At 62.1% G+C, this 111937-nt stretch carries 105 protein-coding genes, 2 tRNA genes and 1 riboswitch (2 of these 108 cut by a window edge); of the genes, 49 read left to right on the top strand and 58 right to left on the bottom strand.

The genetic code is table 11. From position 1 onward, the window contains the following. Window positions 1–224, top strand: partial view of a protease HtpX gene (gene htpX, locus BN1124_RS11620; protein ID WP_042642045.1) — the final stretch only. It extends 649 nt beyond the left edge of the window; the window shows 224 of its 873 coding nt (coding positions 650–873); its start codon lies off the left edge, out of view; its stop codon occupies window positions 222–224. Window positions 225–299: 75 nt separating this feature from the next. Here the strand turns inward: htpX and BN1124_RS11615 are convergent, their stop codons facing one another. The 7 genes from BN1124_RS11615 to BN1124_RS11585 form a co-directional block, all read right to left on the bottom strand. After that, window positions 300–2108, bottom strand: a complete 1809-nt coding sequence (locus BN1124_RS11615) for an MOSC N-terminal beta barrel domain-containing protein (RefSeq protein WP_042642043.1) — start codon at window positions 2106–2108, stop codon at window positions 300–302. 245 nt (window positions 2109–2353) lie between these two features. Continuing rightward, window positions 2354–2569, bottom strand: coding sequence for an HP1242/YdcH family protein (locus BN1124_RS11610; RefSeq protein WP_042642040.1), 216 nt, complete (start codon window positions 2567–2569; stop codon window positions 2354–2356). 273 nt (window positions 2570–2842) lie between these two features. After that, the gene (locus BN1124_RS11605) at window positions 2843–3433 is read right to left on the bottom strand and encodes a hypothetical protein (protein WP_042642038.1); all 591 of its coding nucleotides are present in this window, start codon (window positions 3431–3433) and stop codon (window positions 2843–2845) included. A gap of 11 nt (window positions 3434–3444) precedes the next feature. After that, window positions 3445–4803 (bottom strand): MATE family efflux transporter, encoded by a 1359-nt coding sequence (locus tag BN1124_RS11600; RefSeq protein ID WP_042642036.1) that lies wholly within the window; start codon window positions 4801–4803, stop codon window positions 3445–3447. 122 nt (window positions 4804–4925) lie between these two features. Continuing rightward, window positions 4926–6749: a SulP family inorganic anion transporter gene (locus BN1124_RS11595; protein ID WP_042642034.1), complete on the bottom strand. Its 1824-nt coding sequence runs from the start codon at window positions 6747–6749 to the stop codon at window positions 4926–4928. A 72-nt stretch (window positions 6750–6821) separates the two neighbouring features. After that, window positions 6822–7436, bottom strand: coding sequence for a nucleotidyltransferase family protein (locus tag BN1124_RS11590; RefSeq protein ID WP_042642032.1), 615 nt, complete (start codon window positions 7434–7436; stop codon window positions 6822–6824). Then, window positions 7426–7683, bottom strand: a complete 258-nt coding sequence (locus tag BN1124_RS11585) for a GNAT family N-acetyltransferase (protein WP_042642030.1) — start codon at window positions 7681–7683, stop codon at window positions 7426–7428. Before BN1124_RS11585 ends, BN1124_RS11590 begins: the two co-directional genes overlap by 11 nt. Before the next feature lie 162 nt (window positions 7684–7845). Here BN1124_RS11585 and cysM point away from each other — a divergent pair, with 162 nt between their 5' ends. Further along, a complete protein-coding gene (gene cysM, locus BN1124_RS11580; RefSeq protein ID WP_042642028.1) occupies window positions 7846–8748 on the top strand; it encodes a cysteine synthase CysM in 903 nt (300 codons plus the stop codon). 89 nt (window positions 8749–8837) lie between these two features. On the opposite strand, the gene BN1124_RS11575 is transcribed toward cysM, so the two are convergent. From BN1124_RS11575 to BN1124_RS11560, 4 genes are read right to left on the bottom strand one after another with little or no spacing between them, the layout of a single operon-like run. Then, window positions 8838–10022, bottom strand: coding sequence for an iron-containing alcohol dehydrogenase (locus tag BN1124_RS11575; RefSeq protein WP_042642026.1), 1185 nt, complete (start codon window positions 10020–10022; stop codon window positions 8838–8840). 17 nt (window positions 10023–10039) lie between these two features. Next, a complete protein-coding gene (locus BN1124_RS11570) occupies window positions 10040–10549 on the bottom strand; it encodes a hypothetical protein (RefSeq protein ID WP_042642025.1) in 510 nt (169 codons plus the stop codon). Continuing rightward, window positions 10539–11117 (bottom strand): TetR/AcrR family transcriptional regulator, encoded by a 579-nt coding sequence (locus BN1124_RS11565; RefSeq protein ID WP_042642023.1) that lies wholly within the window; start codon window positions 11115–11117, stop codon window positions 10539–10541. Before BN1124_RS11565 ends, BN1124_RS11570 begins: the two co-directional genes overlap by 11 nt. A 9-nt stretch (window positions 11118–11126) precedes the next feature. Further along, window positions 11127–12557 carry a coniferyl aldehyde dehydrogenase gene (locus BN1124_RS11560; protein ID WP_042642021.1) on the bottom strand — a complete coding sequence of 477 codons (1431 nt, stop codon included), beginning with the start codon at window positions 12555–12557 and terminating at the stop codon, window positions 11127–11129. A gap of 211 nt (window positions 12558–12768) precedes the next feature. On the opposite strand from BN1124_RS11560, the gene BN1124_RS11555 reads away from it, so the two are divergent. Further along, the gene (locus BN1124_RS11555) at window positions 12769–13062 is read left to right on the top strand and encodes a hypothetical protein (protein WP_042642019.1); all 294 of its coding nucleotides are present in this window, start codon (window positions 12769–12771) and stop codon (window positions 13060–13062) included. A 73-nt stretch (window positions 13063–13135) separates the two neighbouring features. Here the strand turns inward: BN1124_RS11555 and BN1124_RS11550 are convergent, their stop codons facing one another. The 8 genes from BN1124_RS11550 to BN1124_RS11515 form a co-directional block, all read right to left on the bottom strand. Continuing rightward, on the bottom strand, window positions 13136–13582 hold the full coding sequence (locus BN1124_RS11550; RefSeq protein WP_042642017.1) for a C40 family peptidase: 447 nt from the start codon (window positions 13580–13582) through the stop codon (window positions 13136–13138). A gap of 112 nt (window positions 13583–13694) precedes the next feature. Next, window positions 13695–14612 (bottom strand): hydrogen peroxide-inducible genes activator, encoded by a 918-nt coding sequence (locus tag BN1124_RS11545; RefSeq protein ID WP_042642015.1) that lies wholly within the window; start codon window positions 14610–14612, stop codon window positions 13695–13697. A 333-nt stretch (window positions 14613–14945) separates the two neighbouring features. Continuing rightward, a complete protein-coding gene (locus BN1124_RS11540) occupies window positions 14946–15911 on the bottom strand; it encodes an alpha-L-glutamate ligase-like protein (protein WP_033129294.1) in 966 nt (321 codons plus the stop codon). Between the two features lie 3 nt (window positions 15912–15914). Then, the gene (locus BN1124_RS11535; protein ID WP_033129295.1) at window positions 15915–17453 is read right to left on the bottom strand and encodes an inactive transglutaminase family protein; all 1539 of its coding nucleotides are present in this window, start codon (window positions 17451–17453) and stop codon (window positions 15915–15917) included. A gap of 3 nt (window positions 17454–17456) precedes the next feature. Next, entirely contained in the window at window positions 17457–18245 is a 789-nt protein-coding gene (locus BN1124_RS11530) for an ATP-dependent zinc protease family protein (RefSeq protein ID WP_042642013.1), read from the bottom strand. A 52-nt stretch (window positions 18246–18297) separates the two neighbouring features. Next, window positions 18298–19275, bottom strand: coding sequence for a tRNA 5-methoxyuridine(34)/uridine 5-oxyacetic acid(34) synthase CmoB (gene cmoB / locus BN1124_RS11525; RefSeq protein ID WP_042642011.1), 978 nt, complete (start codon window positions 19273–19275; stop codon window positions 18298–18300). Between the two features lie 3 nt (window positions 19276–19278). Next, on the bottom strand, window positions 19279–20022 hold the full coding sequence (cmoA, locus tag BN1124_RS11520) for a carboxy-S-adenosyl-L-methionine synthase CmoA (protein WP_042642009.1): 744 nt from the start codon (window positions 20020–20022) through the stop codon (window positions 19279–19281). A gap of 380 nt (window positions 20023–20402) precedes the next feature. Next, entirely contained in the window at window positions 20403–21263 is an 861-nt protein-coding gene (locus tag BN1124_RS11515; RefSeq protein WP_042642007.1) for a DUF72 domain-containing protein, read from the bottom strand. A gap of 442 nt (window positions 21264–21705) precedes the next feature. Here BN1124_RS11515 and aspS point away from each other — a divergent pair, with 442 nt between their 5' ends. From aspS to BN1124_RS11500, 3 genes are all read left to right on the top strand, one after another. Then, window positions 21706–23496, top strand: coding sequence for an aspartate--tRNA ligase (gene aspS, locus BN1124_RS11510; RefSeq protein ID WP_042642005.1), 1791 nt, complete (start codon window positions 21706–21708; stop codon window positions 23494–23496). A gap of 73 nt (window positions 23497–23569) precedes the next feature. Further along, window positions 23570–24310 carry a YebC/PmpR family DNA-binding transcriptional regulator gene (locus tag BN1124_RS11505; protein ID WP_042642003.1) on the top strand — a complete coding sequence of 247 codons (741 nt, stop codon included), beginning with the start codon at window positions 23570–23572 and terminating at the stop codon, window positions 24308–24310. A 384-nt stretch (window positions 24311–24694) separates the two neighbouring features. Beyond that, the gene (locus BN1124_RS11500) at window positions 24695–26314 is read left to right on the top strand and encodes a phosphoethanolamine transferase (RefSeq protein WP_042642001.1); all 1620 of its coding nucleotides are present in this window, start codon (window positions 24695–24697) and stop codon (window positions 26312–26314) included. 448 nt (window positions 26315–26762) lie between these two features. Here the strand turns inward: BN1124_RS11500 and nagC are convergent, their stop codons facing one another. The 3 genes from nagC to nagB are packed head-to-tail and all read right to left on the bottom strand — an operon-like array spanning window position 26763 to window position 29937. Next, window positions 26763–27977, bottom strand: a complete 1215-nt coding sequence (gene nagC, locus BN1124_RS11495) for a DNA-binding transcriptional regulator NagC (RefSeq protein WP_042642000.1) — start codon at window positions 27975–27977, stop codon at window positions 26763–26765. 4 nt (window positions 27978–27981) lie between these two features. Further along, on the bottom strand, window positions 27982–29127 hold the full coding sequence (gene nagA / locus BN1124_RS11490) for an N-acetylglucosamine-6-phosphate deacetylase (RefSeq protein ID WP_042641998.1): 1146 nt from the start codon (window positions 29125–29127) through the stop codon (window positions 27982–27984). Window positions 29128–29136: 9 nt separating this feature from the next. Then, complete coding sequence (gene nagB / locus BN1124_RS11485; RefSeq protein WP_042641996.1) at window positions 29137–29937, bottom strand: glucosamine-6-phosphate deaminase; 801 nt, start codon at window positions 29935–29937, stop codon at window positions 29137–29139. A gap of 271 nt (window positions 29938–30208) precedes the next feature. Here nagB and nagE point away from each other — a divergent pair, with 271 nt between their 5' ends. Then, a complete protein-coding gene (gene nagE / locus BN1124_RS11480) occupies window positions 30209–31663 on the top strand; it encodes an N-acetylglucosamine-specific PTS transporter subunit IIBC (RefSeq protein WP_042641994.1) in 1455 nt (484 codons plus the stop codon). Window positions 31664–31784: 121 nt separating this feature from the next. Continuing rightward, window positions 31785–34448: a beta-N-acetylhexosaminidase gene (locus BN1124_RS11475; protein ID WP_042641992.1), complete on the top strand. Its 2664-nt coding sequence runs from the start codon at window positions 31785–31787 to the stop codon at window positions 34446–34448. Window positions 34449–34698: 250 nt separating this feature from the next. Here BN1124_RS11475 and BN1124_RS11470 read toward each other — a convergent pair whose 3' ends face one another. The 6 genes from BN1124_RS11470 to BN1124_RS21565 form a co-directional block, all read right to left on the bottom strand. Next, a complete protein-coding gene (locus BN1124_RS11470; RefSeq protein ID WP_042641990.1) occupies window positions 34699–35265 on the bottom strand; it encodes a nucleotidyltransferase family protein in 567 nt (188 codons plus the stop codon). Window positions 35266–35309: 44 nt separating this feature from the next. Continuing rightward, window positions 35310–36299, bottom strand: coding sequence for an XdhC family protein (locus BN1124_RS11465; protein WP_042641988.1), 990 nt, complete (start codon window positions 36297–36299; stop codon window positions 35310–35312). Continuing rightward, window positions 36292–37509, bottom strand: coding sequence for a c-type cytochrome (locus tag BN1124_RS11460; RefSeq protein WP_042641987.1), 1218 nt, complete (start codon window positions 37507–37509; stop codon window positions 36292–36294). Before BN1124_RS11460 ends, BN1124_RS11465 begins: the two co-directional genes overlap by 8 nt. Beyond that, the gene (locus tag BN1124_RS11455) at window positions 37506–38036 is read right to left on the bottom strand and encodes a (2Fe-2S)-binding protein (protein WP_042641985.1); all 531 of its coding nucleotides are present in this window, start codon (window positions 38034–38036) and stop codon (window positions 37506–37508) included. Before BN1124_RS11455 ends, BN1124_RS11460 begins: the two co-directional genes overlap by 4 nt. After that, window positions 38033–40864 (bottom strand): xanthine dehydrogenase family protein molybdopterin-binding subunit, encoded by a 2832-nt coding sequence (locus BN1124_RS11450; protein WP_042641983.1) that lies wholly within the window; start codon window positions 40862–40864, stop codon window positions 38033–38035. The genes BN1124_RS11455 and BN1124_RS11450 overlap by 4 nt, the downstream gene beginning before the upstream one ends. Window positions 40865–41018: 154 nt before the next feature. Continuing rightward, window positions 41019–41483, bottom strand: a complete 465-nt coding sequence (locus BN1124_RS21565; protein WP_197066213.1) for a hypothetical protein — start codon at window positions 41481–41483, stop codon at window positions 41019–41021. Here BN1124_RS21565 and glnS point away from each other — a divergent pair. Continuing rightward, window positions 41400–43061, top strand: a complete 1662-nt coding sequence (gene glnS, locus BN1124_RS11445; RefSeq protein WP_042641981.1) for a glutamine--tRNA ligase — start codon at window positions 41400–41402, stop codon at window positions 43059–43061. The genes BN1124_RS21565 and glnS overlap by 84 nt on opposite strands. A gap of 101 nt (window positions 43062–43162) precedes the next feature. On the opposite strand, the gene fur is transcribed toward glnS, so the two are convergent. Next, a complete protein-coding gene (fur, locus tag BN1124_RS11440; RefSeq protein WP_042641979.1) occupies window positions 43163–43591 on the bottom strand; it encodes a ferric iron uptake transcriptional regulator in 429 nt (142 codons plus the stop codon). Between the two features lie 243 nt (window positions 43592–43834). Between fur and BN1124_RS11435 the strand changes: the two genes are divergently transcribed. Continuing rightward, on the top strand, window positions 43835–44308 hold the full coding sequence (locus tag BN1124_RS11435) for a DUF4442 domain-containing protein (protein ID WP_042641977.1): 474 nt from the start codon (window positions 43835–43837) through the stop codon (window positions 44306–44308). A gap of 61 nt (window positions 44309–44369) precedes the next feature. Here BN1124_RS11435 and fldA read toward each other — a convergent pair whose 3' ends face one another. The 4 genes from fldA to BN1124_RS11415 are packed head-to-tail and all read right to left on the bottom strand — an operon-like array spanning window position 44370 to window position 46292. Then, a complete protein-coding gene (gene fldA, locus BN1124_RS11430) occupies window positions 44370–44894 on the bottom strand; it encodes a flavodoxin FldA (protein ID WP_033129316.1) in 525 nt (174 codons plus the stop codon). A gap of 39 nt (window positions 44895–44933) precedes the next feature. Further along, complete coding sequence (gene ybfE, locus BN1124_RS11425; protein WP_033129317.1) at window positions 44934–45230, bottom strand: LexA regulated protein; 297 nt, start codon at window positions 45228–45230, stop codon at window positions 44934–44936. 20 nt (window positions 45231–45250) lie between these two features. Next, window positions 45251–45472 (bottom strand): DUF2788 domain-containing protein, encoded by a 222-nt coding sequence (locus tag BN1124_RS11420; protein WP_033129318.1) that lies wholly within the window; start codon window positions 45470–45472, stop codon window positions 45251–45253. 55 nt (window positions 45473–45527) lie between these two features. Further along, window positions 45528–46292: an alpha/beta fold hydrolase gene (locus BN1124_RS11415; protein ID WP_042641975.1), complete on the bottom strand. Its 765-nt coding sequence runs from the start codon at window positions 46290–46292 to the stop codon at window positions 45528–45530. Here BN1124_RS11415 and BN1124_RS21560 point away from each other — a divergent pair. From BN1124_RS21560 to pgm, 3 genes are read left to right on the top strand one after another with little or no spacing between them, the layout of a single operon-like run. Then, window positions 46245–46544, top strand: coding sequence for a hypothetical protein (locus tag BN1124_RS21560; RefSeq protein ID WP_197066212.1), 300 nt, complete (start codon window positions 46245–46247; stop codon window positions 46542–46544). The two genes, BN1124_RS11415 and BN1124_RS21560, sit on opposite strands and share 48 nt — an antisense overlap. Before the next feature lie 38 nt (window positions 46545–46582). Beyond that, complete coding sequence (seqA, locus tag BN1124_RS11405) at window positions 46583–47095, top strand: replication initiation negative regulator SeqA (RefSeq protein WP_042641971.1); 513 nt, start codon at window positions 46583–46585, stop codon at window positions 47093–47095. Between the two features lie 52 nt (window positions 47096–47147). Beyond that, window positions 47148–48812, top strand: coding sequence for a phosphoglucomutase (alpha-D-glucose-1,6-bisphosphate-dependent) (pgm, locus tag BN1124_RS11400; RefSeq protein WP_042641970.1), 1665 nt, complete (start codon window positions 47148–47150; stop codon window positions 48810–48812). A 91-nt stretch (window positions 48813–48903) separates the two neighbouring features. Here the strand turns inward: pgm and BN1124_RS11395 are convergent, their stop codons facing one another. Continuing rightward, complete coding sequence (locus tag BN1124_RS11395) at window positions 48904–49779, bottom strand: DMT family transporter (RefSeq protein WP_042641968.1); 876 nt, start codon at window positions 49777–49779, stop codon at window positions 48904–48906. A gap of 94 nt (window positions 49780–49873) precedes the next feature. Here BN1124_RS11395 and BN1124_RS11390 point away from each other — a divergent pair, with 94 nt between their 5' ends. Next, the gene (locus tag BN1124_RS11390) at window positions 49874–50356 is read left to right on the top strand and encodes a MarR family winged helix-turn-helix transcriptional regulator (RefSeq protein WP_042641966.1); all 483 of its coding nucleotides are present in this window, start codon (window positions 49874–49876) and stop codon (window positions 50354–50356) included. A 43-nt stretch (window positions 50357–50399) separates the two neighbouring features. On the opposite strand, the gene mltB is transcribed toward BN1124_RS11390, so the two are convergent. From mltB to BN1124_RS11340, 10 genes are all read right to left on the bottom strand, one after another. Next, the gene (mltB, locus tag BN1124_RS11385) at window positions 50400–51491 is read right to left on the bottom strand and encodes a lytic murein transglycosylase B (RefSeq protein WP_042641965.1); all 1092 of its coding nucleotides are present in this window, start codon (window positions 51489–51491) and stop codon (window positions 50400–50402) included. Window positions 51492–51586: 95 nt separating this feature from the next. After that, window positions 51587–52192: a CDP-alcohol phosphatidyltransferase family protein gene (locus BN1124_RS11380; RefSeq protein ID WP_042641963.1), complete on the bottom strand. Its 606-nt coding sequence runs from the start codon at window positions 52190–52192 to the stop codon at window positions 51587–51589. Next, entirely contained in the window at window positions 52185–52859 is a 675-nt protein-coding gene (locus BN1124_RS11375; protein WP_042641961.1) for an ATP-binding cassette domain-containing protein, read from the bottom strand. The genes BN1124_RS11380 and BN1124_RS11375 overlap by 8 nt, the downstream gene beginning before the upstream one ends. 16 nt (window positions 52860–52875) lie before the next feature. Beyond that, the gene (locus tag BN1124_RS11370; protein WP_042641959.1) at window positions 52876–54564 is read right to left on the bottom strand and encodes an ABC transporter permease subunit; all 1689 of its coding nucleotides are present in this window, start codon (window positions 54562–54564) and stop codon (window positions 52876–52878) included. Window positions 54565–54581: 17 nt separating this feature from the next. After that, window positions 54582–55796 (bottom strand): ABC transporter substrate-binding protein, encoded by a 1215-nt coding sequence (locus tag BN1124_RS11365; protein ID WP_042641957.1) that lies wholly within the window; start codon window positions 55794–55796, stop codon window positions 54582–54584. 23 nt (window positions 55797–55819) lie between these two features. After that, on the bottom strand, window positions 55820–57976 hold the full coding sequence (locus tag BN1124_RS11360) for an FAD-dependent oxidoreductase (protein ID WP_042641956.1): 2157 nt from the start codon (window positions 57974–57976) through the stop codon (window positions 55820–55822). Further along, window positions 57976–58569 carry a carboxymuconolactone decarboxylase family protein gene (locus BN1124_RS11355; RefSeq protein WP_042641954.1) on the bottom strand — a complete coding sequence of 198 codons (594 nt, stop codon included), beginning with the start codon at window positions 58567–58569 and terminating at the stop codon, window positions 57976–57978. Before BN1124_RS11355 ends, BN1124_RS11360 begins: the two co-directional genes overlap by 1 nt. Beyond that, window positions 58559–59257 carry a DUF1499 domain-containing protein gene (locus BN1124_RS11350; protein ID WP_042641952.1) on the bottom strand — a complete coding sequence of 233 codons (699 nt, stop codon included), beginning with the start codon at window positions 59255–59257 and terminating at the stop codon, window positions 58559–58561. Before BN1124_RS11350 ends, BN1124_RS11355 begins: the two co-directional genes overlap by 11 nt. A gap of 156 nt (window positions 59258–59413) precedes the next feature. After that, on the bottom strand, window positions 59414–59692 hold the full coding sequence (locus BN1124_RS11345; protein ID WP_033129332.1) for a peptidylprolyl isomerase: 279 nt from the start codon (window positions 59690–59692) through the stop codon (window positions 59414–59416). A gap of 57 nt (window positions 59693–59749) precedes the next feature. Further along, entirely contained in the window at window positions 59750–60124 is a 375-nt protein-coding gene (locus BN1124_RS11340; RefSeq protein WP_042641950.1) for a hypothetical protein, read from the bottom strand. A gap of 590 nt (window positions 60125–60714) precedes the next feature. On the opposite strand from BN1124_RS11340, the gene tamA reads away from it, so the two are divergent. Continuing rightward, window positions 60715–62439, top strand: a complete 1725-nt coding sequence (gene tamA, locus BN1124_RS11335; protein ID WP_156128279.1) for an autotransporter assembly complex protein TamA — start codon at window positions 60715–60717, stop codon at window positions 62437–62439. 186 nt (window positions 62440–62625) lie between these two features. Next, on the top strand, window positions 62626–66483 hold the full coding sequence (gene tamB / locus BN1124_RS11330) for an autotransporter assembly complex protein TamB (protein ID WP_042641948.1): 3858 nt from the start codon (window positions 62626–62628) through the stop codon (window positions 66481–66483). Between the two features lie 142 nt (window positions 66484–66625). Here the strand turns inward: tamB and BN1124_RS11325 are convergent. Together BN1124_RS11325 and BN1124_RS11320 are read right to left on the bottom strand one after the other, a co-directional pair. After that, window positions 66626–66710 (bottom strand) — tRNA-Tyr (locus tag BN1124_RS11325). A gap of 45 nt (window positions 66711–66755) precedes the next feature. Further along, a tRNA-Tyr gene (locus BN1124_RS11320) sits at window positions 66756–66840 on the bottom strand. 125 nt (window positions 66841–66965) lie between these two features. On the opposite strand from BN1124_RS11320, the gene BN1124_RS11315 reads away from it, so the two are divergent. Further along, window positions 66966–67490: a VC2046/SO_2500 family protein gene (locus tag BN1124_RS11315; RefSeq protein ID WP_042641946.1), complete on the top strand. Its 525-nt coding sequence runs from the start codon at window positions 66966–66968 to the stop codon at window positions 67488–67490. A 78-nt stretch (window positions 67491–67568) separates the two neighbouring features. Here the strand turns inward: BN1124_RS11315 and hpf are convergent, their stop codons facing one another. Next, window positions 67569–67913, bottom strand: coding sequence for a ribosome hibernation-promoting factor, HPF/YfiA family (hpf, locus tag BN1124_RS11310; RefSeq protein ID WP_042641944.1), 345 nt, complete (start codon window positions 67911–67913; stop codon window positions 67569–67571). A 396-nt stretch (window positions 67914–68309) separates the two neighbouring features. On the opposite strand from hpf, the gene BN1124_RS11305 reads away from it, so the two are divergent. The 5 genes from BN1124_RS11305 (at window position 68310) to yciA (ending at window position 75659) form a co-directional block, all read left to right on the top strand. Then, window positions 68310–70817, top strand: a complete 2508-nt coding sequence (locus BN1124_RS11305) for a putative bifunctional diguanylate cyclase/phosphodiesterase (RefSeq protein ID WP_042641942.1) — start codon at window positions 68310–68312, stop codon at window positions 70815–70817. A gap of 84 nt (window positions 70818–70901) precedes the next feature. Next, window positions 70902–72818, top strand: coding sequence for a transglycosylase SLT domain-containing protein (locus BN1124_RS11300; protein ID WP_042641940.1), 1917 nt, complete (start codon window positions 70902–70904; stop codon window positions 72816–72818). A gap of 179 nt (window positions 72819–72997) precedes the next feature. Then, the gene (locus tag BN1124_RS11295; protein WP_042641938.1) at window positions 72998–73996 is read left to right on the top strand and encodes a LacI family DNA-binding transcriptional regulator; all 999 of its coding nucleotides are present in this window, start codon (window positions 72998–73000) and stop codon (window positions 73994–73996) included. Between the two features lie 245 nt (window positions 73997–74241). Further along, complete coding sequence (locus tag BN1124_RS11290) at window positions 74242–75054, top strand: NAD-dependent epimerase/dehydratase family protein (RefSeq protein WP_042641936.1); 813 nt, start codon at window positions 74242–74244, stop codon at window positions 75052–75054. A 206-nt stretch (window positions 75055–75260) separates the two neighbouring features. After that, a complete protein-coding gene (gene yciA / locus BN1124_RS11285) occupies window positions 75261–75659 on the top strand; it encodes an acyl-CoA thioester hydrolase YciA (protein WP_033129340.1) in 399 nt (132 codons plus the stop codon). 6 nt (window positions 75660–75665) lie between these two features. Here the strand turns inward: yciA and BN1124_RS11280 are convergent, their stop codons facing one another. Next, entirely contained in the window at window positions 75666–75890 is a 225-nt protein-coding gene (locus tag BN1124_RS11280) for a hypothetical protein (RefSeq protein WP_042641934.1), read from the bottom strand. A gap of 111 nt (window positions 75891–76001) precedes the next feature. Here BN1124_RS11280 and BN1124_RS11275 point away from each other — a divergent pair, with 111 nt between their 5' ends. Further along, complete coding sequence (locus tag BN1124_RS11275; protein WP_042641932.1) at window positions 76002–76847, top strand: endonuclease/exonuclease/phosphatase family protein; 846 nt, start codon at window positions 76002–76004, stop codon at window positions 76845–76847. Window positions 76848–76916: 69 nt separating this feature from the next. Here the strand turns inward: BN1124_RS11275 and BN1124_RS11270 are convergent, their stop codons facing one another. Together BN1124_RS11270 and gloB are read right to left on the bottom strand one after the other, a co-directional pair. After that, window positions 76917–78458 carry a lytic transglycosylase gene (locus BN1124_RS11270; protein WP_042641930.1) on the bottom strand — a complete coding sequence of 514 codons (1542 nt, stop codon included), beginning with the start codon at window positions 78456–78458 and terminating at the stop codon, window positions 76917–76919. Between the two features lie 69 nt (window positions 78459–78527). Then, complete coding sequence (gene gloB, locus BN1124_RS11265; RefSeq protein ID WP_042641928.1) at window positions 78528–79292, bottom strand: hydroxyacylglutathione hydrolase; 765 nt, start codon at window positions 79290–79292, stop codon at window positions 78528–78530. Window positions 79293–79373: 81 nt separating this feature from the next. Here gloB and BN1124_RS11260 point away from each other — a divergent pair, with 81 nt between their 5' ends. Beyond that, window positions 79374–80096: a class I SAM-dependent methyltransferase gene (locus BN1124_RS11260; RefSeq protein ID WP_042641926.1), complete on the top strand. Its 723-nt coding sequence runs from the start codon at window positions 79374–79376 to the stop codon at window positions 80094–80096. A 31-nt stretch (window positions 80097–80127) separates the two neighbouring features. Here the strand turns inward: BN1124_RS11260 and rnhA are convergent, their stop codons facing one another. Next, window positions 80128–80592 carry a ribonuclease HI gene (gene rnhA, locus BN1124_RS11255; RefSeq protein ID WP_042641924.1) on the bottom strand — a complete coding sequence of 155 codons (465 nt, stop codon included), beginning with the start codon at window positions 80590–80592 and terminating at the stop codon, window positions 80128–80130. A gap of 53 nt (window positions 80593–80645) precedes the next feature. On the opposite strand from rnhA, the gene dnaQ reads away from it, so the two are divergent. Together dnaQ and BN1124_RS11245 are read left to right on the top strand one after the other, a co-directional pair. Next, window positions 80646–81380, top strand: coding sequence for a DNA polymerase III subunit epsilon (gene dnaQ / locus BN1124_RS11250; RefSeq protein ID WP_042641922.1), 735 nt, complete (start codon window positions 80646–80648; stop codon window positions 81378–81380). Then, entirely contained in the window at window positions 81377–82636 is a 1260-nt protein-coding gene (locus BN1124_RS11245; RefSeq protein ID WP_042641919.1) for a TIGR03503 family protein, read from the top strand. Before dnaQ ends, BN1124_RS11245 begins: the two co-directional genes overlap by 4 nt. 81 nt (window positions 82637–82717) lie before the next feature. Here the strand turns inward: BN1124_RS11245 and BN1124_RS11240 are convergent, their stop codons facing one another. Next, entirely contained in the window at window positions 82718–84235 is a 1518-nt protein-coding gene (locus tag BN1124_RS11240) for an HD domain-containing phosphohydrolase (RefSeq protein WP_042641917.1), read from the bottom strand. 177 nt (window positions 84236–84412) lie between these two features. Next, window positions 84413–86869 (bottom strand): acyl-CoA dehydrogenase FadE, encoded by a 2457-nt coding sequence (fadE, locus tag BN1124_RS11235; protein ID WP_042641915.1) that lies wholly within the window; start codon window positions 86867–86869, stop codon window positions 84413–84415. A 260-nt stretch (window positions 86870–87129) separates the two neighbouring features. On the opposite strand from fadE, the gene lpcA reads away from it, so the two are divergent. The 3 genes from lpcA to BN1124_RS11220 all read left to right on the top strand — a co-directional run bounded on the left by lpcA (window position 87130) and on the right by BN1124_RS11220 (window position 89255). Beyond that, the gene (gene lpcA, locus BN1124_RS11230; protein WP_042641913.1) at window positions 87130–87708 is read left to right on the top strand and encodes a D-sedoheptulose 7-phosphate isomerase; all 579 of its coding nucleotides are present in this window, start codon (window positions 87130–87132) and stop codon (window positions 87706–87708) included. Between the two features lie 110 nt (window positions 87709–87818). Continuing rightward, complete coding sequence (locus BN1124_RS11225; protein WP_042641912.1) at window positions 87819–88616, top strand: class II glutamine amidotransferase; 798 nt, start codon at window positions 87819–87821, stop codon at window positions 88614–88616. A gap of 303 nt (window positions 88617–88919) precedes the next feature. Next, a complete protein-coding gene (locus BN1124_RS11220) occupies window positions 88920–89255 on the top strand; it encodes an Hpt domain-containing protein (protein ID WP_042641910.1) in 336 nt (111 codons plus the stop codon). Window positions 89256–89269: 14 nt separating this feature from the next. Here the strand turns inward: BN1124_RS11220 and BN1124_RS11215 are convergent, their stop codons facing one another. Continuing rightward, window positions 89270–90193 (bottom strand): gluconeogenesis factor YvcK family protein, encoded by a 924-nt coding sequence (locus tag BN1124_RS11215; RefSeq protein ID WP_042641908.1) that lies wholly within the window; start codon window positions 90191–90193, stop codon window positions 89270–89272. 110 nt (window positions 90194–90303) lie between these two features. Between BN1124_RS11215 and BN1124_RS11210 the strand changes: the two genes are divergently transcribed. Together BN1124_RS11210 and BN1124_RS11205 are read left to right on the top strand one after the other, a co-directional pair. After that, window positions 90304–91488, top strand: a complete 1185-nt coding sequence (locus BN1124_RS11210) for an FIST signal transduction protein (RefSeq protein WP_042641906.1) — start codon at window positions 90304–90306, stop codon at window positions 91486–91488. A gap of 18 nt (window positions 91489–91506) precedes the next feature. Continuing rightward, on the top strand, window positions 91507–93588 hold the full coding sequence (locus BN1124_RS11205; protein WP_042641904.1) for an ATP-binding protein: 2082 nt from the start codon (window positions 91507–91509) through the stop codon (window positions 93586–93588). A 242-nt stretch (window positions 93589–93830) separates the two neighbouring features. Here BN1124_RS11205 and BN1124_RS11200 read toward each other — a convergent pair whose 3' ends face one another. The 4 genes from BN1124_RS11200 to narQ form a co-directional block, all read right to left on the bottom strand. Then, on the bottom strand, window positions 93831–94406 hold the full coding sequence (locus tag BN1124_RS11200; protein WP_033129357.1) for an LON peptidase substrate-binding domain-containing protein: 576 nt from the start codon (window positions 94404–94406) through the stop codon (window positions 93831–93833). A gap of 319 nt (window positions 94407–94725) precedes the next feature. Further along, window positions 94726–95151, bottom strand: a complete 426-nt coding sequence (locus BN1124_RS11195) for a globin domain-containing protein (protein ID WP_042641902.1) — start codon at window positions 95149–95151, stop codon at window positions 94726–94728. A gap of 200 nt (window positions 95152–95351) precedes the next feature. Beyond that, a complete protein-coding gene (narL, locus tag BN1124_RS11190; RefSeq protein ID WP_033129359.1) occupies window positions 95352–95990 on the bottom strand; it encodes a two-component system response regulator NarL in 639 nt (212 codons plus the stop codon). Beyond that, a complete protein-coding gene (narQ, locus tag BN1124_RS11185; protein WP_042641900.1) occupies window positions 95990–97702 on the bottom strand; it encodes a nitrate/nitrite two-component system sensor histidine kinase NarQ in 1713 nt (570 codons plus the stop codon). Before narQ ends, narL begins: the two co-directional genes overlap by 1 nt. 79 nt (window positions 97703–97781) lie before the next feature. Then, window positions 97782–97921: riboswitch (molybdenum cofactor riboswitch) on the top strand. On the opposite strand from narQ, the gene moaA reads away from it, so the two are divergent. From moaA to parM, 18 genes are all read left to right on the top strand, one after another. Further along, window positions 97909–98904: a GTP 3',8-cyclase MoaA gene (gene moaA / locus BN1124_RS11180; RefSeq protein WP_042641898.1), complete on the top strand. Its 996-nt coding sequence runs from the start codon at window positions 97909–97911 to the stop codon at window positions 98902–98904. (Overlaps the previous riboswitch by 13 nt.) Window positions 98905–99157: 253 nt before the next feature. After that, window positions 99158–99679 (top strand): ferredoxin-type protein NapF, encoded by a 522-nt coding sequence (napF, locus tag BN1124_RS11175; protein ID WP_042641896.1) that lies wholly within the window; start codon window positions 99158–99160, stop codon window positions 99677–99679. Further along, complete coding sequence (locus BN1124_RS11170) at window positions 99676–99963, top strand: chaperone NapD (RefSeq protein WP_378052299.1); 288 nt, start codon at window positions 99676–99678, stop codon at window positions 99961–99963. Before napF ends, BN1124_RS11170 begins: the two co-directional genes overlap by 4 nt. Window positions 99964–100223: 260 nt before the next feature. Next, window positions 100224–102713: a nitrate reductase catalytic subunit NapA gene (gene napA, locus BN1124_RS11165; protein ID WP_042641894.1), complete on the top strand. Its 2490-nt coding sequence runs from the start codon at window positions 100224–100226 to the stop codon at window positions 102711–102713. A 15-nt stretch (window positions 102714–102728) separates the two neighbouring features. Continuing rightward, entirely contained in the window at window positions 102729–103463 is a 735-nt protein-coding gene (gene napG, locus BN1124_RS11160) for a ferredoxin-type protein NapG (protein WP_042641892.1), read from the top strand. Then, the gene (gene napH, locus BN1124_RS11155; protein ID WP_042641890.1) at window positions 103460–104335 is read left to right on the top strand and encodes a quinol dehydrogenase ferredoxin subunit NapH; all 876 of its coding nucleotides are present in this window, start codon (window positions 103460–103462) and stop codon (window positions 104333–104335) included. The genes napG and napH overlap by 4 nt, the downstream gene beginning before the upstream one ends. After that, window positions 104335–104790: a nitrate reductase cytochrome c-type subunit gene (locus BN1124_RS11150; protein WP_042641888.1), complete on the top strand. Its 456-nt coding sequence runs from the start codon at window positions 104335–104337 to the stop codon at window positions 104788–104790. Before napH ends, BN1124_RS11150 begins: the two co-directional genes overlap by 1 nt. Window positions 104791–104884: 94 nt before the next feature. Beyond that, entirely contained in the window at window positions 104885–105475 is a 591-nt protein-coding gene (locus BN1124_RS11145; RefSeq protein WP_042641886.1) for a cytochrome c3 family protein, read from the top strand. A gap of 220 nt (window positions 105476–105695) precedes the next feature. Beyond that, complete coding sequence (gene moaB, locus BN1124_RS11140) at window positions 105696–106202, top strand: molybdenum cofactor biosynthesis protein B (protein WP_042641884.1); 507 nt, start codon at window positions 105696–105698, stop codon at window positions 106200–106202. Between the two features lie 57 nt (window positions 106203–106259). After that, window positions 106260–106763, top strand: a complete 504-nt coding sequence (moaC, locus tag BN1124_RS11135; RefSeq protein ID WP_042641882.1) for a cyclic pyranopterin monophosphate synthase MoaC — start codon at window positions 106260–106262, stop codon at window positions 106761–106763. After that, on the top strand, window positions 106760–107005 hold the full coding sequence (gene moaD, locus BN1124_RS11130; RefSeq protein WP_042641881.1) for a molybdopterin synthase sulfur carrier subunit: 246 nt from the start codon (window positions 106760–106762) through the stop codon (window positions 107003–107005). The genes moaC and moaD overlap by 4 nt, the downstream gene beginning before the upstream one ends. A gap of 3 nt (window positions 107006–107008) precedes the next feature. Further along, window positions 107009–107497: a molybdopterin synthase catalytic subunit MoaE gene (gene moaE, locus BN1124_RS11125; RefSeq protein ID WP_042641880.1), complete on the top strand. Its 489-nt coding sequence runs from the start codon at window positions 107009–107011 to the stop codon at window positions 107495–107497. 50 nt (window positions 107498–107547) lie between these two features. Beyond that, complete coding sequence (gene modA, locus BN1124_RS11120) at window positions 107548–108276, top strand: molybdate ABC transporter substrate-binding protein (RefSeq protein ID WP_042641878.1); 729 nt, start codon at window positions 107548–107550, stop codon at window positions 108274–108276. 210 nt (window positions 108277–108486) lie between these two features. Next, window positions 108487–109167, top strand: coding sequence for a molybdate ABC transporter permease subunit (gene modB / locus BN1124_RS11115; RefSeq protein ID WP_042641876.1), 681 nt, complete (start codon window positions 108487–108489; stop codon window positions 109165–109167). Next, window positions 109160–109789 (top strand): YdeI/OmpD-associated family protein, encoded by a 630-nt coding sequence (locus BN1124_RS11110; protein ID WP_197066205.1) that lies wholly within the window; start codon window positions 109160–109162, stop codon window positions 109787–109789. Before modB ends, BN1124_RS11110 begins: the two co-directional genes overlap by 8 nt. Window positions 109790–109811: 22 nt before the next feature. Continuing rightward, window positions 109812–110867: a molybdenum ABC transporter ATP-binding protein gene (gene modC / locus BN1124_RS11105; protein WP_042641875.1), complete on the top strand. Its 1056-nt coding sequence runs from the start codon at window positions 109812–109814 to the stop codon at window positions 110865–110867. Window positions 110868–110947: 80 nt separating this feature from the next. Then, window positions 110948–111727, top strand: coding sequence for an alpha/beta fold hydrolase (locus BN1124_RS11100; RefSeq protein ID WP_042641873.1), 780 nt, complete (start codon window positions 110948–110950; stop codon window positions 111725–111727). A gap of 111 nt (window positions 111728–111838) precedes the next feature. After that, window positions 111839–111937, top strand: the start of a protein-coding gene (parM, locus tag BN1124_RS11095; protein ID WP_231553635.1) for a plasmid segregation protein ParM domain-containing protein. It continues 945 nt past the right edge of the window; 99 of the gene's 1044 nt are visible here — the first part of the coding sequence; the start codon lies at window positions 111839–111841; the stop codon falls past the right edge of the window.

Genomic DNA, 111937 nt, shown 5'->3' with positions numbered 1-111937 from the left:
TCATGTGGTTCAGCCGTCAGCGTGAGTTCCGCGCCGATGCGGGCGCCGCCAAGCTGGCCGGTCGCGACAAGATGATCGCCGCGCTGCAGCGTCTCTCCCGCGGTGCCGAGCCGCAGATGGAGGGCACCATGATGGCCTTTGGCATCAACGGCAAGCGCTCCGTGAGCGAGCTGTTCATGAGCCACCCGCCCATCGAGCAGCGCATCGCCGCCCTGCGCGGTTAAGCGTATCGCCATCAAAAACGGCTGCCTTTGGGCAGCCGTTTTGCTTTCTGGGACACATGGCCCTCGCACCCACCCTTATCGGGGTCCGATCACCAGATCGGTGAGCGGTACGGCGCAGCAGGTGAGGATCTTGCCCTCGGCCCGCTCGGCGGCGGTGATGGCCGGTGCCTCCGGATGATCCACCTCTCCCGACAGCAGGGTTTGCTTGCAACTGCCGCAGATGCCGGCGCGGCAGCTCCAGGGCAGCTCCACCCCCTGCTTGTGGGCCTGATCCAGCACAGTGCCCTGGTTGTTGCCGGCAAAGCTCTGCTCGCCGATGCGCAGCTGCACCGCCTGGTGGGGGCGGGCCACCGAAAGGATGGCGCCGCCGAAGCTCTCCTGCCTGATGCGCTCGGCAGGCACTCCCAGTTCACGCAGCTGAGCGACCGCCTCGCTCATAAAGCCGTGGGGGCCGCACAGGAAGACGTCCCTTGCTAGCAGCTCCGGGATCCTGGCGAAATGGGCCTGGCTCAGGCGGCCGCTCAATCCCTGCCAATGGCCATCTGGTTGGCTCAGGATCAGGGTCAGCTGCATCCCGGCTTGACTCAGGGCATGCAGCTCGGCGGCGGCCGGGATGTCGGCTTCGCTGCGGCACAGGTGCATAAAGTGCACCTCGTCGAGTTCATGGCGCAATTGCAAGGTGCGGGCGATGGCGAGCATGGGGGTGACGCCGGATCCCGCCGAGAGCAGCAGCAACTTGCGCTCTGTCCCCAGGTGGAAGTCACCGGCGGGGGCGCTGGCCAGCAGGCGGTCACCGACCTTGAGCTGACTGTGCAGCCAGGGGGAGATGCGACCGTCACCGAGGCGCTTGACGCTGATGCTGTAGCGCTCCGGTTGCTCCGGCGTGGAGCTCAGGGTGTAGCGCCGTTGCAGCCGCTCCCCCTTGATGTCGAGGCTGACGGGCAGGTGCTGACCGGGCAAATAGTCCGGCAGGGGCTCGCCGTCGGCGGCCTCGAACCAGAAGGTCTCCAGATCCCGCGCCAAGGGTTCGCGGGCCACGCAGACCAGCTCACGCTTCTTCGGCGCCCCGTTGGGGTAGACCGGCGGACGGGCGCGCTCCAGCACCTCTATCTCGCTGCCCGCTTCAATCCAGCCCTCGTTCAGGGCCACCAGATTCTGGCCGAAGTAGACCTCCCCATCCTCGCCGCGACGATAGCGGGTGAGGGTGGCGAGCGGCTCCTTGAGGGCGTTGAAGCGATCGCTGCCAGGCTCCACCGTGGTCATGATGCAGCGGCTGCAGGGCTTGGCGACCAGGAACTCCACCTCACCGATGCGGATCCGCTTCCAGCCGTCCTCCTCGAACGGGCGCGCGCCGCTTGCCACCAGATTGGTCCTGAACTGGCTCATCTGGTGCAAGGCATCGGATCTCAGGTTGAGATCCTCAAGGGAAGCCTGGCCGATCAGCAGCAGCGGATAACCGTCGGCGAAGCTGACTCTGGTGCCTGTTTTGGCCCGGAAGCGATCGGAGCGTTCCCCGAGCCAGAGCAACCGGACCGGCTCCCCCGCCACCCGGCTCAGCCAGGCATCGGCCCGATCCTGGGTGTGCAGGGCCTGGAAGCTGTCGCCCCAGACGCCGGTGGCCTGCGGGGCCAGGCTGAATGCTTGCTCTTGCAGGCTGAGGGGCTCCAGGCCCGGGTAGCGCAACTGCAAGCCGCCCTCGACGGGGGCGGCCACCACCAGCTGCAACTGGGGATGGGTGCGGGCTGTGATGAAGCTGCCGTCCGGCTTGACCACCATGTAGCGGCGATCGCCTTGTAGGCCCTCTTCAGTCACCAGGGCACGGGTCAGCGGCATGCCTGCGGTCGATTTGATGGGATAGAGATGAATGCTGTCGAGCCTTGGCATGTCCGGGTCCTTGTTGGTCGCGAGGGGCGCAGTGGCGACTCCGGTCCGGCCAGGATCGCGCGACGATACCCGAGCGGAGCAGGGAGTGCAGAGAGGGAAGATGTTAACCGGCTTGAGGGCTGTCACCAAGCCCTGTGATGACTGATGGCTCCAGGTGGGAGAGACGTAGGCAACTGGCAATAAAAAGCCCGGCTTGCGGGCCGGGCTGGGGGATAAGTTGCTTATCCGGGTATTCGTCGAGGCGTCTAATGTGGATGTTGTCTGAGGATGTCGTATATCTCCTCTTTCAGTTTAAGCTTCTGTTTTTTCAGATCTTTCACCTCGGAGCTGTAATCGCTGGCGTGATGCTTTTCCAGTTTTCTAATCTCCTCATCCAGGTCGTTGTGCAAGTCAAACTTCTTCTGGAAATGGACATCACTGCTCTTCAGTTTAGAGATGAGTTCTCTGTACTCTGGGAACATGTAATGGAGCCTCCTTTGTTTCGTTTGATTGTGCCTTGACCTTCAAACTACCCCTATCCCCGACGAAGAAATGTGATCCGCTTCAAATTCGGCGCCAATGGTTCGCCGCCCGCCGCCACGGTTTTTTAACTGATTGAATCGCAAGCTGATAAGGGGCTTATGAGTAAGGGGGAGTGCGTTAAATCGGGAGGGACGTCACGTTTATGACCAGGGGATGACAGCCGCAGGCAGCAAAAAGGGGCCACAGGCCCCTTGTTGCAACGCGGATGGATTTTACTCTTTCTTCTTTTTCTTCTCGGGCAGGGGTTGGCCGTCACGGGCGATCACCTTGCCGACCTCGAAGCCGATCTGCGCCGCCAGCTCTTCCAGATCCGGCGCCTTGGCCTCGTCGCCGATGGCGTACTGGTAATTGGCGATGGTGATCTTCTCGGCCACCGGGGTGCCGGGGACTATGGGCTCACGCCAGCCCTGACCCACATGGGCCACGAGCGTGCCGTTCATGATGAGCTCGCCGACGATCTCCTGGGTGGGAGTGCCCTTGCCGTAGGTGAGCGCCTGGGGATGTTTCTTGCCCACCAGGGGCTCCGTGCTGGCGTGCATCAGCTTGGTGCGGATCAGCCACTTGGGATCTTTGGTCTTGCCGACCGCCTTGCCGGTCTGGTACTCGTTGATCTTGATGGTCTTGATCATCTGAGCCATGAATTCCTTGGTCAGCGCCTTCTGCGCCTCGTTGGTCTCATCGATGGCGATGGGGGCCACGTACCAAGTTTGGGGGGCGGGTGCCTTGGGGGCTTTGGGCGCGGTCTGCGCCATGGCCAGTGGGCTGAGCAGGATCGCTGCCAGCAAGAGTCCGATTTTCTTCATCATGATTCCGCTTATGATTCCACAGATGTTTCGACAAGGATTTTGTTTTGCCAGCGGCGACTGCGCCAGCGCCAGAACATGGCCAGACCGCGCACCCATTCGTCACAGGCGAGCGCCAGCCAGATGCCTACCAGGCCATAGCCCTGCATGATACCAAGGAAATAGGCGAGGGGAACGGCAATCCCCCACATGGAGACGAGCGCCATGTAGAGCGGGAAACGGGCATCCCCGGTGGCGCGCAGGGCGTTGATCACCACCAGGTTGAAGGTGCGACCGGGTTCGAGGATGAGGCTGATTAGAAACAGCTGTGCCACCTGGGTGATGATGTCGGCATCGTCGGTGAACAGGCTGATGATGGCGCGGCCGTTCAGGGCCGCGGCGATGGCGATAACGGTGGTGACGATGAGGCCGAGCTTGAGGCTCTTCATCAGCTGGTTGTAGGCCTGCTCGAAACGGCGGGCGCCGGCCAGGTGGCCGATGATGATCTCGTTGCCAAGGCCAATGGAGAGGCCGAACAGCAGGATGAACAGGCAGATCTGGAAGAAGTAGGACTGGGTCGCCAGCGCCTTGTCACCGAGCAGGCCGACAAAGGCCGTCACCACCATGAACTGCAGCATCCAGGAGAGGTTCTCCCCCGCCGCCGGCAGGCCGATGTGCAGCACCTTGTCCAGCATGGCCTTGCTCGGGCGAACGATCTCGGGCAAGCGCAGCTTGATGCCGGTCTTGCGGGTGACCAGCCACACCAGCAGCACCACGCCGACGATGCGGCCCGCCACCGTGCTGATGGCGACCCCGGCCACTCCCAGTTGTGGCAGGCCGAACCAGCCGTAGAGCAGCAGCAGGTTGCCGACGAAGGTGATGAGGTTGACGATGAGTGTCACGTACATGGCCTGACGGGTGTGACCGTGGGCCCGCAGGGTGGCGGCCAGACAGAGTGCCGCCGCCTCCGGCAGCAGACAGAGGCCGATGATCTGCAAATAAAGGGTGGCATCCCCCATCAGGTTGGCGGGCAGGTTCATCAGCGCCAGCATGGTGCTGGCCCCGGCGATGACCCCCACCGCCGCCACCAGTCCCACCAGCAGGTTGAAGCCGATGGCGGTGTGGATCACCACCCGGGCTTTTTCCTTGTCGCCGGCTCCCAGATACTGGGTGATCACCACGCTGGTCCCGATGCTGACGAAGCTGAACAGGGTGATGGCGAGATCGAACACCTGGTTGCCGACCGCCAGCGCCGCGACCCCCTGATAGGAGACGTGTCCCACCATGAAGGTGTTGAGGGCCCCGGTCAGGAAGTGCAGGGCGAGATCGATGAACAGTGGCCAGGTCAGGGCGAAGAGGGAGCCCGGGCCCGCGTGGGATTGAGTCTGCATGGCTTATCCAAATAGGGAGGATGGCGCTCGTCAGCGCCATCTGGACGGGCATTTAACACCAAGAGCCTGAGCGGTGCAATGGCAGATCCTGCCATCCGCAAGTGACTGCAGGATCGCCTGATTCAGGCCGGGGTAGCGCCGGCCTCCTGCTCGGAAGGCAGGGTGAGCCGCGCCGAGTCCGGCAGCGCCTCGTCCTGGGGCCAGCGGGAGAGCAGGGCATCCGTGGTGCTCTCCTTTGCCTCGTCGTCCTTGAACACCGGCTCACGGTAGCAGCGGGTCATGCGCAGCGCCTGATACATGTCGGGGCAGAGGGTGATCCCCTCGTCGCCGACCCGGATCCCGGCCTGCTGCAGCCAGTGGCTCATCTGGCCATGGCGACCGGCCATCACCATGTGAATGCCGCGCCGCTTGAGCTCCTTGTGCAGCTCCCCCACCATGCTCATCACGCTGATGTCCTGGTGGGTGAAGCAGGCGACGGCGTCGATCACCAGACACTGGGGGCTATGGGGGTCCTGCACCAGCAGCGCCAGCACCCGCCGCTTGAAGTAGGGGGCGTTGAAGTAGGTGAGCGGCGAGTTGAAGCGATAGACCAGGATGCCGGGGATGGCCTTGGCCTGCTCGTTGTCGCCGAGGGTGCGCACCACCCCTTCGTCATCCATGCCGAGCAGTTGATCCGTCGGTCGCATCACGTTGCGCAGGAACTGGAACAGGCCAAGCAGGACGGCGAGGGTGATCCCCGGGATCACCCCCATGGTCAGCACGCTGATAAAGGTGATGAGGGCGAGCCAGAAGGCGGCACGGTCCGAGTGGCGCAGGGCCCAGAGGCCGCGAAAATCGGTCAGCGACAGGGAGGCCATCACCAGCACCACCCCGAGGGCGGCGGTGGGGATGTATTGCAGCGGCGCCGTCAGGTAGAAGGTGACCAGGGCGATGACGAGGGCGGCGATGATGGAGACCAGCTGGCTCTTGCCGCCGTTGGCGTCGTTGACCGCGGTGCGCGAATCGGCGCCGCTGATGGCAAAGCCCTGGGAGAGGGCCGAGGCCAGGTTCGCCATCCCGAGGGCGCGGAACTCCTTGTCCGCATCGATCTCGTAGCCGTTCTTGGCGGCGAAGCTGCGGGCGGTGAGCATCATGGAGACGAAACTCACCATGGCAAGGTTCAGGGCCGGCAACACCAGCTCCCGCATCAGGCCGGGGGGAAACTCCGGCATCTGGAGCTCGGGCAGACCGGAGCCGATGGCCCCCAGGGTGGCGATGTCGAAGCGGGCGAGATCCAGCGACCACACCAGGGCAGCCGTCACCACCATGGCCACCATGGAGGAGGGCCAGGATGGCTTGTAGCGCTTGGCGAGCAGCAGGGTGAGCAGGGCGGTCAGGCTCATGGCCAGGGTGGGCAGATGGGTCTGGGTGATGTAGTTGGTGCCATTCAAGATCCGCTCGATGAGATAGCGCTCGCTGAAGGTGAAGCCGAAGATCTTGGAGAGCTGGCCCACCATGATGGTGATGGCCACCCCGTTGAGCAGCCCCATCAGGATGGGGCGGGAGAGGAAGTCCGCCAGCACCCCCAGCTTGAAGCGGCTAGCGATCAGACACCAGAAGCCGGTCATGGCGGTCATGGTCATCACCAGTTGCCACTGGCGGGTGGCATCCCCTGCGGCGAGCGGCGTCACCACGGCGGCGATCACCGCGCAGGTGGCGGCGTCCGGGCCGACGATGAGTTGGCGGGATGTACCAAACAGGGCGTAGACCAGCATGGGCAAGATGCAGGAGTAGAGGCCGACGATGGCGCCGACCCCGGCGAGCTCCGCATAGGCGATGGCCACAGGCAATGCTACCGCAGCCACCGACAGGCCAGCGCGAAGGTCCGGCACCAGCCAGGCCCGCTGATATTGCAACAGGGCGGCGAGGCCCGGCAGCCAGCGTTCGAGAGAGAAGAAGTCGCGCATTATTTAACCCATTGAGTTATAAACAGCTTTTGGCTCTAGTGTGCCCAAGGTTGTCAAAGCATTGCAACGCCGTTATGGCCAGGTCACCACAAGGTCGGGCCAGATGGCCTGCCACCCTTTGTCGAGGACGCGCCGCACGAACACCTGGCTCTCCTGGCGGCATCTGGGGTTGGCGTCCACTCGCAATGACCAGTTATGACCAAAGCCATAGGGCGCCAGCCATTCGAACTCGTCACCGGGCAGTAACCTGACCCCGATACAGGTGGGGATCTCCACCCAGTGGCTGAGGGCCGACAGCGAGCTGACGAAGGGGGGCACCTGTTGCCGCACATGCATGCGGGCCTGGTTGCGCACCTCCCAGCACTGAGCCGGTAATCGGGCCGCCAGCCAGGCCTCGTGATCGGCCTCCGCCAGCCCTTGGGGATCACTGGCATCCAGATAGATGAGGTCGATGTCGTTGAGGGGAGTCGGCTCGGACTTGTGGTGCAGGTGATCCCACACGAGATTTCGCACGAAGCCGGCGCCGAGTGCCCAGTCGGGCAAGTCCAGCTCCCGCGCCGCCCGCAGACAGGCCATGCGTGTTGAGTCGGCCCGCAGCAAGGTTTCGGTCTGTGCCTGCAGCCGCTGCTCTGTCGCCGCCTCAGGTCCGGTTTGCGGTGGGAGCCGCAGTTGCGCCTCAGCTCCCATGGCGGCGCAGCCAGACGTCGATGTAGCTGCAGGTGGGGATGATGGTCAGCCCCTCTGCCTGGCTCCAGTCGTAGAAGCTGCGCGCCAGCCGATCGGCGATCCCTTTCCCCCTCAGTTCCGAGGGGACCTGGGTGCTGTAGGCCTCGACGGTGCTGGCATCCAGTCGGCGATAGGCGAGGCGGGAGAGCTGGCCGTCCACCACGCAGACGAACTGCTGCTGGTCGGGCTGATGAAGGATGTCACTCATGTTGGCTCCTGAAACGATGAGAAAAATGATCAGAGCATGCTGGCGACACTTTGCCAACCGGGCTTTTCGACCGTCCTCCGCTTTGTCGGCGAAGGGCGCTCCCTTACACTGGCTCCGCCTGCAAATGGCCGATAGCCCAAGGTATAGAACAGTTAACAGAGGATGGATCCCATTATGGCCTTCGCCACCCTGGATGCCCTGATAGGCAATACCCCGCTGCTGCGGCTGCAGCGCATCAATCCCCATCCCGGGGTGACCCTGCTGGTGAAGCTGGAGGGCAACAACCCCGCCGGCTCGGTCAAAGACAGGCCGGCGCTCAACCTCATCAAGGCGGCGGAGGCGAGTGGTCACTTATCGCCTGGGGCCCGGCTCATCGAGGCGACCTCAGGCAACACTGGCATCGCCCTGGCCATGGTGGCGGCGGTGCGGGGCTACCGGATGCGGCTCATCATGCCGAGCACCATGAGCCAGGAGCGGCGCGATGCCATGCTGGCCTATGGTGCCGAGCTGGTGCTGGTGGACGATGGCATGGAGGGGGCGCGAGACCTCGCCCTGGCCATGCAGGCGCGCGGCGAGGGGCTGGTGCTGGATCAGTTCAACAACCCGGCCAACCCGGATGCCCACTATCTGTCGACCGGCCCCGAGATCTGGCACCAGAGCGGGGGGGCAATCACTCACTTCGTCTGTGCCATGGGCACCACCGGCACCATCATGGGGGTCTCCCGCTACCTCAAGGAGCAGAATCCGGCCATCGAGGTAGTCGGCCTGCAACCGGCAGAGGGGAGCCAGATCCCGGGGATCCGCCGTTGGCCCGCCGCCTACCTGCCCACCATCTTCGAGCCGGCGCGGGTGGATCGGGTGCTGGACGTGACGCTCGATGAGTCCCTGGCCATGATGCGCCGACTGGCGCGGGAAGAGGGGATCTGTTGCGGGGTCAGCTCGGGGGGCGCCGTCGCCGGTGCCCTGCGGGTGGCCGCCGACCTCGAACAAGGGGTGGTGGTCGCCATCATATGCGATCGGGGGGACCGTTACCTCTCCACCGGGGTATTCAGCGACGCCCCCTGATCCCTGGCGCCATCCTCCGGGAGCCCATGCCAGTCCCGGACTGGCATGGGACGGGATCTTGTGCTGTGCCAGCCCAGCTGATTAGCACGTTATTCCCACAGCTGTTCCAACAGCGCCAGCAACTGATCCCTGTCGGCATCCTTGCGGTTGTAGAGCAGGGCGCCGTCGTTGATGGCGAGATCCCGGATATCTTGGAGCACAGATCTATCCGTCACCCCCGCCTCCGCCAGGGTACGCGGCAGTCGCACTGCCTCCCACAGGGTATCGCGCAGGCTATTGATGGCATCCAGACTGGCCTGGGGCCGCAGGGCGGCCGGGGTGGTGGCGAAGCGCTCGGCTCCCGCCAGCGGCAGCAGCAGGCGGGTGAGTTCTTCATCGATCTCGGGCCTGTTGTAGTCGAGCACCGCGGGCAGGAAGAGGTTCATGCACAGGCCGTGGGGCAGGTGACAACGGGCCCCCAGGCTGTGGCCGAGGGCGTGCACCAGCCCCACCATGGAGTTGGAAAACGCCATGCCTGCCAGGGTGGAGCCCTCCGCCAGTTGCAGCCGCAGCTGGCTGTCTTCTGGCTGTGCCAGCACCTGGGGCAGGGCACCCGCTATCTTCTCCACCGCCCCCAGGGCCAGGGCGTCACTGACCGGATTTCGGGCGTTGCCGATGAGGGCCTCGATGGCGTGGGTCATGGCATCCATGGCGGTGGCGGCGGTGATGGGCAGCGGCAAGCCACGGGTGAGGCGCGGGTCCAGCACCGCCAGCCGGGGCAGCAGGAAGGGGGAGGTGAAGGGGACCTTGCGCCCGCTCCCTTCATCCCTTATGACCGCTACCTGGGTGACCTCGGAGCCCGTGCCCGCGGTGGTCGGCACCACCGCCAGTGGCTTGAGCGGCCGGGTCAGGCTGTCGGCCCCGGCATAGTCCAGCAGCCGGTTACCCCCCAAGGTGGCGAGGATGTTGACCGCCTTGGCGGTGTCGATGACGGAGCCGCCGCCGAGGGCCACCAGACTGTCGCAGTTCTGTGCGCCATAGTGGGCGGCGATCTGTTCCACCACGGCGGTGGAGGAGTCGGCCGGGATCTCGTCCCAGCTGGCGGCTATCGGCAGCCCCCCTTCGGCCAGCAGCCGGGTCACCAGCGTGGCGAGCCCGCTGCCGCTGACCCCCTTGTCGGTGAGCAGCAGCGGGCGAGTCGCCCCCAGCGCCCGCAACTCGCCGGCCAGCTGCTCCAGTGCCTGCTCCCCCGCCATCAGCTTGACCGGGCAGAAGAAATCGTAATAGCGGCTCATCTTGTTCATCCTTTCGTTCAACCGGTCAACAGACCCAGGTAGATGCGGCCCGCGCGGCTCAGCTTGCGAGACGGATTGGGATAGTGGCGCAGCAAGGGTCGCACCATGAAGGCGGGCAGGATCAGGGCCTGCAACTGCTCCAGCGCGCGCACCAAGTGCATGGCGACCACCAGATCTCCCTCCACCAGCAGCCGGTTCTCACAGAAGGCCTGATTGATCCCGAGCCGAAAGCTCAGCACCCGAAAGGCGATGGCCGGATGCTTGAAACACACCCGCAGCGACTGCCCCTTGCCGCCACTCTGGCGAGGAGGGCCGCAGCGCCAGCCGTCGGCAGCCTTGTGGATGAGCAGCCCCGGGGGGAGGCCGAACACCTCGAGCCGGATGAGCAGTCCCTCCGGCAGGGGGGCCAGTTCGCGGTGCACCGCCTCATCGATCCGGGCGGCGCGGCACAGGGTGCGGCCGATCACCCACAACAGGGCGGCGATCCAGCCACGGCGGCCGGCGGCGAGCAGGCTATCAAGCGTCATCCCGGGCCCCCGAAATGGCAGACCAGAACAGGGCGAAGGCGCTGGCCTGCCAGTGGGAGTCTTGCCCGAGCTCCGGACTGTCGACAAACAGCGAGGCGCAGGCCAGAAACTGGCTCTGACATACCTCCAGCATCAGGGCCTCGGGGGCTCGCATCAGCTCACCGCTGGCCTGGCCCTGCGCCAGCAGCAGCGGCAGAAAGCGCAAAGTATCCCTCAGGATCTGGCTGCGCAAGGATCTGGCCAGCAGCGGGGAGTGGAAGAACCCCAGCACGAACCTGAGCTCGTTGGGGTTCTCCTGCATCCAGCCCATGGCCTGGCGCCAGTAGTGGCGTGCCTGCTCCTTGAGCGGCAGGGTGGGATCCGCCTCGCTGATGGCGGCGCCGAGGCGCTCTTTGACGTCTTGATAGAGGCATTGGATCAGCAGCTCCTTGCTCGGAAAGTGGTGAAACAGGGTACCGTTAGCCACCCCGGCGGCCTTGGCGATGCGGGCGGTGGCGGCGCCCTGCAGGCCATCCTCGGCGCACAGGGCGAGGGCGGCATCCAGGATCTGGCGGCGCTTGTCGGTCATGGGGCTCTCCTAGCGCAGAAACAGGGTCATCATCAGCCGCTGATACCAGCGCCGATAGGGGGGGTGTATCAGCGCGCCCGTGCTGAATTTGCCACGGCGCAGCACCGTCTTGGCCTTGGAGAAGGTGAGGAAGCCCTCGTGACCGTGGTAGTGGCCCATGCCGGAGGGGCCGACGCCGCCGAAGGGGGCATCATCCGCCGCTACCTGGAACAGGCTCTCGTTGATGGCCATGCCGCCGGCGTGGGTCTCGCGAGTGACCCTCTCTTGTAGCGCGGGATCCAGGCTCATCAGGTAGAGGGCCAGGGGGCGGGGGCGAGCTGTGATGTAGGCGAGCGCCTCGTCGATGTCATCGTAGGGAATGAGCGGCAACAGCGGGCCGAAGATCTCCTGCTGCATCAGCTGGCAGTGGGCGGGCACCTCGGTCAGCAGGTGAGGGGCCAGCCGCCGGGTGGCATCATCCCGGGCCGGGGAGGCGCAAGGATGCACTTCGGCTCCCGCTTGCTCGGCCTCGGCCAGCCAGTCGATGAGGCGTTGATACTGCTGCGGGTTGATGATGGCGCCATGATCCGGGCTCGCCAACCCCTTGGGGTAGAGGCGGGCGAAGTGGTTGCGATACGCCTCGATAAAGGCCTGCTCCCGCCCACGGGGCAGCAGCACATAGTCGGGGGCCACGCAGATCTGGCCGGCGTTCAGGCTCTTGCCGAAGATCATCCGCTCCACCGCCAGGGGGATGGGCATGCCGGGGGCGATGAGGCAGGGGCTCTTGCCGCCGAGCTCCAGGGTGAGCGGGGTGAGCTGGGGGGCGGCGGCGGCCATCACCCGCTTGCCCACGGCGGTCGAGCCGGTGAACAGCAGGTGATCGAAAGGGAGGGTGCTGAAGGCGGCTGCCACTTCGGCATCCCCCTCGATGACGCACACCTGACTCTCATCGAACACCTCGGCCAGCAGGGCACGCAGGGCGGCATTGGTGTGGGGGGTAAATTCGGAGAGCTTGAGCATGGCTCGGTTGCCGGCGGCGATGGCGCCGATGAGGGGGCCGAGGCTCAGCATCACCGGGAAGTTCCAGGGCACCATGATGCCGATTACCCCGAGGGGCTGGTAATGCACCTCGACCCTGGCGGGGGCCAGCAGCAGCCCGGCGTGGCGACGCTGGGGTTTCATCCAGCCCTTAAGCCGCTTGAGGCTGTAATTGATCTGCATGACGCAGGGCAGGATGTCGGCGATCAAGGAGTCATAGTCGCTGCGCTGGCCATAGTCCCGGGCCAGGGCATCGCACAGGGGCTGCTGATGGGCGAGCAGGGCGCCCTTGAGTTGCAGCAGATGGGTGCGACGCTCATCCAGGCTCGGCATGGGATGGGCCTGACAGGCCTGCTTGAGGCGGAGCAACTGCCCGGGCAGGGAGAACTTGTCGGTTGAGGACTGCATTCGTATCGCTTCCATGGCATGCTCCGCTCGAAAAATGGCCGACTGATTAGTCGGTCTGACTCTAACGCCTTGTTGCGGCTTTGTAAACATCGTGCCCGGGGTCAGGGGATGAGTGGGGCCAGGAGCCTTGGAAACTGTGCTCGGTGCCACAGTTCCGGGGGCTCTCGATTGGTTGATTATCCAATAAGAGGTAGTTTTTGGTTATCAACAACATGGAGAGCTGCCTATGACCAGGGAACTGCACAGCCTGTTGGCCCGGCTGGACGATGTGATCGAGCGGATGCCGGAGTGTTTCAACACCTATGAGTTTGCCCAGAAGCTGGCGTCGCGGCATCAGCGCGAATATTTTGCCGCCGGCCACTCCCTGGCCGAGCAGGAGAAGAACCTGCTGCGGCTGCTCCACGAGAAGATTGCCGAGGCGCTGGCCAGCAGCGACGGGGTGATCGAAGGAGCCCTGTTGCCCTGCGTGACCCCCTGGGGCGAGCGGGCTGTCTCACCGCGCTGGCACCGCAAGCATTGAGTCGGTGAAGCTCCAATGGAAAAAGGCCCGTCGGGGCCTTTTTCGTTATCGCGCTTTCGTTCTCAAACAGTGGCTATTGCGTCAGGCGTCTGGCCTGCCAGTAGCGGCTGTTCCAGTAGACGTTGTCGAGCCGGGAGCGGATCACCCCCTTGCTGGTGGACGTGTGGATAAACTCCCCCGCCCCGGTGTAGATACCGACGTGATACTGCTGCCAGCCGGTCTTGAAGAACACGAGATCGCCGTATTGCAGGCGGTAGCGATCCACCGGTCTGCCGAGGCTAGCCTGGGATTCGGTGGTCCTGGGCAGCTCGAACCCCAGCACATGCTGGTAGGCGAGCTGGGTGAAGGCGGAGCAGTCGAGACCGGCTCTGTCCGTGCCGCCCATGCGATAGGGCACGCCGCGCCACTGCTGATAGAAGCCGTCGAAGGCGCCGCTCTGACGCGGGGGCGGCGGCTCGGGTGTGCTGGAGCAGGCGGTGATCAGCAGGGCCAGCAGGGGCGGTAGCAAGGTGCGAAACATCGGAACTCCTTGATAGGGCACGCAACCCATCATAGCCAGTGTTGCTGCTTGGAACCTGAATGCCAATAACAAAATTCCCCGCTTGGCGTTAAAAGCTGCTAACAACAATCGGCTATTCGGCCTCTGTTTTGGGCTCGATCAGCGGTGTGAGCAACTCGGCGAGCTTGTAGAAGGTCTGCACCCGGGTGGTGCTGGGGCGCCATACCAGACCGATCTCGCGATAGGGCTTCTCTCCCGGCAGGGGAATGGCCACCAGATCCGAGTTGTCGAGGATGCCTGCATCTATGGCCATCTGCGGCAGGAAGGTGGTGCCGAGACCGGCGCCCACCATCTGTACCAGGGTGTGCAGACTGGTGGCGGCGAAGGGGTTGATCTTGCTCTTGTCCCGCAGCCGGCAGGCGCTCACCGCATGCTCGGTCAGGCAGTGTTCCCGCTCCAGCAGGAAGATGCTCTGGTTGGGCAGCTCCTTGTAGTCAAACGGCATGTGCAGGCCCGCCGCCATGTGAGACGGCATCACCATGTGGAAGGGATCTATGCCCACCATCTTGCTGTGAAAACCGCCGATCTCCACCGGCAGCGCCAGGATCAGCAAGTCGAGCTGCCCCTGCTCCAGCTGCTTGAGCAGGTTGGTGGTGGTGTCTTCCCGCAGCAGCAGCTCCAGCTCCGGATACTCCTTGCCGCACACCTGCAGCAGCTTGCTCAGCAGGAAGGGGGCTATGGTGGGGATGCAACCGAGCCGGACGGTGCCGTGCATGACGCCGCCCTGCAGTTGGCCGAGCTCCATCAGATCCCGGGCGTCGGACAGCAGGTTGCGTGCCCGTGCGACTATCTCCATGCCCACCGGCGTCATGATGAAGCTCTTGTGATCCCGCTCCACCAGTTGCAGGTTCATCATGTCTTCCAGGGTCTGGATCCCGGTACTCAGGGTGGACTGGCTGACATGGCAGGCCTTGGCGGCACGGTTGAAGTTCTTGTGCTCATCGAGAGCGACCAGATATTGCAGCTGTTTCAGGCTGGGCCAACGTTGCATAAGGGGAACCCGATCGTTGCTATCTATTTGATTTCATTAATCTACCATCGGGAGCGCACTTTGTCGCCGAGATTAGGCGCGCGCCTCGTGTATGGCAGTGTGTGTGAGTCATCCCGCAAGCGGCTGAAATGATGAGGATTGCCTGCCCGGAGGCACAGCCGCTCTGGCAGCTTATCCCCTTCTCCTGCGCCGTTGAAGCGCCCCGGTGAGGGGATGTGATGGGGATCGGCATAGTGCTGATGGCGCCGCACTCAGCCCAGGCTATCGGGCCGCTACCGGCATAAAAAAACGCGCCAGATGGCGCGTTTTTACTGGATACAGACAGGGGGCTGCCTAGTCGTCGAAGATACCGAAGTGATCCTTGGCGAAGTTGACTCGCTGCTCCACGTTCATCTTGACCTGGCCGAGCTTCTCGATGGTCTTGAGATTCGGCACCAGGCCACGGCCGTTGGCGATCTGGATGGCGAGGCCGGGACGGGCGTTGAGCTCCAACAGCATGGGGCCGCGGAACTTGTCGAGCACCATGTCGGTGCCGATGTAGCCGAGGCCCGACATCTCGTAGCAGGAGGCCGCCAGCGTCAATAGGGTATCCCAGTGGGGCACCTTGAGATCGTAGAGATCGAGGCCGGTGTCCGGGTGGTGGCGCAGCGGGTTGCCAAATTGCACCGCCCGCAGCGCGCGGCCGGTACGCAGGCACAGACCCACCCCCACGGCGCCCTGGTGCAGGTTCGCCTTGCCGTCGGAAGCCGCGGTGGAGAGGCGCATCATGGCCATCACCGGGAAGCCCTTGAAGATGATCACCCGGGCATCGGGTACCCCTTCGAACGAGTAGCCGTCGAAGACATCATCGAAGTTGATGAGGCCTTCCACCAGCGCCACGTCGGGCTTGCCGCCGAGGGAATAGAGACCCGCCAGGATGTTGGAGACATGGCGCTCCAGGTCCTGACCATTGCTGGCGCTGCCGTTGGGCTTGTAGAACAGGCCGTCTTCCTGGCGCAGGATCACCAGGATCCCCTTGCCACCTGAGCCGCGGGCCGGCTTGATGCAGAAGCCGGGCCAATCCTTGACCAGCGTCGTGATCCGGGTCACGTCGTGTTGCTCGCGGATGGTGCCGATAAGCTCCGGCACCGTGACTCCTGCATCCAGCGCGATGCGCTTGGTCTGCAGCTTGTCATCCACCAGCGGGTAGAGGCTGCGCGGGTTGTAACGGCTGATGTAGGAGTGGTTGCGCTTGTTCATGCCGAGGATGCCTGCCTGGGACAGGCTCCACGGACTGGTGTATTTCTGCCAGAACCACATCTGTTACTTGTCCTTACCCGGGGTACTGCCGGACTTCATCTCGTCCACCAGCGGCTTGAAGCGCTTGAGTTCGCTCAGCTTGTAGCCGGTGTAGTTACCCATCAACAGCACGGTCGCCATCAGCACCAGCTGCAGGCCGAGGAAGTTGAAGGTCAGGTGACGAATGAGCTCGTTATCCATGGCCAGGTAGGCGATCACCGCCACCAGCAGGGAGCCGCCGCCCTGGCGTACCACCTCTTTGGGACCCTCTTCTTCCCACAGGATGGACATCCGCTCTATGGTCCAGGAGAGGATGATCATCGGGAAGAAGGTGATCTTCATGCCGTCGGTCAGACCCAGCTTGAAGGCCAGGGCGGAGAAGACGCCGATCATCGAGATCACCATGATGATGATCGCCGATATTCGGGCCACCAGTAGCAAGTTCAACCTTGAGAGGTAAGACCGGATGATAAGGCCGGTGCCGACGATCAGCAGGAAGCCCACCAGACCGGTGATGAGCGAGGTCTGGATGAAGGCGACCGCGATCAGCACCGGCATGAAGGTACCGGAGGTCTTGATACCGACCAGCACCCGCAGGAACACCACCATCAGGACGCCGATGGGGATCAGCAGCAGGCCCTTGAACAGCGCCTGCTCTTCCAGCGGCAGGCTGTGGATGGAGAAGTTCATGATCTCGGACTTCTCGAACTTCTGTGCCAGTGCCACGTTCACCGGTTGCTCCTGCTCGATCATCGAGAAGGTCACGCGGGAGTTGTGGCCGCCGGTCACGTCAAGCAGGGCGCCCGAGTTGTATTCCCACAGCAGCAGGTTGGCCGGTTGGCCCTGTTCGCCGGTCTGGGGGTTGAACAGCTTGTAGTCAGTCGGGCTGTTGAACACCTGCAGATAGTCGATCAGCTCCTGGCGACGGCGACCGTCTTCCAGATTGAGGGCATGGACCACCCGGGCTGGTACTTCGGCGTTGTTGAGCAGCTCGGCGATCAGGTTGGCACGGCTCTTGTGGGATTTCAGCAGCTCGGCGTTCTGTTCCTGCTTCTCGATCTCTTTGATGATCTCGCGGGTCAGGGTATAGCCGTCGGCGGAGCGCTCCTGGGCGCGCTCCAGGATCTGCTTCATCGCGGTGGCGTAGGGCTCACTCTCGATCTGCTTCTCGATGGCCGGAGGCTGGGGATTGGCGGCCGGTTTGGCATTGGCGTCGGCCATCATGTCAACCCGGTAGTAGAGCTCCTGGCGGCCGGAGGCGGTACGAATGGACCACTCGGCACGGGCGTCACCGTCTTTCTCGACAAACGACAGGCCGTAGCCGGGGCTGGCGGCGTTCTCGTTCATTAGAGTGAAGTTGGGCTGGGTACCCGGGATGGCCAGGGAGGCGATGACCGGCTCGCCGGTCGCCTCGAATTCGAGCTTGGCTTCAATGGACCAGATCTGACGTTTCTCGCCCGGCGTGAGCGGCACGTCCAGCGCGACATGGTGATAAAACGTCATTCCCAGGCCGACAATGTACAGCAGGGCGACCAGCAAATAGAACGGCTTACGGGAAACCATGGATTATTTTACATCCTTGAGCTTGGGTTTTGGTTGGATATATTCGCGGGCCACGTCGACCACGGCGATGTCCTTCAGGAATTCACGGCCCAGCAGCACGGGGAAGGTCATGTCGCTGCGATCTTTCAAGGTAAATTCGGCCTTCTCGGTCATGTCACCGATGCGCACCGTGAGGCGTACCACGGGACGGCGGTCGAGATCGTCGGCGGAGGCCTGACGCACCCGCACGTGGCGCACCAGCGGCGCCTCGATCTGGATCTTGTCGTCCATCTCCTGATGGCTCAGGAAGAAGCGCACCCAGTTCTTGCCGTTGCGCTCGAAGATGGTGATCTCCTGGGCGCTGATGGAGGAGGTGGTGGCACCGGTATCGACCCGCGCCTGGAAGGCGTCGTTGGCCGCATCCACCCAGATCCACTCGGCTTCACCCACCAGCAGCTTGCCATCGACGGTGTGGCCCTGGCTCGGCGCCGCACACTTCTCGGTCGGGATCACCATGGGCTTGGGTGGCTCGGGTGGCAGGGTAGCCAGCTTGCTGTCGACTTTATTCACGGACTCTTTCATGTTGGTGACATCGGTGTTGAGCTGAACCAGCAGGTGCTGTTGCTGCACATACTGCTTCTGTTGCTGTTCCATGGATGTTTGCAGGCGTTGTTCGCTCAGGGCAATCTCGTTGCGAAGTTCGGCCAGCGTCAGGGTCGGAACCGGAGGCGCTTTCTCCATACTGACACACCCGCCGAGACTGAGCAGGGAGAGCAGGGTCATTCCTTTTAATTTGCTTTTCATGTCATTCATTTAACTGTGCTTCCTGGAATTGGGTCAGTGTAACTTCCGCAGGCGCCATCGGCTAGTCTTTGGCCTTCCTGGCGATCAGTACGGCACGCTTGGGTGCCGGATATCCTTCCACCGTGAGTGCCGGATCTGCGGGGTCCAGATAGTCACTCAGGGACTCATTAATCATCCAGTCGGTACGACGCTGTTCGTCGGTACTGGTCATATTCTCGTCCACTATACGCACGTCCTTGAAGCCACTGCGCTCGACCCAGAGCTTGAGCGCCGCGCTTGAGGGGATGAACCAGACGTTGCGCATCTTGCCGTAACGGTCGGTAGGCACCAGTACGTCGTTGACTCCACCCTCTATCACCAGCGTCTCCAGCACCAGCTCGCCATCGTCTTTGAGCTGGTTGCGCAACTGCTCTATGTGCTCGATGGGGGATTTGCGGTGATAGAGCACCCCCATGGAGAAGACGGTGTCAAAGGCCCGCAGCTCGGGCAACTCCTGGATGCCGAGGGGCAGCAGATGAGCGCGCTGATCCCCTCCGGCGAAGTGACGGATAGCCTCGAACTGGCACAGGAACAAAGGGCTGGGGTCGATGCCGACCGCGAGCTTGGCGCCAGCGCCAACCATGCGCCATAGGTGATAACCGCTGCCACAGCCGACGTCCAGCACATAACGTCCCGTGAGCGGGCTGATGTGGGGCAGCACCCGATCCCACTTCCAGTCGGAGCGCCACTCGGTGTCGATGTGGATGCCGTGGACGTGGAAGGGGCCCTTGCGCCAGGGCATGAATTGGCGCAGCAGGCTCTCGGTCTTCTTGCGCTCCCCCTCGCCGAGGCTGTCGGCACTGCCGATCTCGACCCGATCGATCAGCTCGACATGGCCGGGGGCGATGTTCGGCAGCTTGTTGAGGGCGCGATTCCAGCGCGGCAGATCCCCGTGCAGGTTGTCGTGTTGCCAGGCGTGCAACTGGGCGGGCAGGGTGTGCAGCCAGTGGCTCAGCCGGTTCTTGGCGATCAGTTGATAAAAATTGGCGAAGTCGATCATGGCTTATTGGGCGTCGCTGGCTTTGATGGCAATCATGGAGCCGAAATTGAAGCACTGGAACCAGAGGTCCTGGTGGGCGAAGCCTGCGTCCCGCAGGCGGGCCTGGTGCACGGGCAGGCTGTCGGTGCGCATCACGTTCTCCAGCGCGTTGCGCTTTTGGCTTATCTCCAGCTCGCTGTAACCGTTGGCGCGCTTGAAGTCCAGGTGCAGGTCGATGAGCAGCTCGTTGACCTGGGCATCCTCGAAGCGGAACTTCTCGCTCAGGATCAGGATGCCGCCGGGGCGCAGGCCGTCATGGATGCGCTTGATGAGGGCGGCCCGCTTCTCGGGCTCGACGAACTGCAGGGTGAAGTTGAGTACCACCACGGAGGCGTTGTCGATTTCGATGTCACAGATGTCCGCCTCGATGAGCTCGACCGGCACCTCTGACTTGAAGCCAGAGAGGTGGGCACGGGCGCGCTCTATCATGGGGTGGGAGAGATCGACCGCGGTGATGCGGCAGCCCGACTGAGTCAGGTTGCGGCGCATGGCCTGGGTGGCGGCACCGAGGGAGCAGCCAAGGTCGTAGAGACGGCTGTCTGGCTGGGCGTAGCGGGCGGCCATCATGCCGATGGCGGAGATGATGTTGCTGTAGCCCGGCACGGATCGCTGGATCATGTCGGGGAAGACATCGACGACCTGTTCGTCAAAACAGAAATCCCCAAGGCGAGCGATGGGGGCGGCAAAAATCTGGTCTTTGGTCTGCATGCTGGCGCAACCTGACAGCCGGTACAAGGGCCGGCTGTTTTGTTCAATGGAATCTTGGCTGGACGCTCATCGACAGGGCGTCGTCACCGGTTTGCAAACGGATGGCGGCCTTGAGATCCTTCGAGCCTGCTCCGTTCGAAACGGGCCATCGTCCTGGCCCTTTCTGTTGGACCGCATTGCCTGTTGCAACTTATTGCAACGGACTAATGCCCTGGCCCTTGTTGGGGACCGCCCCTTTTGTTGCAAACTGTTGCAACGGACGAGTGTCCGGGCCCTTATGTATGGGGCGCTAGTGTAGTGGATTGACTGGCGTTTGTCTTGACGCCAGCCCTGCCCGAACCACAAAAAATCGGCTTTTTTTATGGCGGCCTGATGGCGGGCTAAAAGTTCAGCAGGCCCTGGCGCGCGCGATCGTTTTCCCCCGGCCAGGGGGCCATTTGCTGGCCGAGCAGACGGCTCACCTGGCGGGCCAGCTCCGGTGCCTGCACGTTGTCGGCGCTATGAATGAAGAGGTAGAGATCCTTGCCCTCGGCCAGCCACTGCTGCCAATGGGGCAGCCAGGGCGGCAGAAAGGGGTGATTGGCAGCCGGATCCGGCAGGCCGATGAGGCGCACCACGGGGGCATTGGCGGTGGCGAGCAGGTGCACCGGCAGCCTGGGTTTCTTGCCCTGAGCGTCTATCATGGCGGCACTCTTTGCTGCGGTACTGGCCGGCACCGAGAACAACGGCCGGCTGTCGAGCATGATGCGGTTGATGCCGCGCGCCATCAGCAGCCGATTGAGGGCGCGCTCCGCCTCGCCCTTGGCGAAGAAATCGGGGTGACGCACCTCGAGGGCATAGGTGAACTCCCCGGGCAGGCGCTCGAAGAAGGTGGCAAGGCGCGGCAAGCCGGCGGGGCCGAAGCGGGCGGGCAGCTGCAGCTTGAGCAGCCCCAGCTTGTCGTGCAGCGGCGCCAGCAGGCGGATAAAGTCTGTCACCAGCTTGCCTGCGCTCACCAGATCGCTCTGGTGGCTGATGGTCTGCGGAAACTTGAAGCTGAAGCGAAAGTGGGCGGGCACCGCATCGGCCCAGCGCTGCACCGTGTCCGGCGTCGGGGAGGCGTAGAAGGTGGTGTTGCCTTCCACCGTGTTGAACACCTGGGCATAGTGGGCGAGGTGTTCGGCGGGCTTGGCATTGACCCCCAACAGCTGACCGGGCCAGGCCGAATGTGACCACTGCGGCAGACCCAAATAGAGGCTCATCACGACTCCTGTCGGCGGATTTATCTTGTTTTGCTCTGCTTTTTGCGCCAGGACAAGAAAAAACAGGGCAAAGGAGGCTGCGGGCTATTTTACCCAAATAGGGGTTTTCCTCTATAATGCCAACCCTTTTGTTTGCCAATTTGTTGTGCCTCATGGGGTCGTGCGCCTATGGTGGCGACGATGGCGGCCATGAACTGGCTAAACAACGATGCTTGCCGATGTCCTCGCTCCGGCTCTTTGACCCCTTGTCGGTCACGCAGGTCGAGCCAACATGGGTGGCAAATCGTGGCGGCAAATCTTCGGCTCAGAGGAGCCGAAGGGTACGAGATTGATTTCAAACCGGGTAAGAAGCAGGATCTGGCCAGCTGTGAGACAGGCGGTGCTTGCCAGTCGTGCCCGGCGACCCAAAACCGTCTCTCTACAATTTCGAAGGAAGAAGTCCATGCGCTCTATCTATTGCGGACAGGTCAATGAGGCCCATGCTGGGCAGACCATTACATTGTGCGGTTGGGTCCATCGTCGTCGTGACCTGGGCGGTCTCATCTTTATCGACATGCGCGACCGGGAAGGGATCGTGCAGGTGTTCTTCGATCCGGACAAGCCGGACGCCTTCGCCCTGGCCTCCGAACTGCGCGGTGAGTTCTGCATTCAGGTGACCGGCGTGGTCCGCTCGCGCCCCGAGTCCCAGCGCAACAACGACATGGCCACCGGCGCCATCGAGGTGTTCGCCCACGAGTTGACCATCATCAACCGCGCCGAGCCGCTGCCGCTGGACTTCAACCAGGTCAACAGCGAAGAGATCAGCCTCAAGTATCGCTACCTGGACCTGCGCCGTCCCGAGATGGCCAAGTACCTGAAGACCCGTGCCAAGGCCAGTGCCTTCGTGCGCCGCTTCATGGACGAGCAGGGCTTCCTCGACATCGAGACCCCTATGCTGACCAAGGCCACTCCGGAAGGGGCCCGTGACTACCTGGTGCCGAGCCGTGTTCACAAGGGCAAGTTCTACGCCCTGCCGCAGTCCCCGCAGCTGTTCAAGCAGTTGCTGATGATGTCCGGCTTCGATCGCTACTACCAGATCGTCAAGTGCTTCCGCGACGAAGACCTGCGTGCCGACCGTCAGCCTGAATTCACCCAGATCGACGTGGAGACCTCCTTCATGACCGCACCCCAGGTGCGCGAGCTGATGGAAGAGATGATCCGCCAGCTGTGGCAACACGTGCTGGCCGTGGATCTGGGCAACTTCCCGGTGATGACCTTCGACGAAGCCATGCGTCGCTTTGGCTCCGACAAGCCGGACCTGCGCCTGCCGATGGAGCTGGTGGACGTGGCCGATCTGCTGACCGCGGTCGAGTTCGCCGTGTTCGCCGGCCCGGCCAACGACCCCAAAGGCCGTGTGGCAGCCCTGAAAGTCCCGGGCGGCGCCGAGCTGTCTCGCAAGCAGATCGACGAATATACCAAGTTTGTCGGCATCTACGGTGCCAAGGGCCTGGCCTGGATGAAGGTCAACACCGCAGCCAACGGCCTCGAGGGCGTGCAGTCTCCGGTCGCCAAGTTCCTGTCTGACGAGATAGTGCGCGAGATCCTGGCCCGCACCGGCGCAGCCGATGGTGACATCATCTTCTTCGGCGCCGACAGCAAGAAGGTCGTCTGTGACGCCATCGGCGCCCTGCGTCTGAAGGTGGGTCGCGATCTGGGTCTGGTGGAGCAGTGCTGGAAACCGCTGTGGGTCATCGACTTCCCCATGTTTGAGGAAGACAGCGAAGGCGGCCTGGCGGCCATGCACCACCCCTTCACCGCCCCGAGCAACCTGGGTCCGGACGAGCTGAAGGCAAACCCGCTGGGTGCCTACGCCAACGCCTACGACATGGTGATCAACGGTTACGAAGTGGGCGGCGGCTCTGTCCGTATCCACAACAGCGAGATGCAGTCCACCGTGTTCGACATCCTGGGGATCACCCCGGACGAGCAGCGCCTGAAGTTCGGCTTCCTGCTGGATGCGCTGAAATACGGCACCCCGCCGCACGCCGGCCTGGCCTTCGGTCTGGATCGTCTGAGCATGCTGCTGACCGGCACCGACAACATCCGCGACGTGATTGCCTTCCCGAAAACCACCGCGGCCGCCTGTCTGATGACAGACGCTCCGAGCTTTGCCAACCAGGCCCAGCTGACCGAGCTGGCCATTGCGACCGTCGCCAAGGCCGATGCCAAGGCGGACGTCGAAGGCGCCGAATAAACCAGACGGGCCGCACTTGCGGCCCGCATTATCAGACTATCTCATCGAGTTAAAATTATAACGGAGAGTTTTTATGGCAGGTCACAGCAAATGGGCCAACATCAAGCACCGCAAGGCGGCACAAGACGCCAAGCGCGGTAAAATCTTCACCAAGCTGATCCGCGAGATCACCACCTCGGCCCGCATCGGCGATCCGGATCCGGCGAACAACCCGCGTCTGCGTGCGGCGGTGACGGCGGCCCTGACCAGCAACATGACCCGCGAAACCATCAACCGCGCCATCCAGCGTGGCGCCGGTGGTGGCGATGGCGAGCAGCTCGAAACCATCGTGTACGAAGGCTATGGCCCGGCTGGCTCCGCCGTGATGGTAGAGTGCCTGACCGACAACCGTAACCGTACCGTGGCCGAAGTGCGTCATGCCTTCAGCAAGAGCGGCGGCAACCTGGGCACCGACGGCTCCGTGGCCTACCTGTTCAGCAAGAAAGGGCTGTTGACCTTCGTCGGTGTGGATGAAGATGCCCTGATGGATGCGGCGCTGGAAGCCGGTGCCGATGACGTAGTCACCGAAGAGGATGGCTCCATCGAGGTGTACACCACTCCGAACGATTTCGGCACTGTGCTGGATGCGCTGGAAGCCGCCGGCTTCAAGCCAGAGAACGCCGAAGTGACCATGATCCCGTCCACCGAAGCCGAGCTGGATGCCGAGACTGCCCCCAAGCTGATGCGTCTCATCGACATGCTCGAAGATCTGGACGACGTGCAGGAGGTGTACCACAACGGCTCCATCTCCGACGAAGTCGCGGCAACGCTCTAAGTCAGGAGCGCATGCGCAGGAGGGGTATCACAACGAGATCACCTCCGACGAAGTCGCAGCAACCCTCTAAATCAGGGGACGCATGCAGGCGCGGATCCCTGTGATGCACCGAGTCTGCGGATAAAACGAATGCAAACGGCAGCCCTGGGCTGCCGTTTTTTTATGTCTTATTTTTGTCTTGAAAGTGTCATCGGGATTCAATCAATCCCTTTTTTGGTCATCTCTTAATTCCCGCTTAAGTTTGCCTTCTTATGCTCACCCTGTATCCGGGCCGCTGTGCCCATCACCTTTCGTTTGCTCGGGATGAGAGAAAGGTGACTGGGATGCCCAAAACTGAGCCCCCATGCAGGGCCTCAAGATCTACTGGCTTGTCGGAGTATTGTTATGCGTCTCACTCTGGGAGTGATGAAGGTTAATCTGTTGCTGGTGCTGCTGTTTGCACTGGTCTTCAACTGGCCCATCTTCCTGCACTTTTACCGTATTCTCACCGATCTGGAACACGTCAAAGCCGGTTTCGCCCTCTCGATCCCCTTCGTGTTGATGGCGGCGCTCAATGCCGTCTTCTTGCCCTTCACCTTCAAGTATCTGCTCAAGCCGTTCTTCATCCTGCTGATCATGACGGGTTCCATCGTCAGCTATGCGATGCTGAAATACGGCATCATCTTCGATGCCGGTATGATGCAAAACGTCATCGAGACCAACCGCGGGGAGGCGACCTCCTACCTCAACCTTTCGATCATGCTCTGGTTCCTGCTGACCGCGGTGCTGCCGGTGCTCTGCCTGTTGCTCATCAAGATTGAATACCCGAGCTCCTGGCTCAAGGGGCTTGGCCTGCGCCTCGGGGGCATAGCGCTCTCCTTGCTGTTCCTGTTCGGGGTCGCCGCCCTCTATTACCAGGACTACGCCTCGGTCGGGCGCAACAATCACAGCCTGCTCAAAGAAATAGTGCCTTCCAACTATGTCGGGGGAGTCTATCGCTACGCCCGGGATGTGGTGTTCGCCACCCCCGTCCCTTACGAGCCGATCGGTACCGATGCCAAGGTGGTGAGCAAGAGCGACAAGCCGACCCTGATGTTCCTGGTGGTAGGCGAGACGGCGCGCAGCAAGAATTACTCCCTCAACGGCTACCAGAAAGAGACCAACGGCTTCATCGGCAAGGAGCAGGAGCTGGTTTCGTTCAAGGATGTGCGCTCCTGTGGCACCGCCACGGCGGTCTCTGTGCCCTGCATGTTCTCCAACCTGACTCGCCATGAATACGATGAAACGGTGGCCAAATCCCGAGATGGCCTGCTGGATGTGCTGCAGCACGCCGGTGTCTCCGTGTTGTGGAAGGAGAATGACGGCGGCTGCAAGGGGGTGTGCAAGAACGTGCCCACCATCGAGATCCAGCCCAAGCAGTTCCCCGACTACTGCCAGGGTGACTCCTGCTACGACGAAGTGCTGTTGCAGGGGCTGGATCAGCAGATCAGCGACATGAAGAGCGGGAACAAGGTGGTCGCCTTCCACCTGATGGGCAGCCATGGGCCGACCTACTATCGCCGCTATCCGGCAGAGGATCGTTTCTTTACCCCCGACTGTCCGCGCAGCGACATCGAGAACTGCAGCAACGAGGAGCTGGTCAACACCTACGACAACACCATCCGCTATACCGACAAGGTGCTGTCTCAGCTCATCGCCAAGCTCAAGACCCTGGAGAGCCAGTACAACGTGGGGATGGTCTATCTGTCGGATCACGGCGAATCCTTGGGGGCCTTGGGGCTCTATCTGCACGGCACCCCCTACAAGTTTGCGCCGGATGATCAGACCCGGGTACCGCTGCTGACCTGGTTCTCCCCCCAGTTGCAAAGCGACCGTCAGCTGGATCAGAACTGCCTGCGCCAGGAGGCGGCTGCCAAGCGCTTCTCCCACGACAACCTGTTCCACTCGATGCTCGGCATCATGGACGTACAGACCAAGGTGTACGACGGCGCGCTGGATATGTTCAAGCCCTGCCGCGGGGGCTGATCTATGGCTCATACGCAGCGACAACCTGTTGTTATCCATACCATGCTCGGCATCATGGATGTACAAACCAAGGTGTACGACGGCGCACTGGATATGTTCAAGCCCTGCCGCGGGGGCTGAGTCTGAGTCGATATCCACAGATAAAAATGGCAGCCGATGGGCTGCCATTTTTATTGGAAGAAGGGCGCTGGGATTTTTATGTCCTGGTGACTCGCAAGCCTGATATGTAGCAATCGAGCCGGGTTGATAAGCGTGCGGCTTTTGGGTCCATGGACCCGATAAGATAGACGGCAGGTGGCTGTGTTGCCGGGAGACGAGCGGGGAGGGCGCTTGTTTGTGTCTAATTAGATAGTTTGACCATTAAATAAACACCTGGCAGACACTTCGGGATGTTAAACAGTAAAAAGGCAGCCTAGGCTGCCTTTTTATTTGGTAATAAAGGAGAAAACTACTTCTGCTCCATGATGATTTGCAGCAGGTCACCCTCCAGCAGGGAGCGCTTGACCAGGGCGAAGCCGCCTATAGTGGGCTGGTTCTGGAAGCGCGCCTTCACGATGGGCAAGCCACGGTGGAAGCTCGGCAGGGATTGATGCTCGACGCAGCGGCGAATGGCCGGGATCAGGATCTCTTCCGCGGCGGTGATTTCACCGGCGATCAGCACCTTCTGCGGGTTGAACAGGTTGACCGTGATGGCGATGGCCCGGCCCAGATGTTCTCCCACGTTCTCGATCACGCTGCGGGCCAGTTCATCCCCCGCTACCGCAGCCTTGCACACCTCCTGGATGGTGATGTGCTTCTCCTGCAAGCTGCTCAGATGGCCACGGCTGATGAGCTCCTTGACCTTGTCGACAATGGCCTCGTTGGAGGCGATGGTCTCCAGGCAGCCGAAGTTGCCGCAGTGGCAGCGCTTGCCGAGGGGTTCGACCTGGATGTGGCCTATCTCGCCGACGTTGCGGTTCTGACCGAGGAACACCTTGCCCTTGGTGATGATGCCGGAGCCGGTGCCCTGGTGCACGCTCACCAGAATGGAGTCCATGCAGTCACGGGACTCGCCGAAGAAGTGTTCGGCCAGCGCCAGTGAGCGGGTGTCGTTGCCCACGTAGCAGGGCAGGTTGAAGTGGTGCTCCAGCAGCTTGGCCAAGCCTAAGTTGCGGATCTGATAGGTGGGGGTGTAGATGACCATGCCGGATTCCGGGTTGATCAGACCCGGCATGGTCAGCGCGACACTGATGAGGTTGCGGCTGCGCTCGCGATTGGCATCGATGAAGGCGCCAATTTCCCGCAGCAGCATGTCGACCACGGGTTGTTGCTCGATCTCGGTCACCTCGGTGATGTGCTGATCGAGCTCCTTGCCGTCGAGATCATACAGACTCAGCTGCAGGTAACCACGGCCAAGCTTGGCAGAGACAAACTGAAAGCGATGCTTGATGGTGGTCAGGGAGATGGCGCGCCGCCCACCGGTCGAGGCCTGCGGCGAGGTCTCCCTGATCAGCCCATGCTCGATCAGTTGCCGGGTGATCTTGGTCACGCTGGCTGGGGCCAGCTGACTCAGTTCGGCAATCTTGACGCGCGAGATGGGTCCTTGCAGGTCAATGAGCCGATAGACGACCGCACTGTTCACCTGCTTGATAAGATCTACGTTTGCTATTTGTCCGCCAGTCATAGTGTCACTGTTGTGTGTAGTGTCCGTTAACCACGGTCCCGCAGACCGTGAAGGCCTGATCAAAGACGGTGAGGTTGGCAATTTTTCCGACCTGGATACTACCGAGACGTGAGTCCCATCCAATGGCGCGAGCGGGGTAAAGGGTGGCCATTCTCAGTGCTTCATCGAGCGGTAATCCGACCTGTTTGACCAGATTTTCCACCCCTTCAATCATGGTGAGGGCGGAACCGCCGAGTGTACCATTCTCATCGACGCACTGACCATCACGCAAATAGACGGTTGCGCCACAAAAATCAAACTTCTCAAAGCCTTTCGGCGCACCAGCGGCGGCGGTGGCATCGGTAACCAACACCAGTCGCTCGCCCAGGATCTTGTGTGCCAGGCGCACTGTGGCCCAGTGCACGTGATGACCGTCGACTATGATGCCGGCGTGTACATCCTTGCGATCATAGATGGCGCCCACAACCCCTGGCTCGCGCCCGTTCAGGGTCGGCGTCATGGCATTGTAGAGGTGGGTGGCGAAGCCGATGCCGTCATCGAACCCGGCCATGGCCTGCTCATAGCTGGCGGCGGTGTGACCGGCGGAGACCAGAATGCCCGCCTCGACCAGACGACGGATGTGCTCCGGCTTGTTGCGCTCCGGTGCCAGGGTGATCTTGGCGATGGCGTCGCTGTTGGCACAGAAGAAGTCGATCATCTCGTCGGCGGGCTGGCGGATCTGCGCGGCCGGGTGAATGCCCTTGCGCTTGAGGTTGGTGTAGGGCCCCTCCAGATGGACGCCGAGTACCTCGTTGGGGTGCGCCGCCATGTAGTCGCGGGTCACCGCCACCGCCTGCTTCATGTCCGCATCCGGACTGGTGATCAGGGTCGGCAGGAAACTGGTGGTACCGGATCTGAGGTTGGCCGCCTGCATGATGGCCAGGGTCTCGGTGGTGATGTGACCGTTGAACATGACGCCACCGCAGCCGTTGAGCTGCACGTCGATGAAGCCGGCGCTCAGGTTGGCGCCGTGCAGATCATATTGCTGTGCCTCGGCGGGCAGTTCGGCCTCGCGCACGATGGCGACAATGCTGTCGCCCTCGATCAGTACGCCGTGGCCGGTCAGCACGCAGCTGCCGGTATAGATAGTGCAATTAGTCAGTGCGTACATGAAGGCTCCTCACAGGTGCTTGATATTGTCGGCTTCCAACTGCTGGAAGTAGCGCACCGTCTTGACCTTCAGCTCCATGGTGGAGGGCTCGTCACACACCATGATGCCCTTCGGATGCAGTTGCAGGGTGGAGATGGTCCACATGTGGTTGACGCAACCTTCCACGGCGGCCTGCAGGGCCTGGGCCTTGGCGTGGCCGATGACCAGGATCAGGATCTCTTCGGCATCCATCAGGGTACCCACGCCCACGGTCAGCGCCAGCTTGGGCACCTGCTCCATGTCGCCACCGAAGAAGCGGGAGTTGGCGATGCGGGTATCCTCGGTCAGGGTCTTGACCCGCGTGCGGGAGGCCAGGGAGGAGGCCGGCTCGTTGAAGGCGATGTGACCGTCGTTGCCGACGCCGCCCATGAACAGGTTGATCCTGCCGTAGGACTTGATCTTCTCTTCGTAGCGCTTGCACTCGGCCGCCAGATCCGGCGCGTTGCCGTTGAGAATATTGATGTTCTCCGGGCGAATGTCGACGTGGTTGAAGAAGTTGTTGTACATGAAGCTGTGGTAGCTCTCAGGGTGCTCTTTGGGCAGGCCGACGTACTCGTCCATGTTGAAGCTGACCACGTGCTCGAAGCTCACTTCGCCTGCTTTATGCAGTTCGATCAGGCGCTTGTAGGTGTTGAGCGGTGTGCCGCCGGTGGGCAGACCCAGTACGAAGGGGCGATCGCTGGTGGGCTTGAACGCATTGATGCGGTCAACGATGTAGCGGGCAGACCAGAGACCGACTTGGCTGGCAGACTTCAACGGGATCAGGCGCATTATGTATACCTCTGTACGGGTTGCGGCAGTCTATCGACGGCAAGGATTTAAGATGGATTTAAGTTGTTTCATAGCGTAAATAAAGATTGCGAACTAAGCCACATCTATCCGTTACCTTTATCTCTGTTGAGTGATAAGGATCACGAAAGTTGGTTTATTAATTTGCGCAGCGAAATAAAACCCATAGACTGCCAATCAAGCCTTGATGGCTTATGCGTCGAACGTGATAAGCACTTAATTTCTAAAAAAACATCAACTAAGGAGAGGAACCGTGAACATTCTCGGTTATTTGCAAAAGATCGGCCGTGCCCTGATGGTGCCGGTAGCGGTATTGCCTGCCGCAGCGATCCTGATGGGGATTGGCTATTGGATTGACCCGAACGGTTGGGGCGGCGGCAGTCCTGTCGCAGCATTCCTGATCAAGGCGGGTGCCGCCATCATCGACAGCATGCCCGTGCTGTTCGCGGTGGGCGTCGCCTATGGCATGTCCAAGGATAAAGATGGTTCTGCCGCGCTGGCCGGTCTGGTCGGTTTCCTGGTAGTCACCACCCTGCTGAGCCCGGGCGCAGTTGCCCAGATCAAGGGTATCCCGGCCGATCAGGTTCCGGCTGCCTTTGCCAAGATCAGCAACCAGTTTGTCGGTATCCTCTGTGGTGTCATCGCTGCCGAGCTGTATAACCGCTTCAGCAGCGTCGAGCTGCACAAGGCGCTGGCCTTCTTCTCCGGTCGTCGTCTGGTGCCGATCGTGACCTCCGTGGTGATGATCGTGGTCTCCTTCATCCTGATGGCGGTCTGGCCGGTTATCTATGGTGGCCTGGTGAGCTTCGGCGAATCCATCGTCAGCATGGGCTCCACCGGTGCGGGCATCTACGCCTTCTTCAACCGTCTGCTGATCCCGGTGGGTCTGCACCACGCCCTGAACTCCGTGTTCTGGTTTGACGTGGCTGGCATCAACGACATCCCGAACTTCCTGGGTGGTCAAAGTTCCATCGATGCTGGCAAGGCCGTTATCGGCACCACCGGCATGTATCAGGCTGGCTTCTTCCCGATCATGATGTTCGGTCTGCCAGGCGCCGCCTTGGCCATCTACCACTCCGCCAAGAAAGAGCACAAAGAGAAAGTTGCATCCATCATGATCGCAGCCGCCTTTGCCGCCTTCTTCACCGGTGTGACCGAGCCGCTCGAGTTCTCCTTCATGTTCGTGGCGCCGGTGCTCTATGTCATCCACGCCCTGCTGACCGGTATCTCCGTGTTCATCGCCTCCAGCATGCACTGGATCGCTGGCTTCGGCTTCAGTGCCGGTCTGGTGGATATGGTGCTCTCCAGCCGCAACCCGCTGGCAACCCAGTGGTACATGCTGCTGGTACAGGGCCTGGTGTTCTTCGGTCTCTATTACGCTATCTTCCGCGCCGTGATCGTCAAGTTCAACCTGAAAACCCCGGGTCGCGAAGATGACGAAGCCGTGCCGGTACAGGCTCAGACTACCGACCGCACCGAACTGGCTCGCCAGTATCTGGAAGTGCTGGGCGGCCAAGAGAACCTGGTCACCATCGATGCCTGCATCACTCGTCTGCGTCTGACCCTGAAGGATCGCAGCATCGTCGATGAGCGCAAGCTCAAAGCCCTGGGCGCGGCCGGTGTGGTCAAGCTCGGTGAGCAAAACCTGCAGGTGATTCTGGGCCCCTTGGCCGAAATCATCGCCGGTGAAATGAAAGCCCTGCGTTAATAGAGCGCAAGCTCGCCTCAAGTCTAAGTCCATTGTTGACATAACTGAGGGCCCCGCCTAGGGGCCCCATATAAAAAAAGCCAAGAAAATCCAACCTTTACTTCAAACGAGAGCAGCAGTTATGAACTTGAAACATTCTCTGTTAGCCATTGCCATGTCTACTATTTGTGCCACCCAAGTGCAGGCAGCCGATGCCGCCAAGCAAGCCGTGGTGGATTCCCTCGCCAATAACCTGGTCGTCAAGTACGAAGTCGTCACCAACGACGGTGCCGGCGCAGGCCTGGATTGCCAGGCGCTCGGCTCCGAATGGGCGAGTTGCGGGGTTGCCAAGCTGCACCTGACCAACACAGGTGCCGACGTGACCTCCAAGGACTGGAGCATCTATGTATCCTCCATCCGCCGCATCCAGCGGGTCGACAACGACCAGTTCACCATCACCCACCTGACCGGTGATCTCTACCGGATGAGCCCGACCGACAAGTTCCAGGGCTTTGCCAAGGATGCCACCGTCGAAGTGCCGCTGGTGGTGGAATATTGGGTACTGTTTGAAAGCGACATCATGCCGAGCTGGTATGTGACCGCCGAGGGTACCGAACCCAAGGTGCTCGCCAGCATGAGCAACATCAACGACGCCACCACCTACGAGAAGCCGATGCCGGCCGACGGCTGGAAGCGCACCAAGGATGACAACAACATCCTGATGACCAGCGAGACTCGCTTCGACGCGAACCAGACCAGCAGCCTGCTGCCGGCCAAACAGATAGACGATCGCATCCTGCCGACCCCCTACAAGCAGGTGGTGAAAGCGGGCCCGCAGGTGGACTTCTCCAGCATCAAGCTCAATGCGCTGGACTTGCCAAGCGATCGTGCCGAGGTCATCAAGGCTGAATTGACCAAGCTGGGTGTCACCCTCTCCGACACCGGCTACCCGGTCACCATCAAGCTCGGCAGCAAGGTCAAGCAGGCCGAAGGTTATGACATGACCATAGGCCAGAAGGGCACCGTCATTCAGGGCAAGGATATCGAGGGGGCCTTCTGGGGCGCACAATCCCTGATCTCCCTGCTGGGAGTCGACGACAAGCTGGTCAGCCAGATGAGCGTCGAGGATGCGCCGCGCTTCGAATACCGTGGCATGCAGACCGACGTGGCCCGTCATTTCAGAAGCCCACAAACCCTGCACAAGCTGATCGATCAGATGTCCGCCACCAAGCTCAACGTGCTGCATCTGGGTCTGACCAACGATGAAGGCTGGCGCCTCGAGATCCCGGGCCTGCCGGAGCTGACCGAGGTCGGTAGCGAGCGTTGCCACGATCTGTCCGAGACCAAGTGCATACTGCCGCAGCTGGGTTCAGGCCCGGGCAGCGACAACCAGGGCACCGGTTTCTACAGCAAGAACGATTACATCGAGCTGGTGCGCTACGCCAAGGCGCGCGGCGTGACCGTGGTGCCCGAGATCAACATGCCGGCGCACGCCCGTGCCGCCGTGGTCTCCATGGAGGCGCGTTACAAGCGGCTGATGGCCGAGGGTAAAGAAGCCGAAGCCAACCAGTATCGTCTGACCGACCCGGCGGATACCTCCAACGTCACCTCGGTGCAGTTCTACGACAAGATGTCCTTCATCAATCCTTGTCAGCCGGGTGCCGCCACCTTCGTCGCCAAGGTGATGGATGAAGTGGCCCAGATGCACCAGGCCGCCGGTCAGCCGCTGACCGCCTGGCACTACGGTGGTGATGAGGCCAAAAACATCATGCTGGGCGGTGGCTATCAGGATCCGGCCACCACCAAGAAAGAAGAGCTGGTGGCCTGGAAGGGCAACACCGACTGGAGCAAGCAGGACAAGCCGTTTGGCAAGTCCCCCATGTGCCAGAAGATGATTGCCGATGGCAAGATCAAGGACGTGGCCGAGCTGCCGGTTTACTTCGCCAAGGAAGTGAGCGAGATGGTCAAGGGCCACGGCTTCTCCACCCTGCAGGCGTGGGAAGATGGTCTGAAGTACGCCAAGAATGCCGGCGTCTTCGCCACCGACAAGACCCGGGTCAACTTCTGGGAAACCCTCTACTGGGGTGGCTTCAACGAGGCGATGAAGTGGGCGCACAACGGTTATGACGTAGTGCTCTCCAACCCGGATTACCTCTACTTCGACTTCCCGAACGAGGTACACCCGGCCGAGCGTGGCTACTACTGGGCGACCCGCTTCAACGACACCCGCAAGGTGTTCGCCTTCGCCCCTGAGAACCTGCCGCAGAACGCCGAGACCTCGGTTGACCGCGATGGCAACCACTTCGTCGCCAAGGGTGACCAGGATGCCGTCAAGTTCAAGGGCATGTCCGGCCAGCTGTGGAGCGAGACGGTGCGCACCGACGCCCAGTATGAGTACATGGTCTACCCGCGCATCTTCTCGGTGGCCGAGCGTGCCTGGCACCAGGGTGGCTTCGAGCTGCCGTACGTGAAGGGCCGCGAGTTCTCCGGCGAGACCAAGTTCGTCAACAAGGCGACCCTGGCCAAGGAGTGGAACCAGTTCGCCAACCTGCTGGGTCAGCGCCAACTGCCGAAGCTGGATCAGGCCGGGGTGGAATACCGCCTCTCCGTACCGGGTGCCAAGCTGGTCAACGGCGTGCTGGAAGCGAACGTGGATCTGCCGGGCCTGCCCATCCAGTACAGCCTGGATGGCAAGACCTGGACCGCCTATGACGCCGCGGCCAAGCCGAGCGTGACGGGCAAGGTCTACCTGCGTACCACCAGCTTCGATGGCAAGCGCAGCAGCCGCGTCACCGAACTGAACTGATAGTTGTCATGAGCACAGGGTGGGTCGCAAGACCCACCTTTCCCAAGGCCGAGGTGTCATCGGGTTTGGGAAAGGTTGACTGTGCGTGTGAACCTTTGTTGTGTGTGTGTATTGTCTGTTTTTCATTACTTGTGACCCCGCCTCGTGCGGGGCTTTTTTTATCTGTAGCACGGCAATTTATTGGTGGGAATATCGATTAAATTGGCCTTTGGCAGTGAGAGCAACTGCCAATAAAGGAGAGGTCGGTGGGTCAGAGCGGGTCGCTTGGCCAGTCGATGTCTTGCACGCAGCCGGGATCGTTGAGTGGCAGGCAGCGCAGGCGCGTCTTGTGACGCGCCACTATGCTCTGCGCTCCCTGCTCACCACCGATGTTGGCGAGCTCGGGCAGCAGGTCGGCGGGGAAGCTGACGGGGTGGCCGGGTTGTCCCAGGTGAAGGGGACGCACTATCTCCAGGCCCGACTGGGCGGCCTGGATCGCCTGCAAGCTGGTGGACGAGAGGTGGGGCATGTCGGCCAGGGCTATGGTCAGGCTGTGGATGGGACGACCTTGGCTCAACAAGGTCCGCACACCGTGGGCCAGACTGTCCCCCAGACCGCCGTCGAGGGGGACCTGGGTCAGCTCGGCACCGGAGTCCGCCAGCAGGCGGCGCAGCGCCTCGTCGTCGCGGCGCAGTACCACCAGCACGCGGTCATGACAGGGGAGCAGGGTAGAGAGGGTGCGCAGGATCAGCGGTGGTGAGCCCGCGAGGCGCTTGTCGCTGCCGTAGCGGCGGGAGAAGCCAGCGGCCAGCAGCAGGGCAACCCGTTCAGGCGGCATCTGGGAGGCTCCTCAATATGAGTCCATGCAGTGACTGGTTTGGCTCAGGCCACATGGGCGGTGCGCTCCAAGGTGATGCCCTGGCGCACGGCGATCAGCTCGGCCAGCACGGCGATGGCGATCTCGATGGGGGTCTTGCTGCCGATGGGCAGTCCGATCGGCGCATGGATCCGCGCAAGCTGGTCCTGGCTCGCCTCACAAACCCGCTGCAGCCGCTCCAGCCGACGCGCACTGGTACGGATGGAGCCCATGGCGCCGAGATAGAAGGCCTCGGACTCGAGCCCCGCCATCAGGCCGGCGTCGTCGATCCTGGGATCGTGTGCCAGCGCGAGCACGGCGCTCTGGGCCGTGGCATGGCGCTCGACGAAGCGCTCGGGATCGCACCATTCCACGGCTATGCCGCCCTGCTCAGGCCCCCAGTGCCAGTCGGCGCGGTACTGCTCACGGGTATCGCACAACCGTACCTCGAACCCGGCGGCCTGGCCGAGCCGTGCCACCTGCTCGCTCACCTGGCTGATGCCGAGCAGCAGCAGGCGCCAGCGCTGGGCGTAGGCGAGCCGCACCCTGCCTGGCTCGTCCTGCTTGCCCAGATCCAGCTGTTCGCCTGCGAGATAGCGGCGAACTCCTTGCTCAAGCTGCAGCTCCCGCACGAAGGGGAGGCCCCCTTGCAGTCGGGTCAGCCACTCATCCAGATCCGCCATGGCCTCGTCCCCTGCGAGGCGCTCCACCAGCAGCCGGATGCGGCCACCGCAGGGCAGCTCGAACGCGCTGCCATCGGGGGCGAGATGGGCACCATAGTCCAGCAGGCTCAGGGTTGAGTCATGCTCCCCCCTTGCCAGCATGGCGACGAAGGCATCCTCGATGCAACCACCGGAGATGGAGCCGCTGCGGCTCGTGCCGTCGGTGGCGAACAGGGCCCCCTTTGGACGGGGGGCCGAGCCATAGGTGTCGACTATGCTGCACAGCCAGATGCATTTTCCCTGGGCGAGCCAGGCGAGGCTCTGGCGCAGCACCTCCAGCTGGGCGTTACTCATCGTGCGTCCCGACGATCTCCTGCCTGAGCGCCTTGATGTCGTCGGCGCTCAGGGTAGAGGGCTGGTGGGCCCAGGTCTGGCGCAGGAAGTTCACCAGATCCGCCAGCTGCTGTTCATTGAGCTCCTTGGCGTAGCTTGGCATGGGGGCGAAGCGCTCGGTCTGGCTGTAGCTCTGGGCCGGGATCCCGCGCAGCAGTACCGCCAGGGTGTTGGTCGGCGTCTTCTGATCCAGGGTGGCGTTGGTGTACATGGACGGCGTCACGTTCGGCTTGCCCTGACCCTCCTGGCCGTGGCACCCGGCGCAATAGCTGTTGTAGAGCGCATAACCGGGATGCGCGTTATCCAGTGTGACCGGCTTGGGTGTCGGCACCGGCAGCGGGGTGTCGCTGTCGAGCAAATAGCTGGTGACGGCGTGCATGTCCTCGTCGGTCAGGTAGGCGAAGCTCTTCTCGACCACGGGGTACATGCCGGCGAAGACGCTGCCCTTGACCGAGTAGCCCTTGCGCAGCAGCTTGGTCAGGGAGTCATGGGTCCAGCCCTGGCGCCTGAGCTCGGTGGCGGTGATCTCCGGCGCCATCACCCCCTCGATCATGTTGCCCTTGAGGTAGTTGGCTTGATCCATCCCCATAAAGACATTGCGCGGCGTGTGGCACTCGCCGCAGTGGCCCAGCCCATCCACCAGGTAACGGCCCCGGTTCCAGTTGCTGCTCTTGGCCGGATCCGGCTGGAAGGGGCTGTCGTCGTGCTCCACCAGGTTCCAGGCCAGCAGACCGGTACGTATGTTGAAGGGGAAGGAGACGCCGTTATCCCGGTTCGGGGTGGCGGCGGGCTTGGTCTGCATGAAGTAGGCGTAGAGCGCCTTCATGTCCTCATCCGTGACCAGATGATAGGAGGTGTAGGGCATGGCGGGGTAGAGGCGTCCCTTGGGGGCGTCGCCGTTGTGCATCACCTCGCGAAATTGCTCGTAGCTGTACTGGCCGATGCCCTGGGTCTTGTCCGAGCTGATGTTGGTGGAGTAGACGACGCCAAAGGGGGTCTCGAAGCCGAGCCCCCCTGCGTACTTCTGACCGCCTTCTGTGGTGTGGCAGGCGGCGCAGTCACCGACTTTGGAGAGGTAGGCTCCCTGTGCCACCAGGGGATCCTGTGCCTCGGCCCCGTGCACTGTGCCTGCGCCAAGCAGCAGTGCGAATGTGAGTCTGGAGAGCATCATGTGCGTACTACCCCCTCCGAGATGAGCATGGCCTTGACCCCCTCGTAATACTTCTTGTAACCGGTGCAGCGGCAGACGTGATCCTTGAGTGCCCCCTCTATGGTGGATTCGAGATCGGCCATGGCCACCGGCTGTTTGCGCAGGCGCTCGAGCAGCACAGTGGTCTCGTTGACGAAGCCCGAGGTGCACCAGCCGCACTGGAAGGAGAAGTGATCGAGGAAGGTCTTTTGCACCGGACTCAGGGCGATCACCTTGCCGAGGCTGTTGCGCTTGGCGTGACCTTCCACCGTGCGTATGCGCTGGCCGTTGAAGCGACCTACCCCGTTGATGCAGGTGCGCACGCTCTCGCTGGTGCCATCCGCTCCGTCGACGACTATGGTGCAGGCATGGCAGACACCGACGCCACAGCCGAACTTGGTACCGGTCAGGTTCACATACTCGTGCAGGAAGTCGATCATCATGGTGTTGTCATCCACGTCGATCGGGCCGATGAGACGGTCGTTGATGGTCATGTTTACGGTGATCATTGGATGGCCTTCTGAATGTCGGTTGCAGTGACGGGAAGATGATAGAAGCGGGTGCCACTCGCCTGATAGATGGCTTCGACCAGGGCGGCGACGACGGGGATCATCACCACCTCGCCTATGCCCTTGGTGGCATCGGTGGGGGAGAGGGGATCCAGCAGGGTGTGGGTCAGGTTCCAGACCGGCAGTTGATGGGCCAGCGGCACCTGATAGCGGTTCAGGTTCCAGGTGCCGTTGCCCGGCCCCTCTTGTCCTGGTGGCAAGTATTCATAGAGGGCATGACCGACGCCCATGGCGAGACCGCCCTGGATCTGGCCTTCCACCAGTTCGGGGACTATGACCCGGCCGGCGTCCAGCCAGCTGTGCGCAGACAGGATATGCACCTTGCCCGAGCCCTTCTCCAGTGCGATCTCGACCAGGGTGGCGCAGGGGGCGTAATAGGTCACCATGGCGTTGTTCAGGCTGGTGCTGGGGTAGTGGGCCTGGGTGCGCTCGAGCAGCTGATAGCCGTTGCCATCGGCCTGTGCCCGTTTCTCGCTGCTGGCACCCTCGCCGTAGCGCAGCGCCAGCGCATCGATGGGCAGGCGCTTGCTCTGACCCTCGATGGTGAAGTCGCACTCGGCCCAGGCCCAGCGGTTGAAGGTGTGCACCATGGCCCCTGTGATGAGGCCGTTGGCGTGGGCATGGGTCGCCAGCAGAGAGAGCGGCAGTGGCGGCATGCCACGGGTCGTGAGGCCAGCCGGGGTCCAGCTCGCTTCGCTGGAGGGACCCAGATCCAGGCCGGCCTGACCGACGAAGTACTGCTTGCGCCAGATGGCGGTCGCCGCCGGCCAGAGCGTCTGCTCATACAGGAGGCGGGCCGCCGCCGCGGTGGCGTGGCTCTGGAAGTAGGAGGAAATGGAGGCCGAGGAGGCCTGCGGAATGGCCAGGGTCCAGCGCGGGTTCTTCTGCATCTCGTCCTGGCGTTCCTGGGAGATGGTGTAGGGGTTGTCCGTCTCTTCCAGCTTGAAGCTTTCCCAGAGCGCAATTTCGGCGAGATCTATGGTGTCGGCCGGTTGGCCAAAGTAGCGGCTGACGATCTCGGCCTGGGAGGTCTGGATCCCGGTGCCCATCTCCATGCCGCTGATCTTCAGCAGTATCTCTCCCTTGCTGGTCAGCTCGACGCAGGCCGAGGGTGCCACGGCGCCTGTACCGTAGTCCTTGGTGGTGATGCTGAACCCTGTGCCGTGCAGGCGATCGGGGTGCTGGGCCTCGTAAGCCTGCTTCCTGGCCTCACGCTGGGCCCAGGCCTCGTGCTGCCCGGCCATCACCAGGATCTCGGGGTAACGGTTGTTGCCCTCGGGGATGGCGCCCTGGGTATTGGGCTGGCCTGGCTTGATCAGGTTGCGGCGCCTCAGCTCCAGCGGATCCATTTTGAGCAGCGCGGCGGCCTCGTTGACCATCATCTCCATGGCCGCCATGCTCTGCAGGGAGCCATAGCCTCGCATCGAGCCGCAGTCCGGGTTCTCGGATGGCAGGGCGACCGCCGTGATGTCGTTCTTGGGCAGGTAGTAGACGCCCTGAATGGCACTGGCGCCTACGCTGGCGACTGAGCCGGTGAAGTTCAAACGACCGCCACCGTCCACCGTCATGGAGGAGATGAGGGCGCGGAACTGGCCGCTCTGCTTGTCGAGCACCAGCTTGTTTTTCATGTTGAACGGATGACGCTTGAGGCCACCCTGGAACTGCTCGAAACGGTCGTTGGCCAGGCGCACCGGGCCGTTGCCATAGATGGCGGCGAGCAGGCCGTAGAAGGGGAATATGGTGTGATCCTTGGCACCGAAGCCACCGCCGATGAAGGGGGAGTGCACCACCAGCTTGTCGACCTTGCCCGCGAGCGGCCCCTTGGCCAGCATCTCGGCGGCTTCGTAGTAGAAGTCGTGAGGGGACTGGGTGCTCACTACCAGGTGCATGGTACGCGCCTTGGCATCGAACCAGCCGTTGAAGTTCTCCGGCTCCATCATCATGGGCTCGATGAACTGGGTCTGATAGGTGCGATCCAGCACCAGGGCGTCGTCGGCCTCCAGCTCCTTGTGTACCAGCTCGGCCTGATACATGCCCTGCTCGCCCGCATCGCCATCGGCCTTGGGGGTCGGCCATACCGGCCGGTGATTGGCGATGGCCGGGAAGAAGAGGCCATTTTTCAAGGCACTGTATTGATCGGCCATGCCGAGCTTGCCCTCGATCCGGATGATGCGCCAGCAGGCCCAGGGATCGCGGGAGGCCGCGACCAGCGGCGTCACGTCACCGTAGCGCACCACCTTGTCATTGAATTGCAGGGTCTGCTTGGCCCGATTGAAGGTGGCGAAGTCCGGGAAGAGGAGCATGGCGGCGGCCTGGCCCAGATAGTCCGGGGTGGTGCCTTCGCTCACCAGCATGTTGATGCCGTAGAAGGAGGGCAACTCGACGCCATCGCGCAGCAGATCGGCCGCGGTGATCACCCGGCTGGGCTGGGCATTGGCGGGCAGCATGGCGAGATCCAGCCCCAGATAGCGGCGATCCGCCTTGTCGAGCCGGATCAGCTGCGCATGTTGCTGTTGGGACGGCCAGCCAGCGAGGTCCTGCGCGCGATAGTCCCGGCTGTAGATCTTCTGGCCGGTCACCTTGGCTAGGCCGTCGCTGCGAAACTTGACCTTGCCTCCCTGCTTCCACTGGCCGAGCAAGGCGGGATCGAAGACCTCGTCTTCCATGCCGGACAGGGAGAGGTTCGCGAGGAGGGGGGCGCTGTAGACGGCGATGCCGGCGATGACGCACTGCTTGATGAATTCACGTCTTGATAAGGGATAGGACATGGCTTCGCTACCTGTGTGAGGATGAGGCGAGTGGTTCGGGGGAAAGGGAGGGGACAGGGGCTGTCGACCATCTTCCCTGAAGTCGCGGTTGAAAGTGACAAGGTTGTAAACAGGATACTAGGATGATGTGATTTGGAAAACACCTGGTTTTTGTTTATGCCGACTTAATCTGTTTTTGTAGTGTGATGCGCTGATTGTTGGCAATCATTTTTAGGTAGTTGAATTTTGATGTCGAAATAACCAGTGTAAATAGCGTTTTATTTTTACTCAAAAGCGGGCTTCCATGCTCAGGCAAGGTGCCCATGGTGCTTTTCGGCTCCGCAAATCCCTTGCTCGCACCTCCATGGCGACTAAAGAAAGGGAGCATGACGTCGGGAACCAGGCACTGCGCCGATGGAAAGACGGTCTGGCGTGATACTGTGCAGGGCGCGGCGGCAAATTCCTGTTGAGCCTCATGGGTGAATAGTGGATCATTGTCGGTTTCTAAGCGGGGGCGCGCGGTTGCCCCATGAGCTGAGACTTTCGAGGTGAATTCATGAGCGAGGCGAGCAGCCCAACCAATTTTATCCGTCAGATCATCGATGAAGATCTGGCCAGCGGTAAGCACAAGAGCGTGCATACCCGTTTTCCGCCAGAGCCGAACGGCTATTTGCACATCGGTCACGCCAAGTCCATCTGCCTGAACTTCGGCATCGCCCGCGATTATCAGGGCCAGTGCAATCTGCGCTTCGATGACACCAACCCGGCGAAGGAAGACATCGAGTTCGTGGAGTCCATCAAGCAGGACGTGCAGTGGCTCGGCTTCCAGTGGAGCGGCGAGATCTGCTACTCCTCCGACTATTTCGACAAGCTGCACGGCTACGCCATCGAGCTTATCGAGAAGGGTCTGGCCTATGTGGACGAGCTCTCCCCCGAGCAGATGCGCGAATACCGTGGCACCCTGACGGCCCCTGGCAAGAACAGCCCGTTCCGCGATCGCAGCGTCGAAGAGAACCTGGCCCTGTTCACCAAAATGAAGAGCGGCGAGATGGCCGAGGGCAGCGCCTGCCTGCGTGCCAAGATCGACATGGCATCCCCCTTCATGGTGATGCGCGATCCCGTCATCTATCGCATCAAGTTTGCCCATCACCATCAGACCGGTGACAAGTGGTGCATCTATCCGATGTATGACTTCACCCACTGCATCTCGGACGCCCTGGAGGGGATTACCCACTCCCTGTGCACCCTGGAGTTCCAGGACAACCGCCGTCTGTATGACTGGGTGCTGGACAACATCAGCATCGATTGCCACCCCCGTCAGTACGAGTTCTCCCGTCTGAACCTCGAATACACCGTCATGTCCAAGCGCAAGCTGAACCTGCTGGTGACCGAGGGGCACGTCAGCGGTTGGGATGATCCGCGCATGCTGACCGTCTCCGGTCTGCGCCGCCGTGGCTACACCCCGGCCTCCATCCGCGAGTTCTGCAAGCGCATCGGCGTGACCAAGCAGGACAACATCGTCGAGATGAGCATGCTGGAAGCCTGCATCCGCGAGGATCTCAACGAGAACGCACCGCGCGCTATGGCCGTGCTGCACCCGGTGAAGGTCGTCATCGAGAACCTGGCCGCCGACGAGGTGCTGAATGCGCCGGCTCACCCGAACAAGCCGGAGATGGGCAGCCGCGAGCTTCACTTCAGCCGCGAGATCTTCATCGACGAGGCGGACTTCAAGATCGAGGCGAACAAGCAGTTCAAGCGTCTGGTGCTGGGCAAGGAAGTGCGCCTGCGCAACGCCTACGTCATCAAGGCCGAGCGGGTCGAGAAGGATGCGGACGGCAAGATCACCTGCATCTACTGCTCCTACGATCCCGAAACCCTGGGCAAGGATCCGGCGGACGGCCGCAAGGTGAAGGGCGTGATCCACTGGGTCAGTGCCACTCACTCCCTGCCGGCGGAGATCCGTCTCTACGATCGCCTGTTCAAGATGCCGAACCCGGCTGCCGAAGACGACTTCGAAGCTGCACTGAACCCGGAGTCTCTGGTGATCATCGAAGGGGCCCGCGTGGAAGCTTCCTTGAAAGATGCCAAGCCGGAGTTTGCCTACCAGTTCGAGCGCGAAGGCTACTTCTGCGCCGACAACAAGCTCTCCAGTGCCGAACACCTGGTGTTCAACCGCACCGTCGCCCTGCGCGACGTCTGGGGTAAGGCCGAAGCCTGATAGAGGAAGAGGGCGGGGGAGACCCCGCCACTCTTGTCCGGATGACGGACACAAAAAAGCCAGCGTGATGCTGGCTTTTTTATTGGCTGACGCGCAGAGACTTACTCGTCGTGCTTGCACTCGCCGGAGGCGCAGTGACCATACAGATAGAGGCTGTGGTTGGTCAGGCGAATGTTGTGCGCTTTGGCGATGTCGCGCTGACGCTGCTCGATCACCTCGTCGGAGAACTCGATCACCTTGCCACAGTCGAGGCAGACCAGGTGGTCGTGGTGCTCCTGGGTGGCCAGCTCGAACACCGACTTGCCGCCTTCGAAGTGGTGACGGGTAACGATACCGGCATCATCAAACTGGTTGAGAACGCGATAGACGGTGGCGAGACCAATCTCCTCACCCTGATCGATCAGCCGTTTGTACAGATCTTCCGCACTGGTGTGCTGGCAGTCCGGCTGTTGCAGGATTTCCAGGATTTTGACGCGGGGCAAGGTGATCTTGAGCCCGGCCTTTTTTAATGCTTGATTGTGGTCTGCCATATTCTACTTATTCGCATTCTCGAAGGTGTGGTTATTCTGATTGACTGCCGAGGGAATGGCAACCACGAACTCGTTTAGCCTGTCATTATAGGTCGTAGCCAGCGTAAAAATAAACCCAGCAATTCAAGGGCTTTAGCAGATAACCCGGGTCTGAAGATAAATCTGTCGCGGCGTGGTTCGGCTTGCTCCCGCGGGGAATGTTGATAATATGTAATTTCTCTATTGTCTGGTCGGATGAGATCCATGGATTGGCTTTTTGGCAACGCAGCCTGGGTGCGCCACGCCCTCAACGCCTGGCCTCCCTTCTGGGGAGCCGGTATCAAGATAGAAACCCTGAGCGCCGATTTTCGCTTCTGCAGGGTCACTCTGAAATCCCGCTGGTGGAACAAGAATGCGAACCGGACCCAGTTTGGCGGCAGCATGTTCGCCATGACGGATCCCATCTATCCGCTGATGCTGATGGGGCACTTCAAGAATCGCTATTACGTCTGGGACAAGGCGGGCAGCATCAACTACATCAAGCCGGGCAAGGGGATGCTGGTGGCCGAGTTCAATCTGACCGACGCCAAGCTGGCGTCCATCGTCGCGGCGACCGAGGGGGGAGACAAGCACTTCCCCGAGTTCGAGGTGCAGGTGCAGGACAAGCGCGGCGAGCTGGTGGCCCAGGTCAGGCGCACCCTCTACGTGAGATCCAAGCCGGAGCACAGGGGCGGCTGACGAGCCGCGCCGCAGAAACAACAAGGGCCCCAGTGGGGCCCTTGTCTTGGGAGCAGGTGACTTACGCCAGCTCGCCCAGATTCAGCTCTTCGTGCAGCTGCTTGCACCAACCCTTGACGCGCTCGGCGGTCAGCTCAGGCTGGCGATCCTCGTCGATGCCCAGACCGACGAAGTGCTTGTCATCGACCAGCGCCTTGGAGGCTTCAAACTCGTAGCCGGCGGTCGGCCAGTGACCGACGATGATGGCGCCCTTGGCTTCGACGATGTCGCGCAGGGTGCCCATGGCATCGAGGAAGTACTCGGAATAGTCTTCCTGATCGCCACAGCCGAAGATGGCTACCAGCTTGTTGGTGAAGTCGATCTCTTCCAACTCGGGGAAGAAGTCATCCCAGTCAGCTTGAGACTCACCGTAGTACCAAGTCGGGATGCCAAACATCAGCAGATCGAAGTTGGCAATATCGGCCTTGCTGCTCTTGGCAATGTCATGAACTTCAATGAGTTGCTTGCCCAGTTCTTTCTGGATCATCTTGGCGACAGCTTCGGTATTACCGGTATCGCTGCCGAAAAACAGACCTACACTAGCCATAGTGTTTAGTTACCCGTATCTGGTGTTAATGCTTAACGGTCAGATTGCGACGCCTGCTGCAAAAGCAGACTCAATCTGTTGCTTCAGGATAGATTGGATCAGCTCGGCTCGGCTGACGTTCTGTTGCAGCGCGAGTTGGTTCAGGCGCTCCAGCAACTCGGCCTCCACCTTTAACTCTACCCGTTTCAGGCCATTCTCCCGATCGCGCTTGAGCTGGTTGCGCTTGTTGATCTTGAGTTGGGTCTCACGGGGGAGTGGATTGGTCTTTGGCCTGCCGGGGCGCTTCTCACTTGCGAACAGATCCAGTGTTGTTCGATCAGTTTGCTGTTTGGCCATACATCACAGATGAAAATAAGTTAGCCGATCCCTGAGCCTTCCCAGCCCATTTCGATCAGCCCCTTGGCGACAAAACCCGCGCAACCCAGAAACAGAACCAGCCAGACGACGAGGCGGCCGAAACGGGGCACGTTGCCGCGTTTGAGCACGTCGTGAATGGCCAGACCAATCAGCAGGAAGATGGCCACGAAGAACAACTTCAGGCCCAGACTCTCGATCAGATCGATATGTTCACTCAGCATGGATTGCGCACACTCCTTATGACGGGCGCACTATATCACAAAGGATTTGAAACTGTTAACCGCCTGTCGACAGGAAATCCACAACCAGCTTATTGAATAAAACCGGCTTCTCGGCGTGCAGCCAGTGGCCGGTTCCGGCGATGACGCGGGCCTTGGCGGCCGGGAATTGCGCCATCACGGTATCGGTGTATTCCGGCAGCACATAGTCCGAATCCCCCCCCTTGATGAACAGCGTCGGCCCATCGAAGCGGGTCTGGTCGTCGGGCCAGCCCATGATGTTGGCGTAGTTGTGTTCGAGCGCCGGCACATTGAAGCGCCAGCCCCAACCGGCTTCCCCCTTGGCGAAGGATTTGAGCAGAAACTGGCGTACCCCCGGGATCTCGATGTGCTGGGCCAGCATGGCCTCGGCCTCGCTGCGACTCTGGGGCGGATTGGCGAGGGTGGCATTGAGCCCGGCGAACACATTCTTGTGGCGGGCGTGGGGGTAGGCGACCGGGGCAATGTCGGCCACCACCAGCTTGCTGACGCGCTCGGGCGCCTGCTTGGCCAGCTGCATGGCGACCTTGCCACCCATGGAGTGGCCCACAATCGCCACCTGGTCCAGACCGAGCTTGTCCAGCAGGGCGAGCACGTCGGCCGCCTGCTGGGGGTAGCTCATCTCGTCTGAATGAAAGGAGGCGCCGTGATTGCGCAGATCCAGGCTGATGACGCCGTACTGTTCGCTCAGGGGGCGGGCCAGCAGGCCGAGGTTGTCCAGGCTGCCGAACAGACCGTGGATCAGCACGACGGGGGCTCCCTGGCCTTGTTGTTTGAAATTCAAAGGAGGGTTGTGTTGCAAAATGACACCTTCATCGGTCGTTGGCACGCGGGCCTGATTTTTAATCTATTGAAAGAAAAGGATTTCATTCTTTTTGGGAGGTTTCTTATGTGGTTTTTTTCCAAAAAAACCGCCCGGGATCCGCTATCAGTGCGGGGGATCACACACTTGGTCCCGCATTATGCCGTATTCTCGATGAGATTCATGCACATCTGCCAGCCGCTCCCTTGGGCTGCCGGGTTTGCCTATGTATAATCGCCGCATCCGAACTTCGACGAGTCCAGCGCATCCCTATGAAAACCATCGAGCTTGATGACGATCTCTACTTCTTTATCGCGAGCCAGACCCGGCACATCGGCGAGAGTGCCTCCGATATCCTGCGCCGCCTGCTGGAACAACCAGCCTCGGCGCGAGTGCCCGCCACCGTCGAACCGGCGGTGCAGGCCCAGCCAGTGGCCCCGGCCGATGCCATGGGACTGCAGGCGCTGCTCGACTCCGGCGCGCTGCAACAGGAAGAGAAGTCCATCAACCGCTTCATGCTGGTGCTGAGTACCCTCTATAGAGACAACCCGGAGAGCTTCACCCAGGCGACCGAGATCAAGGGCCGCAAGCGCGTCTATTTCTCTCAGGATCCCGAGGCACTGCGGGCCAGTGGCAGCACCACCAAGCCCAAGCAGGTGCCGGATACCCCGTTCTGGGTGATTACCAACACCAACACCAGCCGCAAGCAGAACATGGTGGCCCAGCTGATGGCCAGCATGGGGTACGACGAGGATCTGACTGCGCGGGTGTGCGGCGCAGTTTAACGCATCACAGACTTAAGGCCTTGTCGGCAAGGCCTCGCTCAAGGAAAACGTCATGGCACAGCATCCTCACGCCGGCAAGCCGGCTCGCCTCAGCGATCTGACCAACATCCCCCGTCTGGTCAGCGCTTACTACCTCAACAAGCCGGACATGAGCCGCCCCGAGCAGCGAGTGGCCTTCGGCACCTCCGGCCACCGTGGCAGCGCTCTGCACAACGCCTTCACCGAATCCCACATCCTGGCGGTGACCCAGGCGCTGGTGGAGTACCGCCAGCAGGCGGGGATCTCGGGTCCGCTGTTCGTCGGCATGGATACCCACGCCCTGTCGGAATCCGCTTTTGCCAGCGCGGTGGAAGTGCTGGCGGCCAACGGCGTCGAGACGCGCATTCAGGCTGGCCTCGGCTTCACGCCGACCCCGGTCATCTCCCACGCCATACTGCGCCACAATTCTGGCAAAGAAGGGGCGAGCAAACCGGCGGCCCTGGCGGACGGCGTGGTGATCACCCCGTCCCACAACCCGCCGGAAGACGGTGGCTTCAAGTACAACCCGCCCCACGGCGGTCCCGCCGAGGGTGAGATCACCAAGTGGGTGGAAGACCGCGCCAACGCCATTTTGGAAGCGAACCTCGCCGGGGTGAAGCGGATGCCGTTCGCCGAGGCGCTGGCGAGTGAGTTCGTGGTCGAACACGACTATGTCACCCCCTATGTGGACGATCTGGAAAACGTGCTGGACCTGGACGCCATCAAACGCGCCGGCATCAAGATCGGGGTCGACCCGCTCGGCGGTTCCGGTGTCGCCTACTGGGACGTGATCGCCAAGCGTTACGACCTCGACATCGAGGTGGTCAACTACCGCGTCGACCCGACCTTCTCCTTTATGACCCTGGACAAGGACGGCAAGATCCGGATGGATTGCTCCAGCCCCTTCGCCATGGCTGGCCTGATTGCGCTGAAAGACAAGTTCGACATCGCCCTTGGCAACGATCCTGACTACGACCGTCACGGCATCGTCACCAAGGCCGGCCTGATGAACCCGAACCACTATCTGGCGGTGGCGATCCAGTACCTGTTCACCCACAGAACCGGTTGGGCAAAAGAGGCTGCCGTCGGCAAGACCCTGGTCTCCTCTTCCATGATCGACCGGGTCGCTGGCGAGATTGGCCGCACCCTGAAAGAGGTGCCGGTCGGCTTCAAGTGGTTCGTTGACGGCCTCTACAGCGGCGAGTTCGGTTTCGGCGGCGAAGAGAGCGCGGGCGCCTCCTTCCTGCGCAAGGACGGCACCGTCTGGACCACCGACAAGGATGGCTTCATCCTGGCCCTGCTGGCGGCCGAGATCCTGGCCGTCACCGGCAAGGATCCCCAGGCCCACTACGACGCTCTGGAGGCCAAGTTCGGCCGCTCCAGCTACCGCCGCATCGATGCCCCGGCCAACAGCGCACAGAAAGCCGTGCTCTCCAAGCTGGATCCGGCTCTGGTGGAAGCCGCCAGCCTGGCGGGGGATCCCATCCTCGCCAAGCTGACCCGCGCCCCCGGCAACGACGCCGCCATCGGCGGCCTCAAGGTGGTGACCGAGCACGGCTGGTTCGCGGCGCGCCCCTCCGGCACCGAGTCCATCTACAAGATCTACATGGAGAGCTTCAAGGGTGAGGCACACCTGGACCTGATCCAGCAGGAGGCCCAGCTGATCGTCTCCGCCGCCCTGGCCAAGGCCGGCGTCTGACGCCCTCTGCGGATCACCCCATGTAAAAGAGGAGCCCTGGTGGCTCCTCTTTTTTATGGGCGTTTTATGCGCCGCGCAGGCCTCGCATCGATCATCGGCCATTGCCGGTGCTTGCCTTGCGGGCCTGCCAGCGTTTGAAGAAGGGCCTCGCCGGCAGCTTCATCAGGAACAGGGAGAGCAGGATCACCCCGATGCCGAGCCACTGGCGGCCGTCCAGGGTCTCCCCCACCATGAGCACGCCCAGCGACACCGCCACCATGGGATTGGTGAGGGCCAGCATGCCCATTACCTCGGGGCCGTGGCGCTTGAGGCCCCACAGCCAGGCCCAGTAGGCCAGTGCGGTGTTGAGCAGAATAAGCCAGCCCAGTCCGGGGGCACTCGCCATGTGCGGCATCGGCATGGGGCCCGCCAGCCACCAGGCGATCGGGATCAGCATCAGACCGCCGAGCAGCAGCTGCCAGGCGGTCAGCGCCAGCAGATCGCTCACCGGCCAGCGTTGCATCCAGCGGCTGGATTGGCCGATGAGCAGGGTGGCGAGCAGGGCACAGGCGACCCCGACGGGATCCAGATTGGCGGAGGGGTTGAGCAGCAGCAACACGCCCGCGAGCCCCATCAGCCCCAGCAACAGCCACTTCAGGGTGGGTCTCTTGCCATCCTGCAGCCAGGCCAGCGCCATCAGGATCAGCGGCAAGGTAGCGCCGAGGGTGCCCGCCACGGCCCCCGGCAGGCGAAAGGCCGCCACGAACAGCAGGGCGAAGAAGGCGGTGATGTTGCAAAACGCCAGCAGGAATTGCCTGCTCCAGGTCAGCGGCGGCCGGCTCGGGTGCAGCAACAATAGCAGCACGCCGGCGGGCAGGGCGCGCCACACCGCCACCCAGTAAGGGGAGTAGTCGGTCAGATAGAGGCTGACGAGGGCATAGGTGCTCCCCCACAGCAAGGGGGCGAGCAGGGCGATCAGCAGTGGCATGGGTATCTCATTGATAAGTATCTTTAAGTAAAGATACATTAGCCACGAGTTGGTTTATTATCAAGTATCTTTACGAAAAGATAATGGAGCCATGATGGAGTCTGATCATGTAGATCTGCTGCTGGTGCAGTGGGCCAGACAGCGGCCGGATCTCGACTGTAGCCCCATGGGGGTGCTGGGCCGGGTGGCGCGGATGGCGGCGATCGCCGGGCGCGAGGTGAGCGAAGATCTCAAGGAGTGCGGCCTGCTGGGCTCGGACTTCGACATACTGGCGACCTTAAGACGCGCCGATGAACCGCTGACCCCCACCGCGCTCTATCAGTCCGCCATGCTGACCTCGGGGGCCATGACGGCCCGGCTCGACAAGCTGGCCGAGCGGGGTCTCATCGAGCGGCAGGCGGCGCCAAGCGACAGGCGCAGCCTGCTGGTCTGCCTGACGCAGGAGGGGCGGGAGCTGATCGAGCGAGCGGTGGAGCGGCATGTGGCGAACGAGCGCCGCCTGTTGGCGCCCCTGACCCAGGCCGAGCAGGCGCAGCTTGCGGCCCTGCTCAAGCGCTGGCTATTGGAAAACGAATGACAAAACGGGCCCAGCGGGCCCGTTTTGTTAGCAAGATGCAGCGTTAATAGCTGCCTTTGGCGTCTCTCACCGCTAGACCCAGCTGCCATACCGCCATGGCGTAGTGGGTGCTGTGGTTGTAGCGGGTGATGGCGTAGAAGTTCGGCAGGCCGTACCAGTATTGGTAGCCTGTGCCGACGTCCAGGCGCAGCAGGCTCGCCTGCTGGTGGTTGCCCAGCGAACCGGTGGGCGCGAGGCCAGCCCCGCGCAGGGTGGCGACGGGATAGCGGGTCTGGAAGCCGTGCTCATAGCCGGGCAGCTGGCCCTGGCCGCGCACCGCAACCGGTTGGCCCTTCTCCCAGCCGTGGGCCTTGAAGTAGTTGGCCACGCTGCCGATGGCATCCACCGGATCCCAGAGGTTGGTGTGACCGTTGCCATCGAAGTCCACCGCGTAGCTCTGGAAGCTGGATGGCATGAACTGGCCGTAGCCCATGGCGCCGGCGTAGGAGCCCTGCGGCTCGGTGGGATCCATGCCCTCGTCCCGGGTCATCACCAGGAAGGCTTCCAATTCGCTCGTGAAGAAATCGGCCCGGCGCGGATAGTCGAAGGCCAGGGTGGCCAGCGCATCCAGAATGCGGGTCTTGCCCATCACCCGACCCCAGCGGGTCTCCACCCCAATGATGCCGACGATGATCTCCGGCGGCACCCCGTAGATCTGCTGCGCCCTGTTGAGCTCGCCCTCGTATTCACGCCAGAAGTTGACGCCATTTTGCACGTTGTCCGGGGTGATGAACTTGGCGCGATAGCGGTTCCAGGCGCCGGTCGGGCCGGTCGGTGGCGTTGTGGTGGGGGCCTGGGCGTCCATCAGCTTGATGATCCAGTCGTAGCGCTGGGCCTGGGCCAGCACCCGGTGCAGCTCGGCGTTGTCGAAGCCGTGCTTCTCGACCATGCGCTGCACGAACCTGTCCACGTTGGGGCGATTGGCGAAGTCACCCTTGCTAACCCCTTGGCTGTAAACAGCTTTGCTCGGCGGCGTCTGGTTGATGAAGGCGCTGTTTGGCTGTGGCTTGACCACAGTTGCGGGGGGCGGTGTACTGCTGCAGCTTTGGATCAGCGGCAAGGCGGAAAGGGTGAGAAGGCAGACAAGGCGGCGCATAGGGGATCTCGGGAGCCTGAAACTAAGTGGTGTCATGGTAAAACATTGGTGCCTGCGCGCAAGTGCTCAGTGCGAGCAGGCATAGCCAAATGCATCTAGTCCCGCAGGCTGTGGTAGCCACTCCAGAGTCGGGTCAGGGTGGTGATGAGGCAGAGCAGGGCGAAGCCGTAGGCAAGCCACCCGAAGGCGGCGGGCCAGAGGCACATCAGCACGAACAGGGCTATGGTCTCGCTGCCCTCGGTGAGCCCGCCCAGGTAGTAGAGCGATTTGTGGCGATAGACGGGGCTCTCGATGCCACGCTTGCCCGCCATGATGGCGAAGGCCAGGAAGCTCGAGCCCGTGCCCATGAAGGCAAACAGCAGGGTGGCGGCGGGCAGGGCGTTGGCCGGGGCACTCAGGGCGAAGCCCAGCACCACGGCGGCATAGAAGATGAAGTCGAGGGTGATGTCGAGAAAGCCGCCGCAGTCGGTGATCGCCGTCTGCCGCGCCACGGCGCCGTCCAGCCCGTCCAGCAGCCGGTTCAGCAGGATGGCGACAAGCGCCGGCTGATAGAGGCCGAAGGCGAGCAGCGGCAGTGCCAGCATGCCGATGGCAAAGCCGGTGAGGCTGATCTGGTTGGCGCTCAACCCGGCCCGGCACAAGGGGGCGGCGAGGGCGGCGAGGGGGCGGCGGATCAGGGGGATAAGATGGCGGTCAAACAAGGTCGGGTTCCTCTTTGTCAGAGCAGGGGGTTGTCAGTGTCAATATGGCGCCCGGCGCGTCGTCCTCGTCGTGGGTCACCAGGATGGCGGGTATTTGTCGCGCTGCGATCTGCGCGAACACCAGGGTCCGGAATGCGGCCCGCAGCGGCTTGTCCAGCCGGGAGAAAGGCTCATCCAGCAGCAGCGCCTCGGGCTCGGCCAGCAGGGCCCGCAGCAGGCTGACGCGGGCCTTCTGGCCGCCGGAGAGCTGGCCGGGCAGCTTGTCCGCCTGATCCATCAATGCCACCTGCGCCAATGCCTCGAGGGCACAGGCCCGCCTGGCGGCCTGCCCCTTGAGCCGGGCGGGCATGCCAAACATCAGGTTCTCGGCCACCGTCAGGTGGGCAAACAGCAAGTCCTCTTGGAACAGCATGCCGATCCGCCGCCGCTGGGGGGGCAGGGGGGTGAGCAGTCGCTCACCCAGCCAGAGATCGCCCTCCAGCCGAAAGGGGCCTCTTCCCGTCAAAGCGCCGGGCAGCACGCCTGCCATTGCCGCCAGCAGTGAGCTCTTGCCGCAGCCGCTTGGTCCCATCAGGGTCAGCACCTCGCCGGGGGCCACCTCGAGCGCAGGCAGGGTGAGCAGGGGGCTGCCTGCGAGGTGAAGTATGAGTGGGGTGCTGTGCAGCATGGTCAGGGTTTCACCGTCATGAGTTGTGCCTCAGGGCTGGGTTGATGCGGGCCGGCAGCCAGAGTGCCAGGGCGTAGATGCACAGCGGCAACAGCAGTTGCAGCAGGCCGTAGAGCCCCGCCAGCCGCCGGTTGAGGCCGCTGCCGATGGCCACCGCCTCAGTGGTGATGGTCACGACCCGGCCGGCGCCAAACAGCAGGGTCGGCAGGTATTGGGCCAGACTCACCGCCGCGCCGACCCCGAAGGCGAACAGCAGGGGGCGCGCCAGCAGGGGGGCCTTCACCCGCCACCAGGCGCGCCAGGGGCTGGCCCCGAGCAGTTGCGCCGCCTGTACGATACGAGGGTCGAACTGGCGATAGGCGCCGTGCAGGCAGAGGTAGACATAGGGGGCCACGAACAGCAGCTGGCTCCAGAGCACCCAGCCCCAGCCGATGCCGCTTCCCTGCAACCAAGAGCCTTGCAACCAAGAGCCCTGCCACCAGGCGCCGAGCCAGTCCGCCCCCAAGCGCAGCCCGAACAGCAGGCTGGCCTGGGGCAGCAGCAGCGGCAGGCAGACGAGCCAGAGTGGCCAGGGGCGTCGATTTTGTTGCGCCTCCAGGCTGAGCACCACCAGCAGCAGGGAAATACCGGCGCTCGCGATGGCGAGCAACAGGCTCTGCCATAGCAGTGGACTCAAGGTAGGCAGCAGCACCAGCCAGTGGTGGCCGCTCCACTGGCTAGGCCACAGCTCTGGGAAGGGCCAGCGGCGGGTCAGGGACCAGAGCAGCAGCGAGGCCAGCACCAGCAGATTGATGGCGAGCAGCCCCATGGCGCCCCCCCCGACCAGACGCCGGGCCAGGCAAGCAGGGGCCGCGCGGCGGCCATCGAGCCAATGGCGCCGGCCAAGGCCAAGATGCCCCCACTCCAGCAGCCGCAAACCGGCGAGCAGCAACAGACCGCTGGCGAGCAGCAGCAGGGCGCCGCTGGCACTGGCCCCGCGCCAGTGCAGATCGGCGTCCTGATACCAGAGCCAGAGCCGCACCGCCAGCGGGGCTGGCGCATCCGGCCCCAGCAACTGGGCGAGATCCACCACGGCGATGCCATAGGCCGCCACCGCGTAGAGCGGCAGGCGCAGGGCTGGCCAGAGGGCGGGCAGCAGCAGGCGCCACCAGATCTGGGGGAGGCTGAAGCCCATGCTCACGCCTATCCACTGCTGACGCGCCACCTTGGCCGGATCCAGGGCCGAGAGCGCCATCAGCAGCAGGAAGGGGGTCTCTTTGAGGATGAGTGCGAGGATGAGGCCTAGACCGGCGGGGTCCTTGAGGGTCTGCCAGTCGGGAGGGACGCTGGCGAAGCCCAGCGGCGAGGAAAGCAGCCGCAACAGCCAGCCGGAGGGGGCGAGCAAAAAGGCAAAGCCGATGGCAAAGGCCACGTGGGGCAGCGCCAGCAGCGGGGAGAGCAGGCGCAGCAGCAGCCCCATCCAGCGGCTGCCATCTCCCTGGGCGAGCAGCAGGGCGGTAAAGAGCAGGGCCCCCAGGGTAGAGGCGCTCGCTATCCAGAGGCTCAGGCCCAGGGAGTGCCAGAGCCCGGGCTGGGCCAGCAACAGGCGCAGGTTGTCTTGGGCCACGCCGTCGGCCAGCAGGAGCAGCAGGCCGACGGCGAGCGGCGCAGCCAGCAGCAGGGCGCACAGCCAGAGCAAGGGGAGGCGCCAGGCCTGGGTGTTCATGGACGGATGTTCATGGATCAGTGGCCGTAGCGCTGGGCCCAGGCCGCTTCCAGCCGCAGCTGCCAGCTGGGGTGAGGTTCAGCCACCGCCTTGAAGCGCAGTGCCGGTGCCCCCGTGGTGGAGATGGCCTTGACGCCGAGCTTGGCGGGATCCAGCACGCTGGGATCGCCCCAGAAGGCGGGGTCCGCCTTGCGGGCCTGGGCGTCCGGGCTCAGCAGGAAGTTGGCCACCACCTTGGCGCCGGCCCTCGCGCTGGCATTGAAGGGAATGGCGAGGAAGTGGCTGTTGGTCAGCGCGCCCTTCGCCATGGCTACCGCCTTGACGGTGGGGGGCAGGGTGCCGTTCTGAACCGCGCTCTGCGCCTCCTGGGGGTTGAAGCTGATGGCCATGGCGAGCTCGCCGTCGTCCAGCAGCTGGCGAGTCTCGGCTGCGCCTGTGGGGAACAGCTTGCCCTTGCGCCAGAGCACGGGGTGCAGCGCGTCGAGCCAGGCCCAGAGAGGCGCACTCAGGCGATCAAAGTCGGCATCGGTCGCCTCCCGATAGAGAGGCGCGGGATCGGGCGTCAACTCCAGCAGGATCTGCTTGAGGAAGCTGGAGCCGTGGAATTGCGGCGGCTTGGGGTAGGTGAAACGGCCGGGGTGGGCTTGGGCCCATGTCAGCAGGGCCTGGGCCGAGGTCGGCGGGGTCGCCACCTCCTGCTCATTGACCATGAGGTTGAGCTGGCCTATGCCCCAGGGGGCTTCCAGTCCCTCGACCGGCACGGTGAAGTCCTCCGTCACCGGCAGCGTCTCGTCCACCAGCGCCATGTTGGGCAGCTCGGTGCTGAAGGGGGTGCCCAGCAGGTGCTGCTCCTTGAGCGCCTTGAAGTTCTTGCCGTTGACCCAGAGCAGATCGATGGGACCACCTTCGGTCTTGCCCGCCTGCTGGTTGGCCAGCAGCTGGCTGACGCTCTGGGCGATGTCATCCACCTTCACCTGCACCAGCTTGACCCCGTACTGACGCTCGATCTCCTGGCCGGCCCAGACCAGATAGCTGTTGATCTCCGGGCTGCCGCCCCAGGCGTTGAAGTAGACGGTCTGGCCACGGGCCTCCTGGAGCGTCTGCTGCCAGCGCGACTCATCCAGCGGCTGTTCGCTCGCCCGCAACGGGCTCGCCATCAGCAGGGGGAGGACGCCGAGCAGCAGGGCCCGGTGCAAGGGGCGGAGCAAGGTGCTAAATCGGGTCTTGAACATGGGATGACCTTCTGCAAAAGGGATCAGGCACCGCGGCGCCAGGCGTGATAACGGGCCAATAGGGGCAGCAGACGCAGGGGTTGATGGGCCTGCTGCCAGCGTCCGGCCACCTGCTTGTTGGCCTCCATCAGGGTCGGATAAGCGTGAACGGTGGCGAGGATCTTGCGCAGCCCCAGCCCCTGGCCCATGGCGAGCACGAACTCGGCGAGCCGCTCGCCGGCGTGAGTGCCCACTATGGTGGCACCCAGGATCCTGTCCTTGCCCGGCACCGTCAACACCTCGACGAACCCCTGCCGATCGCCATCCGTGATGGCGCGATCGAGTTCGGCCAGCGGGAAGCGGGTCGCCTCGAAGGGGATGCCCCGGGCGCGGGCCTCGCCCTGGTTCAATCCCACTCGGGCGATCTCCGGGCTGGTGTAGGTGGCGGTCGGGATCACCCGGTAGTCCACCCGAAAACACTTGAGGGGCGCGAACAGGGCGTTGACCGCCGCGTACCAGCCCTGATGGGCGGCGACGTGGGTGAATTGATAGGGACCGGCCACGTCCCCCACCGCCAGTATGCTGGGGTAGTTGGTGGCAAGGAAACCATCGACCGCCAGGGTGCCGCCCGCTGCCAGGGTCACCCCCAGCTCTTCGAGGCCAAAGCCGCCCACGTTGGCGACCCGGCCGAGGGCCAGCAGCAACTGGTCTCCCTCTATCATCATGCGCTCCGCGTCTCTGCTCAGGTGCAGGCGGATCTCGCCCAGGTTCCCGCTCTCGACCCGTTCGACCCGCCAGCCGGTGAGCACTTGCACCCCGTCTTCCTCCATCTGGGCCTGCAACAGTGCGGCTACTTCCGGCTCCTCCCTCGGCAGCAGCCGATCGGCCAGCTCCACCAGGCTGACCGGGATGCCGAGCAGGGCGAAACTCTGGGCCAGCTCGCAACCCATGGGGCCGCCGCCGAGCACCAGCAGTCGGCGTGGCGCCGCGCGCAGTTGCCAGAGGCTGTCCGAGGTGAGGTAGGGCACCTCTGCCAATCCAGGCAGGCTCGGCACTCTGGGCCTGGCGCCGGTGGCGATGACGATGTGGCGGCTGGACAGGCGCCGGCCATTGACCTCGACCTCCCAGGGGGAGATCAGCCGCGCGGCGCCCTGGATGCACTCTACCCCCAGCCCCTGATAACGCTCGATGGAGTCGTGGGGCTCGACGGCTTTGATCACCAGGGCGATACGCGCCATCACGGCGGCGAAATCGGCACGGGATTGGCTGGGGGTGAAGCCCAGCTCGGCGGCGCGGCGCTGCTCGGCGGCGAAGCGGGCGGCGCGGATCAGCGCCTTGGAGGGGACGCAGCCGGTATTGAGGCAATCCCCCCCCATGCTGCGCTGCTCGATCAGCGCCACTTTGGCCTTCACCGCGGCGGCGATATAGCTGGTCACCAGGCCACCGGCGCCGGCCCCTATCACCAGCAAGTTGTAGTCGTAGCGTTCGGGTTTGCGATAAGGGGCATGCAGGCGGCGCAGGGCCAAGCGTTTCATCAGCTGCTTCATCAGCAGCGGCATGATCCCGAGCAGGGTCAGCGCCACCATCAGGCCGGGGGAGAGAATATTGCCGGTGCTGGTGAGGGTCGCGAGCTCGCTGCCCGCCAGCACATAGACGAAGGTGCCGGGCAGCATGCCAAGCTGGCTCACCCAGTAGTAGGTGCCGACGCGTATGGGGGTGAGCCCCATCAGCAGGTTGACCAGGAAGAAGGGGAACAGCGGGATGAGGCGCAGGCTCAGCAGATAGAAGGCGCCATCCTTCGCCATCCCCTGCTCGAACTGGGTCAGCTTGTCGCCAAAGCGAGCTTTTACCCCCTCTCGCAACAGAAAGTCCCGCAGCAGGAAGCGGGCGCTGAGCATGGCCAGGGTGGCCCCGAGGGAGCTGGCGAACGACACCAGCAACAACCCCCAACCGACGCCAAAGACGGCGCTGCCCCCCAGGGTCAGCAGGCTGGCGCCGGGCAGGGAGAGGGCGGTGCTGAGCACGTAGACGAGCAGGAACAGCAGGGCGGCCAGGGCGAAGTTCCCCTCTACCCAGACGGAGAGCTGCGCCTGGCGTGCCTGCAGCGCGCCGAGGTTCAGATAGCGGCCGAGATCGAAGGCGAAGAAGGCGGCGATGAGGGCCCCCATCACCAGCAACAGCAGCAGGCGGGTGCGCGTCATCAGGGCGCCTTGTCTTGGTGCTGATCGTCGCCCGACGGGGGGCGCACCGGCTGCACCGGCAACTGGCAGAAGCCCTGAGGCGCGATGTCGAGGGCGGCGTTGAACTTGGCCGACATGTTCTGGAAGGCGATGAGGCCGGTCAGCTCCACCAGGCCGTCGTCGTCAAACCAGGGTTTGAGGCGCAGCGCCTGCTCGTCGCTCACTCCGTCCAGCCCGGTCATGGCCTCGGTGTAATCGAGCACGGCCCGCTCCCGCTCATCGAACAGGGGGCTGTCTCGCCACTGGGCCAGGGCTTCCACCTTGGCGCTTGAGCCGGCTCTCTTTACCAAGGTCATGGCGTTGATGTCGACGCAGAAGCGGCACCAGTTGAGCTGGGAGACACGCACAGTGACCAGGGAGCGCAGCACGGGGTCTATGGGGGATCGCCTGCGGTTGATGACCCCGTACAGGGTGGCCACGGCGGCGAACAGCCGTGGGGAGCGACCCCAGCACTTGCCCGGGATCAGCACTTGGCCGTAGTTGCGCTTCTGCAGCCAGAAGAAGGGGCGGATAAACCAGGCATATTCCCGGTCAGCTTTTACCTCAACGCGCATGGAGATCCTCATCGACTGTCTGCATCTTGGGTTTGATGGCCCCTCCCAGTCGCTCGTTCAGGCGGATCAAAAAATCCTGAATCCGTGCCCGGTTGACGCCCAGATCGCTGCGTCCCTGACGGGAGGCGGAGCGCATGTCGACGCGGGTCTCCTTGAGGCCGGCAAAGACCCGCAGCGCCACGTCATCCTGAAAGCCGAACCAGCCCGAGGTCACCACGGCATCGAGGCCGTCCGGGCTCGCGCTCACCTGCCAGCCCAGCTCCGTCATCAACTCATCCGCCTCGGCGAGGACCTCGGCTGGGGAGGCCTGGGTATAGAGCGGGGCCGGGTTGCCGGCAAAGGCGGACAGGGGCCCGGCATTGACGGGCAGATCCTGCGCCGATCTAAGCTGCTCTGCCCACAGGAGGCGGGGAGGATGATAGGGATCCGTGCTGACGTCGTTGGTGAGCGGCGAGCGCAGCGCCTGCACCACAAACAGCAGGGGCAGCAGCAGGGGAACGGCGCCCCAGAGGCTGGGGGTGCGATGCTGGCTCCAGGGCAGGCGCAGCAACAGACCCAGGCCGATCAGCGCACTGGCGAGGCAGAGCCCGAAGCCGAGCCACCAGGGCCAGAGATGGGTACGGCTGCCGAGGGCACCGATGAGGGGCAACAGCCAGGCCAGCAGGGGCCACCACAGATAGCTGGGCATAGGGGAGATCCACGGGTGATGATGGACAATGCTCAGAAGGATAAACTTAATCGCCTGATAACGTTATTAAATTCATCCAGCTTCCGGGGTTTTGCCTGTCTGGCTCAAGGAGGGGGCAGTGGGAGAGTGGCCCGCGTCGGTGGCGAGCCCGGCAGATCAGTTGCGGTAGAGTACCTTGATGAGGTGGAAGCCGAACTTGGTGCGGATGGGGCCCAGCACCGTGAGGAGCTCGCCCTTGAACACCGCATCGTCAAATGCCTTGACCATGTCACCCTTGGAGAACTCCCCGAGATCGCCGCTGCGTTTGGCGGAGGCGCAGGTGGAGAAACGCTTGGCCATCTGGCCGAAGTCGGCGCCCTTGGCGAGTTTTTCCTTGATCTCGAGACACTGTTTCTCAGTCTTGACCAGGATGTGTTGGGCACAGGCTTTTTTCATGTGGGCGCTCCATGAGTGGATGGTGGGCGGATAACAGGGGGCGCAAGATTACCCGAATTAGCCCCGTGCGTCAGCCGCCAGACGCGCCCTGGGGCGAGCCTGCCACAGGATCTCCAGCCCGAGCAGCCCATACAGGCTCCAGATGGCCAGCGGATTGAGCCATTGACCGCCCAGTTGCAGGGTGAGCAGGGCGCCGCCGGCCAGCAGCAAGGTGATGCCGGGCAGGCGCCAGTGCAGCGGCAGCGGCGCCAGCATGGCCAGCCCCAGCAGCAGGGCGAGCCCGAAGGGCAGGTTGAGGGCGGTGAAGGCCAGGGCCTGCTGGCCATTCATGCCGGTCAGCAGGGCCAGCAGGGCGCTGCAACAGGCCAGGAAGGTGATGAACTCGAGCCGGTCGGCGATGTAGTCAGCCATCTGTTCGCTACGTAAGGGCATGGGGTGTCTCCTGCGATTGATGTCATCAGTGTGGAGCAGGTGGGCGCCCAGTGGCAGCGGGATAAATCGATTGGATTGAACGAAGCTTTCATCTCACCCATTCAACTTATTGATTTAAATTTATTTTCCTGTTGAATAGCGAGAAGGGTGCACGCTGATGGCAGGGCTGATGTCCAGTCATGCCGCGGCCACCCGGTCCGCTGTCGCCGCTTTTCCGACAGGGTTTGTCGCGTGACGCAGGCGGTGAAAACCGCAGGAGACGCCACCTGTGGGACGCTGGCCGAGCCCCCGTGGCGGGGATTTTTTGTACCATTCTGCCGAGAGAGTGTTCGCTTTCGCCCGCTCTGGATGGGATTTTCCCTGTCTGGTCGCTATGTTACGGGCGGAGTGGTGCCAGAATAGGGGAGGGCCCCATGGGGGATCCCGCTGCGGTCGCCGCGCCGATTATGCTAGGATGCACGGCGCTTGCCACCGAGTGAGCCTCATTATCATTCTAAATATGACAGCTTTTTAATCATGTTATGCGGGGAAAATTACGTTTGACAGGATGCTATCCTATCCAGCCAGCAGGAAACCGATCGCTCCGGTGCATGCTTCGTCGTGGGCTGGCCCCGTGGGGGCTCGCGCTCTGCCTGTTGCTGCTGGTGACGCCCGCCATGGCGGCCAAACTGACCTACCAGATCAAGGGGGTCAAAGGGGAGCAGAAGGATAACGTCGAAGCCTACCTCAATGCCCTACCCGTCTATCAGGAGCGTCAGTATCGCCCCGCCCGCGCCAAGATCACCGAGAGCGTGCAGCAAGCCCTGCAGGTCTACGGCTACTACCAGCCCAAGATCACCCTGAGCCGCGACAAGCAAGCTCCCGCCAAGGTGGTGATCGCCATAGAGAAGGGCAAGCCTGTGCTCATCTCGCGCCTCGACATCCTGCTGGAAGGGGATGCGGGCAGTGACGAGGTCTACAGCGAGCTGCTGGACAAGCTGCCCCTCAAGGAGGGGGAGCCCCTCAACCATGGCAAGTACGAGTCCATCAAGGCGGATCTCGGCAGCCTGGGGCTGGCGCGCGGCTACTTTGACGCCAAGATCAGCAAGAGCCAGGTCAAGGTCTTCCCGGAGCAGGGCAAGGCCGAGATCTTCATCCTGTTCCGCTCAGGCCCCCGTTATCACTTCGGCGACATCCACTACGATGCGACGCCGGAGGCACTGCGCCTCATCCGGCCGCTGATCAACATCAAGAGCGGCGATCCCTATCTGGCGATCCGCCTCGCCGAGATGTCCCAGGATGTCTCCTCCACCAAGCTGTTCAAGCAGGTGGACATCAAACCCATGATCAGCCAGGCCGAGGGCAACCGGGTGCCGGTGCAGGTGACGCTCGCCAACCGGGTCGATCACGAGATCGAGACCGGTATCGGCTATGCCACCGACGTCGGGCCGCGGCTGAGCGCGACCTGGGAGAAACCCTGGGTCAACCGCTACGGCCACAGCCTCTCCAGTACCGCCAAGATCTCGGCCCCGGAGGCGGAGCTCAGCTTCGACTACCAGATCCCGGTGGGCAACCCGCTGCGGGACTATTACTCCCTGCAGGCGGGTTACCAGTACACCGACAACAACGATACCCGCTCCGATCTGGCCACCTTCGGCGTGCACCGCTGGACGCGGCGGCCGGAGAGCTGGGACAGAGACGTCTTCATCCGGTTGGAGAACGAGCGCTACGTGCAGGGTAACGACGAGGGGAACAGCCTGCTGCTGATCCCGGGTGTTTCCTGGTCGCGGCTGCGGGTGCGTGGTGGCCTGGTGCCGGACTGGGGGGATCGCCAGCAACTGACGATGGAGTTTTCCAGTCCTTACTGGGGCTCTGACATCAACTTCATGCGGGTGTGGGGGCGCAGCAAGTGGCTGCGGACTCTGGGGGAGGATCACCGCTTCCTGATGCGGGTCGAGCAGGGGGCCATCGTCGGCGACGACTTCTCCCTGGTGCCGCCTTCCCTGCGTTTCTTCACCGGTGGCGATCAGACCATCCGTGGCTACGGCTATGAGACCGTCTCTCCAAAGGGGGACGATGGCAAGCTGACCGGGGGCCGTTACACCAGCGTGGGCAGTCTGGAGTACAACTACCGCTTCAGCGACAAGTGGCTTGGCGCCCTGTTCGTGGATGGCGGCACCGCCACCAACGATTACAGCGAGGCCTGGAAGATAGGCACCGGGGTCGGGGTGCGCTGGGTAACCCCCATAGGTCAAGTCAGGCTGGATCTGGCGGTGGGGATCACCGAGGAAGACAAGCCGCTGCGGCTGCACTTCGCGCTGGGGCCTGAGCTATGAGGCAGCTACATACGCTATTTGTTAAAAGTTCAGCGAAACCTTGCGCTGAAAGTATCGCCATTTTCAATTTAATTATGCTGGTTCGGCCGCTGCGGCTGCATTTCTCGCTGAGGTCCCCATCGTGATCTGGATAAAACGTATTTTCTTGTGGCCGCTGAGTTTGTCCTCTTCCCAGGGGGTGGCACAGTGATCTGGATAAAACGCATCTTCCTCTGGCTGATGGGTCTGATCTTCCTGCTGCTCATCGGCGTCAGCCTGCTGGGTTTCACCCATCAGGGCAACAAGTGGCTGTGGCAACAGGCCAAGTCGGCGCTGCCGTCCCTCAAGGGGGAGCTGGTGGCCGGCCAGCTCGGGTACGGCTGGACCCTGGAAGGAGCCGGCTGGCAGGACGAGCTGGTGGATGTCACCGTCGATCGCGCCGTGCTGGACTGGGATCTCGGCAAGCTGCTGCAGGGCAAGCTCTGGATCAAGTCCCTGGAGGTCACCCACCCCGTGGTGCGGGTGGCCGAGTCCGAGCCGGTGGCCGAAGAGCCGACGGAGCCCTTCGTCTGGCGCCCGCTGCCGCTGCGCATCCAGTTTGACAGCCTCAAGGTGGCGGATCTGGATCTAGCCGTGCCTGGAGTAGCTGTCACCCTCAAGGCCCTCGACATAGGGGCGACCCTGGATCGCAAGGGGCTCATAGTGCGGGGGCCTGTGCTCGATGGACTCAACATAGTGCTGGCGGAGACCCCCGAGGAGCCTGCCGGCAAAAAGCCCGCCGACAAGGCAAAGCAGCCCGCCAAGGCGGCGCAGACCAAGGCGGCCACTGACAAGCAGGACAAACAAGACAAGCAAGACAAGCAGGGCAAGGATGTCTCCGTCGCGGCGGCCAAGCCGTCCGAGGGAACCAAGGCCGACAAGAACAGCAAGAGCAAGGCCGCCAGCAAGCCCGAGCCCATAGCGCTGCCCGCCATCCGCCTGCCATTCCCCATCCAGCTGGAAGGCCTGAACGCCACCAAGTTGCGTTACCAGCAAGGGGAGCTGATAGAGGGGCTCGACACCCTGCTGCTCAGCGCCACGGCCAAGGAGGAGCGCATCGATGTGCGCGAGCTCTCCCTGCGCCACGACATGGCCGATCTGGCCCTGAGTGGCCATGTCCGTCTGGTGGATGACTACCCCCTCGCGTTGACCCTGGACGCCAAGGCCCGCAAGGGGCTCAAGCAGTGGGAACTCGACACCGAGCAGGCAAAGCTGACCCTGGATGGTTCTGTGGGCAAGCTGGCGCTGGCGCTGCAGGCCAAGGGGCCGGTGGCCGCCAACCTCAAGGGGACCCTGGGGGCGCTGGATCCTGACTTGCCCTTCGATCTGGCGCTGGACTGGAAGCGCCTCGGCTGGCCGCTGCACAAGCCCGCCAAGGAGGAGCCGAGCTATCAGCTGGACAAGGGCAGCCTGAGTGCCAAGGGCAAGCTCTCTGGCTACCAGTTTGCCTTGAACACCGGCGGCAAGGGCACGGACGTGCCCCCCTTCAAGCTGGCCCTGTCCGGCAAGGGGGACCTGACCCAGCTCGGCCGCATCGAGCTGCTGCTCAATGCCCTGACCGGGGAGCTCAAGCTCGATGGCAAGCTGGCCTGGCGCAAGGGCGTCCAGTGGCAGGGCACCACCGAGTTCAAGGAGATCAACCCGGCCGAGCTGGTGCCCGAGATCAAGGGCAAGCTGGCGGGCAAGATAGTCAGCCGCTTCGAGATGACAGAGGCGGGCCACTGGCAGCTGGCCCTGCCCGAGCTCAAGGTCGATGGCAAGTTGAACCAGTATCCGTTGGCCCTCAAGGGGGAGCTCAGCGGCAACGACAAGATGGAATGGAAGATCCCGGCGCTGGCGCTGCAAAGCGGCCCCAACCAGCTGCAGGCCAAGGGCGCCCTCACGGCGCAAGCCTGGAAGCTGGATGCGGATATCGACGCGCCCGCCCTCGGCGGCATCTATCCCGGCCTCAAGGGGGACGTCAAGGGACAGGTGCGGCTCACCGGCAGCCAGAAGGCGCCGAGAGTGAACGCCGATCTGGCGTCCGGTCGCCTCTCCTATGCGGGAACAGTGCTAAAAGGGATCGCCATCAAGGGCAATGCCCTGGTGGGGGACAAACCCGCCGGTGAGCTGGCGCTGACGGTGGCGAGCCTGGTGCAGGGGACGACGGCCCTCTCCCAGCTCGCCCTGAACCTCCGCGGGGATCTCAATCGCCATGATCTGACCCTGACCATGAAAGGGGATCCGGTGGCCGCGGACTTGAGTCTGAATGGCGGCCTGCGCGGCGATCACTGGCGCGGAACCCTCTCGACCCTGAAGATGAAGACGCCCCTCAAGCGCTGGGAGCTGATGGCGCCCTGGGCGCTGGATCTGGCGCTGTCCAAACAGCAGCTGACCATGAGGGATCTCTGCCTGGGCTCCCAGGGCGCCAGTCTCTGCGTCAAGGGCAGCCAGATCTCCGCCGCCCAGGGCAGTCTGGAGTTTGCCCTCAATGCCCTCGATCTCAAGCGACTGCGCCCCTGGCTGCCGGACAACTTCCGCTGGCAGGCGGTGCTGTCGGCCGATGGCCGTGCCAGCTGGCGCGGCTCCCAACCGACCCTGCACGCCACCGTGCGTACCACGGCCGGTACCTTCATCGCCGACGAGCTCAAGACCGAGTACCAGCGGCTTGAACTCGGCGTCGATTTCGAACGCCAGCAGGCCGCCATCCGGCTCGACTTTGCCTCCAAGCAGATCGGCAACATCGACACGGATCTGCTGATCAAAGAGCCCGCCGGGCGGGGCCAGCTGTCGGGTCAGCTCAAATTTGACCAGCTCAAGCTCGCCACCTTCGCGCCGCTCATCCCCGAGGTGCGCTCCTTGCAGGGCTTCATCTCGGCGGATGCCCGCTTCGATGGCACCCTGAAGGCGCCCCTGCTGTATGGGGAGCTCGACCTGAAAGACGGCGAGGTGCAGACCCACTCCGACATGGTGACCCTCTCCAAGCTGGTGACCCGCCTCAAGATCCAGGGCAACAGAGCCGAACTCGATGGCACCATGATGGTGGGCAAGGGACCGCTCGCGCTGGGGGGCTGGCTGAGCTGGGCCCAGCAGCCCGTCACCGGCAGCCTCACCATCAAGGGCAAGGATCTGGAGGCGCAGTACCCGGGCATGGGCCGGGTGCGGGTGACCCCGGACATTGCCATCTCGCTCGGGGAGGAGACCAAAGTTAGCGGTCAGGTGGACATTCCCTGGTCGCGGATCCTGGTCAAGAGCCTGCCCGAAAGCGCGGTGGCCGTCTCCGATGATGTGACCGTGATCTACGACGATCTGCCGCCTGTCCCCAAGGCCGAGCCGCTGCCGATGGAGATCAAGCTCGCCATCCGGCTCGGTGACGATGTCCGGCTGGAGGCCATGGGGCTCAAGACCAAGATGACAGGGGCGCTGAACATTCGCCAGGATCCGTCCAAGCCGCTGTCGGGCAACGGTCAGCTGGAGCTGAAAGATGGGCGCTTCAAGGCCTATGGCCAGAACCTCATCATCAAGGAGGGTCGCATCCTGTTCTCCGGCCCCATCGATCAGCCCTACCTCAACATAGAGGCGAACCGGGATCCCGATACCATAGAGGACAATGTCACCGTCGGGGTGCGGGTGGCGGGACCCGCGGCCAAGCCGAAGATCACCGTCTACTCCGAGCCGCAGATGGCGCAGTCCGAGCAGCTCTCCTACCTGCTACGCGGCAAGGGGCTGCAGACCAGCGGTGAGGATGGCGGCTTCAACGGCCTGCTGGTGGCCGGCGCCGTCAGTCAGGCCAACGGGGTGGTCTCCAGCATAGGGGAGTCCCTCGGCATGAGCGACGTGGCCCTGGATACCGCCGGCAGCGGTGACGACACCCAGGTGACACTGTCGGCCTATCTGCTGCCCGGCCTGCAGTTCCAGTACGGGGTCGGGGTATTCAGCCCCATCGCCGAGTTCAAGCTGCGCTACGAGGTGCTGCCAAGGCTCTATCTGCAGGCGGTGAGCGGGGTGGCCCAGGCGGTGGATATCTTCTACCGCTTCACCCTGTGAGGGGAATAAGGAGTGTGACGACGGGAGGCCTTGGCCTCCCGTTTGCTATTGGCGACGGGGTATTGGGTAGCGAGGCGCTTGGGAGTGAACATGCCGGGGCTAAAAAGCGAAAACCCGGCGCTGGGCCGGGTTGTCTGAAGAATGGTGGAGGGAGAAGGATTCGAACCTTCGAAGGCAGAGCCGTCAGATTTACAGTCTGATCCCTTTGGCCGCTCGGGAACCCCTCCACGGGGTATTTCTCTATCGATGTGATACTGCTTTGTGCACTTGAATGGTGGAGGGAGAAGGATTCGAACCTTCGAAGGCAGAGCCGTCAGATTTACAGTCTGATCCCTTTGGCCGCTCGGGAACCCCTCCCCAAGTGCGAGCGCATACTAACAGATCTATCCGTGTTGTGAACCCCTCGACGGGGTTTTTTAATGCTCAAAGGTTGAGGTTGCCGGCCGATAAGCAATGAAACCTCCATTTCCAAGATTTATCTCATGCTGCCCAGTGCGATTCGTGATCGACTGCTCGTTGATGAAGCCCAGTTGGGCCAGCGCCTCAACCGGGATCTCCGACAAGGGGACAGGGCCGACTTCAGGCTGCACCTCGCCCTGCTGAGCGGGGCCGTCGAAGATCAGCCCTGGTTTGGCGACAAGCCGCTGGCCGCCCCTGGCGCCAGGGAGTGGCGTGCCCACTTCGGCTTGCCGGCGCAGGCACCCCTGCAGGGCAAATGGGATGATGCCGACGGCGGCGCACTCAACGAGCGCCTGCAGCAAGGGGGCTGCATGACGGATGTGCGGCTCTGGCTGGCATTGCGAACGCCCCCTCTGCTGAGCGAGGCGCCCGCCCTGGATCCCGCTGTGTATGACAATCTGTCGGCGCTGGGACGTGAGCGCTGGCAGGAGAAGCAAGCCACCCGGTCTCTGGCTTCGCAACCCAGAGAGGAAGAGCTCTCGCTGATGCTGCCTCTGCTCGATGAGCTGAAGAGTGGGGTCGATGCCAGGTTGCGATGGTTGGGGTGAGGAGGAGAGCGAGCGGACAACATGCAAAAAGGCGGGATGACCCGCCTTTTTGCTCAATGGATGGGATGACTGCCTGGATCAGGCGTCGGCTTCGTCAGGCTCCGTCTGGGGAATGTCCTTGCCTGCGGCGGCTGCGCGGCGAGCAAGGGGTTTCTCGGTGTGGCGATTGAGCTGGCGTTCCAGCTTCTGGCCCAGATCCGTGATGGCGGCGTACAGATCCTCGTGCTCTGCCTGTGCAAACAGCTTGCCGTTGGGGATGCCGGCGGTGGCCTCGACGATATAGGTCAAACGCTCCTTGGAGATGATCACATGGGGTGTGATAAGAGGCACTTGAAGACGCTCGAGCTTTTCAAAACGGGATTCGATGCGCTCGCGAATGGCTGGGGTGATGTCGATGATTTTGCTGGTGATTTCGATTTTCATATTGGCCCCCTTTGGGTCGTCTTGCTTGTGTCTTCACCTTCAGATTACCCATGTTGCCAGATTGAAATGTGATCTGTGTCACGAAATCAGGCCTTGGTTATCTAGCGATTTATAAATTGTGAGCTTTTCCCGTTTCATGCCAAAAACCGCTTGAGCTCCGCGAAACTGGCAGGCAGTATGACGAAACTAGGCTCGTCTCTGTCCCCTCTTGGCAGCGCCTTGTGTCGACCTGATGTCTGGTTTTTGCCGCTTAGTTTCGTATTTCCTCTGTCTATCCCCGTCACCGCATCGCAGCCTGACTGCCATGCGCGAATGGCGGTATGCGTAGAAGCGGATATTCCGCCCCCTCAAGCGAGCGGGGTGGATAACCTGGTTGCTGTAGTGTTGGAGTCGTAAATGAAGCAACAAGCCACCCAGATGATGTGGTTTTATGATCGGCAGCATGCGCAATGGAGCCTGTCTGATCATGTCTCTTGCCAGCCCTGGCAGGGGGAGGGGGCTCATCCCTGGGCCGGGCAACTGGCGCAAGAGGATGAATCCGGCTTCGCCGACTTTCTCTCCAGACTCTATCACTCGCGTCAACCTGGCCAGTTTATCGGCCACCTCTGCGACGAGAACGGCGCCGTGCACCACGTGCTCTGGAGCGGTCAGTACGTGCCAGCCCAGCAGGTGTGCTGTGGTTGGCTGGCGCCGCTGGACGGGGCCCATGGCGCCGAACTGCCGGACGGCCTGGTGCAACCCTCCCATCAGTTGCAAGACCCCCTGCTGACCCAGCTGGCCCAGGCCCTCTCCGCCAAGACCGGTCTCGATTTCTGCAACACCCTGGTCAACGAGCTTGCCCATATTCTGGGGGCCAATGCGGTCTGGCTGACGGAGCGCGTTGGCCGCGATCGGCTCAGGGTGCTGGCGGGCCACGGGATCGACCTCAAAGAATATGCCCTCGCCGACATGCCCTGTCAGCGGCTCTACCGGCAAGATGTGGTCGCCGTGAACCCCATCAGCGAGCCCCTGCAGGGCTGCACCAGCCTACCACCGGGCCAGCACTATTACGCTCAGCCCCTGCTCGATCGCCGGGGACAGGTCCTCGGCCATCTGGCATTGCTGTTCCCGAGCCAGACCCAGACCGCGAACCTGGGATCCGTGCTGACCATCTTCTCGGTGCGCATGGTGGCCGAGCTGGAGCGTCTGCAAAGCGATGCCCAGCTGCGCCTGTCGGCTGTGGCGTTCGAAACCCACGAAGGGATCATCATCACGGATCCCGACTTCAAGATCCTGCGGGTCAACAACGCCTTCAGCCAGATCACCGGTTTTGACAACCAGGGGGTGATAGGCCGCTACCTTGGCAATGACCTCTGGTCCGGGCTGGGGGGGCTTGGCTATGAGTTCAATGGCCTGGATCGCTGGCAGGGGGAGACCCTGCGGCTACACGCCGACGGTCATGGTTATCCCCAGTGGGAAATCGTCACGCCGGTGCAGGATGACAAGGGGGGCATCAGTCACTATGTCATCTTCTTTGAAGACATTTCGGAGCGCAAGGCGGCGGAGCGCCGCATTCAGGATCTCGCCTATTACGATGAGCTGACCGGTCTGCCCAATCGTCGCCAGCTCCATGAGACCCTGGCCCAGGCGTTCGTGGAGGCGAGCCGTGAGCACCTGATCGGCGCCCTGCTGTTCATCGATCTCGATCACTTCAAGACCATCAACGATTCCCTCGGTCACGCCACCGGCGACTGGCTGCTCAAAGAGGTGGCCAGCCGCCTCAAGCGGTTGGTGCGCCAAGGAGATTGCCTGGCGCGGCTCGGCGGCGACGAGTTCGTGTTGTTGCTGCCTTCCCTCTCCATCAGCCCCCCCCAGGCGGAGATGCAGGCCGACCTCATCGCCGAGCGGCTCATCGGCGAGATTGCCGCGCCCTACAGCCATGGCGGCCAGGTGCTGCACATCGGCGCCAGCGTGGGCATTACTTTGTTCCCCGGGCGGGAGCAGGAGGCGGGGGACCTGCTCAAGCAGGCGGACACCGCCATGTATCAGGCCAAGTCGGCGGGCCGCAAGACCCGGCGCTTCTTCGATGCCTCCATGCAGTTGCAGGCCGATCGCCGTCTGCTCATTCACAACGAGCTGCGTAGCGCCCTCAACAATCAGGAGCTGACGCTCCACTATCAGCCCCAGCACATGGTGGAGGGGGGGGACATCATAGGGGTGGAGGCGCTGATCCGCTGGCAACCCCCTGGCCGCGCGCTGGTCTCGCCCGCCGAGTTCATCCCCATCGCCGAGGAGACGGATCTCATCGTCGACATCGGCAACTGGGTGCTGCACGAGGCGTGCGCCCAATATGTCTCCTGGGAGGAGAACGGGATCCACGTGCCTCAGCTGTCGGTCAATGTCAGCGCCAAGCAGTTCCATGCCCATGACTTCGTCGATTGCATTCACGACGTGCTGGCCGCCACCGGTATGGATCCCGCCTGTCTGAACCTGGAGATCACCGAGTCCGTGGTGCTCGGTCATGCGGAGGACACCATCAGCAAGATGGCCGAGCTCAAGACCCTCGGCATCAGCTTTGCCATCGACGATTTCGGCGCCGGTTACTCCTCCCTGAGCTACCTCAAGCGACTGCCGGCGGACGAGCTCAAGATAGATCGCTCCTTCATCCAGGACATCCCCAAGGATGGCGACAACATGGCCATCGTCGAGGCGGTGATCGCCATGGCCCGTCACATGGGCTTCAACGTGACGGCCGAGGGGGTCGAGTCGCGCCAGCAGTTGGAATTCCTGCAGGCGCAGGGCTGTCATTTCTTCCAGGGCTATCTCGCCTCCAAGCCGCTGCCAGTGCCCTATCTGGAGCGCTATATCAGCCGGCTGACGCGCCACGACCGCAACCCCCAGACCGATAAAAATAGTGTGGCGTAGCCCCCATATTTAACGGGTAGAATGAAAGCCATGTCACCACCGCCAACGGGCGGTGGTTGTGCCTCTCAAGGGAGAACGCTATTCGTGAAAGCCGTCTGGGGAATCATCTTATCGGCGCTGTGCCTGCCTGGGCTGCTGCCGCAAGCCTCTGCTCAAACCATGGAGCAATCCCTCTACCGTCAGGCCTATGACGCGGTGCGGGCGGACGATCAGGCCCGTTTCCAGCAGATCCGTGCCCGCTTGACCCATTATCCGCTGCTGCCCTATCTGGATTACTACCAGTTGGCGTTCCGGCCGGGGGCGGCGGACTACGACGATGTGACCCGTTTTATTCGCCAGCACGGGGACACGCCCCAGTCCAACCGGCTGGAGCGCAGCTATCTCACCTACCTGGCCCAGAGCCAGCAGTGGTCCCAGTTCCTGCGCTTCTACCCGGCCAAGCCGAGCTCCACCGACTTGCTCTGCATGCACTATCAGGCGCGCTACTACACCGGACAGCGGACACAAGCCCTGAATGAAGCAGATAAGCTCTGGCTGAGCGGCCAATCCAGGCCCGATGCCTGCGATCCCCTGTTCCAGCTCTGGCAACAGGCCGGTTTGCGCACTCAGGATAAGATCTGGCAGCGGATGAAGCTGGCGTTCGAGGCGCAAAATCCCGATCTCATCCGTCACCTTGGCGCCCAGCTGAGCGGCAACCTGAAACCCTATGGGGATCAGATGATCGCCCTGTTCGATCAACCCGCCAGGGCGATGAACCCGGCCAACTTCACGGCGGCGCCCCAATCCAGACACCTGCTCGCCCTGGGGCTGGCTCGGTATGCCAATCAGGAGCCCGAGGCCGTGCTCCGCCAGCTGGGCGAGATGAAGCGCCGCTTCGGCCTGAATCAGACCGAGGTAGCGGCCGTGGAGCGCGCCGCCGCCCGTCGTCTGCTGCTGGACAGATCCACTGCCCAGCGCGGCTGGCTGGATGGAACCCTGGCGCGCAGCAAGGATGCCGAGCTGCTGGAGCTGCGGGCGCGGCTCGCCATCTGGGAAGAGGATTGGCGTGGGCTCGACGGCTGGGTCAAGAAGATGCCGATGGCGCTGCAGAAGGAGGATCGCTGGCGTTACTGGCTGGCTCGCTCCCTCGAGGTGAAGGGCCAGCAGAAGGCGGCGCGGGATCTCTATCTCGAGACCGCCAACCTGCGCGGCTTCTATGGCTTCATGGCGGCCCAGCGCACCGGCGTGCCTTATCGCATCAAGAACCAGAGCTCGGCGCACAAGGTGCCGGACTGGCGCACGGCGAGCAGCCGCTGGCCCTTCCTGCTGCGAGTGCGCGAGCTGCTGGACATGAACGAGATCACGGCGGCACGCTCTGAGTGGATCCACAACATGGATCGCAACCCGGTGGCTCAGCGCCTCGAGTTTGGTCACATCGCCCTCAATCAGGGCTGGCATGAGCTGGCGATCCTCTCCAGCATCCGGGCCGAGGCCTGGGACGCGCTCGACTTGCGCTTCCCGCTGCCGCTCAAGCGCACCTTCTCCCAGATGGCGCAGGAGCGCACCATGAACACCAGCCTGCTCTACGCCATCTCCCGTCAGGAGAGCGCCCTCTATCCGCTGGCGCAGTCGCCGGTCGGGGCCCGTGGCCTGATGCAACTGATGCCGGCCACCGCCAAGGAGACGGCCGCCAAGCTGGGGGTGCCCTATCGCAACGAGCAGCAGCTGTTCGATCCGGCCATGAACATCCGGCTCGGCAGTGCCTACCTCAAGCGCCTGCTGGATGTGTATGACGGCAACCGGATCCTGGCGGCGGCGGCCTATAACGCTGGGCCCGGCCGGGTCAAACGCTGGCGCGATCAGAGCGAGAACAAGCCGATGGACGTCTGGGTGGAGAGCATTCCCTATCGGGAGACGCGCAACTACGTCCAGAACGTGCTCTCCTTCGATCTCATCTATCAGCACAAGCTGCAGCAGCCCCTGCGTTTCATGTCGGAACGCGAGCTGAATCACGCCTATTGAGAATGGGAGGCAGTCGTCACGGCGGTTGCCTCCCATTCTTGCCTCAAAATGGTTATCATCCCTTAAGCTTTGTTACAAAAGGAAACCTGCCAGGTGATCGGGCACCGCATCTTGGGCTGGCAGGTTCGATACAATAGCCCGATCAACACAGACAGGCTTCCCCAACAAAGGAATTGAGAGTGGCAACGATCAAAGATGTGTCTCAGCTGGCGAATGTGTCCATTTCGACGGTGTCGCGAGTCATCAACAACACGGCGCAGGTCGCCCCCGAGAAGCGCGAGGCTGTCCTCGCGGCCATGAAAGAGCTGAGTTTCCGTCCCAACAGCTTTGCCCAGGCCCTGGTGAGCAAACGTTCCAACTGCATCGGCGTGCTGGTGGGGGATCTCTGTGGTGGCCCCTTCTTCGCCCAGATGATGCGCGGCATCGAGAGCATGGTCGACAAGGCGAACAAGTTCACCATAGTGGTGTCCGGCAACCACGATGCGACCCGCGAGCGGCACGCCATCCAGGCGCTGCTGCAGCGCCAGTGTGATGCCCTGATCCTGCACAGCAAGGCGCTGCCGGATGCCGAGCTGATCGAACTGGCGACGGGCTCCACCCCCATCGTCTTCATCAACCGTCAGGTGCCGGGTTGCGAGGATCGCTGCGTCTGGCTGGACAACCAGGCGGGCATCACCACCGCCTGTCAGCATCTGCTGGATGCGGGCCACCGCAAGATTGCCTTCGTCACCTCGGATGATGAGGAGTTCGTCGATGGCCAGCAGCGTATGGCGGGCTACAGGGTCGCCCTGCAGCGAGCCGGCATCGAGCTGGATCAGACCCTGATCGGTCGCGCCTATGCCGATGAGAAGGGTGGCTATGTGGCCATGACAGAATTGCTGGAACGCGGGGTCGAGTTCAGCGCCGTGCTGGGTTTCAACGACGCCATGGTGGCGGGGGCCATCTCCTGTCTGCTGGAGCGCGGCTACAAGATCCCGCAGCAGGTGTCGGTGGTCGGCTTCGATGACATTCCCTACGCCCGCTACATCTACCCCAAGCTCACTACTGTGCGCTACCCCATCGAAGAGATGGGCGAGCGGGCCGCGGAGCTGGCCTTGCGGTTGCTGGATCACAAGCCGGTCGACGGCCTGGCACTCAAGTTCGAGGCAGAACTGGTGCCCCGCGAATCCGTCGCCTGAGCAAGAGATTGGCCCTGAACGGGCCAATTTATTCGCAAAACATTGAAAGCGCTTTCAGAAATCCTTTTCAACTGTGATCCGCTTCAAAGCTTTTTGACCGCGCTGCCACTAGGATAGGCCCACGAATTAGGAGCGTGCGCTCCCGATTTTCCCGCTGTGGGAGGTAACTGGTTAATCCAGCTATTTCCTTCGTTACTTTCGACGGTCATCATGGATGGCCGTTTTTTTTTGCCAGGATTTTACCGATGACAGTCGAGAGTGAATATCAGACGGGAATAGTGGGGGCTGGCTGGCTGGGATTGCCGCTGGCGAAGGCGCTGCAGGCGCAGGGTCAATCGGTCGCGGTGACGGTCAGCTCGAGCGAGAAGGCCGCGCGCCTGACGGCCGAAGGGATACCGGCCTGGTCGCTGCAACTGTCGGCCCAGCTGGACGCCTTGCCGTTTCACTGCCGCGAGCTGGTTGTCTGCGTGCCGCCGAGCAAGACGGAAGATTATCCGGCCGCGGTGGCACGGCTCTGCCAGCTGGCCAGGGCGGCGGGCACGCAGCGGGTGCTGTTCATCAGCGCCACCTCGGTGTGGGCACCGGGGCAGGGGGAGGACGAAGCCCCTCAACCTGCCCATTCTCGCGGGATGCGGATGCTGGCCGCCGAGCAGGCGGTGCTGGGCGCAGGTTTTGAGTGCGCCATGGTGCTGCGTCCCGCCGGTCTCTATGGCCCGGATCGCCATCCCGGCCGTTTCCTCGCAGGCAAGACGCTGGCGGGGGGCGCTCAAGCGGTGAATCTGGTGCACCTGGACGACGTGGTGGCAGCCAGTCTGCTGATGCTGGCACAAGGGCAGGATGGGGACGCCTACAACCTGAGTGCCCCTGTGCACCCCAGGCGCGAGCAGCTCTATCCCTTTGCCTCGCGCCTGCTCGGGTTGGCGCCGCCGACCTTCACCGAGCCGGGCGGCGACTTTGCCCCCATCGAGGGGCAACGGATCTGCCAGCGGCTCGGTTTCGTCTACCGCTGGCCGGATCCGGCCCACTGGTTTGCGGATCCAGTAGCACAATCAGATTGAAAAAAGATAGGGCTCAATATTATCTGCTGCATTTTATCCAAGAGCCTGGCGGGTAATTGCGATTTGCCAAGGTCGGGATCGCCCCCTATCATGCCTCACCCATAGCCTGAAGTGCGGTCATGTGGCGCTCTATACCCGGCCTGCCTCGATGGGACGCCGGGATTTCGCCGCCATACCGCCATTCATACCAGTCATAGAGAGTCGTAATGATGGTCGATACCAAGCGTCACCCCGATGGGGAACTGCTGCTGAGAACCTTGGCAATGCCAGCCGATACCAACCCCAATGGTGATATCTTCGGGGGCTGGATCATGTCCCAGATGGATATAGGTGGGGGCATCATGGCCAAGGAGCTGGCAAAGGGGCGCATCTGTACCGTGTCGGTCGAAGGCATGACTTTTCACAGTCCGGTCAAGGTGGGGGATGTGGTGTGCTGCTACGGCCGCTGCCTGAAGGTAGGGCGCAGCTCCATGCGCCTCAAGCTGGAAGTCTGGGTCAAGCCGGTGCTGCGGGAGAATGAAGCCCAGCGCTACTGCGTGACCGAGGGAGTCTTCACCTACGTCGCCATCGACGATCAGGGTAAATCCCGCCCCGTCCCGGTCTGATCCCGCTCAGATGATCCGGGCGCTGATGATGGATATTTCCTGCTCAAGCCCGGTTTTTTGCCGTATCATGCGCTCCAGCATCTCTTCCGAGCCGACGCATTGAGTGGCGTCAAACAGGCAGAGATCGCACTGGGGATCCCGCCTGATCTGGTAGACGGTGGAGAGCTCCACTTGATGACAAGTTCCTTGTTGATCATAAAATGTCACGCGGTACTGGTGCTGTCTCGCCATTGCGGGATCCCTCATGGATGAGTCGGGCCGGACACGAATAATGAGACTAGTCGGCGACCATGACACTTGTGTTGGTCATGGCCGGTTGCAGAGGCAGGTGATTGTTAGCCAATGAAAAATAGTTATCGGATTCTGGGGACTTCCCTGCTGACGCTGGGATTGGTCGGTTGTTTCGAGGTGCCTGATCAGGATCATCTGGTCACGGCGGCGGGCATAGTGCCCGGCGTCAATTGCCAGCAACCGCCGCTGGTGGCGCTGGCGTCCACCGCCTTGCCCCGCGAGTTCGGCATCACCGTCTGGAATCTCTACAAGGGTCAGCGCAAGAACTGGCGCGAGGGGCTGGACGAGTATGCCAAGTCCCAGGATCTGGTGTTGCTGCAGGAGTCGGTCACCCGGCCCGAGATGCTGGACTGGCTCAAGACCGGTGACTTCCAGTGGCAGCAACTACAGGCCTTCACCCAGGGCGGTGTCTCCTTCGGCGTCATGACGGTGGCCAAGACACCTCAAGCCTTCGTCTGTGGCGTGCGCTCTCCCGAGCCGCTGCTGCGTATTCCCAAGTCCGGTCTGGTGAGCCTGTACCCCTTGCAGGGCGATCCTGACGGTGTGTTGGTGGTGAACCTGCATGCGGTCAACTTCGAGCTGGGCATGGCCACCTTCCGCGAGCAGATCAACGATCTGACGGCGCTCGTTCATCGCCATCAGGGGCCGGTCATCCTGGCGGGGGATTTCAACACCTGGAGTGACAAGCGAGAGTTCTGGTTGAACAAGCTGGTGGGGGAGCTGGGCCTGCAGGAAGCCATCCCGGTGCCTGACTTGCGCCGCACCGCCTTCGGCCGCCCGCTGGATCACCTCTACTACCGCAACCTGGATCTGGTGGAAGTGAGTTCACCCGCCACCGATGCCTCGGATCACAATCCCATCATGGCGCGCTTCGCGGCTCAGGCCATCACCCCCTGATCGGAGCCGGATAGCAGACAAAAAAATACCCCGCACCAGGCGGGGTATTTTTTTATTGGGTCTCGGCCATCAGCTGTTGTTCTTCACGAACAGGGTCAGCTCCTGACCCGGCTTGAGGTTGTCACTCTTGCCGATCTGATTCCAGCGCATCACGTCGTTGACGGCGACCTGGAAGCGGGCTGCGATGGAGGAGAGGGAATCTCCACGACGAACCTGATAGACCATGGACTTGTTGCTGCCCTTGCCCTGCTTGGGCCAGACCACCAGTTTCATGCCCGGCTTCAGGGCCGACTTGGCATTCAATCCGTTCCACTTGGCCAGGTCGGTGTGTGCCACACCGTGCGCCTGACTGATGCTCCACAGGTTGTCGCCAGAGCGCACCTGGTAGTTCACCTTGTTGCCACTGCGGCTGGCCAGCTGCTGCGGCTTGCTCTGGGCGACCTGGCTCGATGTGCCGCCGTTGGGGATCACCAGGCTCTGGCCACGGCGCAGGTTGGTGCCACGCAGGTTGTTGGCGAGCTTGAGCTGCTGCACGCTCACCCCGTGGTTCTGGGCGATGCGGGAGAGCGTATCGCCGCTGGTGACCTGATAGGAGCGTACGCCACGGGTGCGTTCACGCTTGGGCAGGTCGGCCAGCGCCAGTTCCAGGGTGTCGGCATACTCGACCGGCACCAGCAGGTTGTAAGGCCCCTGCGGCGACGTCGTGCCACGCTTGAGCGCGGGATTGAGTGCCTTGAGCTGGGAGGCGGATACCCCCGCCAACTGGGCGGCCACGTTCAGATCGATTTGACCACCGGTGTTGATGGTCCGCAGCTGCGGCTTGTTGGCCAGCACCGGCAGCGGGACATTGTACTTGTCCGCGTTGCGGATCATGTCCGCCATGGCCAAGATCTTGGGCACATACATCCGGGTCTCGCGGGGCAAGTCCAGAGACCAGTAGTCGGTCGGTCGACCGGCCTTCTGGTTGCGGATGATGGCGTTGCGCACGCGGCCTTCACCGGCGTTGTAGGCGGCCAGCGTCTGCAACCAGTCACCGTCGAAGAAGCGGTTCAGGTATTCCAGATAATCCAGCGCCGCGTTGGTGGACGCAATCACATCACGACGGCCGTCATACCAGTTGTCGTGGCGCAGGCCGAAGTTTCTGCCGGTGGCAGGCACAAATTGCCAAAGACCGACCGCATTGCTGCGGGAGCGGGCATTGGGATCGAAGGTGCTCTCGATCATGGGGATGGTAATAAGCTCCATTGGCAGCTCACGCCGTTCGATTTCCTCTACCATCAGATACAGGTAGGGCTCAGCCCGGCTGGCAATGGTCGCCATATGCTTATCATTACGCAGTAACCAATCACGCTGTTGGCGGACCCGGGCATTATCATGCGAGTCCAGCTGCATATCATCGCTGATACGCACCCACAGGTTATCGGTGTCATCCATCTCTTCTAACTGCTCGTCGCCGAACAGCATTCTGGAAGAGTGTTTCTTGTACGTTTTCTTGCTGACTTGGGGGGATTTGATCGGCTCGATTGCCGTTACCGCCCGGTCATCCTGATGGCTCAGGTTTTGACAGCCGCTGAGAAACAGCGCCGCCAATAAGGCCGTTCGTAGCTTCATCTCGCTCAGGTCATCTATTGAAAAACAGCTCGCATCATAAGGGGCAATGGCCCCCTGATCAAGGTTTGTTCAAAAAACGTCCTTCCAGCCCCGTAGCACGGCGAAGGTATCCTCTGGATTTTCCAAGCATTTAAGGGCGTATTTCTCAGCAGAAAATCTCACAGAATCCTGCTCGCAGCGTATGAAAACGTTGAAATGCCGTTCATCCCCCAGCCGGGAAGGAAGACTCGGCAGGCCCTGTTGGCGCAACTTGCTGATCACCCCGATCCGTTGCTGGATCGCCAGGTTGTCCGGTTCGACCGTGTGGGCGAAACGCAGGTTGGAGAGGGTGTATTCATGGGCACAATAAAGGAGGGTGTCATCGGGCAGGGACGCGAGCCGTTGCAGCGAGTCGTGCATCTGGGCCGGGGTGCCTTCGAACAGCCGACCGCAGCCGGCGGAGAAGAGGGTATCCCCACAGAACAGCATGCCCTGACCGTGGTAGGCGATGTGGCCCAGGGTGTGGCCTGGCACATGGATGACGTCCAGGCTCAGGCCATGCCAGTTGATCTGATCGCCATCTTCCAGCCACTGGCCGTGATGGTCCGGCATGGGATCCAGTTTCGGGCCATAAAGGTTGGCATGGGGGAAGTGGTGCAGCAGCTCGAGCACGCCGCCCACGTGATCGCGATGGTGGTGGGTCAGCAGGATGGCGTCGAGCTCGAGCCCCAGGGCCTCGAGCCGTTCCAGCACCGGCGCCGCCTCGCCCGGATCGACAACCAGGCAGCGATTCTCGTGTCGGATCAACCAGATGTAGTTGTCACTGAAGGCAGGAACTGTGATGACGCTATACATGAGTCGGTCTCTCTTTGTGTTCTCTTTATGGGAGGGATCTTATATAACAGAATGGCGTTTGAACCCCGGATTGGTCCCATTATGCAGCTGGCACGTACCGAACAACAGATCGAGATCCCGACCAGCTGGTCGTCGCTGCCCATGGGGGATTGGGTGGCCGCCGAAATCCAGGAACGGCTCGATAACTGGTGCCCACACCTGTTTGGTTATCATCTGCTGAAAATTGGCGCCCTGAGCGCCGAGCTCTCCTGTGGGAACTCCTCCATCCGTCATCAGATTGGCGTTGCCCCCGACGGCAGGCCGCTGGATATAAAGGGCGACCCCCTGGCCTTGCCGGTGCGATCCGGCAGTGTGGATGCCTGTCTGCTCGCCCACTGCCTCGATTTTTCACCGGATCCCCATCAGGTGCTGCGTGAGGCCGAACGGGTGCTGACCGAGGATGGTTGGCTCATCATCAGCGGCTATAACCCCACCAGCCTGGTGGGGCTTGGCCATTACCTGCCGGTGATGCGCCAGCGCCTGCCCTGGTCGGCGCGCATGTTTACCCCGGTACGGGTGACCGACTGGCTGCAGCTGCTGGGGTGCGAGGTAATGTTTGACGAGCGCTTTGGCTTCTCTTTTATGGGCAAGCAGAGCCGGATCGGCTGGTGGCGGGAGAGTCTGGGGCGGGACTATTGCCGGCCCCTGGCCTCGGTCTATGTGATAGCCGCCCGCAAGCGGCGTTATCCCATCACGCCGGTGCGCCGCCGCTGGCGCCTGCCGGAGTCGATGGCGGCGCCGGGCATGGCGCGCCAGGGCTGGTAACAGGCCTCAATGGCCGGGTGACACCACAGCCTTAAGGTTGATAACCCGTGTCTTCGGCAAGCTGTTTGCCGCTGGCGGCATCGCGCGCCAGCACATCGCAGCGCTCGTTCTCCGGGTGACCTGAGTGTCCCTTGACCCAGAGCCATTCGATCTGATGGCGGCTCGCCTCCGCATCCAGTGCCTGCCAGAGATCCACGTTCTTGACCGGCTGGCGGTTTGACGTCATCCAGCCTTTCTTCTTCCAGCCGAGGATCCACTGAGTGATCCCCTGGCGCACATACTGGCTGTCGGTGGTGAGGCGGACCAGGCAGGGCTCGTTCAGGGTTCGCAGTCCCATGATGGCGGCCATCAGCTCCATCCGGTTGTTGGTGGTCAGCCGATAGCCTCCCGCCAATTCCTTGCGGTGCTTGCCATAGACCATGACGGCGCCATAGCCACCGGGGCCAGGATTGCCGAGACAGGAACCATCCGTATATAAATCAATCTGTTTTTGCATGGTGCTTGAGGGTAAACTAGCGAGTAAAACCGAAGTTTGACATAGATTGGATCATGAACACACCCCAACTGAATCGCCAGATCATTCTGGATACTGAAACCACAGGTATGAACACGGCAGGCGGTCCCGTCTACCTCGGGCACCGCATCATCGAGATCGGCTGTGTGGAGGTGATCAACCGCAAACTGACCGGCAACCATTTCCATGTCTATATCAAGCCGGATCGACTGGTGGACCCCGAGGCCATCGCGGTGCACGGCATCACAGATGCCTTCCTGGTCGACAAGCCTGCCTTTAGCCAGATAGCCGATGACTTCATCGAGTTCATCCGCGGCGCCGAGCTCATCGCCCACAACGCGCCCTTCGACGTGGGCTTCATGGACTATGAGTTCAGCAAGCTCGGGCTGAGCTTCAAGACGGCGGATATCTGCAGCATCACGGATACCCTGGCGATGGCGCGGGACCTCTTCCCCGGCAAGCGCAACAACCTGGACGTGCTCTGCGATCGCTACGGCATCGACAACTCTCACCGTACCCTGCACGGTGCACTGCTCGATGCGGAGATCCTGGCTGACGTCTATCTGCTGATGACGGGTGGCCAGACCAAGCTGAACCTGGCCAGCGAGAGCAACGAGAATGACAGCAACCAGGACACCGGGATCCGCCGGCTGGAGAGCAACCGCCCGGCGCTCAAGGTGATCCGGGCCAGTGACGAGGTGGTGGCGACCCACGAGGGGCGGCTCGATCTGGTGCAGAAGAAGGGAGGCGCCTGCCTGTGGCGGCAATGAGCCCATTCTGGGGAGGGTTGCTGCTGGCCTCGCTGTCGTTTTCGGCGACGACCATGGCCAATGAGGTGTTTGCCCCCTCCGACATCCCGCTGCTCGACAATCGCTTTCGCATCGATTACGGGGTGAAGGAGATCACCTTTATCATCAAGCGCAAGCCGGATAGCCCCTCGGTGATCCTGGTGCAACCCGATGGCAGCAAGCTCTATGTGGGCAAGGTCACCCCGCCGGATGTGGGCTGGCTGGCGCTGCCGGATCAGGATCTCATCACTGTCCGAAATCCCATGGCGGGCCCCTGGCAAGCCATCGGTGGAGTTGACCCCGACAACCGGGTACGGCTGCTGTCTGACATCCGGCTCGAGAGTGAACCGCTGCCGTCCCGGCTCTATCAGGGAGAAAGGGTCAAGCTCCAGTCCCGCTTGCTGATAGATGGCACCGCGCCCGGCGCGGGCTATTACCTCTCCGATCTCGGCATGACGGTGAAGCTGCAGCAATTTGGGGAGGGCGACCAGAGCGGGGAGCCCATGTTTGAGGAGACCCTTGGCCGCTATCTGGACGATGGCAAGGGGCTCGACGAGGTGCCGGGCGATGGTGTAATGACTGCCGAGGCCGTGCTGGACGTCCCGGCCGGCAAGTATCGGGCCCTCTACAGCACGGGTAACCAGGTGTTCTCCCGGGCCCAGTCACAGCAGGTGCTGCTCTATCCCTGGCCGGTCAGTTACACCCTGGCGGCGCCCTCGGGTGAGGCGGGGGCCAAGATCTCCTTGCTCATCGATGCCGACGAACTGGATCCGGCCTCGGTGGCTATCCAGGGCAAGGCCATCAACGGCACGGGGGAGAGCCTGGCGTTCAATGCGGTGGCGAGTGAACTTCGCCTCAGCATCGATCTCCCCACCCTCAAGGCGGTGGGGCAGTACAAGGTCGAGGCGACCCTGTTTGGCACGACCCGGCTCGGGCGTGAAATTCAACTGCAACTGCCGACCAAGTCGTTCAACATACTGCCGGTGCTGGCCCCTGAGCCCTCTGCGGCCCCAGCCACCCCGGTGGTGACAGCGGCCGAGCCGCAACCTGAGGAGCAGGAAAGCAGCTGGTTGCCCTGGGTCCTGGGGGGCGGCGGTGCCCTGTTGCTGCTGCTCGGTGCGGGCGGCTTCATCGTGCTGCAAAAGCGCCGGACTCTGCACAAGGCGATGGCGGCGCAAAAGGCCCAAGGCGAGGCCGCGCCAGCGCCCAGGCTGGATCTGAACCTGCCGGAGCAGTAGGCCTCAATCTGGTTGTGAAAAAGCCGCCCGAGTGGGCGGCTTTTTGCTTGGTAGCTGATAAGGCATGTCAACCGGACGGGATCAGTGTTCCCCGACGTAGATATCCTTGTGTTGCTCGCGGATGTCGAGAAACTTGTCCAGATTGGCCAGCATCAGGGCCACCAGCTGGGGATCGAAGTGTTGACCCCGCTCGGTTTCGATGAGAGCCATCACGCGATCCAGCGGCCAGGCCTGCTTGTAGCAGCGATCCGAGCCCAGGGCGTCGAATACATCGGCCAACGCGACTATCCGCCCCTCCAGCGGAATGGCCTCGCCGCTGAGGCCGCGGGGATAGCCGCTGCCATTCCATTTCTCATGGTGGCTGCCGGCGATGGTGGCACCAATCTGAAACAGCGCAAGATCGCTGCCGGAGAGCATGTCCTGCCCCAGCTGGGCGTGGGTCTTCATGATCTCCCACTCTTCCGGTGTGAGCTTGCCCGGCTTGTGCAAGATGGCGTCCGGGATCCCCACCTTGCCGATGTCGTGCAGGGGGGAAGCGCGCTTGATGAGTTCGCAGCGTTCCTCGTTCATGCCGAGCAGCTGGCAGAACAGCTCGGTGTAGAGCGCCACCCGCTTGACGTGCAGGCCGGACTCCTTGGAGCGGGTCTCCACCAGTTCACCGATGCGGTAGATGATCTCGCGCTGGTTGTCGCCGATGACCTCGTTGAGCCGGATGTTCTCCAGCGCCACTATGATGTTCTCGGTAAACAGACTAAGCAGGCCTGTGTCCATCTGGTTGAGGGGGCGGGAGGTCTCGATGTGGAACAGCAGGTGGTGGCGGGGATTCTGGCAGTAGAGCACCATCTGGTTGCCGTCGTAGACGTTGGCCCCTCTCGTCATGGCGTGGCGCAGAATGACGGGGGCCTCGCTCAGTCGCAGGGGTGGCTCATCACTGAGCAGGGGTTCGAGTTCCTGATCCCGGACCTCGTAGGCCAGGTGCTTCACATCGTAGATCTGGGAGTCTTCCAGATTGAGCAGGGCGCTGAGCTGGGTCTGGGCCCCCTCGACGAACTGACGCAGTGCCCGTTGCTCGAAGATCCCCTTGGACGCCTCTATGACCTTCTCCAGCCCCTGTCGGTTGCTCTCCAGGGTGCGGATGTCCCGATAGGAGCGCAGGCTGGCGCGCAGCAGGGTGCGCAGCTTCTGGGAGGTGAGCTCGGTCTTGTCCTTGTAGTCGTTGATGTCGTAGTTGGTGACGACGTCATCCTCCGGCGCCTGACCTGGTTGGCCGGTTCGCAGCACGATGCGCACCATCTTGTTTTGCAGCTCATCGCGTACGAATTTCACCACCTCGAGACCGGCGTCATCGGCCTCCATGACCACATCGAGCAGCAGCAAGGCGAGATCCGAGGTCGTGGCGAGCAGCGCCTTGGCCTCGGCGGCCGAATAGGCGTGCAGAAAATCGATGGGCTTGCCGTCGAATTCAAACTTGCTCAGGGTGATCTTGGTGATGCGGTGCACTTCCGGCTCATCATCCACAATCATCACCTTCCAGCCGGCTTGTCGCGATACGGGCAGGGGTAGATCGTCGTCGTCAATAATCAGGATTTGATCATCCATTATGCAATCCTGTTTGTGATCCTGTGCATACCTTAACTGCTTCATTAAAGATAGGAAACGGATAGATTTACAAAATTTGATCCCGCTGGCGTCTCTTTTTTCGTCTTGGTAGCACAAATGATTCAGGCATAAAAAAACGCCTCCAGGAGGGAGGCGTTTTGACGCTCAGAGCCGGACTCAGGCTGCCCTGTGATAGGCAGATGGCTCGAACAGTGACTTGTTGGCGACGAGATCGATGGGGTCGAAGTCATCGACGTTGATGGTCTGCAGACGGCTCTGCTCGGCACGGCGCAGCAGCTCGGCTTCGTTCTGGTTGATGACCCCCAGCGCGAGGCCGGCATCGGCCACCTTGTCCAGCTGGGTGAAGGGACGCTTGGTGCCTTCCGCCTTGCACACCTTGTCGAACAAGGGCTCTGCGGCCAGCACGTCTTCGAGCGCCTGCTCCAGCAGACCGAAGGGATTGCCCTCCTCGCGGGTGAGGTACTGGCCCTCGGCCAGACGGCTGCGGGTGGCACTCGGGGTCTGCAGCAGACGGGCGACTTGCTGGTCCAGCTTGTCGCTCGGACGTTTCAGATCCCGACCCAGCGGCAGCACTATGACGCGCAGGGCCAGCCCAATCCAGCGGTTCGGGAAGTTGCGCAGCAGTTCGTCGATGGCTTCCTGTGCCTTGAACATGGCATCTTGCAGTGCCCAGTGCAGCAGCGGCAGATCCGCCTGCTGGCGACCCTCGTCCTGATAGCGCTTGAGGGCGCTGGAGGCCAGATAGAGCTGGCTCAGCACGTCGCCGAGACGGGCGGAGACCCGCTCCTTGCGCTTGAGTTCGCCCCCCAGAGTGCCCATTGCCATGTCGGACAGGAAGGCGAGGTTGGCGGAGAGTCGGGTCAGCTGCTGGTAATAGCCCTTCGTCTGATCCTTGAACGGTGCCGCCGCCAGCTTGGCGCCGGTCAGGCCCAGCCAGAAGCTGCGCACCAGGTTGCTGATGGCGAAGCCGACGTGGCTGAACATCGCCTTGTCGAACTCCTTGAGCGCCACTTCCTTGTCCGGGTGGCTGGCGGCCAGCATCTCCGGCAGCACATAGGGATGGCAGCGGATGGCACCCTGACCATAGATGATCATGCTGCGGGTCAGGATGTTGGCCCCTTCGACTGTCACCGCGATGGGGGCGCCCTGGTAGCCACGGGCCAGGTAGTTGTTCGGACCCATGCAGATCGCCTTGCCGCCGTGGATGTCCATGGCATCGATGACGCACTTCTGGGCACGGTCGGTGAGGTGATACTTGACGATAGCGGAGATGACCGAGGGTTTCTCCCCCAGATCGATGCCGGTGACCGTCAGCTTGGCAGCGGCACCCATGATGTAGGCGTTGCCGCCGAGGCGAGCCAGCGGCTCCTCGATCCCCTCCATCTTGCCGATGGGCAGCTTGAACTGGCGGCGGATGCGGCTGTAGGCGCCGGTCGCCAGGGCCAGCATCTTGACGCCGCCGGTGCTGTTGGAGGGCAGGGTGATGCCGCGGCCGACCGACAGACACTCCACCAGCATGCGCCAACCCTGGCCGGCCATGGCCGGGCCGCCGATGATGAAGTCGAGCGGCACGAACACCTCTTCACCGCGGGTCGGACCGTTCTGGAACGGCACGTTGAGCGGGAAGTGGCGGCGGCCGATCTCGACCCCCTTGATATGAGTGGGGATCAGGGCACAGGTGATGCCGAGCTCCTCTTCTTCACCCAGCAGGTGATCCGGATCGCGCAGCTTGAACGCCAGCCCCAGCACAGTGGCGATGGGGGCGAGGGTGATGTAGCGCTTGTTCCAGGTCAGGCGCATGCCGAGCACCTCTTCCCCTTCCCATTCCCCCTTGGCGATGATGCCAAAGTCCGGGATGGAGCCCGCATCCGAACCCGCTTCCGGGCTGGTCAGGGCGAAACAGGGGATCTCCTTGCCAATGGCCAGACGCGGCAGGTAGTGGTCTTTCTGCTCCTCGGTGCCGTAGTGTTGCAGCAGCTCGCCAGGGCCTAGGGAGTTGGGCACGCCGACGGTGGAGGCGAGCACGGCGCTGGCGCCGCACAGCTTTTGCAGCACGCAAGATTGCGCATAGGCGGAGAATTCCAGCCCACCGTACTTCTTCTTGATGATCATGGCGAAGAACTTGTGGTCCTTCAGGTATTGCCACACCTCTGGGGAGAGATCGGCGCGCTCGTGGGTCACTTCCCAGTCGTCGACCATGCGACACACGGTTTCGACCGGGCCATCCAGGAAGGCCTGCTCCTCGGCGCTGAGGGTGCTGACCGGAATGGCGTGCAGCTTCTTCCAGTTCGGGTTGCCGGCAAAGAGGTCCGCTTCCCACCAGGTGGTGCCCGCCTCGATGGCTTCCTTCTCGGTGCGAGACATCTCCGGCATGATGGACTTGTAGATCTTGAACAGGGGCTTGGTCAGTTGATTACGGCGAAACTCCACCAGATTCAACGGGATGGCAACCAGGGCGAAGAGTACCCAGATCAACAGGGGGACATGGCCATAGAAGGCACCTATGACCAGTGCAGCGGCCGTGGCCAGCGTGGAGGTGAACAGAGACGCCCGGCGATAAGCCATGGCGCCGATCACCAGGATCACTCCGAGCAGAGTGAGGGTCGTCGTCATTTTTCGCTCCTTGCATGAGTTGCCGAAATTGGGTGGAGAGTGGATTAACTGATCCAGAGGTCTGACCTGTTGGATGTGGCCCCAGTTGTAATTCATGTGCACAAACTTATCAAGCTGTTTACAAGCTTGTTACCTTGACACCGTGATCGGCCTAACGTCTCGCGGGGAGCATCTTGGCGGGCAGGGGGGCGACGGCGAGATTGGCTTGTGCGACAATGCGCTGACCCTATGTTGGACGATACAAAGAGACATCAGACGCCATGTACCAAGAACTTATCCGCAATGAATTGACCGAAGCTGCCACCGTGCTCCAGGCATTCCTGGCCGATGAGCAGAACCTGAAGAACATCGAAGCGGCCGCCAAACTGCTGGCCGACTCCTTCAAGCAGGAAGGCAAGGTACTCTCCTGTGGCAACGGTGGTTCCCACTGTGATGCCATGCACTTTGCAGAGGAACTGACTGGTCGCTACCGGGAAAACCGCCCCGGTTATGCCGGCATCGCCATCTCGGATCCGAGCCACCTCTCCTGCGTTTCCAATGACTTCGGCTATGACTATGTGTTCTCTCGCTACGTGGAAGCGGTCGGTCGTCGTGGCGACGTGCTGCTTGGCATCTCCACCAGTGGCAACTCCGGCAACATTCTCAAGGCTATCGAGGCCGCTCACGCCAAGGGCATGAAGGTGATCGCGCTGACCGGCAAGGACGGTGGCAAGATGGCTGGCCTGGCCGACATCGAGATCCGGGTGCCGCATTTTGGCTATGCCGACCGGATTCAGGAAATACACATCAAGGTGATCCACATCCTGATCCAGCTGGTCGAGAAAGAGATGGCCAAGTAATTTAGACAGCGCTGGGGGTTGTCGGATCGGCGTGACCGATGTCGACGTTCCCCAAGTCGCCGAGTGCACCGATTGAAAAATGCCCGAGTGATTCAGGCAGTGGAGGGGATATGTGCGAACTGCTCGGCATGAGTGCCAATGTGCCGACCGACATCTGCTTCAGTTTTACCGGGCTGATGCTGCGGGGTGGCAAGACAGGCCCCCACAAGGATGGCTGGGGGATCACCTTCTACGAGGGGCGAGGTTTTCGCACCTTCAAGGATCCCGAGCCCAGCGCCCAGTCTCCCATCGCCAAGCTGGTGCAGGCGCTGCCCATCAAGAGCCGCGCCGTGGTCAGCCACATCCGGCAGGCGAACCGTGGCTGCGTGTCGCTGGAAAACACCCATCCGTTCACCCGCGAGCTGTGGGGACGCTACTGGACCTTCGCTCATAACGGTCAGCTGACCGGCTACAAGCGGCTGCCGACCGGGCGCCACCGTCCGGTGGGGGACACCGACAGCGAGCACGCCTTCTGCTGGCTGCTCGGCCAGCTTGAGCAGAAATACCCCAAACGCCCGACCAATTTCCCCGCCATGTTCCGCCATCTGGCGAGTCTGTGCGAGGAGCTGCGTACGCTGGGGGTATTCAACATGTTGCTGTCGGATGGGGAATTCGTGATGACCTATTGCAGCAACAACCTCTACTGGCTGACCCGTCGGGCTCCCTTTGGTGAGGCCAGCCTGCTGGATGAGGACGTGGCCATCGATTTTCAGAGCGAGACGACGCCGAATGACGTGGTGACCCTGGTCGCGACCCGGCCGCTCACCGGCAATGAAAACTGGGTGAAGATGATGCCGGGGGAGTTTTGCCTGTTTCGGTTGGGTGAACTGGAATATGGCAACTCGGCCAAGTTGCTGGCTCAGGCATAAAAAAAATACCAGGGTAGAATCCTACCCTGGTTCTTCGCAGCAGCCATACAGGCAAAAAGGGATGAGAGAGGTGTTGCTGAGCCGCATCATTCTCATGGCTTTCATTGTTATTTAAATGTTAATTTTGTTGCAATATTTAAATTTCATCCCGCTGTGTCTACTTTTCTAGAACTTGATCTGGCTCACACTACTGTGCTGTTGAGGCGGCCGACGACCCCGCCATCCCCCGCAAGGGCAGATGACAGCAAGCGGGCCTATCGGCTATATTGTGTTCTGTTTGAATACCATCAAAGGAAAGAAAAGATGGAGTGGCTGGATCAGAAGGTGCTGCGACAACTGGCAGAGGACATAGGTCACGAGATGATGCCTGTGGTCATCTCGGTCTTTGTCGAGGAGGTGGGGGGGCAACTTGCCCAGCTCAGGCCGCTGTTTGAACAGCGGGACTGGACCGCCCTTGCACGTCTTGCCCACAGCATGAAATCTTCTTGCGGCAGTTACGGTGCCGAGCCCAGCTACCGGCAGGTGATCGCGCTGGAACTCGCCTGCCGGCGGGAAGATGCAGAAGACGCCGGTCAGCGTCTGGCACAGCTCGAGCACTCCTTGCCGCAGGTCTTTTCCCACCTGGCCCGTTATCACTGAGCTGGTGAGCGGGGTTACCCCGCCTTGTCATGGGCGAGGTGCCAGCTCTGGATGACGTCGTCCAGCGCTTGCCTGAGTTTGAGGCGATCGTGTCGATGGGGGAGGGCAGCTTCACCCAGATCGGCCTGGACAAGGCAATGGGCCAGCTCGGGGATGGCTGGGCCTTCGGGGGCCAGGATGGCATCGACCCGACCGCTGCCGATCTTCTCCTCCAGCCAGCGATACTGGTTGAGCAGCGTCAGCTGACCGGCTGGTCCCTCTTCTGCTACCAGATTGCCGATGAAGACGACGATGGCCCCGCTGTTGCGGATGGCCTCGGCGATGTCGCAGAGCAGCAGGGGGGGCATGACGGAGGTCAGGAAGCTGCCTGGCCCCAGAATGATGATGTCGGCGTGAGTCAGGGCTTCGACGGCCTCCTGGGTGGCCGGCACGGCCGGGTTCAGGCTCAAGGCGCGGGGGGGCGTGGTGAGCCGATCGATAGAGACCTCCCCCAGGATCTGGTCGCCGCACAGGGTGTGGGCACAGAGATCGGTGGGCTGCTCGGACATGGGCAGTAGCTGAGGCTCTATCTTCAGCATGTCGCTGATGAGCCGGATGGCATCGAGGGGGCGGACACAGAGATTGTCGAGGGCCAGCAGCATCAGGTTGCCGAGATTGTGGCCCGCCAGCTCGCCACGGCCCGTGAAGCGGTATTCGAACAGCAGGCTGCCGATGCCGGGATCGGTCACCAGCTGATTGAGGCAGTTACGCAGATCTCCCCAGGCAATGCATTCCTGACTCTTGCGCAGGCGTCCGGTCGAGCCGCCATCATCCGTGGTGGTGACGATACCGGTCAGCCTGGGCCCTAAAAATGAGAGGGAAGAGAGTACCCGACCCATGCCGTGTCCACCGCCGATGGCGACGACCCGATCAAAATGAGTGATATTTTTCTGCCACATGCAGTCATCCTGTGGGAGGCCAGTGAGTGTCATTCTAGTCAACGCAGCCAGGTAATTGTTTGATAAGGGTATGATTTTTGCTTGCTAGCAGCATCACATATCACGAGGAGATGGTGTTGAACTTCCTGACGGCTCACTCTCTTGCAGAGACGACATTGCTGGCCGCCCAACAGATAGCTGAACGGCTGCTCGCTCAATCACCTCGCTCTCCTTCGTTGTTGCTGGTCTATTTTACCCAAGCTCACGATGCTGCGGTACTGCGGCATGCACTCAAGGCCCACTTTCCCGATGCCCGCCTGCTCGGCTGCAGCTCCTGCTGCGGGATCCTGACCCAGACCGGCTACCATGCCCGGCTTGGCTGTAGCCTGGCCGTTGCCGCACTCTATGACGACAGGGGGGCCTACGGTGTGGCGGGTCAGATTGGAGCGACGCCGGATGTGCGCCAGCTGCTGCGCAGTGCCATCGCCGATGGCGGCCGCCCGGGCGAGTTGCCGCAACTCATCTTGCTGCATACCAGCCCTGGGCTGGAAGAGGCTGTGTTGGCGGGGATCGAGGCGGAGTTCGGCGCGACTGTTCCCGTCGTCGGCGGCTCGGCGGCGGATGATGGGGTGACCGGTGACTGGCAGCTGTGCTGGAGCGAGGGGGAGGGGCAGCAGGGTTGCGTGCTGGCGGTGCTCTATCCGGATTGTCAGTTGGCCTTCCAGTTTCATTCCGGTTATGTGCCCACCGAGCGGCATGGCATCATTACCGCGCTGGATGGGCGCGAGGTGCTGACCATCGACCACGAGCCAGCGGCCCGGGTGTATGCCCGCTGGACCGAGCGCGAAGCACCCTGGCGAGTGGGCCCCATCCTGAGGGAGACCACGCTCTCCCCGCTGGCCCGTCAGGTCGGCATGCTCGATGACATGCCTTATTACAAACTTTCTCATCCCGAGGCAGTGACCGAGCGGGAGGGGTTGCGCCTGTTTACCGAGACCCGGCTGGGGGAGCGCTTGCAACTGATGCACAGCAGCCAGGAAGGCTTGCTGCAGCGCAGCCTGAACGCGGTGCGGATCGAGCCTGAATATGGCATGGTGGGCAACGTGCAGCCCTTCGGGGCGCTGGTGGTCTTCTGCGCCGGCTGCCGGCTGGCGCTAGGAGAGAGTCTGAACGACGTCGTCGACCAGTTTCGTGACAGGTTGGGGGAGATCCCCTTCATTACTGCCTTTACCTTCGGCGAGCAGGGACGTCTGCCCCATGGTGAGCTGGCCCATGGCAACCTCATGGTGTCGAGCGTCATCTTCCTCGATAGTTGACTGGGTGCTGAACACAAAATGATAGGCAATAGCGAACTCGAAGCGCTGGGTGACAAGCTGCAGACCACGCTGGTGGAGCTGGTGCGTTGCCGGGAGCGGGAGGCCAAATACCGCCAGGAGTCGCAAGCCTTGCTGTGCGGGGTGGCAACGCTGGCTGAGGCTCAGAGCCTGGAGCAGGTGCTGGACAGCCTCATCCTGGCGCTCAAACCCTTCATCGGCTTCGAGCAGGCGGATGTGGTGGCTTGGGGCGCCGCGAGCGGCACCACTCATCTGAGTACCCAACCAGACGAGGTGGGGCGTCCCTGGTCGCTGACGCCTCTCTTCTCCCGCGCCATCGCAGGAGAAACTCTGGTCATCTATGATCCGGCCCAGTTGCCGGAGCTCGCCCCCCTGGCTGACACCGCCGGTTGGGCCAGCGTCATGATGACGGGTCTGCAGGCTCCCGGTTTTTCCGGTGTCCTCATCTGCCGCCATCACGCGGCTGGTACCTTCGATCTCAAGAGTAAGGCGGCGATGCAGCGCTGCCGTCCCCTTATCTCCCAGGCGTTGGTCAACATCGCCTATCGGGCTCGCCTGCAAGAGCAGGTCGATCTCAAGACCCTGGCACTGCAGGCGAGCGAGCAGCGCTTTCGCAGCTTCGCGGCCATGGCGTCCGACTGGTTCTGGGAGACGGACCCCGAGCACCGACTCAGCTATGTGTCAGCCCCGGGCTATCAGGGGGAAGTGCTCATCCGCCAGACCGGTCGCAGCCTCCATGACTTTGCCCATGACAAACAGGATCCCGAGTGGTGCAAGTACCGGCACCTGATCGCTCGCCATCTGCCCGTACGGGCGATCCGCGCCCAGGTTACCCTGGCCAGCGGCCCCTGCTGGATGGAGATCAACGCCGAACCTTGCTTCGATACCAGTGGCGTCTTCATCGGCTATCGGGGGACGGCCCGGGAGATAGGCAACCAGATCCGCCGGGAGCAGGAGCTGGCACGTGCCCGGGATGAGGCCGAGACGGCCAACCGCGCCAAGTCGCAGTTTCTGGCCATGATGACCCATGAGATCCGCTCCCCCATGAATGCGGTGCTGGGGATGCTGGATCTGCTCCAATATGGACGGCTCGAGACGCCGCAACAGGCCCTGCTCGGCCATGCCACCCATTCGGCGCATCTGCTGCAAACAATCATCGACGATGTGCTCGACTTCTCGAAGATTGAATCTCACACCCTGGCACTGCACTGCGAGCCGTTTCAGCCCGCCCGGTTGTGTCAGGCGTTGGTGGAGCCTCTGCAGGAGCAAGCCTGCGCCAAGGGCATCCGGTTGGATTGGCAACTGGATGAGAGCTTGCCGGGTCAGTTGCAGGGCGACGCCGTCCGTTTATCCCAGGTGATCGGCAACCTGCTCGGTAACGCGGTGAAGTTTACCGCCGCCGGTCAGGTGCAGCTCGTGCTGGGATGGCAGGATGAACGGCTGAGGGTCTCGGTGACCGACACTGGGATAGGCATCTCGCCCGAAGATCAGGCGTTATTGTTCGAGCCGTTTTATCAGGTCGACAGCTCGGCCACCCGCCGCTTCTCCGGATCCGGACTCGGGCTTGCCATCAGCCGGCGGCTGGTGCAATTGATGGGAGGCGAAATTTACCTGCATAGCCGCCTTGGACAAGGCAGTTGTTTCTGGTTCGAGTTGGCCGACATGGCGGCGCCTTGCGCCGAACTTGTCAGCACCGCCAACGATGAGCTCTCCATGCTGGATCTGGACGTGCTGGTGGTAGAGGACAGCCCGGTCAATCAGCTGGTGGTGTCGCTCATGCTGCAGAAACTGGCGTGCCGGGTGAGGCTGGTGGCCAATGGTCTGGAGGCGTTGGCACAGGTCAGCGAGAAGCGACCCGATCTTATATTGATGGACATGCGGATGCCGCAGATGGATGGGCTGGAGGCGACCCGTCGATTGCGTGAAATGGGGTATGAGATGCCGATAGTGGCCTTGACGGCCAATGCGATGACGGAAGACAGGGCGCGTTGCCTGGGGCAGGGAATGGATGACTTCCTGGCCAAACCCATCAGTCTGATCCGTCTGCGCAACTGTCTGTTGCGTCATTGCAGGACAAGCTGAGCGAATTTTGGATAAAAAAATGGTCAACCTGGTGGTTGACCAATTCTTCAGCAAATACTGAAGAGAGCACGGGATAAATCGGGTTGTACGGTCCTATATGAAAAAACCGTGCCAACTTGTCATAACCTGTTATTGCGGCTTGCAGCTGAGCTATGTGTTATTTATTCTGCCAGCTCGTTGCAAAATGCGAATTATTATTTCTCATTGTAAGAATTATCGCATTTTGCAAAACACTTCGTGACTCACTGTGCGATCAGTCGGCGCAAAAACTGGCGCGCCGCTTCACTGTTTTGTTTGGCAATCAACATCTGTTTTTCATAGATAGGCATGGGCAGGATCTCGAGCCAGCGCTGGCAGAGCCAGGCTGCGTCGTCAAACTGCTTGTCCGGATAGAGCTCATCCAGTTCAGGATATTGCTCAAACACCTCCCTCAATCTGCTGACCAGTTGCTTGTCACTGAAATCCGAGTGGGCACTCGGCCAGTTGGGCAGCGTTTCTACTCGGGCGTGACGCAAACCCGTCTCGTCAGTCTCCATTTCATGAATGGAAAATCGTTCCAGACCCAGTACGGTAACCCCGAGCAGGCCATCGTTGAGGGTATAAAAATCCGTTACCTTGACCCGGGTGCCCACCGGCAGGATCCGCCCGCAAGCGCCCGTGCTGGTCGTTTCCTCCATGACGATGCCAAAGCCTCGATCATCGATGAACGACTCCTTGAGCATCTGCAGGTGGCGCGGTTCGAACAGGCGCAGGGGGAGTTTTCCGCCCGGCAGTATGTGTGAGGGTAAGGGGAACAGTGCCAAGGGTTGAAGTTTCATGTTCCATCCTCCGAATAAGTCGCATCTGAATATGACAATGCAGTGACTGTGCCAGAGGGTGAAGAAAACGGCCCGTCGGGGCCGTCGAGGGAGAGTTTATTTTAATTTGTATTTAAAATCAGTTGGTTATGGAAGTAATGATTATTGGCTTCACGATGAACTCTGATGGGATACGGATGAGTTTTAAGGGGCTCGAACATGCCCCGTCTGCAGAATGGGGCATCATTTGCATATTGCAAACACGCTCCCTGCAAAATGCCCGTCTGTCGTTATCTACCCGATGAGGAAAAGAACCATCCGAGGCCATGGTCATGGCAGTTCAGACCAGTGATGTGGTGCGATGATTGAGTCCTTCCAACATCAAGGCGGAGATCTCGTCATACATTTGTGACCAGGCGTCGGCCAGTTCGGGTTTGAAGCTCTCTCCCAAGCGCCGTGCCAGTACCGTCGTCAGTGCCTGCTTCAGCAGCGCGAACTGGTGTGGCTCCACGTTGAACTTTTGATGCCTGCGACCGAGATCCCTGATGATGAAACCCAGGGCATCCAGCTGCTCCAGGCTGGTGATCACCGTGTTCAGCGTCTCCGATACCTTGGCGATCGGCATTCCCGAAGGATCGGGAAAGAGGTTGATCAATTCCGGCGACAGTCGGAACAGCTCCTCATACACCTCCAGCACGTAGGTGTGATTCAACGCCGTGACCTTGCCCCATGCCTTCTGTACCAGTTCGATCTGTGCGGTAGTCATGTCGCCCGTCCTCCATCTGTGGTCGCATGAACATAATAATGCAATAACTCAATAAGGTGTGGCGAGGTGAGATTATTTCATGTGCCCCGGTATCGGGCTCATCGGAGGGAGAGGTTTTGGTGCCGCAGCCAGCAAAGGCCCCGAGGTGACGGGGCCTGATGTGGGCAAGGATGCCGCCTGCTGAGCTATGTAGGGGGCGCTTAGTTGCGCTGCTCCAGATACATGACGGCGGCTTCTACCCGGCTCTGGGCCTCGAGCTTCTTGAGCAGGCTCTTGACGTGAACCTTGACGGTCCCTTCGGAGATATGCAGCACGGAGGCGACCTGCTTGTTGGAGAGACCCTTGGCGATCTCGCGCAGGATCTGCATCTCGCGTCGGGTCAGGCTCTCGAGCTTCTGCTGCAGGTGATCCAGCTCGTAGATGTTTTCCAGGTAGGGGCGCAGCGGCTCGCTCAGGATCTGCTTGCCGGTCATGACATCGGCCAGCTGGCCCAGCAGCATATCCGGCTCGGTATCTTTGAGCAGGTAACCATCGGCGCCGGCCTTGAGCAGGGCAACCACATCCTGACGGGCATCGGAGACGGTCAGGATCACCACCCGGGAGGTGACTTCCTCGGCCCGCAGTGCCTTGAGGGTATCGAGACCGGACAGGCCCTTCATGTTGAGATCGAGCAGAATAAGATCCGGTTCGGACTCCTTGGCCATGGCCACGGCATCAGTCCCGTTGGAAGCTTCACCTATCACCTCGAGGTTATCTTCCAACTCCAGCAGTTGCACAATCCCTTTGCGCATGAGGGGATGGTCATCCACGACCAGAACACTATATTTCATCTCGTCCATCAGGCGTCTCTTGTTAGGCTGGTGGGAAAGGTCAGGTGTACACGGGTGCCTCCGGACGGCAGCTCACTGATGGTCAACTGACCGTGCAACTTGCTGGAGCGCTCGTTCATGATGCTAAGACCGTAGTGATTGACCGCGGAGCTCGCGCTCCCAATTCCGACACCATCATCTGAAATCTGAACCTGGATGTTACCATCAGCGAGGGTCTCACAGCTAACCTCAATCAGCTGTGCGCCCGCATGTTTGATGGCATTGAGCACTGCCTCACGGATCAGCTGCAGGATATGGATGTGCTGTCCGGCCTCGAGGTCGGTATCGGAAAGACCGTATTGGAGCCTTATCTCGGCACCGGTCTGGGGTTTGAGCTGCTCCAGCATGACGGCGATGGCTTCCCCGAGATTGGCGTCCCCTATGCTGAGGCGGAAGGTGCCGAGCAGCTCGCGCAATTGGGTGTAAGCGTTGCTGAGTCCCTCATCGATCTGCTGCATGGCTGCCTCGGCCTTGCCATGATCGCCCTTGGCGACGGAGCGCTTGAGCAGGGTGGACTGGATCTTGAGGTAGGAGAGCGCCTGGGCCAGGGAGTCGTGCAGCTCGCGGGCGATGACGGCTCGCTCTTCCATCAAGAGCAGACGCTGATGTTGTAGCAGGGTCTGATCCTTGTGCAGCACCTGGGCCAGCAGCATGGAGAAGTTCTTCATCAACCGCTCGTCGATGGGGTGGCTGCTTATCATGTCGAGCCGTCCGTACTCCTGATCGTCCATCTGCAGATAGAAGCTCACCAGGGTATCCAGATCGCCGGGCCAGCCCTTTCGTCCCGTGATATAGACCGGCATGGCGTTGTGTTCGAAGCGGGTCAGCCGGATGTAATCGATGTGTTGATGGGCGGCGGCCCGCTCCAGCAGCTTTTGCAGAGTGCGTCGACTCAGCGGCGCCGCATGCAACTTCTGAGCGGTGGAATAGAGGAAGGAGAGGGTGTCGTTGGCCTGTTGCAGCTTGGCCGTCTTCTCCTCGACCTTGCTACCGAGCTCCCGGTAGAGCTTGCCGAGTTCATCCGCCATGGTGGCAAAGGCGCCCGACAGCTCCCCCAGCTCGTTGTCACAGTGGGGGGGGAGGGTTAGATCGAACTCCTGACGCTGGATCTGGCGGGCACAATAGACCAGCTGATTGAGCGGGGCGACCACTTGCTGGCGAGTGAAACGCACCGTGAACCAGGCGATGGTGATGATGGAGAGCAGGCCCAGCCCTTCCGCCAGGGCCAGCATGCGCACCTTGAACTCGACGTGATACTGCATCTGGTTGACGAAGTCATCGATGGCGGCGACAAACTGCTCCGTGTTGTCGGTGTAACGCCTCGGCGTCGCATTCTCGATGTGCTCGCGCATCACCTGCCATTGCAGCAGCACCTCGCCATAGGTGCGGCGCAGGGAAGCAGGGGTGATCCAGCGCTGGGTCTCCTGCAACTCATGGGCGTGCAGGGTCTGCTCGAACTGGGCGAGCCGCCCGAGCACTGCCTGATCTTTCTCTATCTCGTAGGCCATGCGATAGGCCTGCATCCGCAGGGAGCCGGACAGATTGATGGCCTTGGCGTCGGGTACCGAATAGAACAGGGTGACCATGGCCACCAAGGCGATCAGGCTCGCCATGAACAGGATGAGCACCATGGAGCGGCCGATGGCGCTGCTGACCGAGTGCACTTTGAACCACTTTCCCATACCGATTGGATTCCCTCGGATCAGACAATAACCCCACAAAGTAGCATGGGAGTGTACTCCAACTTGTGCTAGCATCGAAAAACTAGATGAACTCCGAGCTGTTTTGCCTAAGTCCTTGAGATAGGGGGAAACAGCCGTCAGCCGATGTTCGAGCTGTAAGGGTCAGGAAAGAAATGCCCTGGCCTCCCGTATTTGGAAAGGTGTTTATGTTGCCACTTGAAGATGGTTTTTCCCGTCGTTTTTACTATTTGCGCCTGTCTGTCACCGACGTGTGCAATTTCCGTTGTACCTACTGCTTGCCCGACGGCTATCGGCCTCCGACAGGGGACAAGGAGGGACGCAAGTCGTTTCTCTCCCTGGAGGAGATCCGCCGTGTCGTGTCTGGCTTTGCCGCCATGGGCACCCGCAAGGTGCGCCTGACCGGCGGCGAACCGTCCCTGCGTCGTGATTTCACCACCATCATCGAGACAGTGGCCAACACGCCCGGGATCGAGAAGGTGGCCATGACCACTAACGGTTATCGCTTGAAAGAGCGCGCCCAAGAGTGGTTCGATGCGGGCCTGACAGCGCTCAATGTCAGCGTCGACAGCCTGGATCCCCGCCAGTTTCACCAGATTACCGGCGAGAACAAGCTGGCGGAGGTGATGGAGGGCATCGAGGCGGCGCTGGCCGCCGGCTTCAAGTCGGTGAAGATCAATGCGGTGCTGCTCAAGGGGCTCAACGATCACCAGCTGGATGCCTTTCTGGCCTGGATCAGGCACAAGCCCATCGAGCTGCGTTTCATCGAGCTGATGCAGACCGGCGAGATGGACAGCCTGTTTCGCGATCACCACACCAGCGGCGAGCTCATCAAGCAGCAGCTGCTTGGCAATGGCTGGGTACAGCAACTGCGCGGGGTAGATGACGGCCCGGCCCAGGTGTTCATGCATCCGGAATCCCAAGGCGGGGTGGGGTTGATCATGCCCTACAGCAAGGATTTCTGCGCTGGCTGCAATCGGCTGCGGGTCTCCTCGGTGGGCAAGCTGCACCTGTGCCTGTTTGGCGACCATGGGGTCGAGCTGCGGGATCTGTTGAACGCCGATGCTCAGCAAGATGAGCTGCAACAGCGGATCCGCCATGCCCTCACCGGCAAGGCCGCGACCCACCGTCTGCACGACGGCAACGCCGGCATGACTCCTCACCTCGCTTCCATCGGTGGCTGAGATGTTGATCTCCCGCACAAAAATAGCCACCGATTAATAAGCAATCCTCCCATAGGGGTAATTTGGTTTGCCCCGATTGCTGCTTATTGCGCCAAGGGTTTGATCCAGCGCAAGAATCCCCCCTGTTTATCCCCCTAGTGGTATATCGCTGGACTTGTCAGAGTCGCAATATACACCCACGCTTCTAATAGGTATTAAAAATACCAGTCACTGTCTTCGCTCTCGTGTTCTGTCCCTGAAAAAAGGAGTCGATATGCCGGATGGGGTCAACCTGTCACGCCGTAGTCTGTTTCGAGGACGACTGAGCCCGACCGAGCCCAAGGTGCAGCTGCCTTGGTCCGTTTCCTGGGCCGACTTTGTGGCCGATTGCACCCGTTGTGGTGATTGCTTGGTGGCCTGCCCCGAGCAGATCTTGGTCAAGGGGGATGGTGGCTTTCCGACGGTGGATTTTCTGCGCGGCGAATGCACCTTCTGCACCGACTGTGTGACCGCCTGCCAGGCGCCGATATTTCGGCCGACCACCCAGGCGCCGTGGGATTATGTGGCCCACATCGAAGCTGGTTGCTTGGCCAGTGCCCAGGTCTTCTGCCAGCGTTGCCAGGACAGCTGTGAGCTGCAGGCGATCCGTTTTTCCCCCCAGCTGGGGCGAGTCCCAACCCCCAGCGTTGATAGCGAGCTGTGCAATGGCTGTGGCGCCTGCGTCGCGGATTGCCCGGTTGGCAGCATCAGGATCGGAGTTCGCCATGGCGACGCGCCGACAGGAAGCAAGCGATGAGCAAGTTGGAAAATAATATGAACCGAGAAGAGTTTCACGTATCTAGCCTGGTGGTGCTGACCCAGCCTGCACTGCGTCATCGGCTCGCCGAGCAGATAGCCGCCCTCAAGGGGGCCGAGATCCACGCCGTCAGCGATGAAGGCAAGCTGGTGGTGACCCTGGAGGGGCCGAGCCAACGCCCTATCATGGATGCCATCGACGCCATTAATGCGCTGCCGGGAGTGCTCTCCGCCGCGCTCATCTACCATCAGTTCGATGAATCCGATGCCCAATGTGAGGAATAAAGAGTCATGAGACTGAGCCAGCGCGGCTTCTCATGATGCAGGTGATGCGGGGCTCTGTGCTGCCTTTATCTACCAATAGCTCGATGAATTCGATGTGCAATAACAAGGAATGACGCGTCATAAGGCTGAGCCAACGGGATCCATCAGGATGGCGGCCATTGATGCGATAAAAGCGATGCCGGGTGTGTTGTTCACCGCCTGAGCGACTACCAGATCGATACACTCGACAACTTACGCGATAAGCAAAGTGAGGATATGCCATGAAGCTGAGTCGACGCGACTTTATGAAGGCCAACGCGGTGGCTGCAGCCGCTGCTGTGGCCGGTGTCAGTGCCCCCACCCTGGCGGCGAACCTGATCACCAGTACCGACAAGACCGCCATCACCTGGGACAAGGCGCCGTGCCGCTTCTGCGGTACCGGTTGTTCTGTGCTGGTGGGCTCTCAGGGTGGCCGCGTCGTCGCGACCCAGGGCGATCCCGATGCCCCGGTCAACCGTGGCCTCAACTGCATCAAGGGCTACTTCCTGTCGAAGATCATGTACGGCCAGGACCGGCTGACTCAGCCCATGCTGCGCATGACCAACGGCAAATTCGACAAGAACGGTGACTTCGCCCCCATCAGCTGGGATCAGGCGTTCGACATCATGGCCGAGAAGTTCAAGGCCACCCTCAAAGAGAAGGGCCCGACCGCCGTCGGCATGTTCGGCTCCGGCCAGTGGACAGTGTGGGAAGGTTACGCCGCCTCCAAGTTGATGAAGGCCGGTTTCCGCTCCAACAACCTGGATCCCAACGCCCGTCACTGCATGGCTTCGGCCGTGGTCGGTTTCATGCGCACCTTCGGTATGGATGAGCCCATGGGCTGCTACGACGACATCGAGCAAGCCGACGCCTTCGTGCTGTGGGGCTCCAACATGGCCGAGATGCACCCCATCCTCTGGTCACGGATGTCCGATCGCCGCCTCTCCAATCCGGACGTGCAGGTGCACGTGCTCTCCACCTTCGAGCATCGCAGCTTCGAGTTGGCCGACAACGGCATGGTGTTCACGCCGCAGACCGATCTCGCGATCCTCAACTACGTCGCCAACTACATCATCCAGAACGACAAGGTGAACTGGGAGTTCGTCAACAAGCACACCCAGTTCCGCAAGGGCGTCACCGACATCGGCTACGGCCTGCGTCCGACCAACCCGCTGCAGCAGCAGGCGAAGAACCCGGACAGTGGCGAATCCACCCCCATGAGCTTCGATGATTTCGCGAAATTCGTGGCGGATTACGACGTGGATTCGGTCTCCAAGCTCTCCGGCGTCTCCAAGGACAAGCTGGAAAAACTGGCGCAACTTTATGCCGACCCGAGCAAGAAGGTGGTCTCCTACTGGACCATGGGCTTCAACCAGCACACCCGTGGCGTCTGGGCCAACAACCTCTGCTACAACATCCACCTGCTGACCGGCAAGATCTCCACCCCGGGCAGCGGTCCCTTCTCCCTGACCGGCCAGCCGTCCGCCTGTGGCACCGCCCGCGAAGTGGGCACCTTCGCCCACCGTCTGCCTGCCGACATGGTGGTGACCGAGCCCAAGCACCGCGCCATTGCCGAGAAGATCTGGAAACTGCCGGAAGGCACCATCCCGGACAAGGTGGGCTATCACGCCGTGCTGCAGAGCCGCATGCTCAAAGACGGCAAGCTCAACGCCTACTGGGTGATGTGCAACAACAACATGCAGGCCGGTCCGAACATGAATGAAGAAGGGCTGCCCGGTTATCGCAACCCGGCCAACTTCATCGTGGTGTCCGATCCGTACCCGACTGTGACCGCCCAGGCTGCCGATCTCATCCTGCCCACCGCCATGTGGGTGGAGAAAGAGGGTGCCTATGGCAACGCCGAGCGCCGCACCCAGTTCTGGCACCAGCAGGTCAAGGCGCCGGAAGGGGCCAAGTCCGACTTGTGGCAGCTGATGGAATTCTCCAAGCGCTTCACCGTGGACGAGGTTTGGCCGGCGGAGCTTATCGCCAAGCAACCCGAGCTCAAGGGCAAGACCCTCTATGAGGTGCTCTACAAGAACGGTCAGGTCGATCAGTTCCCGAAAGAGCAGAGCAAGGGCGTGCTGAACGACGAGGCAGAACACTTCGGCTTCTACGTGCAGAAGGGGCTGTTCGAGGAATACGCCAGCTTCGGCCGTGGTCACGGTCACGATCTGGCGCCGTTCGATCAATACCACGAGGCGCGCGGCCTGCGCTGGCCCGTGGTGGACGGCAAGGAGACCCTGTGGCGCTATCGCGAAGGCTTCGATCCTTATGTGAAGGCGGGCGAGGGCGTGCGTTTCTATGGCAAACCCGATGGCAAGGCGGTGATCTTCGCGCTGCCCTATGAGCCAGCCGCCGAAGCGCCGGACAAGGAATACGACATGTGGCTCTCCACCGGCCGGGTGCTGGAGCACTGGCACACAGGCTCCATGACCCGCCGCGTGCCCGAGCTCTATCGCGCCTTCCCGGATGCGGTGCTGTTCATGCACCCGGAAGATGCCAAGGCCCGGGGTGTGCGCCGTGGGGAAGAGGTGATCGTCTCCTCCCGCCGCGGTGAGGTGAAGACCCGCGTCGAGACCCGTGGTCGTAACAAGCCGCCAAAAGGCCTGGTGTTCATGCCCTTCTTCGATGCGAGCCAGCTGGTCAACAAGCTGACCCTGGACGCCACGGATCCGCTCTCCAAGGAGACGGATTACAAGAAGTGCGCCGTCAAGGTCATGAAGGCCTAAGGCGGGGCGCGGGGGATGAGTCGCAGCCGTCGCCAGTTCCTGGCCGATCTCGCCAAGGGGGCCTGCGGTGTGGGCCTGCTTGGTGCAGGGCTCGGCGGGGTGGCGCGCCAGCAGGCGCACGCCGTGCCTGCCCAGGCGCTGCGACCGCCGGCGGCACTGACGGAGGCCGAGTTTCTCGGCGCCTGCGTGCGCTGTGGGCTCTGTGTTGAGGCCTGTCCTTACGACACCCTCAAGCTTGCCAGGCTGCTCGAACCCGTGACCACGGGCACTCCCTACTTCGAGGCGCGTGCCGTGCCCTGCGAGATGTGTGAAGACATTCCCTGCGTGGTGGTCTGCCCGAGCGGGGCGCTGGACCCGGCCATGACCGACATCGATCAGGCGCGGATGGGGGTGGCGGTGCTCATCGACCATGAGACCTGCCTCAACTATCTGGGTCTGCGCTGCGATGTCTGTTATCGGGTCTGTCCCTTGATCGACAAGGCGATCACGCTCGAGCTGGTGCGTAATCCGCGCACCGGCAAGCACGCCATGTTCCTGCCGACCGTGCACAGCGATGTTTGCACCGGTTGTGGCAAGTGCGAGCACGCCTGCGTGCTGGAGACGGCGGCCATCAAGGTGGTGCCCCCTCAGCTCGCCAAAGGGGAGCTCGGTCATCATTACCGGCTCGGCTGGGAAGAGAAGCGCAAGGCGGGCAAGTCGCTCATCGGTGAGCGGCTCAGTCTGCCGACCCGCACCCCGGAGGGATCATGAGCGGTTACCCGGGACAGGAGGCGAGGGCACGGCTCGGCTGGTGGCGGTCACACCGCTTCCTGCTGCTGCGTCGTCTGACGCAGTTCGGCGTGCTGGGGTTGTTCCTGCTGGGGCCACTCGCGGATCTCTGGATCCTCAAGGGGAATCTCTCGAGCTCCCTGCTGCTGGAGACGGTGCCGCTGGCGGATCCGCTCACCCTGTTGCAGTCGGTCGCGGCGGGCCACTGGCCCCTCGCCACCCTGTGGCTCGGGGCGGCCATAGTGCTGCTGGGGTACTGGCTGGTCGGGGGCCGGGTGTTCTGTTCCTGGGTCTGTCCGGTCAACCTCGTCACCGATGCGGCTGCCTGGTTGCGCGCCCGGCTCGGTCTCAAGGGCAACGGCCAGTTCAGCCGCAACACGCGTTACTGGTTGCTGGCCATGGTGCTGGTCGCCCCGGTCGTCACCGGTGTGCTGGTGTGGGAGCTGGTCAACCCGGTTTCCCTCGCCCTGCGCGGCCTGCTGTTTGGCATGGGGGCGGGCTGGGGTCTGCTGGTGGCGCTGTTCCTGTTCGACCTCTTCGTGGTGGAGCGGGGCTGGTGTGGTCACCTCTGTCCGGTGGGGGCCTTCTATGCCCTGGTCAACCGGGTCGGATTTATCAAGTTGTCAGCCAGGGGGCGTGAGCGTTGCAGCAACTGCATGGATTGTTATGCGGTCTGCCCCGAGCGTCCCATTCTGCGCGGCCCGGTTCACGGTGCCAGGCGCGGTCACGGGCCCTTGATTGCGGCTCAGGAGTGCACAAATTGCGGCCGTTGCATCGATGTCTGCGCGGAGCAAGTTTTTGAAATCACTGTAGGTTTTGCCGTCAAGGCAGAGACAATGTCGGAGAACAAATAATGAAAAAGCTGATTGGAGCAATGCTGGCCTGCCTGATGGCGGGTTCCTTGATGGCGGCAGTCCCCGAGGTTACCAACAGCACGGGGGGCATCAAGTCGGAGCGAGGCAGCACGGATCTCGCGGCCGAGGCCGATCCCGCCCCGCTGAAGAACTACCGCAAGGACGGCGACATCTACGATCGCCAGTACATGCATCAGCCTCCGCTGATCCCCCACGACATCCGCAACTACGAGGTGGATAACAAGGTCAACAAGTGCCTGGCCTGCCACAGCTTCAAGAATGCCAGCCGCATGAAGGCCCCCAAGATCAGCCCGACTCACTTCGAGACCCGTGACGGCATGACCCTGGGTGAGGTCTCTCCCCGCCGCTACTTCTGCCTGCAGTGCCATGTGCCGCAAGCGGATGCCAAGCCGCTGGTGGAAAACACCTTCAAGCCCGTCGAAGCCCTGAACTGAGGAATCCACAGATGAAATTACCCGGCTTTTTGCAGTGCCTTCGGGACACCTTCAAGTCCCCCTTGAATGAAGCCCTGAACTGAGGAGTCCATTGATGAAATTACCTGGTTTTTTGCAGCGACTGTGGACCACCTTCAAGTCTCCCTCAAAGGCCGCCCTCTGGGTGCTGCTGATGATGGGCTTCTTCGGTGGTGTCATCTTCTGGGGGGGCTTCAACACCGCCATGGAAGCCTCCAACACCGAGAAGTTCTGTACCGGTTGTCATGAGATGAAGGACAACGTGTTCGTGGAATACCGCGACACCATTCACTATGCCAACCGCTCCGGCGTGCGCGCCAGCTGCCCGGATTGCCACGTGCCCCACGAGTGGACCTACAAGATCATTCGCAAGGTGCAGGCCTCCAAGGAGCTGTGGGGCATGCTGACCGGCAAGGTGGATACCCGCGAGAAGTTCGAATCCCATCGCCGCGAGATGGCCGAACGGGAGTGGCAGCGCATGAAGGACACGGATTCGAGGGAGTGTCGCAACTGCCACAACTTCGAATACATGGACTTCTCCTTGCAGGGACGTCGCGCCGCCCAGATGCACTCCACCAACCTGGCGAGCGGGGAGAATACCTGTATCGACTGCCACAAGGGCATAGCGCACCAGCTGCCCGACATGACGGGCGTGAAAGGGTTCTAAACCCAATGCCATCGGACCGGCCCTTGCCGGCCCGATGGCATTTCACCTTTATGGACTCATTAACCCCATCTTGCCGCCAACTTTTGATAGAATCCGTCCCCGGTAATGGGGCGCCTGTGCCTGTGTGCATGCACAACCGGCGTGGCCGGCGGATATCTGGCCAGGCAACCGCGTTCATCCCTTCTCCTCTCATGGTCATTGATTGACAGGAATTGTCCTGATGGCATCAAAAAACAGTGAATTCATTCCCCTCAAGATCGCCGTGCTGACGGTCTCCGACAGCCGCACCGCCGCCGACGACAGCTCGGGGGATTATCTGGTATCGGCCCTGACTCAGGCCGGACATCACCTCGCCGATCGGGCGCTGTGCGCCGACAACCTGTTCCGCGTGCGGGCTCAGGTCAGCGACTGGATCGCCGGCGAGGCGGTGCAAGTGGTGCTGGTCAACGGTGGCACCGGCTTCAACGAGCAAAACCGGGTGCCGGAAGCGGTCGGTGTGTTGTTCGAGCGCACAGTGCAGGGCTTTGGCGAGATGTTCCGTCAACTCTCCTTTGCCGAGATCAAGGGCTCTGCCATGCAGAGCCGGGCACTGGCGGGGCTGGCCAATCGCACCCTCATCTTCTGCCTGCCGGGCTCCACCGGCGCCTGCCAGCTCGGCTGGGAGCAGTTGATCCGGGAGCAGCTCGATGCCCGTACCAAGCCGTGCAACTTTGTCTCCCATCTTTGAATCGCGGCGCGTGTCAGCACGCGCCATCCACTCCAGCTCTCAAGCAGGGGAACAGTGATGAACCTGACCCATCTCAACCAGAGCGGTGAAGCTCACATGGTGGACGTCACCGACAAGCAGGTCACGGAGCGGGAAGCCCGCGCCGAAGCCTTCGTGACCATGGCCCCCGCCACCCTGGCTCTGATCCTGAGCGGTCAGCACCACAAGGGGGATGTGTTCGCCACCGCCCGCATCGCCGGCATCATGGCGGCCAAGAAGACTGCCGACCTCATTCCCCTCTGCCATCCGCTGGCCCTCACCAAGGTGGAGGTAGAGATAGAACCCCAGTCCGAGCACAATAGGGTCCACATTCGCACCCTCTGCAAGCTCTCCGGCAAGACCGGGGTGGAGATGGAAGCCCTGACCGCCGCCTCGGTGGCGGCGCTCACCATCTACGACATGTGCAAGGCGGTGCAAAAAGACATGGTGATCGAGCAGCTGCGACTGGTGGAGAAGCGGGGCGGCAAGTCCGGCCATTTCCAGCTGGCCAGCCCGTTGGATAACCCCGAGGAGCCAGCATGATCAAGGTACTGTTTTTTGCGCAAGTCAGGGAGCTGGTCGGCTGCGACGAGCTCAGCCTGCCGTGCGACTACCGGGATGCAGAACAGCTGAGAGCCGCGCTGTGCGAGCGCGGCGACAAGTGGGCGCTGGCGCTGGAATCCGGCAAGCTGCTGGTGGCGGTGAATCAGACCCTGGTGCCGCTGGAGACGGCCCTTGTCGATGGCGACGAGGTGGCCTTCTTCCCCCCCGTGACCGGAGGCTGAGCCATGTCCAACGAGCTGCGCAGTGACGCCGTCGACCGCATCTTGGTGCAGCGGGCCGACTTCTCCCTCGGGCAGGAGTACGAGCGGCTCGCCGCCCGCCACGACACAGGGGCCATCGTCACCTTCGTCGGCAAGGTGCGCGACTTCAATCAGGGGGAGCAGGTCTTGGGGCTGGCCCTCGAGCACTACCCCGGCATGACCGAGAAGGCGCTGGCCGATATAATCGCGCAGGCGCGCACCCGCTGGCCGCTGCAGGAGTGCACCCTCATTCACCGCATCGGCGAGCTGCTGCTCGGCGATCAAATTGTGCTGGTGGCGGTGAGCAGCGCCCATAGAGACGCTGCGTTTGAGGCTTGTCACTTCATCATGGATTTTTTGAAGACCCGGGCGCCGTTCTGGAAGAAGGAGCTGACCGCCGAGGGGATACAACGCTGGGTCGAGGCCAAGGAGAGCGACAACGCCGCCGCGGCCCGCTGGCAGTCAGGGGAATAGGCCCCGTCACAGGATCTGGTCACGAAGGATCCGCAACCAGGAGTAAGGGAATGAAACCGCTGTTATCTGTTGTCATGCTGGGGATCTGCGCCGCGGCGCTGCACACCACCGCCGTGCAGGCCGATGAGGTCAAGGTCGCCGTGGCCGCCAACTTCAAGGGCACCATAGAGCGTATCGGCAAGGACTTCACCGCCAAGACGGGCCACACCCTGGCCATCTCCTCCGCCGCGACCGGGGTGCTCTACACCCAGATCACCCACGGAGCCCCCTTCGATCTCTTCCTCTCCGCCGATGTGAAGACTCCTCAGAAACTGGAAGCTGAAGGCAAGGGCAGCGAGCGCTTCACCTATGCCATCGGCCAGCTGGGCCTGTGGAAGAAGGGCGGTCCGGCACCCGATGAGGCCACCCTGCGCGACTGGAAGGGCAACCTCGCTATCGCCAACCCGAAAACCGCGCCTTATGGCACCGCCGCCATGGCGACCCTGGCACACCTCAAGATCGATCCCAAGCAGTATCGTCTGCTGACCGGTACCAACATCGGCCAGACCTGGCAGTTCGTTGACACCGGCAACGCCGAGATGGGCTTCGTCGCCTGGGCCAACCTGGTGGAAGCGGGCAAGACAGGGGAAGCCTGGGCCGTGCCGAACGCCTTCTATCCTGCCATTGAGCAGCAGGGCCTGGTCCTGAAGAAGGGCGAAGCGGTCGATGCCCTGGTGGCCTGGCTCAAGGGCCCGGGCCAGGAGCAGATCAAGGCCGCGGGTTATGCCCTGCCGCAATGATGGCATGAGAGCTGACCCCGTATGGTGACTGGCCGGCCCCTGGGCCGGCCAGTCTGCAAGATAAGGATGCAAAACATGCTGTTGCCTGAATTCGATTTGGGAGCCGGACATGAGTGAAGGGGGTCTGCTCGCGGCGTTTCGCCTGACCCGGAAGCGGCGTCCGGTCACTCATGGCATCCTATTTTTCACCAGAACCGAAGAGGAGACTCTATGAGTGAAGGGGATCTGCTCGCCGTCTGGCTGACCCTGAAACTGGCCGCCAGCACTACCGGCATACTCCTGCTGCTGTCGCCGCCGCTCGCCTGGTGGTTGTCGCGCAGCCAGCACAGGCTCAGACCCGTGGTGGAGGCGCTGGTGGCGCTGCCCCTGGTGCTTCCGCCGACCGTGCTCGGCTTCTATCTGCTGCTCGCCTTCTCCCCCACATACGGCTTCGGCGCCTGGTGGCGGGATACCTTCGGTGCACCGCTCGCCTTCAGTTTCCTCGGCCTGCTGTTCGCCTCCGTCATCTACTCCCTGCCCTTCGTGGTGCAGCCCCTTACCTCCGCCTTCGTCAACATGGGCAACAAGGAGCTGGAAGCGGCCGCGACCCTGGGGCTCGGGCCCTTAGAGCGCTTCTTTCACATCATCTTGCCGATGACGCTGCCGAGCTTCGTGATGGCGGCGGCCCTGGGCTTTGCCCACACCCTGGGGGAATTCGGGGTGGTGCTGATGATAGGCGGTAACATCCCGGGGGAAACCCAGGTGCTCTCCATCGCCCTGTTCGATCACGTGGAAACCATGGATTACCAGAGCGCCCACTATCTGGCCGGTGGCCTGATGGGCTTCTCCCTCGTCATGCTGGTGCTGGTCTATGGGGTATTGCAGCGCAGGCAACGGAGGCTGTTTGGCTGAGGACGAGTTTCATCGAGAGGATATGTTCATCGCAATGCAGAATGCATCACAGCAGTACGAAACAGTCTGTCCTGCCAGTCAGGCACAGTGGCGGGAGTGGCTGCACCGACACCACCTCGAAAGAGAGCAGATCTGGCTCATTTACTACAAGAAGGCATCGAACAAGCCCTCGCTGAGCTGGTCGCAGGCCGTCGATGAAGCACTCTGCTTTGGTTGGATAGACAGCACCAAGAAGAGCCTGGATGGGGATCGTTACATGCAGTTGTTCAGCAGGAGGAAACCCGCCAGCACCTGGTCCAGCATCAACAAGGAGAAGGTCACGAGGCTGGCTGAGCACGCCCTTATCAGCCCCGAGGGGCTCAGGGTCATTGAACTGGCCAAGGGTAACGGCAGTTGGAATAGCTTGGACGAGGTAGAGGCGTTGCTCATCCCGGCCGATCTGGCGCAGGCGTTTGCCAGCCAGCACGGTGCGGCTGAGTGGTTCGAGGCGCTCAGCAAATCGGCGAAAAAAGCGCTGCTGATGCGTCTGCTTCAGGCTAAAAAGGCGGAAACCCGGGCGAAGAGGGTGGCAGAGATAGTGGCCAGCACCTTACCATCCTCGGCCACGCCATCAGTGGCCTGAATCCATGGAGATAAAGTCGGTGATGACCCTCTCGTTGCAGGTGTACCGCCAGTTTGGCGGATTCGAACTCGATTGCGATCTGGCACTGCCCCTTAGCGGCATACTCGGGCTGTTCGGCCCCTCGGGCTGCGGCAAGAGCACCCTGCTGCGGATCATGGCGGGGCTGGATCGCCAACCGCAGGATCGCCTGTGCTGGCAGGCGCGGGAGATGGCCGGCCTGTTGCCTGAGCAGCGCCGTATCGGGCTGGTGTTTCAGGACTCGCGGCTCTTCCCTCACCTGACGGTGCTTGCCAACTTGCGGCTGGCGGCCAAGAAGGGCAGGGGGCGCTGGCAGCCAGAGGAGTTGGCCCAGCGGCTCGGCTTTGCCGAGTTGCTGAGCCAGCCGGCCCACGGTCTCTCCGGTGGCCAGCGCCAGCGGGTGGCGCTGGGGCGGGCCCTGCTGGCCGAGCCGGACTTGCTGCTGCTCGATGAACCCTTCTCGGCGCTGGACAGACGCAGCCGCATTCAGCAGGCCCATGTGCTCAAGGGGTTGCAGCGTGAGAGCGGCATGCCGATGATCTTCGTCAGCCACGCCATGGAGGAGGTGAGCCTGCTGTGCGATCAGCTGGTGTTGCTGGCCGGCGGCAAGGTGGAGGCCCAAGGTCGGCCGAGCGAGATCTTCGCCCGCACCGACCTCTCCCTGGCCAGTCGCGACGATGCCGGCGTCATGCTGGAGACGAGCCTGTCCCACTACGATGCGGCCTCGCAGATGGCGAGCCTGCAGCTCGGGGATCAGCTGCTGATGGTCACCATGGAGCATGCTCCCGACGAGACCGGTCCCCTGCAGATCAAGGTGGCGGGGCGGGATGTGGTGATAGCGACCGCCCCCATAGAGCATTCCAGCCTCTCGAACTGCCTCGAGACCCGTCTGCTCGAGGTGCGTGAGCTGAGGCCGGGGCAAACCCTGTTGCAGTTGACGCTGGGGCAGCAGATACTGCTGGCCCGGATCACCAGCCGCTCCGCCGCACGGCTTGCGCTGATGCCAGGACAGCGGCTCTTCGCCTATATCAAGGCCGTCAGCCTGGTGGGCGAGGGGTAACGAGCACCGGCTCCGGGATCTGGCGCGCAAGCCGTCAGGGGCGGATGTTGAGGCAGGCAGGAGTCGAGAGGAAGAGATCCGTGCGTCGTAATCAGGTAATGAAATCCCACGGGCTGGCCCTGCGCAGTGCAGGAGAAGGCCCCCTGCTGTTGCTGCTGCACGGGCTCGGCTCCTCTAGCCTCGACTGGCAGGCGCAGATAGAGCGCTTCAGCGAACACTACCGGGTGGTGGCGCTGGATCTGCGCGGCCACGGCCAGAGCCTGCAGGAAGGCCCCTTCGACGTCGGCACCTTGGCCGGTGACGTGGCGCGCTGGCTCGACGAACAGCCTGAACCCGCCTGGATAGTGGGCTTGTCGCTGGGGGCCATGGTGGCGCTGGAGCTGGCCCTGCAATTGCCGCACAAGGTGCGCGGGCTGGTGCTGGTCAACGGCTTCAGCGAGTTCCTGCTGGAGACCCCCAAGGATCAGGAGCGCCATGCCATGCGCCTTAAATGGCTGCGCTGGTTCGGCATGCGCCCGCTCGCCTGGTGGCTCGGCCGCGAGCTGTTCCCCGGCCCCGAGCTCGCCCAGGTACGCGCCACTTTCCGCCAGCGCTTCGTGCGCAGCAACAAGAAGAAGACCTATCGGGCCCTGCTCGATGGCCTGCCCGGCTGGTCGGCCCGCGCCCGTCTCGGCCAGATAGTGCAGCCGGTCGCCATCATCTCCACCACCCAGGACTATCTGCCGCTGGCCAAACGGGTAGAACAATTCGCTGCCCTTCCCAACGCCAGCATCCACACCCCCCCAGGTCATCACGCCTGGCCGGCGGAAGATCCCGCCGGATTCAATCATTTGCTTCACCGGATTTTAGAAACTCATTAAACTTGTCGCCCCTTAGCCTTATTCACCGTGTATGGATTGGTCCGATCGCCTTGCCAAGGGCATAAGGCAAGGCAATCGGACCCATTTCGCTCTATCAACAGGGTTTTCCTCATGTCTGAAGTAATAAAAATGGCCATCGATGATGGTTCGACCAACGTCAAGGTGAGCTGGATCGAGAACAAGGTGCTCAAGACCATCATCTCTCCCAAC

The sequence above is a fragment of the Aeromonas eucrenophila genome (genome assembly GCF_000819865.1).
In the GTDB taxonomy this organism is placed as follows: Bacteria; Pseudomonadota; Gammaproteobacteria; order Enterobacterales; family Aeromonadaceae; genus Aeromonas; species Aeromonas eucrenophila.
The sequence above is the reverse complement of the archived record's forward strand: the minus strand, read 5'-3'. Positions and strand labels throughout refer to the sequence as shown.

What these genes read in the sequence shown, in the direction of transcription:
- BN1124_RS11615 (WP_042642043.1), bottom strand. Translation starts at nt 2,108, where the DNA reads ATGCCAAGGCTCGACAGCATTCATCTCTATCCCATCAAATCGACCGCA.
- BN1124_RS11610 (WP_042642040.1), bottom strand. Translation starts at nt 2,569, where the DNA reads ATGTTCCCAGAGTACAGAGAACTCATCTCTAAACTGAAGAGCAGTGAT.
- BN1124_RS11605 (WP_042642038.1), bottom strand. Translation starts at nt 3,433, where the DNA reads ATGAAGAAAATCGGACTCTTGCTGGCAGCGATCCTGCTCAGCCCACTG.
- BN1124_RS11600 (WP_042642036.1), bottom strand. Translation starts at nt 4,803, where the DNA reads ATGCAGACTCAATCCCACGCGGGCCCGGGCTCCCTCTTCGCCCTGACC.
- BN1124_RS11595 (WP_042642034.1), bottom strand. Translation starts at nt 6,749, where the DNA reads ATGCGCGACTTCTTCTCTCTCGAACGCTGGCTGCCGGGCCTCGCCGCC.
- BN1124_RS11590 (WP_042642032.1), bottom strand. Translation starts at nt 7,436, where the DNA reads ATGGGAGCTGAGGCGCAACTGCGGCTCCCACCGCAAACCGGACCTGAG.
- BN1124_RS11585 (WP_042642030.1), bottom strand. Translation starts at nt 7,683, where the DNA reads ATGAGTGACATCCTTCATCAGCCCGACCAGCAGCAGTTCGTCTGCGTG.
- cysM (WP_042642028.1), top strand. Translation starts at nt 7,846, where the DNA reads ATGGATCCCATTATGGCCTTCGCCACCCTGGATGCCCTGATAGGCAAT.
- BN1124_RS11575 (WP_042642026.1), bottom strand. Translation starts at nt 10,022, where the DNA reads ATGAGCCGCTATTACGATTTCTTCTGCCCGGTCAAGCTGATGGCGGGG.
- BN1124_RS11570 (WP_042642025.1), bottom strand. Translation starts at nt 10,549, where the DNA reads ATGACGCTTGATAGCCTGCTCGCCGCCGGCCGCCGTGGCTGGATCGCC.
- BN1124_RS11565 (WP_042642023.1), bottom strand. Translation starts at nt 11,117, where the DNA reads ATGACCGACAAGCGCCGCCAGATCCTGGATGCCGCCCTCGCCCTGTGC.
- BN1124_RS11560 (WP_042642021.1), bottom strand. Translation starts at nt 12,557, where the DNA reads ATGGAAGCGATACGAATGCAGTCCTCAACCGACAAGTTCTCCCTGCCC.
- BN1124_RS11555 (WP_042642019.1), top strand. Translation starts at nt 12,769, where the DNA reads ATGACCAGGGAACTGCACAGCCTGTTGGCCCGGCTGGACGATGTGATC.
- BN1124_RS11550 (WP_042642017.1), bottom strand. Translation starts at nt 13,582, where the DNA reads ATGTTTCGCACCTTGCTACCGCCCCTGCTGGCCCTGCTGATCACCGCC.
- BN1124_RS11545 (WP_042642015.1), bottom strand. Translation starts at nt 14,612, where the DNA reads ATGCAACGTTGGCCCAGCCTGAAACAGCTGCAATATCTGGTCGCTCTC.
- BN1124_RS11540 (WP_033129294.1), bottom strand. Translation starts at nt 15,911, where the DNA reads ATGTGGTTCTGGCAGAAATACACCAGTCCGTGGAGCCTGTCCCAGGCA.
- BN1124_RS11535 (WP_033129295.1), bottom strand. Translation starts at nt 17,453, where the DNA reads ATGGTTTCCCGTAAGCCGTTCTATTTGCTGGTCGCCCTGCTGTACATT.
- BN1124_RS11530 (WP_042642013.1), bottom strand. Translation starts at nt 18,245, where the DNA reads ATGAATGACATGAAAAGCAAATTAAAAGGAATGACCCTGCTCTCCCTG.
- cmoB (WP_042642011.1), bottom strand. Translation starts at nt 19,275, where the DNA reads ATGATCGACTTCGCCAATTTTTATCAACTGATCGCCAAGAACCGGCTG.
- cmoA (WP_042642009.1), bottom strand. Translation starts at nt 20,022, where the DNA reads ATGCAGACCAAAGACCAGATTTTTGCCGCCCCCATCGCTCGCCTTGGG.
- BN1124_RS11515 (WP_042642007.1), bottom strand. Translation starts at nt 21,263, where the DNA reads ATGAGCCTCTATTTGGGTCTGCCGCAGTGGTCACATTCGGCCTGGCCC.
- aspS (WP_042642005.1), top strand. Translation starts at nt 21,706, where the DNA reads ATGCGCTCTATCTATTGCGGACAGGTCAATGAGGCCCATGCTGGGCAG.
- BN1124_RS11505 (WP_042642003.1), top strand. Translation starts at nt 23,570, where the DNA reads ATGGCAGGTCACAGCAAATGGGCCAACATCAAGCACCGCAAGGCGGCA.
- BN1124_RS11500 (WP_042642001.1), top strand. Translation starts at nt 24,695, where the DNA reads ATGCGTCTCACTCTGGGAGTGATGAAGGTTAATCTGTTGCTGGTGCTG.
- nagC (WP_042642000.1), bottom strand. Translation starts at nt 27,977, where the DNA reads ATGACTGGCGGACAAATAGCAAACGTAGATCTTATCAAGCAGGTGAAC.
- nagA (WP_042641998.1), bottom strand. Translation starts at nt 29,127, where the DNA reads ATGTACGCACTGACTAATTGCACTATCTATACCGGCAGCTGCGTGCTG.
- nagB (WP_042641996.1), bottom strand. Translation starts at nt 29,937, where the DNA reads ATGCGCCTGATCCCGTTGAAGTCTGCCAGCCAAGTCGGTCTCTGGTCT.
- BN1124_RS11475 (WP_042641992.1), top strand. Translation starts at nt 31,785, where the DNA reads ATGAACTTGAAACATTCTCTGTTAGCCATTGCCATGTCTACTATTTGT.
- BN1124_RS11470 (WP_042641990.1), bottom strand. Translation starts at nt 35,265, where the DNA reads ATGCCGCCTGAACGGGTTGCCCTGCTGCTGGCCGCTGGCTTCTCCCGC.
- BN1124_RS11465 (WP_042641988.1), bottom strand. Translation starts at nt 36,299, where the DNA reads ATGAGTAACGCCCAGCTGGAGGTGCTGCGCCAGAGCCTCGCCTGGCTC.
- BN1124_RS11460 (WP_042641987.1), bottom strand. Translation starts at nt 37,509, where the DNA reads ATGATGCTCTCCAGACTCACATTCGCACTGCTGCTTGGCGCAGGCACA.
- BN1124_RS11455 (WP_042641985.1), bottom strand. Translation starts at nt 38,036, where the DNA reads ATGATCACCGTAAACATGACCATCAACGACCGTCTCATCGGCCCGATC.
- BN1124_RS11450 (WP_042641983.1), bottom strand. Translation starts at nt 40,864, where the DNA reads ATGTCCTATCCCTTATCAAGACGTGAATTCATCAAGCAGTGCGTCATC.
- glnS (WP_042641981.1), top strand. Translation starts at nt 41,400, where the DNA reads ATGAGCGAGGCGAGCAGCCCAACCAATTTTATCCGTCAGATCATCGAT.
- BN1124_RS21565 (WP_197066213.1), bottom strand. Translation starts at nt 41,483, where the DNA reads ATGCACGCTCTTGTGCTTACCGCTGGCCAGATCTTCATCGATGATCTG.
- fur (WP_042641979.1), bottom strand. Translation starts at nt 43,591, where the DNA reads ATGGCAGACCACAATCAAGCATTAAAAAAGGCCGGGCTCAAGATCACC.
- BN1124_RS11435 (WP_042641977.1), top strand. Translation starts at nt 43,835, where the DNA reads ATGGATTGGCTTTTTGGCAACGCAGCCTGGGTGCGCCACGCCCTCAAC.
- fldA (WP_033129316.1), bottom strand. Translation starts at nt 44,894, where the DNA reads ATGGCTAGTGTAGGTCTGTTTTTCGGCAGCGATACCGGTAATACCGAA.
- ybfE (WP_033129317.1), bottom strand. Translation starts at nt 45,230, where the DNA reads ATGGCCAAACAGCAAACTGATCGAACAACACTGGATCTGTTCGCAAGT.
- BN1124_RS11420 (WP_033129318.1), bottom strand. Translation starts at nt 45,472, where the DNA reads ATGCTGAGTGAACATATCGATCTGATCGAGAGTCTGGGCCTGAAGTTG.
- seqA (WP_042641971.1), top strand. Translation starts at nt 46,583, where the DNA reads ATGAAAACCATCGAGCTTGATGACGATCTCTACTTCTTTATCGCGAGC.
- pgm (WP_042641970.1), top strand. Translation starts at nt 47,148, where the DNA reads ATGGCACAGCATCCTCACGCCGGCAAGCCGGCTCGCCTCAGCGATCTG.
- BN1124_RS11395 (WP_042641968.1), bottom strand. Translation starts at nt 49,779, where the DNA reads ATGCCACTGCTGATCGCCCTGCTCGCCCCCTTGCTGTGGGGGAGCACC.
- BN1124_RS11390 (WP_042641966.1), top strand. Translation starts at nt 49,874, where the DNA reads ATGGAGTCTGATCATGTAGATCTGCTGCTGGTGCAGTGGGCCAGACAG.
- mltB (WP_042641965.1), bottom strand. Translation starts at nt 51,491, where the DNA reads ATGCGCCGCCTTGTCTGCCTTCTCACCCTTTCCGCCTTGCCGCTGATC.
- BN1124_RS11375 (WP_042641961.1), bottom strand. Translation starts at nt 52,859, where the DNA reads ATGCTGCACAGCACCCCACTCATACTTCACCTCGCAGGCAGCCCCCTG.
- BN1124_RS11370 (WP_042641959.1), bottom strand. Translation starts at nt 54,564, where the DNA reads ATGAACACCCAGGCCTGGCGCCTCCCCTTGCTCTGGCTGTGCGCCCTG.
- BN1124_RS11365 (WP_042641957.1), bottom strand. Translation starts at nt 55,796, where the DNA reads ATGTTCAAGACCCGATTTAGCACCTTGCTCCGCCCCTTGCACCGGGCC.
- BN1124_RS11360 (WP_042641956.1), bottom strand. Translation starts at nt 57,976, where the DNA reads ATGACGCGCACCCGCCTGCTGCTGTTGCTGGTGATGGGGGCCCTCATC.
- BN1124_RS11355 (WP_042641954.1), bottom strand. Translation starts at nt 58,569, where the DNA reads ATGCGCGTTGAGGTAAAAGCTGACCGGGAATATGCCTGGTTTATCCGC.
- BN1124_RS11350 (WP_042641952.1), bottom strand. Translation starts at nt 59,257, where the DNA reads ATGCCCAGCTATCTGTGGTGGCCCCTGCTGGCCTGGCTGTTGCCCCTC.
- BN1124_RS11345 (WP_033129332.1), bottom strand. Translation starts at nt 59,692, where the DNA reads ATGAAAAAAGCCTGTGCCCAACACATCCTGGTCAAGACTGAGAAACAG.
- BN1124_RS11340 (WP_042641950.1), bottom strand. Translation starts at nt 60,124, where the DNA reads ATGCCCTTACGTAGCGAACAGATGGCTGACTACATCGCCGACCGGCTC.
- tamA (WP_156128279.1), top strand. Translation starts at nt 60,715, where the DNA reads ATGCTTCGTCGTGGGCTGGCCCCGTGGGGGCTCGCGCTCTGCCTGTTG.
- BN1124_RS11315 (WP_042641946.1), top strand. Translation starts at nt 66,966, where the DNA reads ATGCTGCCCAGTGCGATTCGTGATCGACTGCTCGTTGATGAAGCCCAG.
- hpf (WP_042641944.1), bottom strand. Translation starts at nt 67,913, where the DNA reads ATGAAAATCGAAATCACCAGCAAAATCATCGACATCACCCCAGCCATT.
- BN1124_RS11305 (WP_042641942.1), top strand. Translation starts at nt 68,310, where the DNA reads ATGAAGCAACAAGCCACCCAGATGATGTGGTTTTATGATCGGCAGCAT.
- BN1124_RS11290 (WP_042641936.1), top strand. Translation starts at nt 74,242, where the DNA reads ATGACAGTCGAGAGTGAATATCAGACGGGAATAGTGGGGGCTGGCTGG.
- yciA (WP_033129340.1), top strand. Translation starts at nt 75,261, where the DNA reads ATGATGGTCGATACCAAGCGTCACCCCGATGGGGAACTGCTGCTGAGA.
- BN1124_RS11280 (WP_042641934.1), bottom strand. Translation starts at nt 75,890, where the DNA reads ATGGCGAGACAGCACCAGTACCGCGTGACATTTTATGATCAACAAGGA.
- BN1124_RS11275 (WP_042641932.1), top strand. Translation starts at nt 76,002, where the DNA reads ATGAAAAATAGTTATCGGATTCTGGGGACTTCCCTGCTGACGCTGGGA.
- BN1124_RS11270 (WP_042641930.1), bottom strand. Translation starts at nt 78,458, where the DNA reads ATGAAGCTACGAACGGCCTTATTGGCGGCGCTGTTTCTCAGCGGCTGT.
- gloB (WP_042641928.1), bottom strand. Translation starts at nt 79,292, where the DNA reads ATGTATAGCGTCATCACAGTTCCTGCCTTCAGTGACAACTACATCTGG.
- BN1124_RS11260 (WP_042641926.1), top strand. Translation starts at nt 79,374, where the DNA reads ATGCAGCTGGCACGTACCGAACAACAGATCGAGATCCCGACCAGCTGG.
- rnhA (WP_042641924.1), bottom strand. Translation starts at nt 80,592, where the DNA reads ATGCAAAAACAGATTGATTTATATACGGATGGTTCCTGTCTCGGCAAT.
- dnaQ (WP_042641922.1), top strand. Translation starts at nt 80,646, where the DNA reads ATGAACACACCCCAACTGAATCGCCAGATCATTCTGGATACTGAAACC.
- BN1124_RS11245 (WP_042641919.1), top strand. Translation starts at nt 81,377, where the DNA reads ATGAGCCCATTCTGGGGAGGGTTGCTGCTGGCCTCGCTGTCGTTTTCG.
- BN1124_RS11240 (WP_042641917.1), bottom strand. Translation starts at nt 84,235, where the DNA reads ATGGATGATCAAATCCTGATTATTGACGACGACGATCTACCCCTGCCC.
- fadE (WP_042641915.1), bottom strand. Translation starts at nt 86,869, where the DNA reads ATGACGACGACCCTCACTCTGCTCGGAGTGATCCTGGTGATCGGCGCC.
- lpcA (WP_042641913.1), top strand. Translation starts at nt 87,130, where the DNA reads ATGTACCAAGAACTTATCCGCAATGAATTGACCGAAGCTGCCACCGTG.
- BN1124_RS11225 (WP_042641912.1), top strand. Translation starts at nt 87,819, where the DNA reads ATGTGCGAACTGCTCGGCATGAGTGCCAATGTGCCGACCGACATCTGC.
- BN1124_RS11220 (WP_042641910.1), top strand. Translation starts at nt 88,920, where the DNA reads ATGGAGTGGCTGGATCAGAAGGTGCTGCGACAACTGGCAGAGGACATA.
- BN1124_RS11215 (WP_042641908.1), bottom strand. Translation starts at nt 90,193, where the DNA reads ATGTGGCAGAAAAATATCACTCATTTTGATCGGGTCGTCGCCATCGGC.
- BN1124_RS11210 (WP_042641906.1), top strand. Translation starts at nt 90,304, where the DNA reads ATGGTGTTGAACTTCCTGACGGCTCACTCTCTTGCAGAGACGACATTG.
- BN1124_RS11205 (WP_042641904.1), top strand. Translation starts at nt 91,507, where the DNA reads ATGATAGGCAATAGCGAACTCGAAGCGCTGGGTGACAAGCTGCAGACC.
- BN1124_RS11200 (WP_033129357.1), bottom strand. Translation starts at nt 94,406, where the DNA reads ATGAAACTTCAACCCTTGGCACTGTTCCCCTTACCCTCACACATACTG.
- BN1124_RS11195 (WP_042641902.1), bottom strand. Translation starts at nt 95,151, where the DNA reads ATGACTACCGCACAGATCGAACTGGTACAGAAGGCATGGGGCAAGGTC.
- narL (WP_033129359.1), bottom strand. Translation starts at nt 95,990, where the DNA reads ATGGACGAGATGAAATATAGTGTTCTGGTCGTGGATGACCATCCCCTC.
- narQ (WP_042641900.1), bottom strand. Translation starts at nt 97,702, where the DNA reads ATGGGAAAGTGGTTCAAAGTGCACTCGGTCAGCAGCGCCATCGGCCGC.
- moaA (WP_042641898.1), top strand. Translation starts at nt 97,909, where the DNA reads ATGTTGCCACTTGAAGATGGTTTTTCCCGTCGTTTTTACTATTTGCGC.
- napF (WP_042641896.1), top strand. Translation starts at nt 99,158, where the DNA reads ATGCCGGATGGGGTCAACCTGTCACGCCGTAGTCTGTTTCGAGGACGA.
- BN1124_RS11170 (WP_378052299.1), top strand. Translation starts at nt 99,676, where the DNA reads ATGAGCAAGTTGGAAAATAATATGAACCGAGAAGAGTTTCACGTATCT.
- napA (WP_042641894.1), top strand. Translation starts at nt 100,224, where the DNA reads ATGAAGCTGAGTCGACGCGACTTTATGAAGGCCAACGCGGTGGCTGCA.
- napG (WP_042641892.1), top strand. Translation starts at nt 102,729, where the DNA reads ATGAGTCGCAGCCGTCGCCAGTTCCTGGCCGATCTCGCCAAGGGGGCC.
- napH (WP_042641890.1), top strand. Translation starts at nt 103,460, where the DNA reads ATGAGCGGTTACCCGGGACAGGAGGCGAGGGCACGGCTCGGCTGGTGG.
- BN1124_RS11150 (WP_042641888.1), top strand. Translation starts at nt 104,335, where the DNA reads ATGAAAAAGCTGATTGGAGCAATGCTGGCCTGCCTGATGGCGGGTTCC.
- BN1124_RS11145 (WP_042641886.1), top strand. Translation starts at nt 104,885, where the DNA reads ATGAAATTACCTGGTTTTTTGCAGCGACTGTGGACCACCTTCAAGTCT.
- moaB (WP_042641884.1), top strand. Translation starts at nt 105,696, where the DNA reads ATGGCATCAAAAAACAGTGAATTCATTCCCCTCAAGATCGCCGTGCTG.
- moaC (WP_042641882.1), top strand. Translation starts at nt 106,260, where the DNA reads ATGAACCTGACCCATCTCAACCAGAGCGGTGAAGCTCACATGGTGGAC.
- moaD (WP_042641881.1), top strand. Translation starts at nt 106,760, where the DNA reads ATGATCAAGGTACTGTTTTTTGCGCAAGTCAGGGAGCTGGTCGGCTGC.
- moaE (WP_042641880.1), top strand. Translation starts at nt 107,009, where the DNA reads ATGTCCAACGAGCTGCGCAGTGACGCCGTCGACCGCATCTTGGTGCAG.
- modA (WP_042641878.1), top strand. Translation starts at nt 107,548, where the DNA reads ATGAAACCGCTGTTATCTGTTGTCATGCTGGGGATCTGCGCCGCGGCG.
- modB (WP_042641876.1), top strand. Translation starts at nt 108,487, where the DNA reads ATGAGTGAAGGGGATCTGCTCGCCGTCTGGCTGACCCTGAAACTGGCC.
- modC (WP_042641875.1), top strand. Translation starts at nt 109,812, where the DNA reads ATGACCCTCTCGTTGCAGGTGTACCGCCAGTTTGGCGGATTCGAACTC.